This is a genomic window from Ectothiorhodospira shaposhnikovii (genome assembly GCF_022227765.1).
In the GTDB taxonomy this organism is placed as follows: Bacteria; Pseudomonadota; Gammaproteobacteria; order Ectothiorhodospirales; family Ectothiorhodospiraceae; genus Ectothiorhodospira.
The window spans coordinates 57,672-173,014 of sequence record NZ_JAJMLZ010000009.1 but is presented as its reverse complement, the minus strand read 5'-3'; the positions used below and the strand labels follow the sequence as shown (position 1 = coordinate 173,014).

General features: G+C 64.0%; 94 protein-coding genes, 1 tRNA gene and 1 riboswitch (2 of these 96 cut by a window edge). Of the genes, 55 read left to right on the top strand and 40 right to left on the bottom strand.

What is annotated here, in order from left to right:
- The 3 genes from cobN to LQD11_RS13390 form a co-directional block, all read left to right on the top strand.
- On the top strand, positions 1-1,105 hold part of the coding region annotated (gene cobN / locus LQD11_RS13400) for a cobaltochelatase subunit CobN (RefSeq protein WP_238617990.1) (this coding region is incomplete at its 5' end). 2,644 nt of the annotated region lie to the left of the window's left edge; 1,105 of 3,749 annotated nt are visible.
- Positions 1,102-2,181 (top strand): magnesium chelatase ATPase subunit I, encoded by a 1,080-nt coding sequence (locus LQD11_RS13395; RefSeq protein ID WP_238617989.1) that lies wholly within the window; start codon positions 1,102-1,104, stop codon positions 2,179-2,181. The genes cobN and LQD11_RS13395, both read left to right, overlap by 4 nt.
- Positions 2,182-2,204: 23 nt before the next feature.
- On the top strand, positions 2,205-2,831 hold the full coding sequence (locus tag LQD11_RS13390) for a vWA domain-containing protein (RefSeq protein ID WP_238617988.1): 627 nt from the start codon (positions 2,205-2,207) through the stop codon (positions 2,829-2,831).
- On the opposite strand, the gene LQD11_RS13385 is transcribed toward LQD11_RS13390, so the two are convergent.
- From LQD11_RS13385 to acnD, 17 genes are all read right to left on the bottom strand, one after another.
- Positions 2,826-3,482, bottom strand: coding sequence for an energy-coupling factor ABC transporter permease (locus LQD11_RS13385; protein ID WP_238617987.1), 657 nt, complete (start codon positions 3,480-3,482; stop codon positions 2,826-2,828). The two genes, LQD11_RS13390 and LQD11_RS13385, sit on opposite strands and share 6 nt — an antisense overlap.
- A gap of 120 nt (positions 3,483-3,602) precedes the next feature.
- Positions 3,603-3,847: riboswitch (cobalamin riboswitch) on the bottom strand.
- A 74-nt stretch (positions 3,848-3,921) separates the two neighbouring features.
- Entirely contained in the window at positions 3,922-5,754 is a 1,833-nt protein-coding gene (locus LQD11_RS13380) for a sensor domain-containing diguanylate cyclase (protein WP_238617986.1), read from the bottom strand.
- A gap of 67 nt (positions 5,755-5,821) precedes the next feature.
- The gene (locus tag LQD11_RS13375; RefSeq protein WP_238617985.1) at positions 5,822-6,457 is read right to left on the bottom strand and encodes an anaerobic ribonucleoside-triphosphate reductase activating protein; all 636 of its coding nucleotides are present in this window, start codon (positions 6,455-6,457) and stop codon (positions 5,822-5,824) included.
- The gene (gene nrdD, locus LQD11_RS15630) at positions 6,444-6,635 is read right to left on the bottom strand and encodes an anaerobic ribonucleoside-triphosphate reductase (RefSeq protein WP_008932141.1); all 192 of its coding nucleotides are present in this window, start codon (positions 6,633-6,635) and stop codon (positions 6,444-6,446) included. Before nrdD ends, LQD11_RS13375 begins: the two co-directional genes overlap by 14 nt.
- Before the next feature lie 34 nt (positions 6,636-6,669).
- Positions 6,670-8,706 (bottom strand): ribonucleoside triphosphate reductase, encoded by a 2,037-nt coding sequence (locus LQD11_RS13370; RefSeq protein ID WP_276315708.1) that lies wholly within the window; start codon positions 8,704-8,706, stop codon positions 6,670-6,672.
- Positions 8,707-8,822: 116 nt separating this feature from the next.
- On the bottom strand, positions 8,823-9,671 hold the full coding sequence (locus tag LQD11_RS13365; RefSeq protein WP_238617984.1) for an HDOD domain-containing protein: 849 nt from the start codon (positions 9,669-9,671) through the stop codon (positions 8,823-8,825).
- A gap of 151 nt (positions 9,672-9,822) precedes the next feature.
- Positions 9,823-11,133 carry a radical SAM protein gene (locus LQD11_RS13360; protein WP_238617983.1) on the bottom strand — a complete coding sequence of 437 codons (1,311 nt, stop codon included), beginning with the start codon at positions 11,131-11,133 and terminating at the stop codon, positions 9,823-9,825.
- Complete coding sequence (locus LQD11_RS13355; RefSeq protein WP_238617982.1) at positions 11,130-11,957, bottom strand: heme ABC transporter ATP-binding protein; 828 nt, start codon at positions 11,955-11,957, stop codon at positions 11,130-11,132. The genes LQD11_RS13360 and LQD11_RS13355 overlap by 4 nt, the downstream gene beginning before the upstream one ends.
- The gene (locus LQD11_RS13350; protein WP_238617981.1) at positions 11,954-13,033 is read right to left on the bottom strand and encodes a FecCD family ABC transporter permease; all 1,080 of its coding nucleotides are present in this window, start codon (positions 13,031-13,033) and stop codon (positions 11,954-11,956) included. The genes LQD11_RS13355 and LQD11_RS13350 overlap by 4 nt, the downstream gene beginning before the upstream one ends.
- Positions 13,030-13,911, bottom strand: a complete 882-nt coding sequence (locus tag LQD11_RS13345; protein ID WP_238617980.1) for a heme/hemin ABC transporter substrate-binding protein — start codon at positions 13,909-13,911, stop codon at positions 13,030-13,032. Before LQD11_RS13345 ends, LQD11_RS13350 begins: the two co-directional genes overlap by 4 nt.
- 55 nt (positions 13,912-13,966) lie before the next feature.
- Positions 13,967-16,000 (bottom strand): TonB-dependent hemoglobin/transferrin/lactoferrin family receptor, encoded by a 2,034-nt coding sequence (locus LQD11_RS13340; protein WP_238617979.1) that lies wholly within the window; start codon positions 15,998-16,000, stop codon positions 13,967-13,969.
- A 176-nt stretch (positions 16,001-16,176) separates the two neighbouring features.
- On the bottom strand, positions 16,177-16,842 hold the full coding sequence (locus tag LQD11_RS13335; RefSeq protein WP_238617978.1) for an SDR family oxidoreductase: 666 nt from the start codon (positions 16,840-16,842) through the stop codon (positions 16,177-16,179).
- A complete protein-coding gene (hutX, locus tag LQD11_RS13330) occupies positions 16,839-17,390 on the bottom strand; it encodes a heme utilization cystosolic carrier protein HutX (protein WP_238617977.1) in 552 nt (183 codons plus the stop codon). The genes LQD11_RS13335 and hutX overlap by 4 nt, the downstream gene beginning before the upstream one ends.
- A gap of 57 nt (positions 17,391-17,447) precedes the next feature.
- The gene (locus tag LQD11_RS13325; RefSeq protein ID WP_008932151.1) at positions 17,448-17,765 is read right to left on the bottom strand and encodes a c-type cytochrome; all 318 of its coding nucleotides are present in this window, start codon (positions 17,763-17,765) and stop codon (positions 17,448-17,450) included.
- Between the two features lie 29 nt (positions 17,766-17,794).
- Positions 17,795-20,557, bottom strand: a complete 2,763-nt coding sequence (locus LQD11_RS13320) for a S9 family peptidase (protein WP_238617976.1) — start codon at positions 20,555-20,557, stop codon at positions 17,795-17,797.
- 142 nt (positions 20,558-20,699) lie between these two features.
- Positions 20,700-21,881 (bottom strand): 2-methylaconitate cis-trans isomerase PrpF, encoded by a 1,182-nt coding sequence (gene prpF, locus LQD11_RS13315; RefSeq protein ID WP_238617975.1) that lies wholly within the window; start codon positions 21,879-21,881, stop codon positions 20,700-20,702.
- 90 nt (positions 21,882-21,971) lie between these two features.
- Positions 21,972-24,569: a Fe/S-dependent 2-methylisocitrate dehydratase AcnD gene (acnD, locus tag LQD11_RS13310; RefSeq protein ID WP_238617995.1), complete on the bottom strand. Its 2,598-nt coding sequence runs from the start codon at positions 24,567-24,569 to the stop codon at positions 21,972-21,974.
- Positions 24,570-24,779: 210 nt separating this feature from the next.
- Between acnD and LQD11_RS13305 the strand changes: the two genes are divergently transcribed.
- Positions 24,780-26,042 (top strand): sensor domain-containing diguanylate cyclase, encoded by a 1,263-nt coding sequence (locus LQD11_RS13305; protein WP_238617974.1) that lies wholly within the window; start codon positions 24,780-24,782, stop codon positions 26,040-26,042.
- Positions 26,043-26,063: 21 nt separating this feature from the next.
- Here the strand turns inward: LQD11_RS13305 and LQD11_RS13300 are convergent, their stop codons facing one another.
- Positions 26,064-28,670, bottom strand: coding sequence for a PAS domain-containing sensor histidine kinase (locus LQD11_RS13300; protein WP_238617973.1), 2,607 nt, complete (start codon positions 28,668-28,670; stop codon positions 26,064-26,066).
- A 97-nt stretch (positions 28,671-28,767) separates the two neighbouring features.
- On the bottom strand, positions 28,768-29,202 hold the full coding sequence (locus LQD11_RS13295; RefSeq protein ID WP_008932156.1) for a DsrE family protein: 435 nt from the start codon (positions 29,200-29,202) through the stop codon (positions 28,768-28,770).
- 77 nt (positions 29,203-29,279) lie between these two features.
- Here LQD11_RS13295 and LQD11_RS13290 point away from each other — a divergent pair, with 77 nt between their 5' ends.
- The 7 genes from LQD11_RS13290 (at position 29,280) to LQD11_RS13260 (ending at position 35,652) form a co-directional block, all read left to right on the top strand.
- Positions 29,280-29,480 carry a hypothetical protein gene (locus LQD11_RS13290; RefSeq protein ID WP_008932157.1) on the top strand — a complete coding sequence of 67 codons (201 nt, stop codon included), beginning with the start codon at positions 29,280-29,282 and terminating at the stop codon, positions 29,478-29,480.
- Between the two features lie 172 nt (positions 29,481-29,652).
- Positions 29,653-32,505, top strand: a complete 2,853-nt coding sequence (locus LQD11_RS13285; protein ID WP_238617972.1) for a monovalent cation/H+ antiporter subunit A — start codon at positions 29,653-29,655, stop codon at positions 32,503-32,505.
- Between the two features lie 18 nt (positions 32,506-32,523).
- Positions 32,524-32,877, top strand: coding sequence for a Na+/H+ antiporter subunit C (locus LQD11_RS13280; protein ID WP_008932159.1), 354 nt, complete (start codon positions 32,524-32,526; stop codon positions 32,875-32,877).
- Entirely contained in the window at positions 32,874-34,382 is a 1,509-nt protein-coding gene (locus LQD11_RS13275; RefSeq protein ID WP_008932160.1) for a monovalent cation/H+ antiporter subunit D, read from the top strand. The genes LQD11_RS13280 and LQD11_RS13275 overlap by 4 nt, the downstream gene beginning before the upstream one ends.
- A gap of 62 nt (positions 34,383-34,444) precedes the next feature.
- Positions 34,445-34,963, top strand: coding sequence for a Na+/H+ antiporter subunit E (locus tag LQD11_RS13270; protein ID WP_200176429.1), 519 nt, complete (start codon positions 34,445-34,447; stop codon positions 34,961-34,963).
- Positions 34,960-35,229, top strand: coding sequence for a K+/H+ antiporter subunit F (locus LQD11_RS13265; RefSeq protein ID WP_008932162.1), 270 nt, complete (start codon positions 34,960-34,962; stop codon positions 35,227-35,229). The genes LQD11_RS13270 and LQD11_RS13265 overlap by 4 nt, the downstream gene beginning before the upstream one ends.
- A gap of 15 nt (positions 35,230-35,244) precedes the next feature.
- Complete coding sequence (locus tag LQD11_RS13260) at positions 35,245-35,652, top strand: Na+/H+ antiporter subunit G (RefSeq protein WP_238617971.1); 408 nt, start codon at positions 35,245-35,247, stop codon at positions 35,650-35,652.
- A 234-nt stretch (positions 35,653-35,886) separates the two neighbouring features.
- Here the strand turns inward: LQD11_RS13260 and LQD11_RS13255 are convergent, their stop codons facing one another.
- From LQD11_RS13255 to LQD11_RS13200, 11 genes are all read right to left on the bottom strand, one after another.
- Positions 35,887-37,374 carry a glutamate synthase subunit beta gene (locus LQD11_RS13255; protein WP_238617970.1) on the bottom strand — a complete coding sequence of 496 codons (1,488 nt, stop codon included), beginning with the start codon at positions 37,372-37,374 and terminating at the stop codon, positions 35,887-35,889.
- An 11-nt stretch (positions 37,375-37,385) separates the two neighbouring features.
- Entirely contained in the window at positions 37,386-41,924 is a 4,539-nt protein-coding gene (gltB, locus tag LQD11_RS13250; RefSeq protein ID WP_238617969.1) for a glutamate synthase large subunit, read from the bottom strand.
- 74 nt (positions 41,925-41,998) lie between these two features.
- Positions 41,999-43,021 (bottom strand): methyl-accepting chemotaxis protein, encoded by a 1,023-nt coding sequence (locus LQD11_RS13245; RefSeq protein ID WP_276315706.1) that lies wholly within the window; start codon positions 43,019-43,021, stop codon positions 41,999-42,001.
- Positions 43,022-43,159: 138 nt separating this feature from the next.
- Complete coding sequence (locus tag LQD11_RS13235) at positions 43,160-44,365, bottom strand: DUF3322 domain-containing protein (protein WP_238617968.1); 1,206 nt, start codon at positions 44,363-44,365, stop codon at positions 43,160-43,162.
- A complete protein-coding gene (locus LQD11_RS13230) occupies positions 44,362-47,727 on the bottom strand; it encodes an ATP-binding protein (protein ID WP_238617967.1) in 3,366 nt (1,121 codons plus the stop codon). The genes LQD11_RS13235 and LQD11_RS13230 overlap by 4 nt, the downstream gene beginning before the upstream one ends.
- The gene (locus LQD11_RS13225; protein ID WP_238617966.1) at positions 47,717-48,313 is read right to left on the bottom strand and encodes a DUF4194 domain-containing protein; all 597 of its coding nucleotides are present in this window, start codon (positions 48,311-48,313) and stop codon (positions 47,717-47,719) included. Before LQD11_RS13225 ends, LQD11_RS13230 begins: the two co-directional genes overlap by 11 nt.
- On the bottom strand, positions 48,313-49,752 hold the full coding sequence (locus tag LQD11_RS13220; protein WP_238617965.1) for a DUF3375 domain-containing protein: 1,440 nt from the start codon (positions 49,750-49,752) through the stop codon (positions 48,313-48,315). Before LQD11_RS13220 ends, LQD11_RS13225 begins: the two co-directional genes overlap by 1 nt.
- Positions 49,753-49,873: 121 nt before the next feature.
- Positions 49,874-50,140, bottom strand: coding sequence for a type II toxin-antitoxin system TacA family antitoxin (locus tag LQD11_RS13215; RefSeq protein ID WP_238617964.1), 267 nt, complete (start codon positions 50,138-50,140; stop codon positions 49,874-49,876).
- A gap of 157 nt (positions 50,141-50,297) precedes the next feature.
- On the bottom strand, positions 50,298-51,851 hold the full coding sequence (locus tag LQD11_RS13210; RefSeq protein ID WP_238617963.1) for a GTPase family protein: 1,554 nt from the start codon (positions 51,849-51,851) through the stop codon (positions 50,298-50,300).
- The gene (locus LQD11_RS13205) at positions 51,848-53,053 is read right to left on the bottom strand and encodes a YcjF family protein (protein WP_238617962.1); all 1,206 of its coding nucleotides are present in this window, start codon (positions 53,051-53,053) and stop codon (positions 51,848-51,850) included. The genes LQD11_RS13210 and LQD11_RS13205 overlap by 4 nt, the downstream gene beginning before the upstream one ends.
- Positions 53,050-53,856 carry an alpha/beta fold hydrolase gene (locus tag LQD11_RS13200; RefSeq protein WP_238617961.1) on the bottom strand — a complete coding sequence of 269 codons (807 nt, stop codon included), beginning with the start codon at positions 53,854-53,856 and terminating at the stop codon, positions 53,050-53,052. The genes LQD11_RS13205 and LQD11_RS13200 overlap by 4 nt, the downstream gene beginning before the upstream one ends.
- Before the next feature lie 104 nt (positions 53,857-53,960).
- Here LQD11_RS13200 and LQD11_RS13195 point away from each other — a divergent pair, with 104 nt between their 5' ends.
- The 19 genes from LQD11_RS13195 (at position 53,961) to LQD11_RS13105 (ending at position 81,370) form a co-directional block, all read left to right on the top strand.
- Entirely contained in the window at positions 53,961-55,313 is a 1,353-nt protein-coding gene (locus LQD11_RS13195; protein WP_238617960.1) for a M48 family metalloprotease, read from the top strand.
- A complete protein-coding gene (locus LQD11_RS13190; protein ID WP_238617959.1) occupies positions 55,310-55,993 on the top strand; it encodes a VTT domain-containing protein in 684 nt (227 codons plus the stop codon). Before LQD11_RS13195 ends, LQD11_RS13190 begins: the two co-directional genes overlap by 4 nt.
- Before the next feature lie 149 nt (positions 55,994-56,142).
- Complete coding sequence (locus tag LQD11_RS13185; RefSeq protein WP_238617958.1) at positions 56,143-56,859, top strand: DUF3581 domain-containing protein; 717 nt, start codon at positions 56,143-56,145, stop codon at positions 56,857-56,859.
- 30 nt (positions 56,860-56,889) lie between these two features.
- Complete coding sequence (gene pglW / locus LQD11_RS13180) at positions 56,890-61,032, top strand: BREX system serine/threonine kinase PglW (RefSeq protein ID WP_238617957.1); 4,143 nt, start codon at positions 56,890-56,892, stop codon at positions 61,030-61,032.
- 47 nt (positions 61,033-61,079) lie between these two features.
- Positions 61,080-61,343, top strand: a complete 264-nt coding sequence (locus LQD11_RS13175) for a BrnT family toxin (RefSeq protein WP_238617956.1) — start codon at positions 61,080-61,082, stop codon at positions 61,341-61,343.
- On the top strand, positions 61,333-61,572 hold the full coding sequence (gene brnA, locus LQD11_RS13170; protein WP_238617955.1) for a type II toxin-antitoxin system BrnA family antitoxin: 240 nt from the start codon (positions 61,333-61,335) through the stop codon (positions 61,570-61,572). The genes LQD11_RS13175 and brnA overlap by 11 nt, the downstream gene beginning before the upstream one ends.
- On the top strand, positions 61,569-65,243 hold the full coding sequence (pglX, locus tag LQD11_RS13165; protein WP_238617954.1) for a BREX-2 system adenine-specific DNA-methyltransferase PglX: 3,675 nt from the start codon (positions 61,569-61,571) through the stop codon (positions 65,241-65,243). The genes brnA and pglX overlap by 4 nt, the downstream gene beginning before the upstream one ends.
- A 106-nt stretch (positions 65,244-65,349) precedes the next feature.
- Entirely contained in the window at positions 65,350-66,543 is a 1,194-nt protein-coding gene (locus LQD11_RS13160) for an AAA family ATPase (RefSeq protein WP_238617953.1), read from the top strand.
- Between the two features lie 137 nt (positions 66,544-66,680).
- Complete coding sequence (locus tag LQD11_RS13155; RefSeq protein ID WP_238617952.1) at positions 66,681-67,073, top strand: hypothetical protein; 393 nt, start codon at positions 66,681-66,683, stop codon at positions 67,071-67,073.
- Positions 67,074-67,169: 96 nt separating this feature from the next.
- Positions 67,170-70,856 (top strand): BREX-2 system ATPase PglY family protein, encoded by a 3,687-nt coding sequence (locus tag LQD11_RS13150; protein WP_238617951.1) that lies wholly within the window; start codon positions 67,170-67,172, stop codon positions 70,854-70,856.
- Positions 70,846-73,602 (top strand): BREX-2 system phosphatase PglZ, encoded by a 2,757-nt coding sequence (gene pglZ, locus LQD11_RS13145; RefSeq protein ID WP_238617950.1) that lies wholly within the window; start codon positions 70,846-70,848, stop codon positions 73,600-73,602. The genes LQD11_RS13150 and pglZ overlap by 11 nt, the downstream gene beginning before the upstream one ends.
- A complete protein-coding gene (gene brxD / locus LQD11_RS13140) occupies positions 73,599-74,918 on the top strand; it encodes a BREX system ATP-binding protein BrxD (RefSeq protein WP_238617949.1) in 1,320 nt (439 codons plus the stop codon). Before pglZ ends, brxD begins: the two co-directional genes overlap by 4 nt.
- A complete protein-coding gene (locus tag LQD11_RS13135; protein WP_238617948.1) occupies positions 74,915-77,017 on the top strand; it encodes a DEAD/DEAH box helicase in 2,103 nt (700 codons plus the stop codon). The genes brxD and LQD11_RS13135 overlap by 4 nt, the downstream gene beginning before the upstream one ends.
- Before the next feature lie 114 nt (positions 77,018-77,131).
- A complete protein-coding gene (locus LQD11_RS13130) occupies positions 77,132-77,515 on the top strand; it encodes a DUF6394 family protein (RefSeq protein WP_238617947.1) in 384 nt (127 codons plus the stop codon).
- A 20-nt stretch (positions 77,516-77,535) separates the two neighbouring features.
- Positions 77,536-79,260, top strand: coding sequence for a potassium channel family protein (locus LQD11_RS13125; protein ID WP_238617946.1), 1,725 nt, complete (start codon positions 77,536-77,538; stop codon positions 79,258-79,260).
- Positions 79,261-79,294: 34 nt separating this feature from the next.
- Positions 79,295-79,675: a YajD family HNH nuclease gene (locus LQD11_RS13120; RefSeq protein ID WP_008932875.1), complete on the top strand. Its 381-nt coding sequence runs from the start codon at positions 79,295-79,297 to the stop codon at positions 79,673-79,675.
- Between the two features lie 99 nt (positions 79,676-79,774).
- A complete protein-coding gene (locus tag LQD11_RS13115; RefSeq protein ID WP_200175264.1) occupies positions 79,775-79,936 on the top strand; it encodes a hypothetical protein in 162 nt (53 codons plus the stop codon).
- A 46-nt stretch (positions 79,937-79,982) separates the two neighbouring features.
- Positions 79,983-80,894, top strand: coding sequence for a TIGR01777 family oxidoreductase (locus tag LQD11_RS13110; protein WP_238617945.1), 912 nt, complete (start codon positions 79,983-79,985; stop codon positions 80,892-80,894).
- A gap of 20 nt (positions 80,895-80,914) precedes the next feature.
- Positions 80,915-81,370 carry a hypothetical protein gene (locus LQD11_RS13105; protein ID WP_238617944.1) on the top strand — a complete coding sequence of 152 codons (456 nt, stop codon included), beginning with the start codon at positions 80,915-80,917 and terminating at the stop codon, positions 81,368-81,370.
- 64 nt (positions 81,371-81,434) lie between these two features.
- Here the strand turns inward: LQD11_RS13105 and LQD11_RS13100 are convergent, their stop codons facing one another.
- Entirely contained in the window at positions 81,435-82,949 is a 1,515-nt protein-coding gene (locus tag LQD11_RS13100; protein ID WP_238617943.1) for a fumarate hydratase, read from the bottom strand.
- A gap of 206 nt (positions 82,950-83,155) precedes the next feature.
- Here LQD11_RS13100 and LQD11_RS13095 point away from each other — a divergent pair, with 206 nt between their 5' ends.
- Both LQD11_RS13095 and grxD read left to right on the top strand, forming a co-directional pair.
- Positions 83,156-84,937, top strand: coding sequence for an N-acetylglutaminylglutamine amidotransferase (locus LQD11_RS13095; protein WP_238617942.1), 1,782 nt, complete (start codon positions 83,156-83,158; stop codon positions 84,935-84,937).
- Positions 84,938-85,128: 191 nt separating this feature from the next.
- Positions 85,129-85,449 (top strand): Grx4 family monothiol glutaredoxin, encoded by a 321-nt coding sequence (gene grxD, locus LQD11_RS13090; protein ID WP_238617941.1) that lies wholly within the window; start codon positions 85,129-85,131, stop codon positions 85,447-85,449.
- A 13-nt stretch (positions 85,450-85,462) separates the two neighbouring features.
- Here grxD and LQD11_RS13085 read toward each other — a convergent pair whose 3' ends face one another.
- The 3 genes from LQD11_RS13085 to pyrC are packed head-to-tail and all read right to left on the bottom strand — an operon-like array spanning position 85,463 to position 88,157.
- On the bottom strand, positions 85,463-86,437 hold the full coding sequence (locus tag LQD11_RS13085) for a GGDEF domain-containing response regulator (protein WP_238617940.1): 975 nt from the start codon (positions 86,435-86,437) through the stop codon (positions 85,463-85,465).
- Between the two features lie 18 nt (positions 86,438-86,455).
- Positions 86,456-87,109, bottom strand: coding sequence for a ribonuclease T (rnt, locus tag LQD11_RS13080; RefSeq protein WP_238617939.1), 654 nt, complete (start codon positions 87,107-87,109; stop codon positions 86,456-86,458).
- Between the two features lie 4 nt (positions 87,110-87,113).
- Positions 87,114-88,157, bottom strand: a complete 1,044-nt coding sequence (pyrC, locus tag LQD11_RS13075) for a dihydroorotase (RefSeq protein ID WP_238617938.1) — start codon at positions 88,155-88,157, stop codon at positions 87,114-87,116.
- A 310-nt stretch (positions 88,158-88,467) separates the two neighbouring features.
- Here pyrC and aceE point away from each other — a divergent pair, with 310 nt between their 5' ends.
- The 7 genes from aceE (at position 88,468) to LQD11_RS13035 (ending at position 98,225) form a co-directional block, all read left to right on the top strand.
- Entirely contained in the window at positions 88,468-91,131 is a 2,664-nt protein-coding gene (aceE, locus tag LQD11_RS13070; RefSeq protein WP_238617937.1) for a pyruvate dehydrogenase (acetyl-transferring), homodimeric type, read from the top strand.
- 98 nt (positions 91,132-91,229) lie between these two features.
- Positions 91,230-92,558, top strand: a complete 1,329-nt coding sequence (gene aceF, locus LQD11_RS13065) for a dihydrolipoyllysine-residue acetyltransferase (RefSeq protein WP_238617936.1) — start codon at positions 91,230-91,232, stop codon at positions 92,556-92,558.
- Positions 92,559-92,622: 64 nt separating this feature from the next.
- Positions 92,623-94,380 (top strand): dihydrolipoyl dehydrogenase, encoded by a 1,758-nt coding sequence (lpdA, locus tag LQD11_RS13060; protein ID WP_238617935.1) that lies wholly within the window; start codon positions 92,623-92,625, stop codon positions 94,378-94,380.
- Positions 94,381-94,436: 56 nt separating this feature from the next.
- The gene (locus LQD11_RS13055) at positions 94,437-95,285 is read left to right on the top strand and encodes an OmpA family protein (protein ID WP_238617934.1); all 849 of its coding nucleotides are present in this window, start codon (positions 94,437-94,439) and stop codon (positions 95,283-95,285) included.
- A 107-nt stretch (positions 95,286-95,392) separates the two neighbouring features.
- A complete protein-coding gene (locus LQD11_RS15625; RefSeq protein ID WP_276315705.1) occupies positions 95,393-96,067 on the top strand; it encodes a methyl-accepting chemotaxis protein in 675 nt (224 codons plus the stop codon).
- A 92-nt stretch (positions 96,068-96,159) separates the two neighbouring features.
- Complete coding sequence (locus tag LQD11_RS13040; protein WP_238617933.1) at positions 96,160-97,374, top strand: argininosuccinate synthase; 1,215 nt, start codon at positions 96,160-96,162, stop codon at positions 97,372-97,374.
- Positions 97,375-97,469: 95 nt separating this feature from the next.
- The gene (locus LQD11_RS13035; RefSeq protein WP_238617932.1) at positions 97,470-98,225 is read left to right on the top strand and encodes an MlaA family lipoprotein; all 756 of its coding nucleotides are present in this window, start codon (positions 97,470-97,472) and stop codon (positions 98,223-98,225) included.
- Between the two features lie 6 nt (positions 98,226-98,231).
- On the opposite strand, the gene LQD11_RS13030 is transcribed toward LQD11_RS13035, so the two are convergent.
- Entirely contained in the window at positions 98,232-99,455 is a 1,224-nt protein-coding gene (locus LQD11_RS13030) for a phospholipase D-like domain-containing protein (protein WP_238617931.1), read from the bottom strand.
- A 96-nt stretch (positions 99,456-99,551) separates the two neighbouring features.
- Between LQD11_RS13030 and LQD11_RS13025 the strand changes: the two genes are divergently transcribed.
- Genes LQD11_RS13025 through LQD11_RS13015 form a run of 3 tightly spaced genes read left to right on the top strand, consistent with a single transcriptional unit; the run spans position 99,552 to position 101,859 of the window.
- Positions 99,552-100,076, top strand: coding sequence for a hypothetical protein (locus LQD11_RS13025; RefSeq protein ID WP_238617930.1), 525 nt, complete (start codon positions 99,552-99,554; stop codon positions 100,074-100,076).
- Positions 100,073-101,437: a UDP-N-acetylmuramate:L-alanyl-gamma-D-glutamyl-meso-diaminopimelate ligase gene (gene mpl, locus LQD11_RS13020; RefSeq protein WP_238617929.1), complete on the top strand. Its 1,365-nt coding sequence runs from the start codon at positions 100,073-100,075 to the stop codon at positions 101,435-101,437. Before LQD11_RS13025 ends, mpl begins: the two co-directional genes overlap by 4 nt.
- 53 nt (positions 101,438-101,490) lie before the next feature.
- Positions 101,491-101,859: a hypothetical protein gene (locus LQD11_RS13015; protein ID WP_238617928.1), complete on the top strand. Its 369-nt coding sequence runs from the start codon at positions 101,491-101,493 to the stop codon at positions 101,857-101,859.
- Here the strand turns inward: LQD11_RS13015 and cyaY are convergent.
- A complete protein-coding gene (gene cyaY, locus LQD11_RS13010) occupies positions 101,843-102,172 on the bottom strand; it encodes an iron donor protein CyaY (protein ID WP_238617927.1) in 330 nt (109 codons plus the stop codon). The two genes, LQD11_RS13015 and cyaY, sit on opposite strands and share 17 nt — an antisense overlap.
- 244 nt (positions 102,173-102,416) lie before the next feature.
- Between cyaY and LQD11_RS13005 the strand changes: the two genes are divergently transcribed.
- Entirely contained in the window at positions 102,417-102,899 is a 483-nt protein-coding gene (locus LQD11_RS13005) for a YajQ family cyclic di-GMP-binding protein (RefSeq protein ID WP_008932579.1), read from the top strand.
- Here the strand turns inward: LQD11_RS13005 and LQD11_RS13000 are convergent.
- Positions 102,896-103,225 carry a hypothetical protein gene (locus LQD11_RS13000; RefSeq protein ID WP_238617993.1) on the bottom strand — a complete coding sequence of 110 codons (330 nt, stop codon included), beginning with the start codon at positions 103,223-103,225 and terminating at the stop codon, positions 102,896-102,898. The genes LQD11_RS13005 and LQD11_RS13000 overlap by 4 nt on opposite strands.
- Before the next feature lie 53 nt (positions 103,226-103,278).
- Here LQD11_RS13000 and LQD11_RS12995 point away from each other — a divergent pair, with 53 nt between their 5' ends.
- On the top strand, positions 103,279-103,857 hold the full coding sequence (locus LQD11_RS12995) for a Rieske (2Fe-2S) protein (protein WP_238617926.1): 579 nt from the start codon (positions 103,279-103,281) through the stop codon (positions 103,855-103,857).
- 10 nt (positions 103,858-103,867) lie between these two features.
- Positions 103,868-104,647: a class I SAM-dependent methyltransferase gene (locus tag LQD11_RS12990; protein WP_238617925.1), complete on the top strand. Its 780-nt coding sequence runs from the start codon at positions 103,868-103,870 to the stop codon at positions 104,645-104,647.
- 15 nt (positions 104,648-104,662) lie between these two features.
- Here LQD11_RS12990 and LQD11_RS12985 read toward each other — a convergent pair whose 3' ends face one another.
- From LQD11_RS12985 to LQD11_RS12975, 3 genes are all read right to left on the bottom strand, one after another.
- Positions 104,663-104,881, bottom strand: coding sequence for a SlyX family protein (locus LQD11_RS12985; RefSeq protein WP_008932583.1), 219 nt, complete (start codon positions 104,879-104,881; stop codon positions 104,663-104,665).
- An 8-nt stretch (positions 104,882-104,889) separates the two neighbouring features.
- Positions 104,890-105,858 carry a 2-hydroxyacid dehydrogenase gene (locus LQD11_RS12980; protein WP_238617924.1) on the bottom strand — a complete coding sequence of 323 codons (969 nt, stop codon included), beginning with the start codon at positions 105,856-105,858 and terminating at the stop codon, positions 104,890-104,892.
- A gap of 105 nt (positions 105,859-105,963) precedes the next feature.
- Positions 105,964-106,635, bottom strand: coding sequence for a Bax inhibitor-1/YccA family protein (locus tag LQD11_RS12975; protein WP_238617923.1), 672 nt, complete (start codon positions 106,633-106,635; stop codon positions 105,964-105,966).
- Positions 106,636-106,864: 229 nt separating this feature from the next.
- On the opposite strand from LQD11_RS12975, the gene LQD11_RS12970 reads away from it, so the two are divergent.
- The 10 genes from LQD11_RS12970 to LQD11_RS12925 form a co-directional block, all read left to right on the top strand.
- Positions 106,865-106,952, top strand: a tRNA-Ser gene (locus LQD11_RS12970).
- A gap of 101 nt (positions 106,953-107,053) precedes the next feature.
- The gene (sugE, locus tag LQD11_RS12965) at positions 107,054-107,368 is read left to right on the top strand and encodes a quaternary ammonium compound efflux SMR transporter SugE (RefSeq protein WP_238617992.1); all 315 of its coding nucleotides are present in this window, start codon (positions 107,054-107,056) and stop codon (positions 107,366-107,368) included.
- Positions 107,369-107,818: 450 nt separating this feature from the next.
- Positions 107,819-108,991, top strand: coding sequence for a methyl-accepting chemotaxis protein (locus LQD11_RS12960; RefSeq protein ID WP_238617922.1), 1,173 nt, complete (start codon positions 107,819-107,821; stop codon positions 108,989-108,991).
- 14 nt (positions 108,992-109,005) lie between these two features.
- Positions 109,006-109,374: a response regulator gene (locus LQD11_RS12955; RefSeq protein ID WP_238617921.1), complete on the top strand. Its 369-nt coding sequence runs from the start codon at positions 109,006-109,008 to the stop codon at positions 109,372-109,374.
- 53 nt (positions 109,375-109,427) lie between these two features.
- Positions 109,428-109,769 carry an STAS domain-containing protein gene (locus tag LQD11_RS12950; protein WP_338081492.1) on the top strand — a complete coding sequence of 114 codons (342 nt, stop codon included), beginning with the start codon at positions 109,428-109,430 and terminating at the stop codon, positions 109,767-109,769.
- Positions 109,766-111,985: a chemotaxis protein CheA gene (locus LQD11_RS12945; RefSeq protein WP_238617919.1), complete on the top strand. Its 2,220-nt coding sequence runs from the start codon at positions 109,766-109,768 to the stop codon at positions 111,983-111,985. Before LQD11_RS12950 ends, LQD11_RS12945 begins: the two co-directional genes overlap by 4 nt.
- Entirely contained in the window at positions 111,969-113,627 is a 1,659-nt protein-coding gene (locus LQD11_RS12940) for a methyl-accepting chemotaxis protein (RefSeq protein ID WP_238617918.1), read from the top strand. The genes LQD11_RS12945 and LQD11_RS12940 overlap by 17 nt, the downstream gene beginning before the upstream one ends.
- 9 nt (positions 113,628-113,636) lie before the next feature.
- Entirely contained in the window at positions 113,637-114,203 is a 567-nt protein-coding gene (locus LQD11_RS12935) for a chemotaxis protein CheW (protein WP_238617917.1), read from the top strand.
- Positions 114,204-114,227: 24 nt separating this feature from the next.
- Positions 114,228-115,052, top strand: coding sequence for a CheR family methyltransferase (locus tag LQD11_RS12930; protein WP_238617916.1), 825 nt, complete (start codon positions 114,228-114,230; stop codon positions 115,050-115,052).
- A 73-nt stretch (positions 115,053-115,125) separates the two neighbouring features.
- Positions 115,126-115,343, top strand: the start of a protein-coding gene (locus tag LQD11_RS12925; RefSeq protein WP_238617915.1) for a protein-glutamate methylesterase/protein-glutamine glutaminase. The gene runs 859 nt beyond the window's last position; the window shows 218 of its 1,077 coding nt (coding positions 1-218); its start codon is at positions 115,126-115,128; its stop codon lies beyond the right edge, outside the window.

The window sequence follows — 115,343 nt, the reverse complement described above, 5'->3', positions numbered from 1 at the left end:
GCAGGAGGAGGGAGACTATCCCCGGGCCGTCGGTCTGTCGGTCTGGGGCACGGCCACCATGCGCACCGGCGGCGATGACATCGCCCAGGCCATGGCCCTGATCGGCGTGCGCCCCCGCTGGGCGGCGGGCAGTCACCGGGTGACGGATTTCGAGATCCTGCCCATGTCCGCCCTGGACCGCCCCCGCATCGACGTGACCCTACGCATCTCCGGGTTCTTTCGCGATGCCTTCACCAATGTCATCCGCCTGTTCGATGCCGCGGTACAGGCGGTGGCCGGGCTGGACGAACCGGAGGCCGTCAATCCCATCCGCGCCCGTATCCTGCGGGAGACCCGGGCGGGTGTGGCGCGGGGGCTGGACCCGGATACGGCTCGCCGACGGGCGGGACTGCGCATCTTCGGCGCCCGGCCCGGTGCTTACGGTGCCGGGCTGCAAGGACTGATGGAGAGCCGGCAATGGCGGGACGATGGGGATCTGAGCGAGGCCTACGTGAACTGGGGGAGCTATGCTTACGGCACCCGGGACCAGGGGGCCGCCCTGCCCGATGTCTTCCGGCAACGACTGACAGGGATCGATCTGGTGGTGCAGAACCAGGACAATCGGGAACACGATCTGCTGGATTCCGATGACTATTACCAGTTCCAGGGTGGCATGAGTGCGGCCGTGCGCCATCTGAGCGGACGTCAGCCCGCGCTCTTTTTCGGGGATCACAGCAATCCCCAGGCGCCCAGGGTTCAGTCCCTGGCCCAGGAGATCAGCCGGGTGATCCGGGCCCGGGTCACCAATCCCAAATGGATCCAGGCGATGCAGCGCCATGGCTACAAGGGGGCGGCGGAGATGGCCGCCACCGTGGATTACCTGTTTGCCTATGACGCCACCGCCCGGGTGGTGCGGGATGATCAGTATGCCCGGGTGACGGATGCCTTGATCAACGACCCTCATAACCGGGCCTTTCTGGAACGGCACAACCCGGATGCCCTGCACGAGATGTGCGAGCGTCTGCTGGAGGCCATGCAGCGTGGCCTGTGGCAGGCGCCGGGGAATTATCGTGAGCAGCTGGAAACCCGGTTGCTGGAGAGCGAGGCCCGTTGGGAGGGGGCATGAGCGTGCAGATCCCGACACCCCAATACCCGTTCACAGCCCTGGTCGGGGTGCCCCGCCTGCGGATGGCCCTGTTGCTGGCGGCCATTGATCCTCTCATCGGCGGAGTGCTGATCCAGGGACCCCGGGGATCGGCCAAGACCACCAGCGCCCGTGCCCTGGCCCAGCTGCTGCCGGAGGGTTGCTTCGTCAATCTCCCCCTGGGGGCCAGTGAAGAACAGTTGCTGGGATCGCTGGACATCGAAAGCGCACTCCAGCACGGCCAGGTGAACTTCCGCCCCGGCCTGCTGGCCCGGGCCCATCAGGGGGTGCTGTATGTGGATGAGGTCAACCTGTTGCCGGACGTGCTGGTGGACCAGTTGCTGGATGTGAGTGCCGGCGGCGTCAATCGGGTGGAGCGGGACGGCATTTCCCACCAACACCCGGCCCGGTTCGTGCTGGTGGGCACCATGAACCCGGAGGAGGGCAGGCTACGCCCCCAATTGCTGGACCGCTTTGGTCTTTTCGTCACCCTGGACGGGGGGATCGATCCCCCCACTCGGGAGGCCATCGTGCGCGCGCGGCTGGCCTTCGAGATGGACCCGCATGGCTTTGTCCTGCGCCATGATCAGGCACAACGGGCATTGCTGGAGCGGCTCTGCCGGGCTCGCAACCGACTTGAAAGCCTGGTGTTCGAGGATGATTTGCACCGGCAGGTCAGCCGGTTGTGTTTCGAGGCAGGGGTGGAAGGGGTGAGAGCGGATCTGGTCATGCTGCGTGCCGCCCGTGCCCACGCCGCCCTGGCGGCACGATCCCGGATAGAGGAACAGGACGTGCAGGCGGTGCAGGCCCTGGTGCTGGATCATCGGCGTCCGCCGGCCGGCTCCGAGTCGGTGGAGGTTCCGCCTCAAGGCTCGCATGCCGCCGAGCAGAGGCGTCCGCCTCCTGCCGGGGCGACGATGGAATCGGAGTCCACGGAAACATCCCGTGGCCAGGATCCGGAACCGGATCATGATGATGAATGGGGCGTACTGCCGCCGGAGCCGGTGGCCTACCGGCCGTGGGATGTTGCGAGGCCCTTGCCGGTAAAAAAGCCCTGACGCACCGTCGGGCACCCGGACAGGTGCCCGACGGGCGCGGTGACAACCCCGGTCGGCAGCGTGAGTTCTCGCGCCTTGGGCCGGGGGTCATCCACTGGCACCGCAGCCTGATCCACAAGGGGCATGGCCCCCTGACCCGGGACGCTCTGGTTTATCGTCGCCGCCGGGGGCATGGTGACATGCTCTATTGTCTGGTGTTGGACTGTTCCGGTTCCATGCTGCGTCGGGACAAGCTGGCCCTGGCCAAGGGACTGCTGTCCACCTGGGTACAACAGATCTATGTTCTGCGGGGGGAACTGGCGGTGATCGGGTTTTCCGGCAGTGGGGCCCGGGTGTTGCAGCCCCCGGCCCGAGCCGCCGTCTTCAACGAGGACTGGATCGCGCCCATCGGTGGTGGCGGAGGGACGCCGATGGCCTCCGGCGTGGCGCTGGCGGACGCCCTGCTGTTGCAGGTACGCCGCCGGAACCCCGACAAGCGCATCGGTTTATGGTTGCTGACCGATGGCCGTACCCACCGGATTCCCCCCAGGCCAGCGCATGCCGATGTCTGCCAGGTGGTGGACTTCGAGACTGAAGCCGTCTCCCTGGGACGGGCGGCGAGGATCGCCCAGGCCTGGGGGTGTGCCCATGGGCACGTGAATGCCCTATGAGGACTGCCGCGCAGAGGCGATACGCAGATTATCCACGGCAAACAGACGACCCAGCCGCTTGCCTTCGTGGGCTTTCAGCAAGCGCACTGCGGCGTAGGTGACCAGGGGTTCGATGAGCACGATGAGCGCATAAGAACTGGCCCACAGCGCCCAGGCGCTGATCCCTGTCCCTGTTCCCACCAGCCAGAAACCCACCATCAGGGCCACGCCGCTGTAGTACATCGCATCCAGACGCAAAATCCGTCCCCAGGTCAGGGTTTCGCCCTGTTCCCGGTAGCGTCGCCCGATGGTGTAGTGGACCAGCAGCAGCGGCAGGATCAGGGAGAGGCTGTTGACTGCCCAATGCGCCAGGTCGGCAGGTTCGAAGATGAGGGCCTGCAGGAGCAATCCTAGAGCAAAGCCGAACAGTGCGGGCAGAAAGCCCAGGGTGAAGTAGATGGCCATGGCCCCGACGAAGTGAAGCTCCGATGGCCCGACGTGAAAGTGGATAGCCTCCATGAAGACCGAGAAGAAAAGCGCGGCCAGGAGAATACGCGGCCAGTCCTGTGGGCGGCGTATGAGGTGGCGTAGGTAATAGGCAAGTACGACCGCGGCGGTGGCCCCGGCAAGGATGAGTTTGGGTTGGGCAATCAAGCCTGTTTCGATATGCATGGCAGACCTCGGTCTATCGGGTTCCAGAAACCATGCGGGGGGCAGGATCAAGGCGGCAGGCAACTCGGCAAGCGCAGCGGCATGCCAGGCGTGTACGCCGCCGTTCACGGTTCCCCGCCGTGTGGCGCGTTGCTTGAGGCCGGTCTCCGGGCTTACGAGAGGAAGCTATGCTTCCGGTGAGGCGCCTTCCCATGCCGGACGCAGTATTACGCCTTCGGCACAGTGACGTGATGCCACACTTTGACTCGCCTACCGTTGCGGGGACAGCGCCGGCCTTGGCCGGTGTGTGAAATATATTCACGTCACCCGCCGCACCGGCTTCCCGATCACGACACTCGACGCCGACCATAGGCCGGACGCACAGGCACCGCGATCCCGACGGCACGTGCCGCCGGGTCACCTGAAGCAGCCGAAACCTTACGAACCTTGGGGAAGCAAGTCAATGTGCGACGTGTGTGTTCTCTACCGAAACAACCCGGTTGCGGCCGGACGCCTTGGCGCGATAGAGCGCCAGATCCGCCGCTTCGATCAGTTGTCCGGGTGAGCGTGTGTCCCCCATATTCAGCGTCGCCACGCCGATGCTGACCGTGATCACCCCCAACGGGGAGCTTTCGTGGGGCAACGCCCTTTGTTCCAGCATGCCGCGAATCTCTTCCGCCAATCCAAGGGCCCTTGCATGATCAAGACCGCTGCAGACAACGGCAAACTCCTCACCGCCGTAGCGGGCCGCCAGATCGGTGGCCCGCTGGGTATGTTGCCGTAGCACGTCGGCCAGCACCTGCATGCAGTGGTCTCCCGCCGGGTGTCCATGCTGATCGTTGTAGGCCTTGAACCAGTCGATATCCAGCATCAGCAGACTCAACGGCTGGGCAAAACGGCGGGTTCTCCCCCATTCCCTTGCCAGCACCTCATCAAGGCTGCGTCGGTTGGCCAGGCCGGTGAGCGCGTCGGTGCGGGACAATCGGGACAATTCCTGGTTGGCCTGCTCCAGCTCCCGCGTGCGCGTGGCAACCAGCCGCTCCAGATCCTGGGTCTGTCGTTCCATGTGATGTGCCATCTGTCCCAATGCCTGGGATAACCGGCTGACTTCCTGGACCGGAGTGCGGATGTCGGGCCGGTAGGTCCAATCCCCCCGTCCGAGTCGGCTTGCCCAGCGACTCAAGGCCACCAGAGGACGGGTGACCCAGATGCTGATGAGGGTGATCAGGATCATTCCCAGCAACAGTATCCCGGCCGCCACCAGCAGCAATTGCCGTAGTAGATCCAGCATCGGTGCCATGAACTGGCTCTGGGGGATCGCCTGCACGATCCTGAGTGTCGGGCCGTCCCGGAGTGAGTAAGACACCCAGTCCACCAGATAGCGTTCGTTGCCGATCTGGTGCAGTATCCGGCCCTGTTCAGGGTCGGCTTGTCGTTCCAACAGTTCGCCCAGTTCCCTGAGCAGAGGAGAATCACTTTCCCATAGACTGATCCTGCGGGTTTCGTCACGGCTCAGGAAATAGACCGGGTCCGGGGTCGAGTTTGCCAGTAGCTTTCCGTCCGGTTCGGTGATGAAGGCCACACCCCCGGAGCGCTCCATCACTTCGGCCAACCAACGGCTGAGCTGGACGATGGATACATCGGCGGTGATCACGCCCACGAACTGGTCATCGGCCCCATAGAGGGGGGCAGACATGCCCAGTCCCATGGCGCTGTAGTCATCCGCGGGGTCATTGATGGCATAACGGTAGACCGGGTACCAGCTCATGCGCCCCATCATCTGGGCAGTCACGAACCAGGGGCGGAGTCGGGCATCGTAGTTATCATTGCCGGCATCGATCAGTTGTCCCGGACGATTGCGTTCATCCACGCGGTAGAGGGACATGACACGGTGGTTGGCGATGCTGGCCTGCAAGATCCGCAGACTGCGATCCTCGCCCAGCGGAGGGCGGCTGGCAGCAAAATACTCCCCTTCGGGCGTGCCCGCGGAGAGAAAGGTGAGCAGGGGTTGCTGCTCCAGTTGCAGCAGGAAATTGCGGACCAGGGCTTCAGGATCTCGTGGATCAATCACGCCCTGCCGAACCTGGGCGACATTGAGGCTCACCACCTGCCGGGGAACATCGAAGAACTGGCGTACCTTGTCGTTGACCTGACTGCTCACTTCTTCCGCCAGGCGGGTCTGCAGGCGCAGGGACATCGCTTCCGCGGCCTGATAGGTAAGCCACCACTGGATGGCCACCAGCAGCAACAGGCCCGAACCCAGCAGCAGGATGATGTAGCGTTTAAGCGTCATGATGCGGTGGGGTCCTGGTTTGGAGTATCCCACTCGCAAGGTTACCACGTTCGAGACCGATTCCAGTTCATGCCCAAACGATGGACGTGGTCCTGGCGGTCTGCAGCTGGTGCCTTCGGACCCCGGCCCGGGCCAGGCGGGATTGCAGGGCGGGCAGTTGTGCTTCCAGTTCAGGCACCACGGTGGTGCGCACCTCCAAGGCCACGTCGGTGGCCAGCACCCGGTACAGGCTGTCCCAGGCGGCCTCGCCGGAACCCGGCACACCCGTGATCGCTGGATAGTCTTCGGGCAGGGCCTTGATGTCCAGGCCCACCCAATCGGTGAAGGGCAGAACCCGGGCCAGACGCTCGGGATAGACGCCGGCGGTGTGCAACCCCACCTTGAAACCCATTTTTCGCACCTGGACCATGGCCCGTGCCAGCCCGCCCTGCAGGGTGGGCTCGCCGCCGCTGAACACCACGGCATCCAGCAGCCCGCGGCGCCGGGACAGAAACGCCGTCACCTGGTCCCAGCCTATCGGCGCATCCGTCCGTGGCGGCTGTAGCCGGGTGTTATGGCAATACCCACAGCGCCAGGGGCAGCCCTGGCAGAAGATCACGGCCGCCAGCTCACCGGGATAGTCGATGGTGGTGAGGGGAGTCATTCCCCCCACCCGCAGCGATTCAGCCGCCGTGGCCGGCACGGTACATTCAGCGGTTTGCATGGCCCGTGACGCCGGGTTCCTCGAAGTAGCGGCGCTGCGCGTGTTCCGACTGCTTGCCCTTGTTGAAGGCGGACACCGGGCGGTGATACCCCATGACCCGGGTCCAGACCTCGCAGGGAGTGCGTTCCTCGTCGCTCAGGGTGATGTCGGCGGAGATTGGGGGATTCGTTTTCATCATTTTTGCGATTTCCTTGAAAAGGGTGGGGTACGACTCAGGCCACCGCGGCGGCCTGGGCCTGTTTGCGGGCGATGATCTCCTGGTCGCAGTGGGGGCAGAAGGCATGCTCGCCGGCGATGTAACCGTGCTTGGGGCAGATGGAGAAGATCGGCGTGACCGTGATGTAGGGCTGGCGGAAGTTTTCCAGGGCCCGGCGCACCAGGCGCTTGCAGGCCTCCGGGGAGGAGATCTGCTCGCCCATGTACAGATGCAGCACGGTGCCGCCGGTGTAGCGGGTCTGCAGTGCTTCCTGGCGGGACAGGGCCTCGAAGGGATCAGCGGTGAAGCCCACCGGCAGCTGGGAGCTGTTGGTGTAGTAGGGGGCATCCGGGGTGCCGGACTGGATGATGCCCGGATAGCGCTTTTGATCCTCCCGGGCAAAGCGGTAGGTGGTGCCCTCGGCGGGCGTCGCCTCCAGGTTGTACATGTTGCCGGTCTCCTCCTGGAATTCCAGCATCCGGGCGCGGACATGGTCCAGCAGACGCAGGGCCATGGCATGGCCGGCGTCGGTGGTGATGTCCTGGGCATCGTCGGTGAAGTTGCGGATCATCTCGTTGATGCCGTTCACGCCGATGGTGGAAAAGTGGTTGCGCAATGTCCCCAGGTAGCGCCGGGTGTAGGGGAACAGTCCGTCCTCCATGTGTCGGGCGATGACCTTGCGCTTGATCTCCAGGCTGTTGCGGGCCAGTTCCAGCAGCCGGTCCAGTTGGGCCAGCAGACCGGCTTCGTCGCCCCGATGGGTGAAGCCCAGGCGGGCGCAGTTGATGGTGACCACGCCCAGGGAGCCGGTCTGTTCCGCCGAGCCGAACAGGCCGTTGCCCCGCTTGAGCAGTTCCCGCAGGTCCAGCTGTAGCCGGCAGCACATGGAGCGCACCATGTTGGGCGACAGCTCCGAATTGAGGAAATTCTGGAAATAGGGCAGGCCGTACTTGGCGGTCATGGCGAACAGCCGTTCCGTGTTGTCGCTTTCCCAGGGAAAATCCGGGGTGATGTTGTAGGTGGGAATGGGGAAGGTGAAGATCCGGCCCCGGGCGTCTCCTTCGGTCATCACTTCGATGTAGGCCCGGTTGATCATGTCCATCTCCGCCTGCAGGTCGCCGTAGCAGAAATCCTGCTCCCGGCCGCCGATGACGGGCACCTGCTCCCGCAGGTCTTCCGGGCAGACCCAATCGAAGGTCAGATTGGTGAAGGGCGTCTGGCAGCCCCAGCGGGACGGGACGTTGAGGTTGTAGATCAGTTCCTGCATGTACTGCTTGACCTGGGCGTAGTCGAGCCGGTCCACCCGGACAAACGGGGCCATGTAGGTGTCGAAGCTGGAAAAGGCCTGGGCGCCGGCCCATTCGTTCTGCAGGGTGCCCAGGAAATTGACGATCTGGCCCACGGCGGAGGAGAAGTGGCGGGGCGGGGCGGCTTCCACCTTGCCCGGCACGCCGTTGAAGCCTTCCACCAGCAGGGTGCGCAGGGACCAGCCGGCGCAGTAGCCGGCCAGCATGTCCAGGTCATGGATGTGGTAGTCACCGTCCCGATGGGCCTGGCCGATCTCCGGCGGATAGACGTGGTTGAGCCAGTAATTGGCGATCATCTTGCCGGAGGTGTTGAGGATCAGGCCGCCCAGGGAGTAGCCCTGATTGGCGTTGGCGGCCACCCGCCAGTCGGAACGGTCCAGGTATTCGCTGATGGAGGCATCCACATCCACCAGGGTCCGGCGGTCGGCCCGCAGGGCCTTGTGCTGTTCCCGGTAGACGATGTAGGCTCGGGCAGTGCGCAGGTGGTTGGCACTGATCAGGGTCTGCTCCACCACATCCTGGATGTTTTCGATGTCCGGGCACTGACCCTGGGCAAAGCGATGGGCCAGCACCTTCACCACTTGGGCGGTGAGCAGGGTGGCCTCATGGTCTCCGAATTCTCCGGTGGCCTGACCGGCCCGGCGGATGGCGGACTCGATGCGGGCGGCATCAAAGGGCAGACGACGGCCGTCGCGCTTGATGACTTGGGCGGGCAGGGCGGGCATTCGGGAAGGCAGGGGTTCCATGAAGACGGGATCCTTTGATGGGGCGATATATGGTGCCGCGGATTATAACAGGCACAATATTTTGTGGAAGCCCTGGGTCCCACCCCTCCGGCAAGGCCGGTCGGCGCCGCGATGGATCAGCAGATGCCGTGCCGCAGGATCAGCTCTTCGGAAAGGTCCGCCTGCAGGACATCATGGTCGTACTCGGTCAGACCCAGATGATCCAGTACACGGATGCTGACGGCCGGCCATTCACAGTCATCGCTGCCCTGCTTCACCTGGCTCAGGATATTGGCGGCCAGTTTGCTGATGGCATAGAGGTCCTTCTGGGAGCGGCCGACTTGCCGGTCGTCCAGAAATGACGGATCGTGATGCCTGAGGATCAGCTGGGTCATGGTCTGAGGAAGGTTCCATGAGCTGGCCACGTAGTAGCCGATCACCGCGTGGTTGGTCGGGTAGTGATCTTCTTCCACCTCCGTGAAAACCCGGTCAGGATTCTGATTGGCCGCCATGAGTACGGACCGATAATCAGGATACTTGATGGCCATGATGGGGATACCGCAGTCACGAAACAGACCAAAGCTGTAGGCATCATCGGCGGGACAGGTTCGATGCAGATTGAGATGGTTTCTCAGCAGCAGCATGGTTTGCGCGGTCTGGGTGGCTGTGTCCCAGAACTTTTCCAGGGATATGCAGGCTCTGCCGGTGATGGATTGACGCAGCTTCTGGGATGCGACCAGCTGGGTGATGGAATGGATACCCAGCAGGGCCACCGCGTTATGAATGTCGGTAATCTGTCTGCTTCGGCCGAACAGGGGGGAGTTCACCATTTTCAGTACGCCGGCCGACAGCCCTACGTCCCTGGCAATGAGATCCGCAAACTGGTTGAGGGCCACGTCGGGAAGACTTCGTAGCCGTTGGATTTCCGTCAGAATGTCGGGGCGTGCCGGTATTTCGAAGTCTTTGACGGCTTTTCCTTGGTCCATACAGCGGTCCCACGATCCATTTGCTGGTGATGAATCGGCAATGATGGATCTGGAGATCCACGGAAATCAATGACCATTCTCGGGGATGATGGACCCGGAAGTACCAGCCGGGGTGGTCGGCCCGCAGCGTTTTGCAGGCCCGAGCCGGTGCTCAAAGTTGTTCCATCACGCAGCCGGCCAGTTCCGCCGCCAGGTTGTTGCCCCAGAAAATACCCTTCGGCGTCAGGGAGTAACGACCGTCCCCGAGGGGGGTGAGGAGCGCTTGATCCACCCGTTGCTCGCAGCGCGCCAGCAGGTCCGCATGTGCCGCTTCCGGCACCGTGTCCGGCGTCACATGGCCGAACTGGATGGTGCCGATGAATCGATACAGGGCATCATAGGGCGGACGGGTGGTCATGCCCTCGCGATCGGTGACCCTCTCCAAACTCTGGGCATAAGCCTCCAGGGACAAGGGGTTCATGAGCATCATGCCGGCCAGTCGCCCGCCGGCGCCGGCCCCCAGCGGCAGGGTGTCGCCGCCCTGGTAGCGCAATGCCACATACCGGTAACGATCCCTGCCGGGCCTGACCATCTTGGTCAGTTCCAGACTCTCGAATCCCTGCCGTTGACCGGCTGCCAGAATCCGTGAAAACAGTTGCCATTCCCGGGCCAGGGTCTGCGGAGTCTGGGTGGCATGGGCCATGTGTTCATGGGCCAGGCGGCTCTTTTCCCGGATCATCAGGGAATACAGGGAAAAACCCGCCAGATCCAACTCGGCGATGGCGGCAAGGTCGTGGGCCAGTTCCCCGTCGCTCTGCATGGGGTAGTGGTAGATCAGGTCCATGCCCAGGTTGTCCAGCCCCAGGGCGCGGAAACGCCGGATGTGCGCCTTGACCCATTCCCCGTCACCCAACCGACCCAGCAGGCGCCGGCCACGGTCATGGAAGGTCTGCACGCCCAGACTGAGACGGTTGATGCCTTCCGCCATGACCGCCCTCAGCTTGTCTTCATCCAGGTCGGAGAGGCTGCTTTCCAGGGTGATTTCCACGTCATCCGTCAGTTGAAAATGTGTCCTGAGTGCCTGCAGGATCCGCTGCAGGTCGGGCGTGGACAGGGTGCTGGGGGTGCCGCCACCGAAATACACGGCGCCATAGATGCCGTCCCGGACATAGGGGATCCTGGTGACGGCTTCCATTTCCCGGATCAGCAGATCGGCATAGCGGGACTCGGGGCTGCCCTTCATCCGGCGCATGTTGCAGAAATGGCAGATCCGGCGACAGAACGGGATGTGCAGGTAAATGGCCCTGGGGCGCGAGTCCGCCGTCCGGTTCAGCAGGTGTTCACCCAGGGTCGCGGTGCCCTCGCACAGGGGCTGCAGCGGCATGATGGCGTCATGATGGCTGCGCTTGCGCCGGGGGTAGGGCAGATCCTCGCTGAAGGCAGGCATGGACAGACCGGGCATGTCGGTGGCGATGGTGGTCATGCGGCATGCTCCCGGTGAGCGGTGGCGCAACCCAGGCCGTAGCGCATGCGGACCCAGGGGCATCCCGTGAGACTGTCCCTTTCCACCAGGCATTCCACGCCCCATGCGTGGGTGATGGTTTCGGCGCGCATGACCTGTGCCGGCGTGCCGCTGGCCACCACCTTGCCGTCCTTGAGCACGGTGATATGGTCCGCGTAGGCGGCGGCCAGATTCAGGTCGTGCAGCACCACCAGGATGGTTCGACCCCGGGCGGCGTCCACCCGCAGCAGTTCCATGAGCCGCAGCTGATGCCTGACGTCCAGGGCCGAAGTGGGTTCGTCCAGCAACAGCAGGCCCGGTTGGTCCGGTCCCGTGTCGTGGACCTGGGCCAGTACCCGGGCCATCTGCACCCGTTGGCGTTCCCCGCCGGAAAGACTGCGGTATTCCCGGCCCGATAGGTGCCATACGCCGGCCCGGTCCAGGGCCTCGCGGACGATTCTGGCGTCCCGTTCCGGGGTGCGATGGGGCAGCCGCCCCATCTCCGCCACTTCCCAGGCGGTGAGCGGGAACGTGACCACGGTTTCCTGGGGCAGTACCGCCCGGCAGCGGGCCAAGGCATGGGGACACCATTGGTCCAGTGTCTGTCCACACCAGGTGACCTCGCCGCTGCTGGGCCGCAGATCACCGGCCATCACCGACAGCAAGGTGCTCTTGCCGGCACCGTTGGGACCCACCAGCACATGCACGCTGCCTGGGTGGGCCTCCAGGTTGGCCTGATCCAGCAGGTACCGTCCCCCCCGTTCCACCACCAGATTGGACACTTTTGCCAGGGCCTGTGTGTTCATCCGAGCCTCCCTTTTTGCCGCAGCAGCAGCCAGAGGAAAAATGGTCCCCCCAGCAGGGATGTGAGCAGCCCGATGGGCAGCTCCGCGGGGGCGACGATGATGCGGGCGAGGGCATCGGCCAGCAGGAGCAGCAGGGCGCCCCCCAGGGCCGAGGCCGGCAGCAGATAACGGTGGTCCGGGCCGATGGTCAGGCGCAGCAGATGGGGCACCACCAGCCCGACGAAACCGATGATGCCGGCAATGGCCACGGAGGCACCCACCGCCAAGGCGGCCGTGACCACCACCAGGGTCTTGATCCGGTGCACGGGAAAGCCCAGATGGGTGGCCACGGACTCCCCCAGCATGAGGCCGTTGAGGGCGCGGGCCACCAGGGGCATGCAGGCCAGGGCCAGCAGGACCAGTCCCGCGCTGACGGCCCACAGGGTCCAGCCGGCGTGAGCCAGCGAACCCATGTTCCAGAAGGTGAGGGTACGCAGTTGCTGGTCGTCGGCCATGTACACCAGCATGCCGGTGGCGGCGCCGGCAATGGCATTGATGGCGATACCGCCCAGCAGCAGGGTGGCCACCGAGGTATGCCCGCCGTGACTGGCCAGCCGGTAGACCAGCCAGGTGGTCCCCAGACCACCGGCAAACGCCGCCAGCGGCAGGGTGAACACGCCCAGGGCCATGACCAGCGGGGCCAGCACGGTGGTGCCCAGCACGATCACGCTGACCGCCCCCAGGGCCGCGCCGGCGGATACGCCGATCAGGCCCGGGTCGGCCAGCGGGTTCCTGAACAGGCCCTGCAGGGCCACCCCGCTCACGGCCAAGGCGGCACCCACGGTGATGGCCACCAGCACCCGGGGCAGGCGCAGGTTGAGAATGACTTCCCGCAGGAACGGGTCATCCAGGTGTCCGGTCAATACCCACAGGACTTCCGCCGGACTCACCTCCACCGCCCCGGTGGTCAGTCCCAGTAGAGCGGCGGCGAGGACCGCCGGTATCAGGGCGATCACCACCCAGCGGGCACGGGCCGAGCGGGAGCCGGGCGCCGAGAGGGTCCCGGTGGCGGGGATTTGGGAAGCCACCGTGCTCATGCGTATGGGATATCGGTGAAGCGGGCGTCCCGGCGGGTGCGTGAATCACCCCCCAGGAAACGGGTGACCGTGAGCACGGCCTCGCCCAGCCTCGGGCCGAACCCCAGTAGGAACAGGGTGTCGCCCACATATTGCGGTACCCGCCCCAGCATGCCGCCGAAGTCCGCCGCCGCCGCCCCGGTGATCACCAGGGCATCGGGGCGTTTGGCCATGACGCCTTCCCGGGACACGGGCCGATAGCCGGCAAAGTCGGTGAAGACATTGCGTCCGCCGGCCAGGCGGATCAGGGCATCCGCCTTGGTGTCCCGGCCCGCGGCCACCGCATTGCCCTGGCCATGGGCCATCAGGGCCACCACGGCGGGCGGGCGGGGAAATCCCGCCTGCAGATCCCTGGCCCGGGCCAGGTCCTGGTCCACATCGTCGATGACCCGCCGGGCGGTTTCCGTGGCGTCCAGCCATTGTCCCAGGGTCCGTACCCTGGCCCTGAACCCTTCCAGGCTCGGTTCCCCGGGGACGGTCAGTATCCGTACGCCGGCCTCCCGGGCCCGGGTCAGCGTGCCTTCGGGTCCGGCGCTGCCGTCATGGATCAGGGCGTGGGGCCGCAGGGCCAGCAGGCTCTCGATGGTGAGGGTGTGCTGGTAGCCCACCCTGGGCAGGGCCTCGGCGGCCACCGGGTAGGTGCTGGTGCTGTCGGTACCCACGATCCGGTCGCCGGCCCCCAGGGCGAAGACGGTCTCCGTCAGTCCGCCACCGATGGTGATGAGGCGGTGCCCCTCACTCAGTCCGTCATCGGCACGGTGCTGCATGGCCCACAGGCCGGTAGGCAGACCGGCGAGGGCCATGACGCCCATCAGGCGCAGCAGTTCACGACGGTGCATGTCGACCTCGGTCGCTGCGGGTGTTCAGCGGGTTCATGGCAGGGTCTCCTTGATGTCAGAAGCGATAGCTGGCCTGGATCTTCACGTTGCGCCCCGGGTCGTTCATGGATGACAGGTGAGGGCGGTAGGTCTTGTCGGTGAGGTTGTCGATGCCGAAATCCACCCGCATCCGGTCCCGGTCCGCGCCAGGTCGCAGGGTCAGAAAGATATCGGTGAGGGTGTAGCTGTCGGCGGTGTCCGCGTCGTCCGGTACCCGGTCCTGGGACCAGGCATGGGTCACGCGGCCACCCAGGGTGAGCCGACCCTGCATGACATGCACGCCCCCTTCCAGCGCCAGGTTATCGGCGGGAATGCCGGACAGGGGGCCGCCTTCGGTGCGGTTGTCTCCCCGCTGCCGGGCGGCGCTCACGGTGATGAAGTGATCCGGATGGGTGTAATGAATCTCCAGTTCCTGTCCCCGCAGGCGGGCATCATTCACGTTCTCGAAGTAGGTGCGGCCACCGGGGATGGGAGGACCGAAGGCCGGCATCTCCAGCTCCACGATCTGGTCGATGAAGTCCTCCACGTCGTTCTGGTACACCGACAGTCTTGCCCGCAACCGGTCCTCGGGATGGAACAGGCCCCGTGCATGGTGGGTCAGGCCCAGTTCCTTGTTGCGCGCCTTTTCCGGTCGCAGGTCCGGATTGGGCTCGAACCGGTTGTTGCCGAAGTGGATGCCGCCCACGTACAGGTTGGTGAGCGAGGGGGCGCGGAAGGCCTCGGAATAGCCGGCGAACAGTTCCCAGCCCGGAGTCAGGGTATAGGTGGCACTGATCTGCCCCGACCATTCGGATTCGGTCAGTCGGTCGTGGTCGTCGGCGTCCTTGCTGAAATGGTCATACCGCAGGCCGGGGGCGATCTCCAACCGGTCCGTGATGAGCAGGCGATCCACCAGGAAGATTCCGGTGACCGCCTGGCGGGCATCGGGATACATGGGACGGCTCTCGCCATCCCGCTCCCCTTTTTGGCGATCCTGGTAATGTTCCAGACCCACGACCACCAGATGATCCACCGGGCCGGTTTCAAACCGCAGGGTGTTGGTCAGGTCCAACCCCAGGGTATTGAGTTGGGTGACATCGTTGCGGCCGGTGTCGGTGCGGGTTTCGTCCAGTTCCACCTGATTACCGTAGAGGGTGGCATCCAGATCCAGCCAGCGGCTGTCATCGGGATGCAGTTGGTAGCGCAGGGTCTGGGTCCGATTGTCCGTGCGCCGGTCGACGATGATGGCGGTGCTGCCGGCGCCGGTGCCGGTACTGTTGGCATTGGAGGGGATTTCGTGATCATCCCGAAAGGCCTGCAGACTGAGGGTCAGACGGTGCCCCGGTGCCGGGGTCAGGGTGCCCTTGAGCAGGCCGGACACGATCTCGTCGCCGGTGTACAGGATGGTGTCACCGTTCCCGTCTTTCAGGTCGGACTGCTCCCGCTTGAGCACGTTGGCCAGCAGGGACAGGCGTTCTCCCCGTCCCGCGGCGGTGGCCGAGAACAGGGACTGATCCCCCTGGCTCTGGTAGCCGGCGCTCACCCGGCCGCCGGCATCGACATCCGGCCCCAGGAAGCTGTCGGCATCCTGGGTGCGGAAATTCACCACGCCGCCCAGGGCACCCGAACCATACAGGGTGGAGGCCGGTCCCCTGAGCACTTCCACCTGTTCCAGCAGCAGGGGGTCCAGAAAGATTCTGCCCTTGTGGCCGGCGCCGAAATTCTGGCGCGCATTGTCCACCCGGATCACGACCCGTTCTCCGCTCAGCCCCCGGATCACCGGTTCCATGGCGATGGCACGGGTACCGCCGCCGATGCCGACGCCGGGCAGCATGCGCATGATGTCCGCCAGGTTGGCGGCCTGGTCCCGATCCATGGACTCACGGTCACGCACCGCCACCGGGGCGTTGACCTGCTCCACCGGTGCCGGCATGCGGGTGGATTCAATGAGCAGGGTGGGCAGGGTCACCGAGGCATAAAGAGGATCCCCGGCCGGATCGGCCCCGTGGGCCGTGCCGGAAAGGGCGGCGGCGATGGCCGCGGTGAGCATGCACAGGCGCTGACGCGTCATGAAACCTCCAGAACCCGACGAAGTGGGCGCACTCCGTCCCAAGCTTGAAAAGGCGGCCTGGCTGGCTTGCCGACAGGGGTCGGTGGCGGGCTGAGCTGCAAGTGGACTCAGGTGTTTCCGTGATGGGAAACACGAATGGTGAAATGATATTGATTATTATTTGCAAGTCAAGGGCGTCATCCCGTCCCGGTTGCCGGGATCGGATCGATCCGGGCGCGATCCCTGTCCACGGCCGCATAGGCCTTGCCGAGGGCGCCGGGGTCGGACATCACCTGCCGGATCAGCAGCGCCACGTCCGCCCGCTGAATGAAGCCGTGAATGGCGGGGTTTTCCGACAGCATGCCCCGGCCGGTGGCCGGTTCATCGCCCAGACCGCCGGGACGAATGAGGGTAAAGGGCACGCCGGAAGCCTTGAGATGGGCTTCCGCACGGGTCTTGGCATCCACCACATCCCCGAAGGCGGCGATGGCCCGTGCCGAGCGGAACGGCATCATCTCGCCGCAGCCGATGGCGGTCACCAGAATGCAGTGCCGCACCCCTCGGGCAGCGGCGGCATCGACAATGATCCGGTTGCCGTCGTCGTCCACGAAACGGCCGTCTTCGGTCCGGCCCGATACCGTGGAAACCACGATGCCCTGATCATCCAGCGCATCGAAGGCCCGTTTCACATCACCGGGTTCGAGGACGTCACCGGGCATGATGTCGGCACCGATCTCCAGCAGTGGCAGGGCGTCCGTGCGCGGGCGAACCATGGCCAGTACCGGGATGTCATCCCGCCGGAGCAGCCGGGCCAGCGCCAGACCGACCCCGCGGCTGGCACCGAAGATGAGGACGGGGGTCATGCGCAGGCCTCCTGGTCGGCCTGATCCAGATGCAGCAGGGCCTTTTGCAGGCGCTCGAACAGATCCAACTGGTCCCGGCGCAACTGCCGCTGTTCATCACGTCCGAGGAAGACCTTGAACATGCACTCGCCCGTCTCGTTGAAAAACTGGATTGAGGCGGTCTCCATGCCCATGAAGGGACGCCTGACGAAGACGATATGAGCGCAACGCTCCGGGCGCAGATGACCGGACAGGCCGGTGCCGCCGTGCAGGTTGAAGAAACCATGGCCGGTCTTGCCGCGGGGGATCGGACCCTTGAATTCCAGGATGACGTCCTGGTTATGGATCACGGTGACCAGATCGCCCCAGTCGGAGAGGGCATGCATGACGTTGATGAAGTGTCTACCGCGTACCTCGGTCCACAGGGATCGGGGCAGGCAGTGGATGATGTCCCGCATGGAGCAGCGGGCCTGCCGGGCCATGTCTTCAAGAATCCCGTCCGCCGATTGGGCCAGTTGTTGGCGTACCTGCTCCAGGTCGGTGACGGTCTCGTGGATGGCTGATGCCATGGGAGTGGTCCTCCAGTGTCGGGATGAAAGGATGAAAGGCCCCGGGGGGCGGGTGAATCAATGACTGAGTACCCACTTCACCAGCATGCGGATATTGTCCTCGCCCACCCAGGCGTTTGGGGGCATGGGAATCTGGCCCCAGTTGCCCACCCCGCCGTCACGCACCTTGCCGGTGAGCTTGTCGACGGCGCCGGCATCACCCCGGTAGCGGGCGGCCACCTCCTTGTAGCTGGGGCCGATGGCCTGGCCGTCGATCTGATGACAGGCCATGCACCCGCTCTGGTTGGCGATGTCCATGTCCGCCAGTGCGGGGGAGGCGGTGGCCATCAGGAGCAGGCACATGGTTCCCAGGGATGATCCGTGCTTGCGCAGCATGTCTTGACCTCGACTATTGAATAAAAGGGCTAATGATTATCATTTATGTCTTCACGAAATGCACGACCCGCGATGCCACCGATGGCCGAATACTGCACCAGGGGCAGACCCTGGATGATCCAGCTGCCCGGTTCTTCGCCCTTGAGCCAATGTTCGTGCCATTGGGACACCCGGCTGGAGTAATCCAGCTGATTTTCCCGGCGTCGCAGGTTGTGTCCTTCTCCTTCGTAGGCCAGCATGACGATGGGTTTTCCCATCCGGCGCAGGGTGTTGTAGATCTCCACCCCCTGATTGAAGGCCACCGACTCGTCTTCGGTGCCGAACATGACCAGCAAGGGCGTGTCGATGCCTTGGGCATTGAAGACCGGGGAGTTGGCCACGTAGCTGCCGAGATCCTCCCAGAAGGGTCTGGGCAGCCGCGCCTGACCGGTTTCGAAGATGAGATGTTCCGGAATGCCGGTGCGCCAGTAGATGGAATTGTATTTGCTGATCAGGTTGGTGATGGGGGCGCCGGCAACGGCGGCGGCAAACAGATCGGTCTGGGTGATGATGTAGCTGACCTGGTAGCCGCCCCAGGAATGTCCCACCAGTCCGATGCGGGCGGGATCCACCCGGCCACTTTCCAGGACCGCCTTGACCGCGGGCACCACGCTCTCCAGGGCGGACTCTCCGGGCCGGCCCAACTCGTAGTGAATGTCCGGTTCCAGGACGAAATAACCCTCCGAGGACAAGCGACGGGCATTGAAGGCATGATTGTGGCGGGGCAGGGTGTATTCATGCAGGGTATCCGAGCGTTGCTCATAAATGTGCACGATCATGGGATACTGTCGGCCCGGTTCGTAGTCGGCGGGGTAGAGCAGCCGGGCCTCCAGCGGCTCTCCCTTCTCGGTCCTGAACCGGACCAGTTCATCACCGGCCCAGTGAAACCGTGCCTGCTGAGGATTGGTGCGGGTGAGGCGATGATGCCGGACAAAGTCGCTGTCGGTGAGGAAGTAGTCCGGCGAGTCGACCGCGGTCTGTAAGCGATAGACATACTGATCGGTGGCGGCCGCGTACTGAAGCTGATCCACCTGCATGGGGCCATGAATCAGGGTGTCCAGGGTGCCGCGATGCCAGCGCGCATACCCGGTATCCTTGGTGCGCAGGCCGAACATTTCCAGATGGACGGGACCTTCCGGGTCCAGGCTGGGCCGCAGGCGGTCCAGGATGGCCTGACGGTAGCGGATGCCGTGCTCCGCGCCCTGGGTGAGGCGCTGGATGTGTTCGCCGTCCGGCTGGGCCAGATAGACATCATGCTGATCATACAGCAGCACCCAGGCATCTCCGTCGGCCCATTGGCCATGACCGAAGGGGCGGTCGATGGTGCGTCCGTTCACCTGGGTGAAGTCATTGAAACGACTCTCCACCGTCGCCGTCAGATTGGCGTACCGGCCGGTGTGAATGTCGTAGGTCCACCAGTCCTCGCCGGAGAAGTACAGCAGGTAGCGGCCCTGTGGTGAACTGCTCACCGACTCATAGCGCTCAAGCACCAGGGTCCGCTCGCCGCCATGCACATCCACCAGATGGATGTCGTTCCACTGATCCCACAATTGGGGCTGGTAGGGCCTGGGATCATGGAGTACCGCGTGATGCTGACCCCGGACCAGTTCCAGGCTCAGGCCCGGTTCATCGGCCAGGGCAAAAAAACGCCCATCCCGCAGATGCCAGACTGCCCAGAGATGGGGAATGGCGCGGTCATCTCCCTTCTTCTGCCGGTAGGGCTGGATAGGATCATCGCGCCAGTGCCAGATCCGCACGGTGCTGGGGGGGAGGGCGGTTTCAGCCTCCGAATCTGTCCCGTCAGCGGACTGGAGCGGTGTCATGGGAAAGAACAGGCGCAGGCCATCGTCCGACCATCGAGGCCAGCGTCCCTGGGCGAAGGCCAGCGTGGCGGCTTCATCCTCGCCCCGGGGGGGTGTCAGGACGTGACGTACCGGCCGGGAATCCAGCTGTTCGAACACCAGGGCGGCCAGCGGCTCCCGAGGCTTGCCGTCAGCTGCGCGGAACACGGAAAGACGCTGACCATCGGGGCTCCAGCTCAGATGGAAATGGCCTCCGGGATGCTGGTCCAGGGTACGACGGTTGCCCGTGGCCGGATTCAGGATCACCACTTCATGGGAGTCGGGCGTCCTGATCGTCATTGCCAGATGGTCGGACCCGGTGCTGAACCGGTGTTCCTGAACCCCCGGGAGATGGATCGACTGTGATCGTGACAGGTCGTGGAGCAGTAATTCCCCGTCGTGGGCCGTTTCATTCTCCGGCATGGTCCGTCGAACCGCCAGGAATCGCCCGTCGGGCGAGATTTCATGGCTGATCACGCCGGAAAAGAAGGTGACGGCACCCGTATCCAGCCGCAGTGCGCCCAGACGGGTCTCATGGGGCGGCGTGTCCTGGATACTCTTGCCGGCCACCGTCTGGGCACGGAAGAAGAACCACTGTCCATCCGGCGAAAAGCCATGGCCGAAGGCGTGCTCGAACCGGAACTGCCGATCCGGATCGACCGTACTTGAGACCTGGGTCAGGGATTCGCCTCGAACCATGCCAACCTGGTTATGGAAGAACCACAGGCCGTCGGCCGACAGGCCGGCATTGGCGATGGTATGCCAAAGATGGTAGTCATCGGGGGTCAGGGGCTGTTTGGCCTCCGTGCCTGAAAGAAGCGGGAACGGCGTCAGGCAGAGCAGGACGAGCATGATGACTCGGGCAGCGGACACGATCTTTACGGCAGCAGGCGAGGGTGGCTGTCTGTCCATGGTCTGTGAATCCTGTCGGTATTTTGTCGACATGAAAACACAAACGATAATTATTCGCAATAATGGATCGAGTTCGACAAAAAGCCCCGGACGAGGCCGGGGCGTTTTGCATCATCGGGGAGCCGGTCCAGCCGCCGGGAGATCAGGTACTGTCCGCGGGAATCCTGACCCAGCCTTCCATCAGTACCCGGGCGCTACGGCTCATGATGGCCTTGGTCACCGTCCATTCGCCGTTCTCGCAACGGGCTTGTGCACCCACCCGCAGGGTGCCGGAGGGATGGCCGAAACGCACCGCCGTGCGCTCACCGCCGCCGGCCGCCAGATTCACCAGGGTACCGGGGATGGCCGCCGCGGTACCGATGGCCACGGCGGCCGTACCCATCATGGCATGATGCAGCTTGCCCATGGACAGGGCGCGCACCAGCAGGTCCACATCCTCCGCCCGGACGGGCTTGCCGCTGGAAGACACGTAATCCTTCGGCCCGGCGACGAAGGCCACCTTCGGGGTGTGCTGGCGCTGGGCGGCCTCTTTCAGGTCGCTGATCAGGCCCATGCGCAGGGCGCCGTGGGCACGCAGGGTCTCGAATCGCTCCAGCGCCTCGGCGTCCCCGTTGATGGCCTCCTGCAGTTCGGTGCCGGTATAGCCGATGTCCTCGGCGTTGACGAAGATGGTGGGGATGCCGGCATTGATCATGGTGGCCTTCAGGGTGCCCAGGCCGGGGACATCCAGATCGTCCACCAGATTGCCGGTGGGGAACATGGAGCCGCCGGTGTCATCCGCCGGTTCCATGAACTCGATCTGCACCTCGGCGGCGGGGAAGGTGACCCCGTCCAGTTCGAAGTCGCCGGTTTCCTGTACCGCGCCGTCGGTGATGGGTATGTGGGCGATGATGGTCTTGCCGATGTTGGCCTGCCAGATGCGCACCGTGGCGATGCCGTTGTCGGGGATGCGGCCGGGGTCCACCAGACCGGCGCTGATGCCGAAGGCCCCCACGGCGGCGGTGAGGTTGCCGCAGTTGCCGCTCCAGTCCACGAAGGCCGTGTCGATGGAGACCTGGCCGAACAGGTAGTCCACGTCGTGATCCGGGCGGGTGCTTTTAGACAGAATCACGGTCTTGCTGGTGCTGGAGGTGGCGCCGCCCATGCCGTCGATCTGTTTGCCGTAGGGGTCGGGGCTGCCGATCACCCGCAGCAGCAGGGCGTCCCGGGCTGGTCCCGGGACCTGAGCGGCCTCGGGCAGGTCGGTCAGGTTGAAGAACACGCCCTTGCTGGTGCCGCCGCGCATGTAGGTGGCGGGGATCCTGATCTGGGGTTTGTGGCTCACGAAGATGTCTCCTGGAAATCCTGGCAACAACTCAGGGCTTTGGATGGGTGAACACCCCTCTCCCGCAAGGGGAGAGGGGCCTGCAGTGGCTCAGGCGGCGTTTTCCGCCTCCAGGAAGTCCTGGGCAAAACGCTGCAGGACACCACCGGCATCGTAGATGGAGACCTCTTCCGCCGTATCCAGCCGGCAGGTCACCGGCACGTCCACCCGCTCACCGTTGCGGCGATGGATCACCAGGGTGAGGGTGGTGCGCGGCTTGCGCTCACCGATCACATCATAGGTTTCGGTGCCGTCGAGGGCCAGGGTGTTGCGGTTGGTGCCCGGCTGGAATTCCAGCGGCAGCACGCCCATGCCGATCAGGTTGGTGCGATGGATGCGCTCAAAGCCCTCGGCAACGATGGCCTCCACCCCTGCCAGACGCACGCCCTTGGCCGCCCAGTCGCGGGAGGAACCCTGACCGTAGTCGGCACCGGCGATGATGATCAGGGGCTGCCGGCGGGCCATGTAGGTCTCGATGGCCTCCCACATGCGGGTCACCTGGCCTTCCGGCTCGATCCGGGCCAGGGAGCCCTGCTTCACCTGGCCGTTTTCATCCCGCACCATCTCGTTGAGCAGTTTGGGGTTGGCAAAGGTGGCCCGCTGGGCGGTCAGGTGGTCCCCGCGATGGGTGGCGTAGGAATTGAAGTCTTCCTCCGGCAGACCCATTTTCGCCAGGTATTCCCCGGCGGCACTGCTGGCCAGAATAGCGTTGGACGGCGACAGGTGGTCGGTGGTGATGTTGTCACCCAGCACCGCCAGCGGGCGCATGCCCTTGAGGGTGCGCTCACCGGCCAGGGCGCCCTCCCAGTAGGGAGGGCGGCGGATGTAGGTACTCATGGGACGCCAATTGTAGAGGGGGCTGACGGTCTCGGTGCCCTGGTCCCGGGCCTCGAACATGGGGATGTAGACCTCCCGGAACTGCTCGGGCTTGACGCTGGCACGCACGATGGCGTCGATTTCCTCGTCGCTGGGCCAGATATCCTTGAGGGTGACGGGATTGCCGTCGGCATCGTGTCCCAGCACATCCTTCTCGATGTCGAAGCGGATGGTCCCGGCGATGGCATAGGCCACCACCAGGGGCGGGGAGGCCAGGAAGGCCTGCTTGGCATAGGGGTGAATGCGGCCGTCGAAATTGCGGTTGCCGGAGAGCACGGCAGTGGCGTAGAGGTCGCGGTCGATGATCTCCTGCTGGATCTTCGGGTCCAGCGCGCCGGACATGCCGTTGCAGGTGGTGCAGGCGAACGCCACCACGCCAAAGCCCAGCTGCTCCAGTTCCGGCAGCAGGCCGGCTGCTTCCAGGTACATCTTCACCGTCTTGGAGCCGGGGGCCAGGGAGGACTTGACCCAGGGCTTGCGGGTCAGGCCCAGCCGGTTGGCATTGCGGGCGATCAGGCCCGCCGCCACCATGTTGCGCGGGTTGGAGGTGTTGGTGCAGCTGGTGATGGCGGCGATGATCACGGCCCCGTCGGGCATCTTGCCCGGCTCCTCGGTCCAGGCCCCGGCAATGCCGCGGCTGGCCAGTTCCCGGGTGGGCAGCTGGGCATGGGGGTTGGAGGGACCGGCCAGGGTGCGTTCCACGGCGGACAGGTCAAAACGCAGCACCCGCTCGTATTCGGCGCCCTTGAGGCTGTCGGCCCACAGGCCGGCCGTCTTGGCGTAGGTCTCCACCAGGGCCACCTGGGCGTCGTCGCGGCCGGTGAGCTTGAGGTAATCGATGGTCTGGCCGTCGATGTAGAACATGGCGGCGGTGGCGCCGTATTCCGGCGTCATGTTGGCGATGGTGGCCCGATCGCCCACGGTGAGGGCATCGGCACCCTCGCCAAAGAATTCCAGATAGGCGCCCACCACCCGCTCCCGACGCAGGAAGGCGGTCAGGGCCAGCACCATGTCGGTGCCGGTGATGCCCGGCTTGAGTGTGCCGGTGAGTTCCACGCCGACGATGTCGGGCAGGCGCATCATGGAGGCCCGGCCCAGCATCACGCTTTCGGCCTCCAGGCCGCCCACGCCCACGGAGATCACGCCCAGGGCATCCACCATGGGGGTATGGCTGTCGGTACCCACGCAGGTGTCCGGGAAGGCCACGCCGTCGCGGACCTGGATCACTGGCGACATCTTTTCCAGATTGATCTGGTGCATGATGCCGTTGCCGGGGGGGATGACGTCCACATTGCGGAAGGCCTGCTTGGTCCAGTTGATGAAGTGGAAGCGGTCTTCGTTGCGGCGGTCCTCGATGGCCCGGTTCTTCTCGAAGGCGTCGGCTTCAAAGCCGCCGTGTTCCACCGCCAGGGAGTGATCCACGATCAGCTGGGTGGGCACCACCGGGTTGATCTTGGCCGGGTCGCCGCCTTTTTCGGCGATGGCGTCCCGCAGACCGGCCAGGTCCACCAGGGCGGTCTGGCCCAGGATGTCGTGGCAGACCACACGGGCGGGGAACCAGGGGAAGTCCAGTTCACGCTTGCGCTCGATGATCTGCCTGAGTGCGTCGGTGAGTCCTTCGGGCTCGCAGCGGCGCACCAGGTTTTCCGCCAGGACGCGGGCGGTATAGGGGAGCGTGTCGTAGGCACCGGGCTGGATGGCCTCGACGGCGGCGCGGGTGTCGAAATAATCCAGCGCTGTTCCTGGCAGGTTTTTGCGGTATTCAGTGTTCATCATTGGCAACTCGCTTGAAATCCTTGAGGCTGAACCGGAGAAGACAAGGCCCTCAACCGTGAGAAGGGCGATTATACAGTGATCGCGGCATGCTTGACGGTAGCGTTTGTCGGATGCCGGTACATGGTGAGAGGGGTGTGATCGGGTATCATGGCGGCTACGGGAATCCGTGTACTCACTTCCCCGTGGACCGAATAACCGGAGCGCCGAATGGCCCTGACCTTGTCCGACCAGATGCTCAAGGCGGCGATTGAACAATCGTTCAATGCCGTGGTGGTCACCGATGCCCTGCTGGAAATGCCCGGGCCACGGATTTTGTTCGTGAATCAGGCCTTCTGCGACATGACGGGTTACACGTGCCAGGAACTCATCGGCAAGACACCGCGCATCCTGCAGGGGCCGCGTACCGACCTTGATACCATCGAACGGCTGCGCCGATGCCTGAAGGCAGGCGAGTTCTTCATCGGCAATACGGTCAATTACCGCAAGGACGGCAGCTGCTATTACGTAGAGTGGAATATCTCGCCCATCCGGGACGACAAGGGACTGATCACCCATTTCGTCTCCGTGCAGCGGGACCTGACGGAGAAGGTCCGTGCTGAATACGAGCGCAACCTGATGGCCAATGCCCTGGAGGCCAATTCGGATCAGGTGGTGATGACGGACCGGAACGGCACCATCGTGTATGTGAATCGTGCCTTCGAGAAGCAGACCGGCTACCGTCGAGAGGACGTGATCGGCAAGACCCCCGCCATCCTGAAATCCGGCCATCACGACGGAGCATTTTACAAGCAATTATGGGACACCCTGGACTCCGGTCAGCCTTTTCGCGCCACCTTCGTCAACAAGGCCAGGGACGGCAGTCTGTTCCATCTGGAGCAGACCATCACGCCGGTCCGGGACGAGTACGGCGAGATCACTCATTACATGAGTACGGGCAAGGACATCAGCGAGCGGGTGCGCATGGAGCAGACCCTGCGCCGGATGGCCACCATCGACCTGCTGACCGGCCTGCCCAATCGCAGCTTCGGTGAACAGTTGCTGGAGCGGGAGTGGTATCGGGCAGGGCGTTACGCCGAGGGCTTCAGCATCATCATGGCCGATATCGACCACTTCAAGGCCATCAACGATCAGCATGGCCACGGGGTAGGGGACCAGGTGCTGTCACGGGTGGGGCAGCTGCTGCAGGATCTGGTCAGGCGTTCGGATTCAGCCATCCGCTGGGGCGGTGAGGAATTCCTGATTCTGGTGCCCAAGACACATCTGCGGGATGCGGTGGAACTGGCGGAGCGGGTCAGGGCGGGCATCGGCCGCCATGCCCATCCGACTGTGGGGCATGTCACCCTGAGCTTCGGCGTGGCCTGCTATCGCGAGGGGGATACCCGCAAGACCTTGCTCAGAAGGGCGGACGATGCCCTGTATGCCGCCAAGGAGGCGGGACGTGACTGTGTCAGATCGGCACCGGATGACTGATGGGGGCTTTTCGGGGAACGGTCAGCTGGAACCCGAAGTCAGTTGCTCCAGGACTTCCATCAGCTTCGGGATGTCCAGCGGCTTGGTCAGATAGTGGGCAAACCCGGCTTGCCGCCCCCGTTCCTGATCACCCTTCATGGCGTTGGCGGAAATCGCCACCACGGGGATATGGGCGGTTTCGGGCCATGACTTGAGGGCTTCCAGGGCCTCATAGCCGGTCATGCCCGGCAGATTGATGTCCATCAGCACAATGGCGGGAGGTTGCCGCCTGGCCAGGGCGATGCCGGTTTCCGCGTCCTCTGCCAACATCAGCGCAAAACGGTCGTGATGGCCGAGCACCCGTTCCATGAGGCGTCTGCTGGCCGGGTTGTCCTCCACGTAGAGGACGGTGACATGGTCCGTGGTCACGGGTCCCCTGTCCCCATCACTGTGCGGCGTGGTTTCCGCCGGCCCCGCGGGGATGCCGGATGGTTGGGTGTCGGGGAGCGGGAGCAGGGAAGGCTGCGAGCCGGCATCCGCCAATGGCAGGTCCAGCCAGAACGTGCTGCCCTCACCCTCCCGGCTACTGAACCCGATCCGGCCTGCCATGGCTTCCACGAGCCGCCGCGTGATGATCAAGCCGATGCCCGTTCCCTCCACATGCTTGCACTCGATACCCAGGCGATCAAAGGGGACAAACAGGCGTTCCTGCTTATGCGCCGGAATGCCCGGGCCACTGTCGGTGACGCAGACGCGGATCATCCATGCATCGGGATGTTCGAGGGTGACATGCACCCATCCTTGAGGGTGATTGTACTTGACGGCATTGCTGAGCAGGTTGATCAGGGCCTGGCGCAGGCGGGTGTAGTCGGCCTTGACCAGCATCTCTTCCCGCAAGTCCGCTGGAAGGTGAATGCGTACCCGGCGCTCGGTGGCCAGCCCGGAAACGAATTCCAGGCTTTCTTTCAGGACGGATCCGAGCGGGACCGCCTCGATGCTCAGGGTCAGCTGGCCGGTATCGATCCTGGCCAGGTCGATCAGGTCGTTGATGATCGTCAGCAGGTGCCGGCCGGCCTTGTGGATCTGGCGGATGTTGTCCTGGTCCTCGTCCGGGCGTGAATCATCGATATCCAGCAGTTGGGCAAATCCCAGGATGGCGTTCAGCGGCGTGCGCAGTTCGTGGCTCATGCTGGCCAGGAATTCACTCTTGGCACGGTTGGCGGCTTCGGCCTGATTCTTGGCTTCCAGCAGGGCCTCCCGATTGGCCACGCGCTGGGTGATATCCCGCAGCGTGGCGACATAGTGGGTGACCTGCGCGTGCCGGTCCTTGACGGCGGTGATGAGTAGCTCCTGGGGGTAGAGCGAGCCGTCCTTGCGGCGGTTCCAGATTTCTCCCTGCCAGCTACCGTGTTGCCCGATACTGTCCCAGATCTGCCGATAGAAGGCGTCATCGTGCAGTCCTGAGCGCAACAGGTTCGGATTGCGACCGACGGCATCCTCGGCGCTGTAGCCGGTGATGCGGGTAAACGCGGTGTTGACCTGCAGGATCACGCCATGCCGGTCCGTCACGAACATGCCTTCCATGGCCTCGAAGGCGGTGGCGGCAATGCGCAGCTGCTGTTCCATCCGCCGTTCCTCGGTGACATCCCGTACCACGCCCAGGAATCCCGAGGGATGACCCTGGTGCCTGACCAGGGGGACGATGTCGGCGCTGAAGTCCCGTGTTCCCGCGCCGGGCAGATCCAGTCGATAATCGCACCGGCTTGGTTGTCCGGTGGCGCGCACACGGTCAATGGCCTCCTGTATGACCTGGGCGACCTCGGCCGGCAACGATGAGGAAAAATGCTGACCCAGGAACCGTTCCGGCGGGACCAGGAGGTCATGCTTGTCCGGGGCGTGGTAATCCAGGTAGCGGCCTTCCTCGTCCAGTACGAACAGCAACTCGCGCATGGAGGAAACCAGGGTGGACAGGCGGTTTTCCCGTTCCCGGAGCGCCGTTTCCGAGCGGCGTCGGTCGGTGATGTCGGTAAAACTGACCACGGTCGCATGGGGGGTGTCTTCACCGCACTGGAACAACGGCTGTGTATTGACCAGCAGCCAGGTGACTTCGCCGGTTGTCCGGCGCAGTCCCATTTCCACTTCACGCAGGGGTTGGGCGGTGCGCAGGGTGACCAGGCCCGGCATCTCCTCGCCGCGGTAAGGGCGGCCGTCGTCGTGAACGGCGTTCCAGTCAGGGTCCGTGACGGAAATCCCGCTCAGCATCCCGGCGCTCAGACCGAGTATCCGCTCCGCGGCGGGATTACTGGTGGTGATCCGGCCGTCCCGATCCAGCAGCACGACCCCTTCCGACAGGGCATCAACCACGGAACGGTAGCGATACTCGCTTTGCCGAAGCAGGGCGCGCTGCTCATGCAGATGCCGGTTGACCATCACCAGGATCATCATCAGCAGGATGAAGGTGCCGGCGGCGGCCGCCAGGCCGGGCAACGGGCTGTCCTGGTACTGTGTGCGGAGGTTGCCCGAATCGGCGTCGGCGGCGTACTCGATCTGGTATGGGTCGATGGCGGCATCACCGGGGTGTGCCGGCGCGGTGACCGGAGACAGCTGGAGGACGGCAAGACAGATCAGGGCGGACAGTCTCCTAACCATCCGGGCGGCACCTTTGAGGCGGTAAAAACTCGCCATGGTGCCATAAAAAAGCCCACCCGGAAACGAGTGGGCCGGCAGGAATTGCCAGAGCGTGATGTCAGAAGTTCAGGAAACGGGTCCCGTGGATCATGAACTCACCCATCTGCGGGGGGGTGGCCACATCCACGCCGTCAATGAGATCATCCCGGGTGAAGTCGCTGTTGGGCAGGAACAGGGCGCAGACACTGACCTTGGCGCCGGCCTGCATCACGCCGCGCATGATCTGCTGCGCGGTGGCATCGGGGCCTTTCATCACCGGGCCGTCATAGGCCTTGGTCCCCATCACGCCGCCCTGGTCGCACAGCAGAACCTGTACCGTGGCGCCCCGTTCCACCAGCTGGCGGGTCAGGATCATGGCCATGGCCTGGGTCTGGGGTTCACCGCTGTTGACGGTCACCAGAACGCGGTTGTCTTCGGCAGCGGCGAGCTGGGCCAGGGGCGCTAGGGCCAGCAGCATCACCAGGGCGATCAATCCAGTCTTCAGGTGCTTCATGGTAAGCGGTACTCCTTGTTGGAAATGGCCCCTGAAGTATATCACTCACTACTAATATTGCGAGGGCCACGCGTCGCATGCTCAAGTTTCTGACCCTGCTGATCCTGATTCTGTTTGCCTGGTGGCGCCTGAAACGCTGGCTTCAGCACCGGCGCCTGCAGGCCCAGGGACTACCGGTGCCGGAGCAGAAGGGGGTGCGTCCCATCACCATCCTGAGCCTGGTGCTCCTGGGGGTGTATGGCGGGTTCCTGTTGTGGCATCTCTTTGGGCAGGTTTGAAAAACCCGAGTTTTCGGGCTGGTTTCCCCGATCCTGATTGGGTAAAGTTACCGGCCGGGCCGGGGCGGCTGCCCCTTCCAACCTAAATTATGATCGAGGACATTTCCGTGCCGGACACCCTGGTGTTCACGGCGACGGTTTGTCGTGCACGTCCCTCAATTCGGGTGACCCAATGAACCTTGCGTTGATCGTCATATTGCCTTTCCTCGGCGCGCTGCTGCCTGCGCTGATGATCCGCGCCGGACGCAATGCCTGCGCCATCGCCACCGGCTCGGTCACCCTGCTGGCCTTCGGCCTGCTCATGTCCCATGCCCCGGCCGTGTTTCGCGGCGAGATCGTGCAGGTGGGCTGGCAATGGCTTCCCCAGCTGGGACTGAACGTCAATTTCTTTCTCGACGGCCTGGGTTTCCTGTTCGCCAGCCTGATCCTGGGCATCGGCCTTCTGATCATCATCTACGCCCGGTTCTATCTGTCCGAGAAAGACCCCATGGGCAACTTCTATACCTACCTGCTGCTGTTCCAGGGCGCCATGGTGGGTATCGTGCTGTCGGACAACATCCTGCTGCTGCTGATTTTCTGGGAACTGACCAGCCTGTCGTCCTTCCTGCTCATCGGCTACTGGAAGCATCTGCCGGAAGGGCGCCAGGGGGCGCGCATGGCCCTGGCCGTGACCGGGGGCGGTGGTCTGGCCATGATTGCCGGCATGCTCATCCTGGGCAACATCGTCGGCTCCTATGACCTGACGGTGATCCTGCAGAACGCCGAACTGATCCAGGCCTCCCCCCTGTATCTGCCGGCCCTGATCCTGATCCTGATCGGCTGCTTCACCAAGAGCGCCCAGTTCCCGTTCCATTTCTGGCTGCCCCATGCCATGGCCGCGCCCACGCCGGTGTCCGCCTACCTGCACTCGGCCACCATGGTCAAGGCGGGGATCTTCCTGCTGGCCCGGATGTGGCCGGTGCTGGCGGGCACCGATGCCTGGTTCTATCTGGTGACCACCACCGGGCTCTTCACCATGGTGCTGGCCGCGGGCATCGCCCTGTTCAAGGATGACCTCAAGGGCCTGTTGGCCTACTCCACCGTGAGCCACCTGGGACTCGTCACCATGCTCTTCGGCCTGGCCACGCCCATGGCGGCCGTGGCCGGGGTGTTCCATATCCTCAATCACGCCACCTTCAAGGCCGCCCTGTTCATGAACGCCGGCATCGTCGATCATGAGGCCGGTACCCGTGACATCAAACGCCTGGGCGGATTGATGACCCTGATGCCCATTACCGCCACCCTGGGCATGGTGGCCGCGGCCTCCATGGCCGGGGTGCCGTTGCTCAACGGGTTCCTCTCCAAGGAAATGATGCTGGAAGAGGCGGTGCATGCCACCTGGGCCGGGCAGGGCTGGATCATCCCCCTGGCCGCCACCCTGGGCGCCCTGTTCTCCGTGGCCTATTCCTTCCGCTATATCGCCCATGTCTTCCTGGGGCCGAAGCGGGACGATTATCCCCACACTCCCTACGATCCGCCGGCGGGATTCTGGCTGCCGCCGGCCTTCCTGGTGTCCCTGGTGATCCTCATCGGGCTGTTCCCGGAGGCCCTGGCCGGTCCGCTGGTGCGCGTCACGGCGACGGCGGTCACCGGCGCACCCCTGCCGGATTTTTACCTGTCCATCTGGCACGGCCTGACCCCGGCCCTGTTCATGTCCATGGCGGCACTGGCGGGTGGTCTGTTCCTGATCTGGCGCTACACCTTGGTGCGCGCCCGCTGGCAGGCCGGACCTCACCCCGACGCCAAGGGCATGTTCGATACCGGCATGGCCGCCCTGGTCCGTGCCGCCCAGTGGGCCATCCTGAGCCTGCATAACGGCTCTCTGCAGCGCTATCTGGCTTTCATGGTCGGCGGTTTCGTGGTGCTGGGGTTTGCCGCCTTCATGAATGCTTCCCACGGCGTCGGTAGCCGCGAACTGCTGCCGGCCACGCCGGTGGCCGTGATCGCCTGGATCCTGTTGCTGGGGGTCTGCGCCGTCGCCCTGCTGCTGCACCGCCAGCGTTTGCTGGCCCTGGTGGCGGTGAGCGTGGCCGGTCTGATCGTCTCGGTGGGCTTTTTGTACTTCTCCGCGCCGGACCTGGCCCTGACCCAGATCTCGGTGGAAGTGGTGACCACCATCCTGATCCTGCTGGCCCTGTACTTCCTGCCCAAGCAGACGCCCGCCGAGAGCGACGGGGCGCGCAAGGTGCGCGACGGCATCATCGCCGCCCTGGCGGGTCTGGGCGTGGGTGCCCTGTGCTGGGCGGTGATCACCCGCGACTTCACCAGTATTTCCACCTTCTTCCTGGACGAATCCGTGCCCGGCGGCGGTGGCACCAACGTGGTAAACGTGATCCTGGTGGACTTCCGCGGCTTTGACACCTTCGGCGAGATCATCGTGCTGGGCATCGCGGCCCTGGCCATCTACGCCCTGTTGGAAGGGGCGGTTCGGGGCCGTGCCGGTGCCCGGCTGGCGGCCTGGATGCCGGATCAGCCCCAGTCGGCGGATCGGCATCCCATGATGATGGTGGTGGCCACCCGGTTGATGCTGCCGCTGGCGCTGATGGTGGGCCTGTACATCATGCTGCGGGGGCACAATATGCCGGGCGGCGGCTTCATCGGCGGCCTGGTGGTTTCCATCGCCCTGATCATGCAGTACATGGCCAGCGGCTTCCAATGGACCGCCCGTCAGGTGCGAGTGGACTATGACGCCATGATCGGCGTCGGGGTGCTGGTGGCCGGGGCCACCGGCATCGTTGCCATGCTGTGGGATTACCCCTTCCTCACCTCGGCCCATACCCATGTCCACCTGCCCCTGATCGGGGAAGTGGAGGTGGCCAGTGCGTTGCCCTTCGACATCGGTGTCTTCCTCACCGTGGTCGGGGGCGTGATGCTGGCGCTGGCGAACCTGTCCCGCCTGGGCAGCCTGTCCAGTCACCGGCCCGATAATGAAGGCCCCATGGATGTGGACCCGTCTGCCCCGGTGTCCTCGGTGCGGTCCCGCTGATCAAGAGAGAACGAGCGTATGGAATTCATCGTTGCCAGTTCCGTGGGCGTGCTGACCGCCGCCGGGGTCTACCTGTTATTGCGGGCCAGGACCTACCCGGTGATCCTGGGTCTGACCCTGCTCACCTATGCCGTGAACTTCTTCCTGTTTGCCATGGGGCGGCTGTCGGTCAATCTGCCCCCGGTCATCAGTGACGAGGCCCTGGGCTATGCGGATCCCTTGCCCCAGGCCCTGGTGCTGACCGCCATCGTCATTTCCTTTGGCATGACGGCGGTGGTGGTGGCCATGGCCCTGCGGGCCTATCTGGAGAGCGACAGCGATCACGTGGACCTGAGCCGGTCCGAGGGTAGCGAGAAGGCGGATCACTCATGAATCACTGGATCATTCTTCCCATCCTGGTGCCGGCGGTGGTGGCACCCATGATCGTGCTGGCGGTGCGTCACGACATCGTCCTGGCGCGGGTCTTCTCCGTGGCCTCGGCGGTGATCATGCTGCTGCTGGGCGGCATCCTCATGGGCATGGCCGCCGACGGTCAGACCCAGATGTATGCCCTGGGCAACTGGCCCATGCCGTTCGGTATCGTCCTGGTGCTGGACCAGCTCTCGGCGCTGATGCTGGTGCTCACGGCGGTGCTCGGGCTGGTGGTGGTGCTCTATGCCATCGACGGCTGGGACCGACACGGGCGACACTTTCATGCCCTGTTCCAGTTGCAGCTGATGGGCATCAACGGTGCCTTTCTCACCGGCGACCTGTTCAACCTGTTCGTGTTCTTCGAGATTCTGCTGATTGCCTCCTACGGCCTGATGGTCCATGGCGGCGGCCCGGCCAGGATGCGGGCGGGAGTGCAATACGTGGTGGTCAACCTGGTGGGTTCGTCGGTCTTCCTGGTGGCCATCGGCCTGATCTACGGCGTCACCGGCACCCTCAACATGGCGGATCTGGCCCTGCGGGTGCCGGAAGTGGGCGCCTCCGAACAGGCCTTGCTGCAGACCGGCGCCCTGTTGCTGCTGCTGGTGTTCGGCGTCAAGGCCGCCCTGGTGCCGGTGCAGTTCTGGCTGCCGGGCACCTACGCCCTGGCGCCGGCGCCGGTGGCCGCGCTGTTCGCCATCATGACCAAGGTGGGTGCCTATTCCATCATCCGCATGTATACCCTGGTCTTCGGTGACGGGGCGGGGGAGGCGGCGGGCATCGCCGCCGACTGGCTGTTGCCGGCGGCCCTGGTCACCCTGGTGGTGGGCATGGTGGGTGTGCTGGCCTCCCGCAGTCTGGGCCAGATGGTCAGCTTCGGCGTCATCGGCTCCATGGGCACCCTGCTCACGGCGGTGTCCCTGTTCACCCCCGAGGCCCTGTCGGCGGGCCTGTACTACCTGCTCCATTCCACTCTGGCGGCGGCGACCCTGTTCCTTATCGTCGGGTTGGTGGTGGACCGGCGTCCGGGGCTGGGGGATGATCTGGTGGTGGCGCCCACCTTCGCCCAGGCCGGACTGATTGCCGGCGGGTTCTTCCTTGCGGCCATCGCCATGGTGGGCATGCCGCCCCTGGCGGGTTTTCTGGGCAAGCTGCTGATCCTGGACGCGGCCCGGGACAGCGACGCCGTGATCTGGATCTGGTCCCTGATCCTGGTGACCTCCCTGCTGGCCATCATCGGTTTCGGCCGGGGCGGGAGCACCCTGTTCTGGAAGAGTGCCGCGGTGGAGGGGCGCCTGGAGACCGACGGGGCACCGGAATCGGGCGCGTTGTCATTCGTGGCCGTCGGCCTGCTGCTGGCGTCACTGGTATTCCTGACGGTCTTTGCCGGACCGGTGACGGGCTACCTGGACGCGACGGCGGCGCAGCTGTTCGAGACGCGCGCCTACATCGGCGCCGTGCTGGACTAGCGCACCAGCGCCGCCGGACCCATCAAAATCCTTACCGTATCATCTAGACAGGTATCCGCCCGATGGCAGACAAACGGCACAAACGGACATTCTGGGAGCGGTGGCTGCCCCACCCCCTGATGACCCTGACCCTGGTGCTCCTGTGGATGCTGCTGCTCAACAGCTTCACCGTGGGCGGTCTGGTCATGGGCCTCATCCTGGGCGTGGTCATCCCCATCATCACCAGCAGCTTCTGGCCGGAACGCCCCCCCATCCGGGCCTACGGCAAGGCCCTGTCCTTCATGCTCCTGGTGGCCTGGGACGTGGTCGTGGCCAATGTCATCGTGGCCCGCCTGATCCTGTTCCATCCCCCGGAAAGCCTCAAGACCCGCTGGGTGACCGTGCCCCTGGACCTGAAGTCCCCGGAGGCCATTACCGTCCTGGCCGGCACCATCTCCATGACCCCCGGCACCGTCAGCAGCGACCTGTCCGCCGATGGCCGCAGCCTGCTGGTGCACTGCCTGGACGCACCGGACGCGGAGGAGGCGGTGATGCAGATGAAGACCCGCTACGAAGCCCGGCTCAAGGAGATCTTCCCATGATCGGTTATGCACTGACCTTCGGCTTCTTTGCCGTCTGCCTGGCGCTGATGCTCAACCTCTGGCGCCTGGTGCAGGGGCCGACCTTGATGGACCGGGTACTGGCGGTGGACACCATGATGATCAATGCCATCGCCCTGATCATCCTCTACGGCATCCAGCAGCAGACCACCCTGTATTTCGAGGCGGCCCTGTTGCTGGCCATGTTCGGTTTCATTTCCACCGTCGCCTATTGCCGCTTCGTCCTGCGCGGCGACGTGATCGAGTGATCGGGAGGCATGACCATGGCATTCTGGCTTGAATTGGTGATCTCCCTGCTGATCGTGGTGGGGGGGTGTTTCGTCATCGTGGGTTCCGTGGGACTGGTGAAGCTGCCGGATCTCATGAGCCGTCTGCACGCCCCCACCAAGGCCACCACCCTGGGCGTGGGCGGCGCGTTGGTGGCCTCCATGCTGTATTTCTGGGGGATCGAGGGCAAGGTATCCATCCATGAGGTGCTGATCACGGCCTTTCTGTTCCTCACCGCCCCGGTGACCGCTCACTTCGTGGCCAAGGCCTATCTGCACCAGCACCCGGAGAAAAAACCGGAACTGCCCCCCACCGGCCGTCCCTACGGCTGGAGCACCTACGACGCACCACCGGATTCGACAGCTGGGCAGGCCGGGGATGTGGAGGCCGAAAAGAAGGATTGAGTCGACACCATTCATGCCGTCGACCTCATGAAGCCCCCATGCCGTCACTTCCCGTGAAGTCCCCATGCCGTCACTCCCGCGAAGGCGGGAGTCCAGGGCTTTCAGACGTTGACTGGATTCCCGCCTTCGCGGGAACGACTTATGCCTGATTCTCGGGAATAACTTGTTCAGCACAGCCTTATCGACGTGCCGGCCTGGGCTGTGGCCACAGGAACAGTGCGATGGAACCCTATCCTACAGCCCTCGGGGTGGGAGGGGAGGGTGCCGGGTTTGCAGGCTTGGGGGAAGACGCGACTCCCCCATCAGCCACAGGTCGATCTGGCGGGCAACGTCGCGTCCTTCGCCAATCGCCCAGACGACCAGGGACTGGCCTCGCCTGGCATCGCCGGCCACAAAGACGCCGGGCACCGGGGTCATCTTGCGCTCGTCGGTCTCCAGGGTATGACGCGGACTCAATGTCAGACGCGCATCGTTGAGGCATGCGGTTTCCGGACCCTCAAAGCCAATGGCAATGAAGACCCGCTCGGCCGGCATGACAATACCGGCTTCGAGCACGATCTTTTCCGTGCGCCGACCTTGGTCATCACGCTTCCACTCCACCCGCTCCAATTCCAGGGCATCGACCCAGCCATCGTGATCCTGATCGAGAAAGGCCGATACATTCAGGCTGAAGGCTTCTTCTCCGCTTTCCTGTAATGCGTAGGTTCGTTGATGGATCCGGGGTGATTGAGGCCAGGGATTGTCGGGCTGACGTGTCTTTGGCAAAGGCGGATTAATACTGATCTGAACCGCCGATCGCGCCCCCTGGCGATGGGCGGTGGCCAGACAATCGGCACCGGTATCCCCGCCCCCCAGGACGACCACCCGCTTCCCCCGGGCATTCATGACAGCTTCCAGGGGGGCGCCGGCCTGGTGGCGGTTTTCGGCGCACAGGTATTCCATGCCGAACAGGACACCCTGGAGTTCTCGGCCCGGCACCGCCACATCCCGTGGCCGCCGTGCCCCGATGGCCAGACAGACGGCATCGAATTGTTCCGTGAGCTCATCGATGGAAAGATCCTCTCCCACAGTCACGCCGCGGCGAAACCGGATGCCTTCGTCACACAGCTGCCGAACCCGGCGTGCCACCTGGTGCTTGGCGAACTTGAAGTCGGGGATGCCGTAGACCATGAGGCCGCCGATGACATCATCCCGCTCGAATACCGTCACTCGATGCCCGGCCCGGTTCAGTTGCTGGGCCGCCGCCAGACCCGCCGGACCGCTGCCCACCACCGCGACCTGCTTGCCGGTGCGCCGGGACGGGGGCTCGGGACGAATCCAGCCCGCCTCCCAGCCTCGATCGATGATGGACCGTTCGATGTCCTTGATGGTCACTGCGTCATCGTTGATGGCCAGCGTACAGGCCGTCTCGCAGGGCGCCGGGCAGGTGTAGCCGGTGAATTCGGGGAAATTATTGGTGGCATGCAGCCGTGCCAGTGCCTGCCGCCAAGCATCCCGGGACACCAGATCGTTCCAGTCAGGGATGAGGTTGCCGATGGGACAACCCGCCATGCAGGTGGGGATGCCGCAGTCCATGCATCGTTCTCCCTGGATACGCAATTGCTCCGGGTCCCAATGAAAACGATGGATCTGGCGAAAATCCCGCACACGCGAGGCTGGTTCACGATAGCCGATGGGTCGTCGGCGATGACGCCGGAACCCATCTGGATGATTCTCGGACATGGCGTGATACCTCAGGCAATGGGCGGTGGTGTCTGCGTCCGTATGTCCTGGCCCCGGGACAGATGCGTTGCCACCACGTCGGCATAGGCCTCGGGCACCACCTTCACGAACCGGCTCAAGATCGTTGGCCACTGGGCAAGGACCTGTGTTGCCTTGTCACTGCCGGTACAGACCGCATGGTTTTCCAGCAGGCGGTGGAGGAGCTTCTGATCCCGCGGGTCGGTCACCGGTTCCACGCGAAGCCCTTCGGCATGGATGAGATCCTCCACGTGTCCCTCCTCATCCAGAAGATAGGCCTCCCCACCGCTCATGCCGGCGGCAAAGTTTCGGCCGATGGGGCCCAGAATGACCGCCACACCCCCGGTCATGTATTCGCAGCCATGGTCACCCACCCCTTCGACCACGCTCAGTGCCCCTGAGTTGCGCACGCAGAAGCGCTCCGCGGCGCGGCCGTTGAAATAGGCCTCCCCAGCCGTGGCCCCGAACAGGGCTACATTGCCGATGAGGGTGTTATCGGCGGCTGCGTAGGGGGCATCGCCGGGTATCCTGACACTGATGAGGCCACCGGACAGGCCCTTGCCCACATAGTCATTGGCGTCGCCCTCCAGATGCAGGGCAATACCCCGGCACACAAAGGCCCCAAAACTCTGACCGGCCGTGCCCGAGCAGTGAACCTTGATCGTTCCCGGCGGCAATCCGTGACCGCCATGCCGGCGGGTCACCTCATGGCTGAGCAGTGTGCCGAAGGTACGGTCACGGTTGCGCAACCGGATGGACAGGGTCACGGGTTCCCCCGAGGTGAGCGCCGCACCGGCCCGGGCGATGATCTGATGATCGATCTTGCCGTCCAGGTGATGATCCTGCTCACGAACCTTGCGGGGGCTGTCCCGGGAGCTTGCCGGTTGCAGCAGGGCCGAGACATCGGGCGTCACCTGCCTGGGGTGGTTCCCATGCCGCGCCCGCAGGCAATCGACCCGGCCGATGAGCTCATCCAGGGTCCGAAATCCCAGCATTGCCATGATTTCACGCATCTCTTCGGCCACGAATCGAAGGTAATTGACGATATGCTCCGGGCGCCCCTGGAACCGCGCGCGCAGTTGGGGATCCTGGGTGGCCACCCCCACCGAGCAGGTGTTGCAGTGGCATTTGCGCAGCATGACGCAGCCAAGAGTGACCAGCGGTGCGGTGCCAAAACCATATTCCTCCGCCCCCAGTAATGCGGCGATCATCACGTCACGTCCGGTCAGGAACCCGCCATCGGCCCGCACGGTGATCCGCGAGCGCAGGCCGTTTGCCATCAGCACCCGCTGTGTTTCCGCCAGCCCCAGTTCCCAGGGCGTGCCGGCATGCTTGATGGAGGTCTTCAGCGCGGCACCGGTACCACCGGAATCCCCGCTGATCAGTACCGCGTCGGCCCGGGCCTTCGCCACCCCGGCGGCAATGGTACCCACATTGGCCTTGGCCACGAGCTTGACATGGATCTCGGCCGCGGGATTGGCGCACTTGAGATCATGGATCAGTTGCTGCAGGTCCTCGATGGAATAGATGTCATGGTGCGGCGGCGGTGAGATCAGGTCCACCCCCGGCACCGTGAACCGCACCCGGGCAATGTCCTCATCCACTTTGCCGCCCGGCAATTCTCCCCCCTCGCCGGGCTTTGCCCCTTGTGCCATCTTGATCTCGATCTGCCGGGCCTGGGCCAGATAGTGGGCATTCACGCCGAAACGGCCGCTGGCCACCTGCTTCATGGAACATTCGCGTTCGGTGTTGAAACGCTCGGCCTGTTCTCCCCCCTCGCCCGTCCCCGATTTTCCGCCGATCCGATTCATGGCGATGGCGAGGGCTTCATGGGCCTCTTGGCTCAGTGCCCCAAAGGACATGGAACCGGTGGAAAAACGTCTCATGATGGAATCAGCCGGCTCCACCGCCTCCAGGGGGATCGCATCGGCCTCATCCCGATGGAACTCCAGCAGGCCACGCAGGTTCAGCAGCCCCCCGGGCTGCTCATTGGCCTGGCGGGCGAAATCCCGGTATGCCGTCGCATCGTTGTTGCGCGCCGCCTGCTGAAGCTTGCCGATGCTATACGGATTCCAGTGATGCCGTTCACCGTCCCGACGCCAGTAGAAGTACCCGCCAGGTTCCAGAGCCAGTTCACCGATGAGGGATGGGCCGAACGCCCGTTCATGAGCCGACAGGACGTCATGCTCGATTTCCTTCAGGCCCACGCCGGGCAAATGGGCCGTGGTGCCGGTGAACCAGGCATCAATCAATTCATGATCCAGACCCAGAGATTCGAAGATCTGGGCCCCCTTGTAACCCTGCAGGGTCGAGATCCCCATCTTTGACATCACTTTGAGCAGTCCTCCCTCCAGGGCCTGGCGGTATCGCGCCTGTGCAGCGTCAACCTCGCCTTCGATCAATCCCTCGCCAACCAGGGCGCGAATGCTCTGATAGGCGAGCCAGGGATGGATGGCATCGGCACCATAGCCGATCAGGACACACACATCGTGCACCGTGCAAGGCTGACCTGCCTCCAGCACGATGGCCGTCCGCATCCGTAGCCCGCTCCGGATCAGGTGATGATGCAAGGAGGACACGGCTAACAGGGCAGGGATCGCCACGCGCTCAGGCCCGACATCCGTATCGCTTAGCAGCAGGATTCCGGTGCCTTTCTTGATGGCCTGCTCCGCCGCCTGGTGCAGGCACCGGATGGCGCTCGGCAGGGGCAGATCACGGGCATAGGTCATGTCGATGGTTCCCGGACTCAAGTCTTCACGCAGGATCCGTCTCATGGCGTGGCTCTGGTCACTGCTCAGGATCGGGGACGGCAAGTAGAGCTGACGGCAATGATCCGGACCCTCCTCAAGCAGGTTGCCCCGTGGGCCGATATGGGCGCCCAGCGAGGTCACCAGTGCCTCGCGAATATAATCCAGGGGGGGATTGGAGACCTGGGCGAACTGCTGAAGAAAGTAATGGCTGAGGGGGCGGGCAGTGGATGACAACACCGCGGGGGGAGTGTCGTTACCCATGGCCCCGATGGGATCCCTCCCTGATTCCGCCATGGGTTTGAGGTATGCTCGCAGACCTTCCAGCGTGTAACCGAAGGCCCGCTGATATTGGTTCAAGGGATGGGGCAGCGTTGATCCGGGTATTGAAGCCGTTGAGGGGGGCGGTTCCGTGGGCAGGATCAGTCGGTGTTCTTGCAACCATTGTCCGTAGGGGCGCCCTGCCAGTTCCGAGAAAATTTGCGCCTCGGGGACGATCCCCCCACGTTCCGGATCCACCACGAACAGTGCGCCGGGGTTGAGCCGCCCCTTGCGCAGGATCTGGCTCGGCGGGATATCCAGCACGCCGGTTTCGCTGGCCATGATCAGTCGTCCATCTCTTGTGAGGCTGTAACGGCAGGGCCGCAGGCCGTTGCGGTCCAGAACCGCCGCGATGCGCCGCCCATCGGTGGCCACCACCAGGGCCGGGCCGTCCCAGGGTTCCATCAGGGCACTGTGATATTCATAAAAGGCTCGGCGGTCCGCGGGCATCGCAGGATTCTTTTCCCAGGCCTCGGGAATCAGCATGCGCAGGGCGTGGGGCAGACTGCGCCCGGTCAGTGCCAGCAATTCCACCACATTGTCCAGTTGAGCGCTGTCGCTAAGGCCCTCTCCGGTCAGTGGTTTGATCTTGTCGATACAGTCGCCCAGGCTTGGGGATGCCAGCGTTGCTTCCCGGGCCTGCATCCAGTTCTGGTTGCCCCGCAAGGTATTGATCTCGCCGTTATGGACCAGATATCGATAGGGATGGGCCAGATCCCAGGCCCCCAGGGTATTGGTGGAAAAGCGCGCATGCACCAGTACCAGCGAAGACGTGACCCGGGGATCTGAAAGATCCGGGAAATAGCTTCGGAACTGCCCGCAGGTGAGCAGGCCCTTGTAAACCACGGTGGTTCGCGACAGGGAGCAGATGTAGAAGGTCTCTCGCCCCGTGCCCACCAGATTTCGGGAAAGCACTTCGTTTTCGATGGTGCGTCTCAGGATATACAGACGCACATCAAGGACTTCGGGGCCCACCGGCTGTTTCGGCCGGATGAAGAACTGCCAGGTGAGCGGCTCGCTGTCCAGCGCGGTTTGGCCCAGCCCCTGATTTCGGGTGGGCACTTGCCGCCAACCGATCAGATCGAATCCCTCGGCCTGGCAACGCCGGGCAATGAGTGCCCGAATGGCCGCCCGCTGATCCCCATTTTGGGGCATGAAGGCCTGCGCCACCCCGTAGTCATCGTATCCACCCAGTGCCGGCATCAGGGCGGACAGGAAGGCATGGGGCTTTTGCAGCAGCATGCCGGCCCCGTCACCGGTGTTTTCCTCCGCACCACGAGCCCCACGGTGATCGAGATTTTCCAGGCATTCAAAGCCATCCTGGACGAGTCCATGGCTCCTGTGCCCGTCCGGATGGGCCAGCACACCTACCCCGCAGGCTGAATGCTGATGAGCCCGCAGCCACTGCGGGCTATCGGGTGTCCGGGTGACTGCGTCGTCAGGCGGATTCGGGAAGGTAGTCATGGGGATGCTCCTGCCTGAGTATAGTGGAGACCACTTTGACCCGGCGGAGACGTCCCTTTCAACAGGCGGGTGATTTACATCTGGTACTCGATGGCGCCGAACCAGCCCATTCCCTTATAGGTTTCGTACCCGGGTGTCCGGGCAAAGGCCACTATGCGATCCTCAACGATATCGTAGCCCTTGTCCCGGGTTCCCGGGTTGAATGAATACACTTCTTTGAGAGAGGGTTCACCCCGTGAATCGGCGATGATCCGGTGCCGCGCATCCAGCAGCATGACACGGCAATGGCTCCGTTCGGTTTCATCCAGGGCGATGCCGGAAACGATGGTCTGGGCCTGGGGAGTCCAGTCGAAGAAGATGGCCAGAACTCCCATGGCTTTACCATGTGTTTCACCCTTGTCGCGAATCGCCGTGGCGTAAGTGGCGGTCGGGGCGTCATCCAGCGAGGGATTGGTTTCGATATCGGCCACGGCGAACTGATCGCCGTGGCGGGTTGCCATGGCGTTGCGAAACCAGGTCGCGGAAGATACATCACTGCCCAGGGCCTTGGGATAGGTTTCCGGGCGCCCTTGGGCGATCACCTTGCCGTTTTGGTCGACCACCCACAGGTCCAGGTAGACCGTGTAGGAACGCAAAATGGTGGCAAGACGGCTGCAGGCCAGTGATTGCAGGTCCTGATCCTCTGGGTTTTCCGCCAGCGCCACCAGCGCGCTTTCAGTGGCCCACCAGCGCACATCACAGGAACGCTCGAACAGGTTGCGGTCGATGAGTTCCACCACGTTCCGGGAAAGATCGGTGAAGCGCTGGCCGCGTAACTCGCTGCTCATGCGGGTACCGGCCTCCTGGATCTGGGCGGCGTACTGATCCACATCCACGCGGAAATCCGCGGCGATCTGGTTGATGCGGGTGGATACGTGACTGATTTCTTGGGCAACCACCCCGAATCCCGCGCCGGATACCCCGGCCCGGGCGGCCTCGATGCGTGCATTCAGTGCCAGGATCTGGGTCTGGCGCATGATCTTTTCGATCAGGTCGACCTTGTTGCGGGTGGTTTCAGAGAGTTCGTAGGCCAGTTTGAGAATGTTGTCATCCTGCATGGGGGCTCTGATTCCCTCGATGTTGTCGTTTCATGGTCAGGGCCTGCTGCCTGTGGGCGCCGGCTCGTTGAGGGTGCAGGATGATACTGGATCGGACCCCGTTTTTGCCGTATCACGAACACCGACTATCGGTTGCCTCTATGGTCGGAGCACCTGCAACGGGGTGTCGATCGCTTTGAGCAGCCCCCCGTAGCCGATGCGTTCCTGCTCCAGCCGGATGCAGTCTCCCAGCCGATTCTCCCGCAGATCCTCGAACAGGGATTGCTCTGGCGGTGTCAGTCGGGTGAGGGTGCCGGTGAAACGCTGCCGCGGATGCTCCTGTCCCCACAGGTCGCGGTGGGCCTCAAGGGTCGCCCGATCCATGAGCAGGGAACGGGTCTGGGGCAGGCGGGCGCGAAGCCGGTCCAGGATGGCAAAGCCATGGGTGTCGATGTCGCCCCAGTAGTGGATCTCCACCTCTGTCAGCCAGGGGATGTCCGCCAGTCTTTCCAGGCCATAGCCCAGGCCGAAGATCACCAGGCTACCGGGAGTGTCGGGAAAGGCCAGGCCGTTGATCTCGTTCTCGGTGATGAATACCCGCGCCACGGCAGGCGCCAGGGCGGCAAACTGCGTCGGCGGAACCGACAGGTCCGACAGTCCGTGCAGGGACAGGGCCGGGTCCAGCATCCGGAAACGGATCAGGGGCGGCTTGGGCGTCAACCCGTAACGCAGCTCAAAGCCCCGTCCGCCGCTGTGCCGCGTGTCCACTGCATCGGCAGGCAGCACGGCATCCAGCAGTTCCGACAGCAGCTTGCGGCGACTTTCCACAAATTTGGTGTCCACCCCCGGCAGATCCATCTGCCGTAGATAGATACCAGGCCTGGGGTGCGCCTGGAACCAGGCCAGCACCGCCAGGATCCGGGGCCAGTCACCGGCCTGTTCCAGTGGTGTGAGGGGGTGTCGGATCAGCCAGTCCCGCAGTGCCGGGAAGCGCGCCAGGGTTTCCTCGGCCAGTGCATGGAAGCTGTGTGCTTCCCGGGTTTTCCCCAGCCACTGCAGGGCGTCGGCCTCGCTGGGCACCGCCACCCCGGCGGGCAGGTCATTGGCGCCGTGGACACGGTGATTTACCCGCTCCCAGCGGATCTCGTATCCGTGCCCCCGCTGCTCCCGGCTACCGGCACGAAGGGTTCGCGCCCAGTGCCCCACCGCGGCAAAGTCTTCCGCCAACTCCCGGGACCCGGGGCGGCGCAGGCGCAAGGGGAGGGGAAAAAGGGCTTCTCCCGTCAGGGTGGCGGCCAGTATCTGGCCGCTGTCCCAGCGTTTTTGTAGCTGGGCACGCAGTTCGGCGGGGGTGGTCCAGCTCATGCCTGCCGGGCCGCCTTCTCGGCCTGGTATTGCTCGATGGTGAGATTGCGCACCATGGATTCCCGGCCCTCCACGCTATGGACAAAGCCCACGCTGGACACGAAGGGTTCGATGATGTGGATCTTCTGCAACGGGGTGACGATCAGCAGTTGCAGGTGCAGGCGCCGGAACAGGTCCAGACCGTAGCGGGCCGAGTCGTCGGAGCCCCGACCGAAGGCCTCGTCGATGACCACGAAGCGGAACGAGCGGGAGCGGGTTTCGCCCCATTCCAGGCCGAACTGGTAGGCCAGGCTGGCGGCCAGTACCGTGTAGGCCAGTTTTTCCTTCTGGCCGCCGGACTTGCCGCCGGAGTCGGTGTAATGCTCGTGTTCCCGGTCGTCTTCCCGCCAGCGCTCCGAGGCGGAAAACACAAACCAGTTGCGCACGTCGGTGACCTTGCGGGTCCAGCGCCGGTCCAGGTCGGTGGTGCCTTCCCGGCCACGGAAACGCTCAATGATGGCCTTGACCTGCAGGAACTTGGCCTCGGAATACTGTTCATCCTGGGAGCCGGTCACCGCCCCTTCGGTACAGGCCCGCAGGTTTTGCTGGAATTCCCGGATTTCCGGGTCCGCGGCGGTCTCCGCCAGCAGGGTGATGTAACGGTTGGGGTTGTAGTCGATTTCCCGCAGGGAGCGGTTGATGCTTTCGATGCGCTCGGTGATGGTCTGCCGCTGCCCGTGCAGTCGGCTCTGGAACGCCGCCACCTCGTTGATGGCATTTTCCTGCAGCAATTGCCTGAAACGGGCATCGAAACGGGGCAGGTCATCGGACTTGAGGGCTTCGAGCATGGCCCGGTATTCCCCCACCGCCTCGATGCTCACGTCCACCTCCCGGCTGTCCAGGGGCCAGGCGTTCTGATAGCCGCGCATGGCGTCGATGATGCGGTCCCGCAGACCGGCGGCACTCCTGTCGGCGTTGTCGATGCGCCCGGTCAGCCATTCCCGCATCTCCCGCTCCCGGTTGTCGCAGGATTCCACGCTCAGGGTATGCTTGCCCAGGGCCTCGTCCCGCATCGTCTCCAGACGGGGGAAGTAGGCGTCCCGGGCCTCCCGGGGGGTGGCATCGAGCAGGGTGGCACACTCGTCCCGCTGAGCCTGGGCCTGCTCCTGCCTGAGTTGTGCCTGGCTGCACTCCCGCTGGGCCTCGCCCAGGGCCTTGTCGGTGTCCTCCATGACCTGTTCCAGTTCACGCAACTGGGTCTCCAGGGCGCGCAGCATGTCCGACTCCCGGGCGAGCTGTGCATACTCCGCCTCCAGGGCCGCCATCTCCGTGGATAGGGGGCGCCAGTCAATGTCGTGGAAGCCCCGGAAATGGGACAGTGCGACGATCAGGTCCCGCCGGGCCTCACAGGCCTGGCGTGCCTGTTCCCAGCCGCCGATCCGGTCACCCAGTGCCTGCATCTGCCGGGCCAGGGTCTGGGCCTGTGCCTCCAGGGCGGCGATCTTGGCCTCGTTGCTCCAGCCCAGGATGAAGCGGGTGCGGTCGTCCAGACGGTGACGATCATCCTTTTCATGACGCTCGCCCCCGGCCTTGATCTGCCCGGCCCGGGTGATGGCCCTTTGCTCGCGGCGAAACTGATCCATGCCGACGCAGCAGGCATAGTCGAAGCGCCGGGCCAGTTCCTGTTCCAGCCAGCCGTAGAAGACCGAGTCGGGGCGGATGGAGAGCTTGCGCACCAGGGAATCCGGATGCAGATCCTGGGGCTGGCTCCGGCGCGTCTCCCGCACCCGGAAGTACACCAGGCGCCCCCGCAGATGGGTGCGATCCACCCACTCGGCCACCCGGGCATAGTGGGTGTCGGGCACCAGCAGGGAGAGGCCGAAGTTGTGCAGGACCCGTTCGATGGCGCCTTCCCAGTCGGTTTCCTGTTCATGCACCTGCAACAGCTCGCCCACGAAGGGCAGATCATCCACCGGCAGATCCAGGGACTGACAGAGGGCGTCGCGGATGCCCAGCATGGCGGCGGGGATGTTGGAGCGACGTTGGCGCAGGGACGTCAGCTCGCTTTCCAGTTCATGGTGGTGTGTCCGCTGCTGGTGCAACGCCACTCCCGCCTCGGTGATCCGGTTCTGCAGGTCATCCCGCTCTCGCTGAGCGTCTTCCTGGGCCTGGGTCAGGGCCTGGAAATTGTCCTGAAAGACCGCCAGGTCGGTGGCATCGGGCAGTGCCAGTTGCTGGGCCAGATCCCGGTACCGCTCCGCCCGGTGCCGCCGCTGGTCGCGGATCTCGCGCTTTTGTTCCAGCTCGACCTTGATGCGCGCCAGCCGATCGCCCCCATTCTCGGCCATGGCCTGCTTGAGTTCATCGCGCCGTGCCCGCTGTTCCCGCTGCTGGCGATGGAACTGCTCGATCTGATGCGCCAGACGGGCCAGATCCTTGTGCAGATGGTCCAGTCTCCGGTCCAGCAGTCCGGCCTTGAGCGAGGCAAACCAGGGCCTGAGTGCCTCCCGGCAGGCGCGCAGGGCTTCGGCCTCCCGGCAGCGTTCGGCATAGGTGTCGGCGCGGGCCACCAGCGGTTCCAGATGGGCGACCTGGGCCTTGGCCTTGAGTACCGCTTCATGGGCCCGGTTGAGGTCGTCGAAATGGGTGATCAGGGCCTGAATGCGATCCTCCACCGGGAAGGCTTCGAGCATGTGACTGCGCACGAATTCGGTGAGGTTGCCCACGGATTTCATCGATACGGTCTGGTTGAACAGTTCCAGGGCCTGGTCGTTCTCGATGCCGAAGCGTCGCCGGAAGGCACCGCTGTAGGGCGGGAAGCTGTCGAACAGTTCCACCCCGGGGGTATCCCTCAGGCGCTTGCGCAGCCGGGTAAGGTCGCTGCCGAAGTCGGCAAAGTGGTCCGCAATGCGCAAGGCGCCGTCGGCCACCACGAAGAACCGGGCCGGTTGCCCCTGTTGATCCTTGATCCAGAACACCTGGGCCAGGGTGACATGCTGATCGAAACCTTCGTTGTAAAAGTGCCCCAGGATCACGGAATAACTATTGTGATCCCGCAGGCCCACGGCACGGCTGCTCAGCCCCGTGTCGCTGCGCTCTGACTTGTAATAGCCCAGCACATAGGAACGCAGGCTGCGTTCCTTGGCCTCGGCGCCGGCCGCCTTGTTGTAGGTGATGCGCTGGGCCGGCACCAGCAGGGTGGTGATGGCGTCCACCAGGGTGGACTTGCCCGAGCCGATATCCCCGGTGAGCAGGGCATTGTCACCCTCCGGGCGCAGGGACCAGACCCGGTTGTGGAAGGTGCCCCAGTTGTAGACTTCAAGATGCTGCAGGCGAAAACCGGTGCGTTCGTCGGATGCGGCAAACTCCAGTTCAAGTGCCATCGTCGGCCTCCCCGGCATGGTTGCGGTACTCGGTCAGGCGCTGGTCGAACTCCGCCAGCCACTGGGCGTCGATGAAGGTCTTGATGATGCGGCGCACCTCGTACTGGTCCTCCTGGCCACGCAGTCGGCGCAGGAATCCCAATTCCACCACCTTGTTGATGTCGGTCTGGATGCGGTCCACCAGCCGGGCCTCGTTGGCGGTGGGGGGCAGGAAGACCCGCAGCATCTCCACCATCTGTTCCCGGGACAGGATCAGGCGCGGGTCACCACCGCCGGCATCGTGTTCCACCAGTTTCTTGCGCAGAAGGGCCAGCAGCAGACTCACCGGATAACTGAGCTGGCGGCGCTGCACCAGCCTGGGCAGTTCCGTGTCGTCGTCCTGGGTGGGGCGCTGCCGGAGACAGGCATGGCCTTCGGCGTCGTCCAGCATCAGTTCCAGGCCCAGCACGGCCACATGGTCGCGCACCCGGGCCTGGTGGTCCTGCAGTGCCTGCCAGTGGCGCGGCTGCTGATCCTTGTAGAGTACGCCCCTGAAGAGCGTGATGAGCATGGCGGAAAAGGTCGAGTCGGTTTCGATATCGGTCATCAGTGTGCGCGGGTGAAGAGGATCTGCGGCAGGGTGGCGCGACGCAGGATACCCCGGGCATCCTGCCAGTGCACGGTCTGGGGATGGGCTTCATCGATCACGCTGCGGTGATCCTCGGTGGCCAGGCTCAGGTAGGCCACCAGTTCCGCCAGGCCGTGTTCCAGGGGATGTTCGTCCAGCAGGGTCGCCAGGGTGACCTGATCCCGGGTCTGCAGGGCCTGGCGGATACGACCCTGCAGCAGGGTCCGGTCCACCCAGGTCTGCTCGAACAGGGCGTCGGGGGTGGCAAGGCTTTCTCCGGCTTCCAGCTGCTGCTGACGGATATGAGGCCGGATCGGCGGACTGAACAGGGGTCGCTCCATGGGCAGTTCGATGCAGGGAGAGGGTTCGTCCAGGGACAGTGTCAGCTCGGGCGGGTGCTCCCGCAGGGCCAGGGCGTGTTGTTCCAGTTCCCGGATCAGGGTCATGATGCGGCGGTTTTCCAGCCAGGCCTGATCATCCAGATAACGGCGCAGCTGCTCCGACAGACGGGCCACCATGCGCTGGGTGTATTCCCCGGCGGCGAGCCAGTCGTAATGGATGCGCCGCAGCCTGGGGTCCGGCTCCAGTTCGGCCACCTCCACCAGCGCCAGTACCCGCTCCAGTTGTTCCGACAGCGCCTCCTGGCGTGCCGGTGACATGAGCAGATCCCAGAAGGCGCGAAAGCTGCGCCCCTGGTCGGAATTGGTGATGCGATCCTGTTCGCCGAACACCTCGTCCAGCACTTCTCCCTTGCCACCTTCCCAGGTGGCCACCTTTTCCCGCACCTGTCGATCCAGGGCGCGGAAGTTTTCCTCCACTTGACGAAAGTCCGCCAGCAGGCCCCGGGCCGTGCCCGCCATCTGCAGGAATCGCTCCCGCAACTGGGTCGGGTCCATCAGATTGATGTGACCGGCACGGATCTGCTGGATCTCCCGGTCGATGACGTCCCTGCGCGCCTCCAGATCCCGGATACGGGTCTCGGGGTCGCTCTCCGCGCCCTGGAGGATCTGTTGCAGCAGGTCGAAAACCAGGGTCAGACGGGATTCCGCCCCGATGAAGTGAGGCTGCTCCAGACTTTTCAGCCATTGGATGGCCTGTTCCGTGGCCGGCGTCAGGTCGTAGTGGGGCTCGTCGCCGTGTTCCGGGTAATAGCGCCGCAGCCAGCCCCGTTCATCGGCGGACCAGTCGGACAGGTAGGCGCGGGCGGCCCGGGGATAGGCATCCTCGCCCAGTTGGCCGCGCAGGTGAAACAGGAAATCTTCCAGCCGGTTTTCCAGGTCGGTGGCCGCCAGCACCCGGACATTGGGGGCGACGAAGCTGCCGTGGAGGAAGCTGATGATCATGGGGGCGTTGTCCGCCACCAGCAGCCGCCAGGCCGGATGCATTCGACGCAGGTTTTGCAGGTCGTCGTGGTTCATGTGCTACTGGATGGTGTCGCCGGGGAGGCGGAAAGTGAAGGGTTGAGCACCGACTTCCCGCAGGAAAAGTCGCCGACGCGGTGGACCGCGGTCAGCGGCTGGGGCGCGCTGAGCGGGGTAGTCATTCGTTGGTCCAAGGGGCCTTCAGCGCCATCAGCCGCTCAAGCCCCGGGTTGGGCGCGAGCGGCGCATCGAGCAGGTCAATGAAGTGCTGGAATTGATCGGCGTCGAGGTTGAAGTAGACCTGATCAAGCAGCACGGCCTGGGCCCTGTCACAGGCGGCCTCAAGCATGAAATCCGAACGGTTTTTACCCAGGAGATGGGCAGCGCGGTCAATCAGATCGCGCTGCTCCGGCAATGCCCTCAGGTTAATGGCGGTGTTTCGCATGATTCGGCCCTGCATAGACGATAGATACGCAAAGACCCTGGATCTGTGTGTGGCGGTTGTCAATACGTGTCTGCCTTGTTCCACATAGCCGCCACCCGGGCCATCTGTCAGCTGTTCGTATCCTGTTCCGGGGTGCCCAGTCCTTTTCTGGCGGATTTCATCCCTTCCTGATCAACTGCCGTGTCACCTCGGCGCCTGCCCGCCGCGCTTGTCGCCAGACCCGTTTCCAGTCACCGCCCAGGGCGGCGCGGGCGATGCGCAGGGCCCTGGCCCGGTGGGAACGATCCAGTTGGCCGAGTAATACGGCCCAGATGCGGTCCACCTGCCAGGCGGTCTCCAGGCTGTCCAGCCGTGCCGGCACGATCAGCGCCGGAGAGATGTCCAGATCCCGGGCCACGGCTTCCATCGCCCCCCGCATGGCCGCGGCCTTGGGCCGGTCCGGGTGTTCCAGGTCATAGGGCGGTGCCCATTCCCGTGCTGGCGAGAGCCGGTCCACATGGCTCAGGACCACCATCATCGGGGGCAGGATGCGGCCCGGCATCCGCTCCAGGGTCCGACGCAGGGTGGTCAGCGCCTCCAGATCCAGGGCACGATCCGCCCGGTGTGCCGGCACCACCCAGAGAATGCAGTCGCTCTCCGCCAGGGTGTCAATCAGGGCACGGAGTTGCGCCCGGTTTTCCAGTCCGGGGGTGTCGATGAGCACCAGTTCTTCCGCTCCGTCCCGTTGCAGCACGTAGCTGCCCGGTGTCCGGGTCAGGGGCAGGGCATCTACGCCGGAAGCCCGGGTGCCCAGCAGGGCATTGACCAGGCTGGACTTGCCGGCATTGGTCTGCCCGGCCACGGCCACCCGTACCGGTCCCGGGGAGGGCGCCGGCGGTACCCCCGGTCCCCGGGCCCGGGCTTCTGCACGGGCGTCCTCGGTCCGGTCATCCATCCGCAGGCGCCCCGAGTACAGCTCAATGGCGGCCCGTCCCACTTCTTCCACCCAGATCCGAGCCCCGCGCCGACGCAGATAGTCGCCGGCCTCGCCCAGCATGGCCGAGATCATCTTTTCCCGGGCCGCGGCCAGGGCCGCGCTGGCCGGGTTGACCCAGCGCACGGTGCGATAGACCCGGCTCAGGTGGCCGAGCCAGCGGGCGCCGGTAAGGGCTGCGGGCTGCAGCTCCCACAGGCGCATCACCTGGCTGGCCCGGATCATGTGCGCGCCGGGAACATGATCCAGCATCACCCGCCGCAGCCGGGCGCTGACCCGTTCCGTCAGCAGCAGGGCCTCGGGCACGGTGAAGCCCCAGACCGCATGTTTCTCGTCGGGGTGGTAGTGGCGGGCCACCTGTTCGATGGTTTGCCGCGCCGTGTCCAGCATCCGTTGCTGATCAGAGAGAATGCGCGGCTCCACTTCGGCGGCCAGGCGCTGGACCGCTTCCCAGGCGGCCAGGTCCCGTCCGGACCAGTCCTCATCCGGTGCCGACACCGGGGTATCGTCGTGGGTGGCGGTATCCCGACCTTGCAGGCCACGCCGCTGCAGCCACCAGCCGGCGCCGTAGATCAACCCCCCCAGCACGGCGGCAATCCCCAGCCAGTGCAGCAGCCAACCCTGTTGCCAGAGCCACAGGGCGCCGAAGGGGATCAGGGCCAGCAGGGGCACCACCGCCAGACCAAGGGCGGATACCAGGGCGCCCCAGCGCTCCCAGGGGCCGTCTTCCCGTTTCATGGCCTGGACTCCGCGTGCGTGCTCGCATTCCCTTTATGGGGTTGTCTGAAGATCACATAGGCCTCCTTGAGGGCGCCGCGAAAGGTCTCGGCCACCCCTTGCGGGGTGTCGATCCCCTGTCGACGCTGTTCCAGATAATGGCAGGCGGCCCGACCCAGGGCATAGGTGACCGCGCCGCTGGCCACGCCGGCCGCCGCCGCGCCAGCCACCTGCCCGTACACCGGGATCAGTTTGCCCAGCTGTCGGGCGGCAAACCCGGCGCCGATGCCCAGGGCCGTGCCCGTACCCAGGGACGCCAGAAAGGCCTTGAGGGTCCGGCGGTCCCAGGGCAGGGCGTAGATGCGGGCGATGCTGTGCAGCATCTTGCCCTGTAGGGTGGGGACCGTGACCACGCCCATCACGGGCACCAGGTCGCAGACCCCGGCGGCGGTGGCATAGCCCAGGATATGGGGGTGGATCCGGGCCCGGCGGGCATCCCGGCCATGGCGGGCCAGATCCCCGAGCAGCCCGGTGCGGCCCTGGATGCAGGCCGCGTCCAGGGCCTCCAGCAGCATCGGCAGCCCGTAATCCTGGTCGGAAAACCCGTCCTCCGGCAGGGTCAGGTCCACCGGCACGGCCTGAAACAGGCCGTCGCCGGGCAGTCCGGCAAAGGCCTCGGCCTGGGCCCTGAGGGCACGATCCAGGTCCGTCAGCGCCGGGTCGTGGTGCCAGTCTCCCCAGGACGGGTGATCCCGGTCATCCGGATAGGCGTCATGGAGCCGGGTCTGAACCAGGATCACGGCCCAGTCCGGGTGTCTGCGGCGGATTTGTCCCAGGGCGGTCAGCAGGGCGTTCTGTTGCGGGTCCATGGCGCGGACCACGGCAATGACGCCGTGGGCATGGCCTTCCACCACCGCCAGGTCCGCCGCCGGATTGTAATCCGCTTCCTCCAGGCCCCGGGTATCCAGGAACCGCACCACCGGTACATCGGGGGGAAACTCGTAGATCCGGGCACTGGGAGTGCAGGGCTGGAAGGCATTGCCGATCTCGGCGGCCGGATCGCCGGTGATGGCGCGCACGATGGAGGTCTTGCCGGACTGCACCTTGCCCAGCAGCCACAGCACCGGGGCCTGTGCCCGGGCGCCGGCGGCGATCTCCTGTTCCAGGTCCGGTGCCGGATCGGGCCTGAGTACCGCGTCCATCAGTCGGCGCCAGGGCGTCATGGGGGGTCTCCCGGCCCGTGGTCTGCGTGCCGGTCCAGAAAACCCTGCAGGATCTGGCCGAAGGGGCCGGGGGCCTGGACATGGAGCCAGTGCCCCGTGTCCTTCAGGGTCATTAATCGGGCGCGGGTAAAGCGGGCCTCGATCAGGGGGCGATCTGCATTGCGGATGTAGTCGGAGCGTTCACCGCGAATGAACAGGGCAGGGCCTTCGTAGGGGGCGCCGGTCTCCGGGTAGCCCACTAGGGTGGGGAGGGCCTGCCGCAGGATGTCCAGGGGAATCCGCCAGCGAAATCCCTCCGGTCCCCGCTCCAGGTTCATGAGCAGGAACCGGCGCACCGGGGCTTCTGGAATGGCCCGTGCCAGGGCGATATCCGCATCCTCCCGGCGTGACAGGTCGGCCACGGGCAGCTGCTGCAGGCTGTCGAGGATATGGGTGTGTTCGCGGTCATCCAGGGCGTAATCGACGGGGGCGATGTCCGCCACCACCAGGGCCCGGACCCGCTCGGGATGGTGCTGGGCCAGGGTCATGGCCACCTTGCCGCCCATGCTGTGCCCCACCACCAGGGCCTGGTCCAACCCTTCCCGGTCCAGCAACGCCAAAAGGTCCGCCGCCATGGCCGGGTAGTCCATCTGCAGCGAGTGGGGCGACTGTCCGTGATTGCGCAGGTCCGGCAGCAGCACCCGGTAACGGGCCGCCAGGGTCCGGGCGTGACCCTGCCAGTTGACACCGGCCCCGTAGAGGCCATGAAGCAATAGCAGAGGCGGCCCGCTGCCCAGGATTTTATGGTGGAGTCGCAGTGACATTTTCTGGTCGGTCCTGTCTGATATCCGAACACATGAAGATTTGAAGCCATCCCGGGAGCGGTTAGACTGAACCCTGTTCTCCCGGCACGAAGGAGCCCTCCATCATGGATCACAATCCCGGTCATCGCATTTTTCGGCGCCGGATGACCCGGCGCGACTTCCTCTGGCTGATGTCCGCCAGTACCGCGGGCGCCGTGGTGCTGCCCTCCCTCAAGGGGTGCGCCGTTGATCCCGTCACCGGTCAGCAGCGGCTCATGCTCATGTCCGAGCAGGAGGAGATCGCCGTGGACCGGCAGCATTCCCCCCACCAGTTTTCCAATGACTATGGACTGCTGCGGGACAACCGTGTCAACAACTACGTGACCCAGGTAGGGAACTCCGTCGCCGAGGTCTCCCACCGACCCCACATGCCGTATTCCTTCAATGTGGTCAATGCCAACTATATCAATGCCTACACCTTTCCGGGCGGCACCATGGCCTGTACCCGGGGCATCATGGTGGAGATGGAGGACGAGGCCGCCCTGGCGGCCCTGCTGGGTCATGAGACCGGTCACGTCAATGCCCGGCATACCGCCCGGCGCCAGACCACGGGCATCATCGCCGCCGTGGTCCTGGGGGGGGTGGGCATTGCCGCGGCTCAGTCCGAGCGCCTGTCCGGTTACAGCAACCTGATCTATGCGGTCAGCGCCGTGGGCGCCACCGCCCTGCTGGCCCATTACAGCCGCGAGAACGAGCGGGAAGCCGATGCCCTGGGTCTGGAGTACATGTCCAGGGCGGGCCAGAACCCTCAGGGCATGGTGGATCTGATGGACATGCTGCGGGGCATGTCGGATCGTCAGCCCAATGCCCTGGAGACCATGTTCTCCACCCATCCCATGAGCCAGGAACGGTTCGACACCGCCCAGCGGGAGGCCAGTTCACGCTATTCCGCGGATCTCAACCGCAATGTGGGGCGGGAGCGTTACATGGACAACACCGCCTCGTTGCGGCGCATCAAGCCGGCCATCAAGGAGCAGCAGGCCGGAGAGGCCCGCATGGCCAGGAACCAGTACGCCCAGGCGGAACGGCATTTTGCCACCTCCCTGCGTCAGGCGCCCGATGACTACCCGGGGCTGTTGCTGATGTCCAAGGCCAAGACCGCCCAGGGGCAGCACCGGGAGGCGGAGCGCTATCTGCAGCAGGCCCGCAGTGCCTATCCCGATGAAGGGCAGGCCATTCACCTGAGCGGCATCAACCAGCTGGCGCAGAACCGGCCGGATGTGGCCTTGAGCCATTTCCAGCGCTATGAGCGGATACTGCCGGGCAATCCCAACACGGTGTTCCTGCAGGGCGTGGCCCACGAGAACATGCAGAACCGTCAGGCGGCGGCGCAACAGTACCAGCGTTATATCCAGATGGCGGGGACGCAGACCGAGCAGGGCCGCTATGCCGCCCAGCGACTGCAGAGCTGGCGTTGAAAAGGAAATCCCGCCTCTGGCTGGCCCTGATACCGGTACTGTTCGGTCTGGTGCTGGCCTTCTGGCAACCCGTCTCCCTGGATGCCCTGCTGGATTTCGGCCACCAGGCCAGCGCCCATCCCCTGGTGGCGGTGGGGCTGGTGCTGGTTCAGGCCCTGTTGCTTGCCCTGGCGCTGCCCGGCACCCTCATGCTCTGGGTGGTGGCGCCCATCTACCCTCCGTTGGTGGCGGCCGGCCTGCTCACGGCCGGCAGCGTCCTGGGTGCCTTCGGCGCCTACGAGATTTCCCGGCACCTGCGTGGCCGTCGGCCGTCGGACGTGGATGCCGGGCGAGTGGTCAATCTGCTCAGGGAGCGGGGGGATTTCCTCACCCAGCTGGTGTTGCGGGTGTTGCCGGGGTTTCCCCATTCGGTGATCAACTACGGTGCCGGCATGCTGGGTTTGCCCCTGCTGCCGTTCCTGGCCGCCGCCGCCCTGGGACTGGCGGTGAAGTGGGTGGTCTATGCGGCGGCGGTTCACGCCCTGGTGGAAGTGGGTACCGGGGCGGAGGCGTTTGGTCTGGATTCGGTGGCGCCGCTGCTGGTCCTGGCCCTGTTCCTGGGCGTGGGTGCCCTGGTGCGCCATGCCCTCCAGACCCGCCGCGCCCGGCTTGACGAGACCCCGCGGCAGGATGGTTCGTGAAGGTTGTCTGTTGACATGGGTCCAGGCCCTTGCCGCAACCGGATCGGGCAGCAGGCCGGGAGTCATGGCGGGTTCCATGCCTTTTTGCCCCCCCGGCTTGGTACACTACGTCCCCTCAAAACCACCCGTCAGGCCAGAGAGGATCACCGGTGCCAAGCTATCTTGATGAATTTCATGTCGTCGACAACGGTCTGGTGCGCGTCACGCCCGAACAGGCCAGCCGCTTCGCCAAGGAAGTGGCCGGTGATTTCAACCCGATCCACGACCCCGATGCCAAGCGCTTCTGCGTCCCCGGTGATCTGCTGTTCTGCCTGGTCCTGGCCCGCTACGGGGTGAGCGCCCGCATGGCCTTCAGCTTCACCAACATGGTGGGTGCCGGCGTCGGCCTGCATTTCCCCGCCACCGACGACGCCACCCTGGAGATCACCGACGGTGGCGAGCGGGTCTATCTCAAGGTGGAGCGGGATGGCGAGGTGTCCCGGGACGGCGCCCTGCTGGAGGGGCTGACGAAACAGTACGCCGCCTTCTCCGGGCAGAACTTCCCCCATGTGATGGTGCCCCTGATGAAGGCGCAGGGCGTCATGGTCAATCCCCAGCGCCCGCTGGTGTTCTACGAAAGCATGGCCCTGGAATTCACCCGTCTGCCCGCCGAGGCACCGAGCTTGAGCTTCACCAACGCCACCATGGCGGTCAACGGCAAGCGCGGCGACGTGGTGCTGGAGTTTGCCCTCACCGCCTCCGGCGAACAGGTGGGCACCGGCCGCAAGAAACTGGTCATCTCCGGACTGCGCCCCTTCGAGCAGGACGTGGTGGACGACCTGGTCAGCCAATATGACGGCTGGAAGGCGGCCTATTCCGACCGCTGAACACCGGGCGGTGAGTTCGGGGAGGGGCGCATGGACAAGCACTGGAAACAGATCACGCCGTCGGATCATGCCTGGGAGCAAGAGGCGCTGAATTGGGTGCGCCAGGCCCTGCCGGATCATGAACCCTACCGGGCCTGGGCCAATTTCGAGTTCATTGCCCAGGACGGCTCCATCAACGAGGTGGATCTGCTGGTACTGACCCCCAAGGGATGCTACCTGGTGGAGATCAAGTCCCACCCCGGTGCCATGGGTGGAGATGCCGGCACCTGGATCTGGGAAAAGCCCAACGGCCAGCGCAAGGCCTTTGACAACCCCCGTCTGCTGGCGGATCGCAAGGCCCGCAAACTGGCTTCACTGCTCCAGGTACAGCCTTCCAGCAAGAAATCCAAGGAGCGTGTCCCTTTCATCACCGCGCTGGTGTTCCTCTCGGCGGAAAACCTGGTCAGCAAGCTGGAAGGCCCCGCGGGGATGGGGGTCTGCACGCGCAGGGATCTTTTGCCCGAAATCACGGACATTCCGGAACACTGGCCCCATCGCCCCGTCAACCGCCCGGCGGCCCGCTCCCTGGCCCGTGCCCTGGATGAGGCCGGCATCAAGGAATCCGTGCGCCTGCGTCGCGTGGGGCTTTACGAACTCACGCACTTGCTGGATGAGTCCGACCTCTTTCAAGACTGGCTGGCCCGGCATACCGAGCTGGGCGTCGAACGCAAGGTCCGCATCTACCTGGTCCGCCACCGGCCCGAGCCGGAAGCCCAGCGGCTGCAGAAGGCCGCGGAGCTGGAGTATCAGCTCCTGGAGGGCATCGAGCATCCCGGCATCCTCAAGGCCAAGGAATATCATCACCACGATCACGGCCCGGCGCTCATTTACGAGCATGATCCGCAAGCCCAGCGACTGGATCATCGTTTCTGCCACCCCCAGGCTCAGCGACTCAACATCACCCAGGCCATCGACCTGCTCAGGCAGATTGCCGAGGCCGTGAAACATGCCCATGGCCAGCGTCTGTATCACCGTGCCCTCAGCCCGCAGAACATCCTGATCAGGGACACCGCCGCCGGTGGTTTCGCCATCAAGATCACCAACTGGTCCACCGCCAGCCGGATCTTCGAGAGCGAGACCCGTCAGGTCAGTGCGCTGAGCCATCTGACCTGTCTGATGCGTGAGGAGGCTGGCCCCTACCTGCCGCCGGAGGCCCACCTGGGGGAAGGGGACGGGGTGCTGATGGATGTCTTCTCCCTGGGCACTCTGGCCTATCACCTGTTCACCGGCAAGCGGCCCGCCGAGAGCGACCTGGATCTGCTCGACAAGCTCAATCGCGGCAAGGGGCTGCAAATCACCGATGACATCAATGGCGCCAGCACCGAAATGCAGTACCTGGTGCACTACGCCACCCATCCGGATCCAGCCCAGCGCATGGACTCGGTGGATGACTTCCTGCAATGTCTGGATGCCCTGGAAGACGACCTCACGCGCCCCGACACTCAGCGCGTGCATGCCCCCACCGAGGCACGGGAAGGGGAATCCTTCGCCGGGGGCATCACCATTCGTCAACGACTGGGGCGCGGCGCCTCATCGGTGGTGTTTTTGGTGGATCATCAGGGCCACGCCTGTGTGCTCAAGATGGCCGCTTCCCCGGACCACAATGCCCGTTTGCGGGAAGAGGCCAATACCCTGTCCAGGCTTCGCCACCAGGCCATCGTCGCCCATCGCGGGACCATCGAGGTGGATGGCCATGTGGGGCTGCTGCTGGACCATGCCAACGAGGGCACCCTGGCCCAGCGTCTACGCCGTCACGGTGCCGTGCCCCTGGAACTGCTGGAACGATTCGGCGACGACCTGCTCAGTGCCCTGGTGCAACTGGAGGAAAAGGGCATCTTCCATCGGGACATCAAGCCGGAAAACCTGGGCCTCACCAAACAGGGCAGCCAGCTGCATCTGGTGGTCTTCGACTTCTCCCTGGCCGGCATCAGTCCCGATAACATCACCGCCGGCACCCTGGCCTACATGGACCCCTTTATCCGCGATGCCGGTCGGCGTCGCTGGGATGACTATGCGGAGCGCTTTGCCGCCGCCCTGACACTCTACGAGATGGCCGCCGGCAGTCTGCCCGGCTGGGTGGCCGGCGAGGGGGGCATCCCGCCGGGGGAGGGCAGCCCGGATCTGGATGGCGGTGTATTTGATCCCGCGGTGCGAGATCCCATGACCGCCTTCTTCGCCAGGGCACTGGTGCGCGACGTGCGTCACCGCTTTGCCACTGCCGAGGACATGCTGCGCGACTGGCGCCGCATCTTCGCACAGGCGCGCACCCTCACCCGTCACGACACCCGGCATGATGCGACCCCCTGTCCGGTGGACGAAGCCCGGCCCGATACCCAGATCGGTCTGCTGGAAATGTCCCCCCAGGCCCTGGACGTGCTCAGCCGACGCAACATCAACACCGTTGCCGAGCTGATCCGGCTCAACCGCAGTCAGGTTCGGGTCTGGGTGGGGGTGGGCAGCCAGACCCGCAGGGAACTCTCCGATCTGATCAGCCGCCTGCAGGCCCGCCTGCAAACCCCGGATCAGGTTCCGGTGCTCCCCGTTGGCGAAGCGGGGCACGACAGCATCGACCGCCTGTTCCAGCTCATCCTGCCCCGGCCCACCAAGGCCACCGATCCCCTGCGTCAGCGTTTTCTCAATGAATACCTGGGACGCCTGGATGAACCGCTCACCGGCACGGGTCCGCGTGCCGTGCACTGGCCCACCCCCTTGAGCATCAGTGCCCACACCGGCATTGCCACCCAGGAGGTCCGCGCCTTGCAGGATCGGGTGATCACCCAGTGGAGCAAGCAGAAGGCCATCACCGAACTGCGGGACGAGATCGCCGAAGTGCTGACCGATAACGGTGGCGTCCTCACCGCCCTGGAAACTGCCGAGGCCCTGCTGCTGCGCCGGGGCTGTCTGCAGGAAGGGGACCTGCGGGATCGCTGGGCCCAGGCGGTGGCCCGTGCCGCCGTGGACACGGAGCTGGCCCGCCAGTCCCCGCGCTGGATCATCCGTCGCATCGGCCGTCGCCTGGTCCTGGCTGACAATACCCAGGGCAGCGGCGAAGCCTTGGCGGATTATGCCGAGGCCCTGGGCCAGCTGGCCGACGAATGTGCCGCCCAGCCGGAACTGCTCTCTCCGGCCCGCGCCCTGGAAAAGGTACGCAACGTGCCGGCGCCGGAAGCCGCCCTGGGGCTGAGCAACGCCCGATTGCTGCGTCTGGCGGCGGCCGCCTCCCAGGGGGCGGCCCTCTCCAGTCGGGCCGAGTTCTATCCCATCGGCATGTCGGCGGCCCGTGCCCTGGAACTGGCCCAGGGGGCCTTGCTGGGCAGCCATGCCCTGAGCGTGCAGGCGGTGCAGGATCGGGTGCGAGGCCGCTATCCGGCTGCCGAGCCGCTACCCGGCCGACCGTCACTGGACACCCTCATGCAGGCGCTGGACATGGGGTTTGCCTGGAATGGGCAATACACCTTCCAGAACGGCAGTCGCGGTGCCTACTGCCTGCCCAGCGCCGGACTCACCAGTCTGGTCGGGAGCGGGTTCACCACCAGTCATTTCAGCACCCAGGGAGACGGGCAGGGCGTCACCCTGCAGGACATTCAGGCCCTGGATCAGTCGATCCGCATCGCTATCGAGAGCGCCCGGTTCCTGGCCCTGACCGTGCGCCCGCGCCATTATGAGCCGGCCGGCGACAGGCTCGTTCGGGAGTATGGTCTCAGGCGGATCAGCTTTGATGCACTGCTGTTAAGCCACCTGCATCGGGTCTGCGACGGCATGGCCCGCCCGCCCAACTGGTCCCTGGTGCTGCGCGCCGACGCCGCCGACCCAGGCGCCCGGGACTGGCAGAACCTGCAGCGACTCATCGCCCGCGCCCTGCCCGCCATGACCGAGGAGATCCAGGCCATCGACGAGCCCATCCTGCTCACCGAACCGGGCCTGCTGGCCCGCTATGGCCTGGTGAACACCTGGCTCAACGACCTGCGTCGACATCTGCTGGAAGGGGCACAGCCCCCCGCCCTGATCCTGCTCATCGCCACCGACGCCCAGCACGACGGTGCCCGCATCGATGGCGTCACCGTCCCCCACGGCGCCGGCACCCGGGAATGGGCGCGGATACCGGCCCTGTGGCTGGACAGCCCGGCTGCTTGACCAGAGTTCGAGTTGCATTGAGAGTAAAAAAGGAATAATTAATACTCATGTGTGAGTTTGAATTCGACGAGAACAAGAGCAACGCCAATTTGCAAAAGCACGGCATCGACTTCGAAGCGGCTCAGGCGCTTTGGCGAGATCCATATCTCCTGGAAATAAAAGCAAAATCCGAGGGAGAGGCACGATTTGTTCTTATCGGCATGATCGACGCTAAGCATTGGTCAGCTGTTGTGACATACCGGGAGGGGCGTATCCGTCTGATTTCAGTCAGGCGTTCCCGCAAAACAGAGGTGGACTTGTATGAAGCCTAAGGATTTTGAAAAAAAATTCGATGATGGCCAAGAGGATATCCTTGATGACCTGGAGCTTTCCACCGCGCGTCGCGTGAATCTGGAGCAAAAGAGAATCAACGTGGACTTTCCGGCATGGGTGGTTGATTCGTTGGACCGGGAGGCGGCACGAGTGGGTGTCACGCGGCAGTCAATCATAAAGGTGTGGCTTGTCGAGCGGCTGCAGGCAGAAGCGGCAAACAAGTCATGATCCACCCCCAGACCCTGCTCCAATCCCTGCAGCGGGCACTGCCCCCTATCGAGCAGGACATTGCCCAGTACCTGGAAAGCCAGCCCGAGCTGATCGCCCATCTGGAAGCGGAATACCAGAAGGTGGTGGAGGCCGGCCGGACCGCCGAGCATCCGGTGGCCTGGCGGGACGCCCAGATCACCCAGGCCGCCGTGGCCTGGGTGATCACCTGCGTGTTCGTGCGCTTTCTGGAAGACAACCAACTGCTGGACGAGCCGCTGCTGGCCGGCCCGGTGGAGCGCGACGACGGCAGCCGCCCGCTGCAACTGGCCCGGGAGCGGCTCACCGCCTATTTCAATGAACACCCCACCCATGGGGAGCGGGAGTACCTGCTCAGCCTCTTTGAGGACCTGGCCCGCCAGCCGGTGCTGGATGCCCTGCTGGATCGACGCCATAACCCCCTGTGGCAGTTGCCTGTCTCCGCCGACGGGGCACGCTATCTGGTGGACTTCTTCCAGCGCATCGACCCGGAGACGGGGCAACTCATCCACGATTTCACCGACCCGGATTGGGACACCCGCTTCCTGGGCGACCTCTACCAGGACCTGTCCGAATCCGTGCGCAAGCGCTACGCCTTGCTGCAGACCCCGGAATTCGTGGAAGCCTTCATCCTGGATTACACCCTGGAGCGGGCCTTGGAGGACTTCAGCCTCAAGGACCTGCGGCTGATCGATCCGACTTGTGGATCGGGGCATTTTCTGCTCACCGCCTTCGAGCGCCTGTTCGATGCCTGGCAGCGGAGGGAAGCCCATACCAACACCCGCCACTTGGCCCAGCGCGCCCTGGACGCGGTGCATGGGGTGGACATCAACCCCTATGCCATCGCCATCGCCCGTTTCCGCCTGCTCATCGCCGCCATGAAGGCCTCGGGCACGGCACGGCTGCATCAGGCCCCGGACTTTCATTTCAACCTGGCGGTAGGGGATTCCCTGCTCCATGGCCGGCGCCATGAAAAGATCGGTGGTGGCATCCAGCAGGACATGCTGGATCAGGACGATGCCCTGCGCCATGTGCTGGAGTCGGAGGACCTGGCCCTGCTGGAGCGCATCCTGGGGCAGACCTATCACGTGGTGGTGGGCAATCCCCCCTATATCACCGTGAAGGACAAGGCCCTCAACGAGGCCTACCGGGGGCGCTATGCCACTTGCCATCGCCAGTATTCCCTGGGGGTGCCCTTCACCGAACGCTTTTTCGACCTCACCCTGCCGGCCCAGGGGAACCAGAGTGCCGGTTATCTTGGCATGATCACCGCCAACAGCTTCATGAAGCGGGAATTCGGCAAGAAGCTGATCGAAAACTACCTGCCCCGCAAGGATCTGACCCATGTGATCGACACCTCCGGGGCCTACATCCCCGGCCACGGCACGCCCACCGTGATCCTGTTTGCAAGGCATCAGGCGCCCAGCGCACCGACTCTACGGGCCGTGCTGGGGATACGAGGCGAGCCGAAAACCCCCGAAGACGCGGCCCAGGGACGGGTATGGCGCTCCATCGTGGAGCTATTGGAGCGGCCGGGGAGCGAGAACGAGTTTGTCAGTGTGGTGGATCAGGCGCGGGCGTCGTATGGGACGCATCCCTGGAGTGTGGGGGGCGGGGGTGCTACGGAACTAAAGGAGTATTTGGAGCAGGAGGCTGAGACTTCTTTAGGAGATGTTGCTGAATCCCCCATTGGTCGTGCTGTGCGAATCGCCGGGGAAGAAATCTTCATGTTTTCTGCCGTGAGAAAGCGTCAGAGCATGATTGATGAAAAAGAGTTTCGTGGGTTTCTCATTGGCGAGCAAGTGCGTGATTGGTCCAATGTTCATGATACCTGGGTTTGGTATCCCTATACCGAGCGATCCTCGCAATCAAGGATGCTGGATCACCTATGGACCTGGCGTAAGACCTTGGCGGGCCGAAAAACTTTTCAAGGTGTGATGGCCGATGCTGGGTTGAGATGGTTTGATTATATGCAGCACACAGCCTCAGCATACAAAACTCCCCTCTCCCTCACCTTCGCCTTCGTCGCCACCCACAACCACTTCGTCCTCGACCGGGGCGGCATGGTGTTCAAGCAGTCCGCGCCGGTCATCAAGCTGCCCGAAGGTGCCACGGAAGATGAGCACCTGACCCTGCTCGGATTGCTGAACAGTTCAGTCGGAATGTTTTGGATGAGGCAGGTTTTTCACGGCAAAGGGCAGGGGGGTATTGGTCAGGAAAGTCGAGCTGAATGGGAAGAGTTCCGTGAATTTACAGGCACGGGACTCAAGAAATTTCCGATTGCAATTATTTCTGCTGAAGAGGTCTTGGTGATGTCCAGAGAACTGGACCACCTCGCCCAACAACAATCCACCGTCGGCCCGGAGCAGGTCCTCTCCCGGCACGAAACCGATGTCAAGGCCGCCCTCACCGACGCCCAATCCCAGGACGAGCACCTCTGGCACCAGATGATCGCCCTTCAGGAAGAACTGGACTGGCACTGCTACCGGCTCTACGGCCTCATGGACGAAGACCTGCGTTACGCGGGCACGCCGCCCCCCGTGCGTCTGGGCGAGCGCCCCTTCGAGATCCATCTGGCCCGCCGCATGGCCGCCGGGGAGGTCCAGTCCACCTGGTTTCAGCGCCACGGCAGCACGCCCATCACCGAGATTCCCGACCACTGGCCGGCGGACTACCGGGATCAGGTGGCGCGCCGTCTGGAGGCCATCGAGCACCACCGCTGGATCACCCTGGTGGAACAGCCCGAATACAAGCGCCGCTGGAACCGGGAGCCCTGGGACAAGCGGCAGGAACGGGCCACGCGCCAATGGCTGCTGGACCGCCTGGAAACCCAACTGCGCACCCAGGAGGCCGCGCTCATCACCTGCGCCCAACTGGCGGACCAGATGCGCACCGATGACGCCTTCACGGCGGTCGCCACCCTCCATACCGGCCATGACCTGTTTGACCTCCAGGCCCTCGTGAGTGATCTGGTGGCCGGGGATCAGGTGCCCCAGATGGCCGCCGCCCGTCTCAAGCCCGCCGCCATGAAGATCTTCCGTGCCTGGCAGGATACCTGGGACAAACAGCGCCAGGAGGATGCCATCGACGCCCGCCACGGCGTGGCCGAACCGCTGAGCCCGGAGGCGGAGCAGGATGCCCAACAGCGGGCCGCCCACGCCGCCGCCCGGCAGCGGGCCGAGGCCGACAAGGCCCGGGAGATCGGCCCCATTCCGGTGCCCCCCAAATACAAGTCGACGGATTTTCGCCAGAGCAGTTACTGGACCCTGCGGGGCAAGCTGGACGTACCCAAGGAGCGTTTTTTCAGCCTGCCCGGCTGTGAAAAGCCCGGTGATGCCACCCTGGTCATCGGCTGGGCCGGGCTGGATCACCTGCAACGTGCCCAGGCCATCGCCCACTGGTATGTGGATCGCAAGGAAACAGACGGCTGGGACGCCCCCCGGCTCCTGCCCATGCTGGTGGCCCTGGAGGAACTCATCCCCTGGCTCAAGCAATGGCACAACGACCTGCACCCGGAATACGGCGAACGCATGGGGGATTTCTACGAGCAGTTCCTGCTGGAAGAACTGCGCGCCCTGGAACTCACCCGGGAAGACCTGCACCACTGGCAGCCCGCCGCCACCCGCCGGGGCCGTCAGGGCAGGAGGGGATGATCGGCCGGGTTCCGGCGGTGGGTGTCTGGTATCTGGGGCAGTTCGACGTTGTCTGAATAGTCGTTTTGGGTCATTATCAACAGAAATTTGTTGGAAATGGCCTGAAATGATACGCAGCCTGCGGTTTTACAACTTCTATTCCTTTCTGGATGAGGCCGAAGTTTCCTTTCGGGTGGGGCGGCAACCTGCGCCTTCGGGATACGATCTGTCACTGGCAGATGGTTCCCGTGGCAACAAGGTGATCGCTGTGTTGGGGCCTAATGGCTCCGGCAAGACGCAGTTCCTCAAGCCCTTCGCCTTCCTGAGCTGGTTTGTAGCGGAATCCTACCTGCGTTCCGAGCCGGGCGACCCGGTTCCGTTTCAACCGCACGCATTTGCGGCCGACAAGCCCACCGGGTTTGAGCTGGAATTTGACCTTGAGGGTGAACAGTACCGATATCGTCTGGAGGTCAATCGGGATCACGTGCTTCATGAGTCCTTGCATCGTCGGACGAGCCGCACCTTCAGCTATGTGTTTGTCAGGGAACGTATCGGGGACGGGTACGAGCTCAAGCAGAAGCGGTTTGGTTTTCCAGTCCGGGGCAAGGATACCCTGCGGGAAAACAGTTCAATCATCGCCGTCGCCCATGTGCATGATGTGCCGCTCGCGGCGCGCATGGTGCGGTATTTCCGGGCCTTTTCGCACAATCTGCATGTCAGTGGGCGGAACCATTTCGAGCCGGGTCGGCTTTTTCAAAGCGCCCGCTTTTTTCATGACCACCCGGATCTGAGTCAGCGCGCGAATCAACTGCTCTGTGAAATGGATCTGGGGTTGGACGCTGTGGAGCTGGAGGCGGTCCAGATAAGAAGGGAGTCAGAAGTGCCTGGCAAGGAGGAGGAGGCCTTTATTCCCATGGGGATTCACCGTGCGGCTGAAGGTCGGTTCAAGCTGAGTTTTTTTGATGAATCCAGTGGCACGCAGGCAGCGTATGTGTTGCTGGAATCCATCCTTCCTGTCCTTGCCAAAGGTGGGGTGGCGATCGTGGATGAGTTGGACAATGATCTGCATCCACATATGCTGGAGCCAATCCTTGATATGTTTCGGCATGAGCATCACAACCCTCACGCCGCGCAGCTGATCTTTTCCTGTCACACGCCTGAAGTGCTCAATCTACTGGCCAAACACCAGGTCTATCTGACCGAGAAAAAAGACTTGAAAAGCGAGGCATGGCGTCTTGATGATGTCACCGGGCTTCGTGCGGACGACAACCTGTATGGTAAATATCATTCAGGTGCGCTAGGCGCAATTCCGGATTTTTGAGGATCACGATGCCGAGGAAACGGGCAAGCCTGCGCTCAACCCTGCGCACAATTTTGTTGGTGGGGGAGGGTCCCCATGACCAAGCATTTCTCCAGCATATGAAATCTCTTTATGTTGAGCGAAAGGGAGGTGTCCGGGTGACCGTGAAAGCCGCCGATGGCGGGGGACCTGGGAAAATCATTGATGCAGTGTGTCGGCGCTATTCGCCGCGGGATTTTGATCAAGTCTTCATCCTGATGGATGAAGATGTGCCGATTTCACAGAATGCTTACGATAAGGCACGGAAGAATAATATTAGCGTGTTGTCATCAACACCGTATTGCCTGGAGGGTATGCTTCTGGACATCACGGGCCAGCCCGTTGGGGAGGACTCCAGGCAGTGCAAGAAACGACTGCAGGAGCAGCTTGCAGGCCCGCCAACGGCGCATGAAAGTTACGCCCGGCTCTTGACCCGGGAGCGACTGGATGGGGCTGGCCACCCCACGATCGAGGGCTTGCGCAACGCACTGCTTGGATCGTCGGCATTTTGATCCGATTCGCAAGCCGTTGAGGCCTTCCCGCACTGGATTTGGGTTGTATGCGGGTTATCATGGGCACTTTTCGCCAAGCCAAAAGGAATGCCTCCGATGCCCTTGATGAAAGCGCTGATCCACATCCCGGAGCGGGTGCAGCGGGGCGACTTCGTGCTCAACCTGTCCCACGGCCTGGAAGGGGAGGCCGTGCAGCAGACCCTGGATCAGTATGTGGTGACGCCGCAACTGGTTAAGGCCTTTGACGACGCCCTGAGCTTCATCAAGAGCACCGTGGTGGGTGGCCAGAACCGCCAGAAGGGGGCCTATCTCCACGGCAGCTTCGGTAGCGGCAAATCCCACTTCATGGCCGTCGCCCACCTGCTGATGCAGGGGCACCCCGATGCCCGGGCCATCCCCGAACTGGCGCCCGTGGTCAGTCGGCATGATGACTGGCTGCAGCGGCAAAACATCCTGCTGGTGCCCTACCACATGATCGGTGCCCCCAGCATCGAGGCGGGCATCCTGGGGGGGTATGTGCGCCACATCCAGCGCCACCATCCCGAGGCCCCCCAACCCGGCTTTTATCTCAGCGATCGCCTCTTCCGCGATGCCCAGAACATGCGCGAGCAAATGGGGGACGAACGGTTCTTCGCTGTGCTCAATCAGGGTGCCGGGGGTTCCGCGGGTGATGATGAGTGGGGGGACCTGGCCCAGGGTTGGGATGCGGTGAGCTTTGATGCCGTGCTCCAGGGGCGCACCGATGATGAAGAAAAGGCCCGCTTGGTGGGCGATCTGGTGGGCACCCTGTTCCGGTCCGTGGCGGATGTGGCCAATAGCCAGGCAGGCGGGTATGTGGGGTTCGACGAAGGGCTTCGCATCATGACCCAGCATGCCAAGGGGCTGGGCTACGATGCCGTGGTGCTGTTCCTGGATGAACTGATCCTTTGGCTGGCCAGCCATATCGCCGATCAGCAGTTCATTGCCCACAACATCCAGAAGGTGGTCAAGCTGGTGGAACCCAGTGAGTCCAGGGCCCTGCCCATGGCCGCGTTCATCGCCCGGCAGCGGGATCTGCGAGAGTTTGTGGGGGATCAGTACACCGGCACCGACCAGGTGGTGCTCAGCGACGCCCTCAAATATTGGGAAGGGCGCTTTCACACCATCACCCTGGAAGATCGTAACCTGCCGGTGATTGCCCAGCGCCGGCTCCTGCGGCCCCGGGACGAGTCGGCCCGCCAGCAGATCCAGGCGGCCTTTGACACGATCGACAAGGGCCTGCGGGACGAGGTGTACACACTGCTGCTCACCACCCAGGGGGATCGGGACATGTTCCGTGACCTGTATCCCTTCAGCCCGGCCCTGGTGCAGGCCCTGGTGGCCCTGTCATCGGCCCTGCAGCGGGAGCGGACGGCCCTCAAGGTGATGTTGATGCTGCTGGTGCACCAGCGCGAGACCCTGCAACTGGGGGGCGTGATCCCGGTGGGAGATCTGTACGATGTGATCGCCTCCGACGCGGAACCCTTTTCCGAGCAGATGCGCGCCCATTTCGACAATGCCCGGCAATTGCTGGAGCGCAAGCTGCTGCCCCTGCTGGAGGGGGAACACGGCATGTCCTGGCAGGACGTGGAGGCCCTGCCCGAGGACGCGCCCCGCCGCCGGGCCTTCAACACTGATCTGCGACTGCTCAAGACCCTGCTGCTGGCGGCCCTGGTGCCCGAGGTGGAGAGCTTCAAGCAGCTCACCGCCAATAAGCTGGCGGCACTCAACCACGGCACCATCAAATCGCCCATCCCCGGTCAGGAAGGCCGCACGGTGGCGGCCAAGTGCCGCAAGTGGGCAGGGCAGGTGGGCGAGATCAAGATCAGCGACGATGCCCAGCCCGTTATCGGCATCCAGCTCTCCGGCGTGGATACCCAGGGCATCCTGGAGCAGGCGCAGATCCACGATAATGACGGCGCCCGCCGCAAGCTGATCCAGGACATGATCTTTGAGGCCTTCGGCATTCAGGGGGATGGCCAGTTGTTCGTGGAACACAGTCTGCTGTGGCGGGGCACCCGCCGCACGGTGGAGGTGGCATTTCAGAACATCCGCGAGATCACGGACTTCAATACCTTTCAGGCCCGCGATCCAGACTGGAAGGTGATCATCGGCTTTCCCTTCGATGGGGATCATGCCCCCACCGATGCCCGTGCCCGCGTGCAGGTGTATGAAGCCCAGGGGCAGGGCACCCGGACCCTGTGCTGGATTCCGTGTTTTCTGAGCCAGGCGGCACAGCGGGATCTGGGGGTGCTGGTGCGCTTGGAGTATGTGCTCAAGAGTGATGACCGCTTTGCCTCCTTCAGCCGTTATCTGAGTCCGGTGGATCGCACCCAGGCCCGTACCCTGCTGGAGAATCAGCGTAGCCAGTTACGCCAGCGGCTCAGGGATTGCCTGCTGGGCGCCTACGGCGGTAGCGAGGCGATACCGGGCACTCTGGACGAGGCCCGTTCCCTGGATGAGCCGGTGATGTCCCTGGAGCCGGGATTCACGCCCCGTCTGCCCCATGGCGTCAATCTGCGCCAGGCCTTCGAGCAACTGCTGGGACAGGCTTTGCGCTTTCAGTATCCCGACCATCCAGCATTCGAGACGGAGGTGCGGATCAATGATCTGGGCAAGGTGATGGGGGAACTGCGGCGGGCCATTCACGCCAATGGGCATCGCATTGATGTGGAGAGTGGGTTGCGTGCCCTGATGCGCCAGCTGGCTCAGCCCCTGAACCTGGGGGAGATGCACGAGCGACATTTCATCTTCAAGCCCGCCTGGCCCAACGAGTTGCGTCGCGAGCTGGCCCATGACGGCCAGGAGATGGATGCCCCCCTGACCGTGGCGCGCCTGCGGGCGGCCATGGACCGCCCCCGTCCCAGGGGACTGCCGGAGGCGGTGCAGAACCTGCTGATCATGGTGTTCGTGGAGTACGGGCAATATGCCTGTCTTTTTCATGGCCAGGAATATGACCCGCAACTCAAGGATCTGCCCGACACCCTGGTGCTGGTCCAGCAGGAGCTGGCCGAGCCCGCCGTGTGGAAACAGGCCCTGGACAAGGCGGGGGCGCTGTTCGGGCTGACGCCCCATCCGCTGCGTACCGCCAATCATCAGAATGCGCTGGTCAAGTCCGTCCACGAGACCGCCCAGGCCGGCATCGGGGCCGCCGATGAACTGGTGAATGTGCTGGCCGCTCAGTTGCAGCAACTGGGGCAGCCCTTGACGGGGCATCGTTTCCGCACCGCCGAACATGCCCGGGATCTGCTGGAGGCGTTGAGTCGCCTGGATGGCGTCGCCCTGGTGAATCGACTGGCCGATGTGCAGGCGCCCAGTTCGGATCAGGCCCTGGGCCGGAGCATCCATTCCGCCGGTGCCGTGACCCAGTTGCTGCAGAACAACAATTGGTCCCTGCTCACCAAAATCTGGGAGAGCGGTCATCCGGGGGCCGTGGCGATCCGGGACCGGGTCTTCAAGGCCCTGGATGCCGATGAACTGGTGACGCCTCTGGCTCCGGTGCTGCGTCAGGCCCAGAAGGAGGCGACGGCCCTGATTGACCCGGCCATTCCGACGCCGTCGTTGGTGCCCGAGCCGCCTGTGTCACCCCCTGCGTGTCAGGATCAGCGAGTGGTGAGACAGGCGGCCCGCACGGGACTGACCCGCCGTCAGGCGCGGGAGGTCTTTGCCCAGATCGAGCAGTCTCTGGGTGAGCACCACACCCTGGATCTGACCTGGACCATCAGCACCACCGACCCCCAGCGGAGCGGCCGGGATGGTGACTGATCCGGTGGGCGAGGCAGCCCTGGTGCCACGGGTCGTGGTGACCCAGTTGCAGGCTATCTTCGAGCGTGCTCCCCTGGCGGATCGGGTGGCCCTGGTCTGGCCCGCTCCCCTGGTGCCCGACTGCGTGGTGCTGCAGGTGGGCAAGCAGACGGTGAAGCTGGTCCATTGCCCTTCGGAACTCGCCCTGCGGGAGCAATTGATCAATCACCGTGGACCGGAGCGGCTGGTGCTGCTGTCGGCATTGCACCAGGGGCAACTGGGCAAGGATGTGCTGGCCCGTCTCTGGGGGCATGAGCCTCAGCAGATCAGTCCCTGGCGAACGCTGCAGCAGCTGATCCGGGTGCGGGAAATCGACCCCCGTCTGTCCCGCCGCCAAGGACGCTGGATGGCCGAGGCCTTGTTGAATTGCCATGAGCAGTATCGGGAAGCCATGGATTTCGGCGAGGTCCTGGACCTGGAGACGGCCTGGCTGGCCCTGGCCCGGGGCTATCTGGACTACCGTCATCCGGCCTTGGCGTTGCCCTATCTGTTCCGCTGGTCGTTACAGGCGGATGTGGAGCATCACCTGCGGGTGCTGGACCCGGACGTGCGGGAGCATCTGGGCGAGTGGTTCCATGCCGCGTTGCCGCTGACCGGGACCGTGGTCACCGCCCTGTTCACCGCCGGTCACGGCCAGGATCTGCTGGCGGTGGGGCTGGCCATGGCGGTGATCCATGATCCGGAACTGGAGGCGGGGGACAGGGTGTCTGCCGCGGATCTGCATGCCAGTCGCGGGCGTTTCGTGGAGCGTTACCTGGGCGGGGAGAGGCTTGATGGCCGGGCCATTGCCCAGTTCGGCGTCCATGCCCTCGAAACCACCCGTGGGTTGCTGGATGAAGGGGGAATTCGGGCCGTCGGCGGCACTCTGGACAAGGCGGAGCAGATTCTGGCCAGTCTGGATCTGGCACCGATCCTGATCACCTCGGATCTGTTGCCGGGGGGCTGGCGCCAGCGGTTACAGGCCTTTGCCCAGGCCCTGCGGACGGATCTCCGACGGGGCAACTGCCAGGACACCCAGGCCGCCTGGGAGGCACTGGCGCGCCATGGGCTGGCCCGGTGGTCCCATCGGCAGGTACAGCTGGAACGGGCGAGGATGGCCCTGCGTCTGGTGCGCTGGCTGGCCCAGGGCGATCAGGAGGCCGCCGACACCCCGGCCCAGGCCGTGCGCCACTACATGGCCGAGGGCAGTTTCGTGGACTGGGCACGCAGCCAGATGTGGACCGGAGAGGATGACGAGGCGCTGAATCAGGCCTATGGGGATCTGCTCCAGGCGGTGACGAGCCGCCGTGAACGCCGCAACCGGGAGTTTGCCGCCCATCTGCCCGCCATTGCCCGGGGGGATGCCCTGCCGGCGGGAATCTGGCCGGTGGAGGCGGCGCTGGAGACACTGGTGGCCCCCCTGGCCCAGTCCAGGCCGGTATTGCTGCTGGTGCTGGATGGCATGAGTGCCGCGGTGTATCGGGAAATTCAGGAAGACCTGCAGGCCCATGGCTGGATCGAGGTGAGTGACACCCCCGATCAGCCCGCACGGGCCTTGATCGCGGCCCTGCCTTCCATCACCCGGGTCAGTCGCTGTGCGCTGTTGTCCGGTGCGTTGCGCAGTGGAGAGTCGGTCGATGAAAGACAGGCCTTCGAAAATCATCCGGCATTGAAAAAGGTGTCCTCCACCCGATATCCCCCCCGATTGTTGCACAAGCAGGCGCTGCAGCAGCCGGGCAGCGGGGCCTTGGCATCCGAGGCACGGGCCCTGCTGGCCGGCACCGAACACCGGGTCACGGCGGTGGTGATCAATGCCATCGACGATCAGCTCTCCAGCAGCGCCCAGGTGAGCGTGGCCTGGAACCTGCAGTCCATCTCCCTGTTGCGTCAGGTGCTGGGGGCGGCCCGGGAGGGGGAGCGTGCCGTCATCATCACCAGTGACCACGGCCATGTGCTGGATCATGATTCCAGTTTCCTGCAGGCAGACACCCCCGGCGGTGAACGCTATCGCCCGGAGGTGGAGGTGCCGGCCGAATCCGAACGGATGCTGGAAGGCCCGCGGGTGCTCATGCCGGGGCAGCGTGTGGTGGTGCCCTGGAGCGAGAAGCCCCGTTACACCCGCGCCCGGAGCCGGGGTTATCACGGGGGGGGAAGTCTGCAGGAGGTGGTGATCCCGCTGGGTGTCTACATCAGTGCGAGCGACGCTCAGGGCCTGGCGGGCTGGACGGAGTTGCCCGGTTCGGTGCCCGGGTGGTGGCTGGCCGGGCCGGCGACGGCATCTGCGGCAACGCCGGTGCCGGACGTCGAGCCTGCCCGTCGGCGTGGTCGCGCCCAGCCGCCGGCGAAGGCGGCCGGGCAGGGTGATCTGTTCGCGGTCGCCGACGCCGACGCCAGCGCACCCGTGCCGGCTCCAGCGGACGACCCCGACTGGCTCGAAGCCTTGTTCCGCTCGCCGGTCTATGTCCAGACCCGCTCTCGCGCGGGCCGGGCCGGCGTCACCGAGGCACAGCTTCGTGCATTGCTGGCCTTGCTCCATGAGAGCGGCGGCGTGGCCATGGAGGCCACCGTGGCCCAGCGCCTGGAGATACCCTCCATTCGCCTGCGCGGGTTTTTGTCATCGGCGCAGAAACTGCTGAACGTGGATGGTTATCCGGTGCTGACCGTGCAGCGCGAGGCGCAAACCGTGCGCCTGAACCTGACGGATCTGAAGGGGCAGTTCGAGCTATGACGGTCAGTGCGCAAAGACGCCGGGATATCATCGACGCCCTGCGCCGGGGCACGGTCCCGCAGTACGGGCTGGATGCGCTGGCGGTGGGGCTGGAGCCGTTCCAGGCGACCTTTGACGAGGAAATGGACAAGGTGGCCGGCGGCAGCGCGGCGTTCAAGGCGGTGCGGGGGGAGTACGGCAGCGGCAAGACCTTCATCACCCGCTGGCTGAGGGAACGTGCCCATGGACTGGGATTCGCCTGTGCCGAAGTGCAGGTGTCCGAGACCGAAACGCCATTGCATCGCCTGGAGACCGTGTATCGACGCCTCATGGAGCGGTTGACCACGTCGGATTGTCCCAACGGCGCCTTTCGCAACGTGGTGGAATCCTGGTTCTATACCCTGGAGGAGGATGTCCTGGCTCAGTCGGACGTCGATCCTGAAGACGGGGCGGCTCTGGTGGCGGCCACCGATGCCTTGATGGAGAAGCGTCTGGGCGAAGTGGTGCGGTCGGCACCGGCGTTTTCGCTGACCCTGCGAGCCTATCGCCAGGCCCTGCTGGAGGGGCGGGAGGAGATTGCCGACGGGCTGCTGGCCTGGATGGCCGGTCAACCCAATATTTCCGCCGCCATCAAGCGTTACGCCCGCATCAAGGGCGATATCGACCATTTCGGTGCCCTGAGCTTTCTGCAGGGCATTCTCACCATCCTGAAGGATTCCGGTCATCCCGGGATGCTGCTGGTGCTGGATGAGGTGGAAACCCTGCAACGCATGCGGGGCGATGCCCGGGACAAGAGCCTGAATGCCCTGCGGCAACTGATGGACGAGGTGGATGCGGGCCGTTTCCCGGGGCTGTATCTGCTGATGACCGGAACGCCCGCCTTCTTCGAGGGGCCGATGGGGGTCCAGCGTCTGCCGCCCCTGGCCCAGCGTCTGGCCGTGGATTTCTCCACCGATGCCCGATTTGATAACCCCCGGGCGGTGCAGATCCGTCTCAAGGGGTTCGATACGGCGCAACTGGAGGCGGTGGGCACCAAGGTGCGGGATCTCTATGCCCGGGGCAGCCGGTGCCCGGAGCGAATCATGGCCCGGGTGGACGATGCCTATCTGGCCCTGCTGGCCCAGGCGGTGACCGGTGATCTGGGCGGGCGCGTGGGCATTGCGCCGCGGCTCTTTCTCAAAAAGCTGGTGGGCGAGGTGCTTGACCGCGTCGATCAGTTTGAGGATTTCGATCCGCGTCGGGACTATGCCCTGACCCTATCGGACCATGAGATGACTCCGCTGGAACGGGCTGCCCGCGCAGCCACCCGCGTGGATGACATCGAGCTGGATCCATGACCGCCTTTGACCGGCTGCACCCGGCGCTGCAGCATCACATCGCCAACAGCCTGGGCTGGCCGCGCCTGCGCCCGGTCCAGGAGGCCACCATCGATCCGGTCCTGGATGGGTCGCATGCGATCCTGCTGGCGCCCACCGCGGGCGGCAAGACCGAAGCGGCCTGTTTCCCCGTTTTTTCGCGCATGCTCACCGAACGCTGGGAGGGGGTGAGCGTTTTGTATGTGTGCCCCATCAAGGCCTTACTCAACAATCTGCTGCCCCGTCTTGAGCATTATGCGGGTCTGCTGGGTCGCCGGGTGGCCTTGTGGCATGGGGATGTGGGGGCCGCCCGGCGCGCCCGCATCGTCAGTGATCCGCCGGATATCCTGCTCACCACCCCGGAATCCCTGGAGGCCATCCTGGTCTCCGCCCGGGTGGATCATCGGCGGCTGCTGGGGCAGGCGAGGGTGGTCATCATCGATGAGGTGCATGCCTTTGCCGGGGACGACCGGGGTTGGCATCTGCTGGCGGTGCTGGAGCGCCTGTCGCGGATCGCCGGGCGGGAGATCCAGCGCCTGGGACTGTCGGCCACGGTGGGTAATCCCGAGGCGCTGGCGCAGTGGCTGGCCGGTGGGCAGCAGCACTCCTGCCATGTGATCGATCCACCGGCTCCGGTCACGGTGGAGACCCAGGTGGAACTGGACTGGGTGGGATCGCTGGAGAACGCGGCCCTGGTGATCTCGCGTCTGTACCGTGGTGAGAAACGGCTGGTGTTCGTGGACAGTCGGGCCAGGGTGGAACAGATCGCCATGGAACTGCGTGGGCTGGGTGTGAACACTTTCGTGTCCCACAGCAGCCTGAGTCTGGAAGAGCGCCGGGCCTCGGAGGCGGCCTTTGCCCAGGGGCGGGACTGCGTGATCGTGGCCACCAGCACCCTGGAGCTGGGAATCGATGTGGGGGATCTGGATCGGGTGATTCAGGTGGATGCGCCCTGGACGGTGTCCTCGTTCTTGCAGCGTATCGGTCGTACCGGGCGTCGCCGGGGCAGCATCCGCAACTGCCTGTTTCTGGCCACGACGGAGGATGCCTTTCTGCGTGCACTGGGTCTGCTGCATCTTTGGCGGCAGGGCTATGTGGAGCCGGTCCAGCCGCCTGCCATGCCGCTGCATATCCATGCCCAGCAGATCATGGCGCTGGTGCTGCAGGAGCGGGGGGTGATCGCCGACGACATCCCGGTCTGGATCGGCGGCATGCCCGGTTTTGCGGCGATCGATCCCCGGCTGCGCCAGCGCCTGCTGGACGGCATGATCGAAACGGGCATCCTGCATTCGGATCAGGGCATGCTGGGCATCGGTCGACGGGGTGAGCAAACCTTTGGTCATCGGCACTTCATGGATCTGGTCTCGGTGTTCATCACTCCGCCCACGGTAAGGGTCCTGCATGGCAAACGGGAACTGGGGGAGGTGCATGAGCTCACCTTTGGCCTGAGCGACGAAGGCCCGGTCCTGCTCACCCTGGCCGGGCGCAACTGGATGACCCGCCATGTGGACTGGCCGCGACGGTGTGCCTATGTGGAACCCTGTGAGCTACGGGGTCGAGCCCAGTGGCTGAGTGTGGGGCAGCCCATGAATCTGTCGCTGTGTCAGGCCATCAAGCGGGTGCTGGCCGATGGGGATTTTCCACCGGATCTGAGCCGCCGTGCCCGGGAGCGACTGGCATCCCTGCAAGAGGAGTACGACTGGGTCGACGCGGAATCCACCTGCCTGATCATGGACGGTGAGGGGCACGCCACCTGGTGGACCTTTGCCGGTGCCGTCTGCAACGCCGCCCTGGCCCAGGCCTTGCGCCCACTGGCGGACCGGGTGACCGCCGACAATCTGGCCATCAGTTTTTCCAAGGTCTTCGACAGGGATGCCTTCAAGGATCGGCTGGCGCGACAGCTGGCCCAGGCCGGCGCCGAAGGTGTGCTCGTCCCCCTGGATGCCCGCTTCATCCAGGAACTCAAATTTGCCCAATGTCTGCCGCAGTCGATGATCGATGAGGAGATCCGGGCGCGATATCGGGTGGATGAGGCGCTTGCCCTGTTGCAGGGTCAGACGCTGGGTCTGCTGCGGATCTGAAGGGGAGGGGGCGGGTGTATCCACACCGAATTTGCGGTAAGTTGTATTCCACAGTTGTTGTCTGGCTCCGGTAGCTCGCCAGACCGGCACCCAATCCCACCACACCGGTGAACCATGTCCCTGGAAAAGGTCGTCTTCAGCTTCTTCATCCTTCTGGCCCTGACCCTGAACTTCGGCTTCGTCCTGGGGGAGTTCGACAACCCGGACCATCACCACAGCTATGAGCTGCTGGCGGTGATCGTGGTGAACCTCATCGCCACCGTGCTCAAGTTCGGTGACCGTACCCAGACCGGGGCGTTGCTGCTGGCCAGTTCGCTGGTGGCCGTGCTGCAGTTGCTGGTGGCCGGGGTGGTGTGGGCCTATGCGGCCCATGTCAGCGCCACGGGGCTGGATGCCGTCATGATGGCCAGCATCGTCTCCCTGGCGGCGGGCGCCCTGCTGGCCAACATCGTGTCGGTGGTCCTGGTCATCATCGACACCGTGAATCTGCGCCGCTAGTCCGGCGCCAGGGCGGCCCCATGAACAAGGTCATCTTCCTGTTCCTGCGGCGCATGCGCACCCCGTTGCTGGTGCTGATCGGGGCGTATACGGTGTCCGGTGTCGGTCTGTTGCTGATCCCGGGGGTGGACGACCAGGGCGAACCCTGGCGCATGAGCATCTTTCACGCCTTCTACTTTCTCAGCTATACCGCCACCACCACCGGTTTTGGCGAGGTGCCCTACGCCTTCACCGATGCCCAGCGGATGTGGGTCACCTTCAGCATCTATCTCACCATCGTCGCCTGGCTCTATGCCATCGGCAAGATCCTCACCCTGATCCAGGATCCAGCCTTCAAGCAGGCCCTCGGTTCCCAGGCCCTCGACCGCGCCGTGCGGCGCATGAAGGATCCGTTCTACATTGTCTGCGGTCATGGAGACACCGGCTCCATGCTGGTGCGGGCCATGGTGCAGCGGGGGCGTCATGCGGTGGTGATCGACTACGACCCGGATCGCATCAATGACCTGGAACTGGCGGACCTGACCCTGCATGTGCCGGGGCTGTTGGGGGATGCCAGCGTCTCGCGGCATCTCAAGGCCGCGGGGCTCCTGCATCCCCTGTGCCGGGGTGTGGTGGCCCTGACCGACGACGAGGAAGCCAATCTCAAGATCGCCATCACCAGCAAGCTGCTCAACCCGGAGTTGCCGGTGATCTGCCGCGCCCATACCCGGTCCACCGAGGACAACATGGCCTCCTTTGGCACCGATCACATCATCAACCCCTTCGATGCCTTTGGGGAGCGTCTTGGACTGGCCCTGCGCTCGCCCGGGCTGTATCTGTTGCGGGAATGGCTGACCAGCGTGCCCGGGTCTCCCCTGCAGGAGCCGGTGCATCCGCCGAAGGGTACCTGGATCCTGGTGGGGTTCGGGCGCTTCGGCAAGGCGGTGCGGCGGGCCATGGTGGCGCAAGGGCTGAGCACGGTGGTGATCGAGATCGACCCATCCCGGGCCGGATGCGATGGCCCCTGCGTGGAGGGGCGCGGCACCGAGGCGGACACCCTGCGCTTGGCGGGGATCGATCAGGCCGTGGGGCTGGTGGCCGGAACGGAGCAGGACACCAACAATCTTTCCGTGATCATGACGGCCCGGGATCTGAAGGCGGACCTGTTTATGGTCGCCCGCCAGAATCATTGCGACAATCAGGACCTGTTCGACGCGGCACGGCCGGCTCTGGTCATGCGCTCCAGCGAGATGATCGTGGAGTCCATCCTGGCCCACCTGGGCAATCCCCTGCTGGCCCGCTTTCTGGAACTGAGCCTGGGCCGGGGCGAGGCCTGGGCCAATGAACTCCTCAGCCGGATCAGCGGGGTGACGGACGAGCGGGTGCCCGAAGTCTGGCGGGTACACGTGACGGCCAGGGGGGCGCCTGCACTGCATGCCCTGATCCGGGAAGGCCATCCGGTCACTCTGGGGCGGCTGCTGGAGGCCGGTCAGGCCCGCTACGCGATTCTCAACTGCGTGCCCCTGATGCTTTGCCGGGAGGGAGAAGAGAGGCTGACGCCCTCGGAGGACACCCTCATCGAACAGGGCGACCGGCTCCTGCTCTGCGGCCGCCCCCGCGCCGCGGATTATCTACATCATCTGCTGCGGGATCAGCAGGCCCTGCGCTATCTTGTGACCGGTGACAATCGCCCGGACGGCTGGATCTGGCGTATGCTGGGCATGGGACGTCCCGAGCCGGCGGCAGGCCCGGATCGGGATCGCTGACGGCAGGGATTTTCAGGTTTTTTCGAGGTGTGAGATGGCGTCTAATTCATCCTCCAGACAACGTCTGGATCAGATCGTGGCCAACAGCCACAAGGAACAGGCGGCGCGGGAGCAGGGTTACCGGGCCAAGGCCCTGAAGATGTATCCCTGGGTCTGCGGACGTTGCGGGCGTACCTTCGATCACGGCAATGTCCGTGAACTGACGGTGCATCATCGGGATCACAATCACGACAACAATCCCCAGGATGGTTCCAACTGGGAACTGCTGTGCGTGTACTGCCACGACAACGAGCATCAGCGCCTGACCGAGGCCATGTCCGGTCATGGGGGCGGGGCGGGTGCCGGCGGCACGGGCAAGGAAGCCACCCATAACCCCTTCGCGGCCCTGGGGGATCTGCTCAAGGGCAAGGACTGAGGCACGCCCACCGGTTGACCGGGTGCGGTTCCCGGCGTAGTTTTTCAGACCATGGGGCGTGGCTCGCACCCGTGGCCCCCCAAGACCGGAGGACATACCGTGGAAGCCTCGACGTTCAAGATGTTTGAAGGCCTGCTGATCATCGGCGCGGTGGTGGCGTTTGCCATCTGGCAATTTGGCTCCCTGCGTCGGGATCGGGAGGAGCGGGACCGCCGCCGGGCCGAGGAACAGAAGACATCCGACAACCAAAAACAGGACTGACGGGGAAGCGTCCTGTCGGACCACTGACTGATCGAATGGAGAAGGCATGAAAATCCTCATCACCGGGGGCACTGGCTTTGTGGGGTCCCATCTGATCAGACGCCTGGTTTCCCAGGACTACGAATGTGTGGTGCTGACCCGCAATGTGTCCGGCGCCCGGCGCAGGCTCGGCACCGCCAGCTGTCGTTTCGTCCAGTGGGATACCCGTTCTCCCATACCCGAGGACGCCTTCGAGGGGGTGGACGGGGCGGTGAATCTGGTGGGGGAGAGCCTGGCCAGCCGCCGGTGGAGTCCCGAGCAGAAGAAACGCATCTTCAATTCGCGCATCGAACCCACCCGGCACCTGGTGGAAGGTCTCAACGAACATGCCCCCCAGTGCAAGGTGCTGGTCTCCGCCTCCGCCATCGGCTATTACCCGGTCAACCTGCCGGATCGTCTGACCGAGGACAGCGAGCCCGGTGACGGATTCCTGCCGGATATCTGCCGACAGTGGGAAGAGGAGGCCGGCCATCTCAACCCCCGCAGTCGTGTGGTGATCCTGCGCTTTGGCGTTGTGCTGGGGCGGGACGGCGGCGTGATCGCGAAACTGCTGCCGGTCTTCAAGATGGGACTGGGCGGCCCCGTTTCCGATGGCAGTCAGATCATGAGCTGGGTTCATCTGGAGGATGTGGTCGGTGTCATCACCCGTGCCCTGACCGATGACGCCATGTTCGGTGTCTACAATACGGTGGCGCCGGAGCCGGTGAGCAACCGGGAGTTCTCCAAGTCCCTGGGCCATGCCCTGGGTCGCCCCGCGGTGGTGGCGGCACCGGCCTTCATGCTGCGCACGGCCCTGGGCGAGATGTCCACGGTGGTGCTGGATTCCCAGACCATCGCCGGCGACAAGTTGCTGGAGGCGGGATACGAGTTCCAGTATCCGGACATCGACAAGGCCATGCACGAGATCGCATCCCGATGATTATCCGCCATTGGGACCCCATGGCAGTCCTGATCCTGGGACTGCCCATTGTCGCGTTGGTGGTCTACGGCAGCTTCTTCGTCCGGGAGTTTGTCGGCGGGCATGTGCCGCCCCTGGCCAGTCTGGCCGTGCTGCTGGTGCTGGTGGGCATGTTGATCACCTCCCTGTGGCGGTTGTCACCGGTGTCCGTCTATCGTTTCCAGCACTCGCCGGCCAGGGTCGATATCCAGCACTGGCGGCCCTTCGGGCGCAGCCAGTATCTGGAGCATGAGTTGGCCAGTGTGGAGCGCATCAGCATCGAGCGTTACCCCTTCAATCGGGGCCATCGCTATGTGGTCTGCCTGAACCTGCGGGATGGGCGCAAGGTCATCAACGGCATGCCCGACGCGGCATCGCCGCAACCCATCTACGATTTCGCGGTGCGGGTGGCGAGGTTCTACGGGCTGGCGGAAGGTCCGCCGCCGGATGCGCCGTAGCCAGGTCCCCCAACCCCTCTCCCAAAGGAGGGAGAGGGGCGTTTCGAGCGCTGCCGGGTGACTGTCAGCCTGCCACGACGGGGATCTTGCCGATGCGGCCGCGCCATTCCTTGGGTCCGGTCTCGTGCACCGAGGTGCCCCGGCTGTCCACCGCCACGGTCACGGGCATGTCCTTGACCTCGAACTCGTAGATGGCCTCCATACCCAGGTCCTCGAAGGCCACCACGCGGGAGGCCTGGATGGCCTTGGAAACCAGGTAGGCGGCACCCCCCACGGCCATGAGATAGACCGCCTGGTTGTCCTTGATGGCCTCAATGGCCGCCGGACCCCGTTCCGCCTTGCCCACCATGCCCAGCAGGCCGGTCTGTTCCAGCATCTGGCGGGTGAACTTGTCCATGCGGGTGGCGGTGGTGGGGCCGGCCGGTCCCATGACCTCATCCCGAACCGGGTCCACCGGGCCCACGTAGTAGATGAAGCGGTTGGCAAAATCCACCGGCAGGGGCTTGCCCTCGTCCAGCATCTGGGTGAGCCGCTTGTGGGCCGCATCCCGGCCGGTGAGCAGGCGGCCATTGAGCAGCAGCACGTCGCCCGGCTGCCAGCCGGCCACGTCTTCCCGGGTGATGGTGTCCAGGTTCACCCGCTTGCCCTTGGAGGCGTCGTACTCCAGTTGCGGCCAGTCTTCCAGGGAGGGCGGCGTCAGGACGGCGGGGCCGCTGCCGTCCAGGTGGAAATGCACATGGCGGGTGGCGGCGCAGTTGGGGATCATGGCCACGGGCAGGGAGGCCGCATGGGTGGGGTAATCCAGGATCTTCACGTCCAGCACCGTGGTCAGGCCGCCCAGCCCCTGAGCGCCGATGCCCAGGGCGTTGACCTTCTCGTACAGTTCCAGGCGCAGTGCTTCCACCCGGTTTTGCGGGCCGCGGGCGATCAGTTCATGGATGTCCACCGGGGCCATGAGGGATTCCTTGGCCAGCAGCATGGCCTTTTCCGGTGTGCCGCCGATGCCCAGGCCCAGGATGCCCGGCGGGCACCAGCCGGCGCCCATGGTGGGCACGGTCTTGAGCACCCAGTCGACGATGGAATCGGAGGGGTTGAGCATGGCCAGCTTGGACTTGTTCTCGGAACCGCCGCCCTTGGCGGCGCAGATCACTTCCACGTGATCTCCCGGCACGATCTCCATGTGCACCACCGCCGGGGTGTTGTCGCGGGAGTTCCGGCGGTCACCGGCCGGGTCCAGCAGCACCGAGGCCCGCAGGGTGTTGTCCGGGTGCTGGTAGGCCCGTCTGACCCCTTCGTCCACCATGGCCTGCAGGCTCATGTCCGCCTCCCAGCGCACGTCCATGCCTACCTTGAGGAAGACCAGGGCGATGCCGGTGTCCTGACAGATCGGGCGATGGCCTTCGGCGCACATGCGGGAGTTGATCAGGATCTGGGCCATGGCATCCCGGGCCGCGGGGGATGCCTCGCGCTCGTAGGCGGCGGTCAGGGCCTGGATGTAGTCCTGGGGATGGTAGTAGCTGATGAACTGGAAGGCATCGGCGATGCTCTGGATCAGGTCTTCCTGGCGGATGACGGACATGGAGAACTCCGGCAAGTGTCTGCGTTGAGCCGCGCATCTTATCCCGATGCGGTCCGCGCGTCATGTCTTGCCGCCGGATGAAACGCGCCGGCTGTCCTGATGCGGCGCGACATGGGACTTGAGCGTGTCCAATTCGCCCCCATCTCCTGTATTGTGTGAACATCGATGTACGACACCCCCATTTCCAAGGATCCCTGACGACCTCCATGTGCGGCATCTGCGGCGAACTGAATTTCAACGAATCCCTCCCCGATCTTGAGTCCATCCGGCGCATGCTGGATCGGTTGCGTCGCCGTGGTCCGGATCACGAAGGCAGTTATTCCGACGGCCCCCTGGCCATGGGGCATCGCCGCCTGTCCATCCTGGATCTGTCCGACCGGGCCAACCAGCCCATGCTGGACCCCGAGCTGGGTCTGGCGGTGGTGTTCAACGGCACGATCTACAACTTCCGCGAGCTGCGTCGGGAACTGGAAGATCGCTACCGGTTCTTTTCCAGCGGCGACACCGAGGTCATCCTCAAGGCCTACCATGCCTGGGGCGAGGACTGCGTCAAGCGCTTTCACGGCATGTTTGCCTTTGCGGTCTGGGATCTGCGTCGGCGGCGCCTGTTCATGGCCCGGGACCGTATGGGCATCAAGCCCCTTTACTACAGTCACACCGACCGGCGTCTGCGCTTTGCCTCCAACATCCAGGCCCTGCTGGCCGCGGGAGAGGTGGATACGGACATCGATCCGGTGGCCCTGCATCATCACTTCACCCTGCATGCGGTGGTGCCCGCCCCCCGCACCCTGTTCAAGGGCGTGAGAAAGCTGCAGCCCGGTCATACCCTCACCGTGGAGCAGGACGGTCGTACCCGGCTGCAACGCTACTGGCAGCTGGAGGCCACCCGCCCCGACCGGGAGCTGACTCCGGAGGCATGGACCGAGGCCGTGCATGATGCCCTGCGGCGCTCGGTCAAGCGGCGTCTGGAGATTTCCGACGTGCCGGTGGGGGTGCTGCTCTCCGGCGGCCTGGATTCCAGTCTGCTGGTGGCCCTATTGGCGGAGTCGGGGGCGACGGGACTGAAGACCTTCACCGTGGGATTCGAGGATCAGCCCGAGGAGAAGGGCAGTGAATTCGAGTTTTCCGACCCGGTGGCCGAGCGCTATGCCACCGATCATCACCGCTTCCATGTGCCCAATGACCAGGTTCTGGCCCGTCTGCCCGAGGCGGTGGACCAGATGGCCGAGCCCATGGTGGGGCAGGATGCGGTGGCCTTCTACCTGCTGTCGGAGCAGGTCTCCCGGCACGTGAAGGTGGTGCAGTCGGGGCAGGGGGCCGATGAGGTCTTTGCCGGGTATTTCTGGTATCCGCGCATGGCGGCGGAGACGGAAGGGACCCTGGTGGAACGCTTCCGTCGGCACTATTTCGACCGCGACCAGCCCGAGTTTGCCCGCATGGTGAATCCGGCCCTGGTGGGAGAGGATCATACGGCCCTGCTGATCGAGGCGGCCCTGAACGAGCCGGGCGCGGACACCTTCCTGGATGCGGTGCTGCGTCTGGACGTCACCACTCTGGTGGTGGATGATCCGGTCAAGCGGGTGGACAACATGACCATGGCCTGGGGGCTGGAGGCCCGGGTGCCGTTCCTGGATCATGAACTGGTGGAGCTGGCGGCCCGCATGCCGCCGGCGCTGAAGCTGGCCCAGGGTGGCAAGGGCGTGCTCAAGCAAATGGCCCGGGGCTTGTTGCCGGATGCGGTCATCGACCGTCCCAAGGGGTATTTCCCGTTACCGGCCCTCAAGTACGTGCGTGGGGAGTTTCTGGACTTCATGCGCGACATCCTGGATTCCCGGGCTTGCCGTGAGCGGGGACTGTATCAGCGGGAGTATGTGGAAACCCTGCTCAAGGCCCCGGAGCAGCATCTGACCCGCATCCAGGGCAGCAAGCTCTGGCATCTGGCCCTGCTGGAATTCTGGTTGCAGCGCCAGGGGATCCACGCCGGCTAGGCGCCGGCGCCCGGGAACAAACCAATGGTCATGCTCTGATGTCCAATCATGTTGAGTCGGTCAACGGTGTGTTGAACCAAGTCGTTTTTATGCGGAATTCACTTTCCATTTGAAGGGAGTCATTCCCGCGCAAGCGGGAGTGACGGAATTTGCCCCGGCTGGGGCTTTTCATCAACACGAGGTCAAACGAAGTGGACGCTCTGGATCGTATCAGGCAGCAGGTGGAGGAAAACCCCGTCATCATTTACATGAAGGGGACGCCCCAGTTCCCCATGTGCGGTTTCTCCAATCGGGCCGCCACCGCGCTCAAGGCCTGCGGGGCACCCTTTGCCTATGTGAATGTCCTGGCGGATCAGGAGATCATGCAGGCGCTGCCCGGCTTTGCCGACTGGCCCACGTTTCCGCAGATCTACATCAAGGGTGAGCTGATCGGCGGCTGCGACATCACCCTGGAGATGTTCGAGTCCGGTGAACTGCAACAGATGGTCAAGGAAGCCGCCGGGGAGGCGTGATAGGCGGCGCCGGTCAGGTCACCACCACCCGGGTGCCGCTCTGACCCCGGGCCTGATCCAGGTTGCTCCGGGTCTGCTTCATCAGTTCCCGGATGGTCATCAGCGGCTGATCCGACTGATGAAAGTGGGCACCGATGGACACCAGGACCGGTACCGCCCCTTCGGAGGTCTGGATACCGTCCCGGGTGATGCTGGTCAGCACCCGCTTGAACAGATCCCGATTGAAATCCCGGGGAGAATGCACATGCATCAGCAAGGCAAACTCCTCCTCGCCGACCCTGGCCACCAGGTCCGTGGGGCGAACCGCCAGGCGCAGACGCTTGGCAAAGCCCAGCAGCACCTCCGAACTCAGATCCTCAAAAGGTGATACCTGCGCCTCGTCCTGCTGATCCAGGCTGACCAGGGCCAGGCAGAACCCTCCGCCCCGGGCCTGGGTTTCCAGCACCAGTGCCTCCAGGCGCTGATTCAGGGCTCGCTGGTTGGCCAGGCCGGTGATGAGATCCGTGGTGGATTGGTGCTCCAGCAGCCGGTTGGCCGTTTCCAGCGCTGCGGAAGTTTCCATCAGGCGATTCTGCAGCATGGCAATCCGCCCGGCGGCATAGATGCGTGCCGCCAGTTGGACATCCTGGATCGGTTTGGTGAGAAAGTCGTCGGCACCCTCATGGAAGGCCTGCAACATGGCCTTGTCCTCATCCTTGGATGTGAACAGGATGATGGAGGTGTAGCGTCCGGCCTCCTCATCCTGCCGGCGAATGGCCGCCGCCAGCTCCAGGCCGTTCATCTCCGGCATGACCCAGTCCGCGATCACCACGTCCGCCCGTCTCAGGGTGAGTGCGTCCAGCGCTTCCGCGGCGGATCCCGCCAGCCTGACATCGTCATAGCCGATGCGCTCCAGGGTATTCTTGAGCACGGTCCGGCTGTACTGCATGTCGTCAACGACCAGAATGGACAGCGGCGGCGGCATCTGAAGTTCTCGCTGTGGATCCATGATTCTCTTATAAGGAACTCACAAGGCCTTGTCCATGGCGGACGCCTCCAGCGGCAGTATCTGCCGGTTCCACCGGTTCATCACATCGCAGAAGATGTCGGCCGTCTTTTCCGCGTCGTAGGTGGCGGAATGGGCTTCCGAGTTGTCCCAGGGCAGGCCGGCCTCCTTCACCGCCTTGGCCAGCACGGTCTGGCCGTAGGCCAGTGCCGACAGGGTGACGGTGTCCAGGTTGCTGAAGGGGTGAAAGGGGTTTCGCTTCACCTGGGCCCGCTCCGCGGTGGCGTTGACGAAGGCCAGGTCGAAGCCGGCGTTGTGCCCCACCAGGATGGCCCGGGTACAGTGATTGCGCTTGATGTCCTGGCGGACCTCACGAAACACCCGTTGCAGGGCCTCGTCCTCGGGCAGGGCGATACGCAGGGGGTGCCAGGGATTGATCCCGTTCACTTCCAGGGACTTGGGATCCATGTTGGCCCCCTCGAAGGGCTGGACATGGCAGGACAGGGTCCGGTCCCGCTGGATGAAGCCGTCCTTGTCCATGCGCAGGAACACGGCCGCGATCTGCAGCAGGGCGTCGGTTTTGGGATTGAAGCCGCCGGTTTCAACATCCACCACCACGGGCAGAAAACCACGGAAACGATTGCCCATGGGGCGGAAGTTCAGTTCGTCTGTCATGGCGCTAGACTACCAGCTTCCAGTCCAGCGTGCCGCCGGCCCGCATGGGCACGACCGTGGCGTCCGCGAAGGGGTAGGCCTCCGGCACCGTCCAGGTTTCCCGCCGCAGGGTGATGTAGTCATCGTTCACCGGCAGGCCATGGAAGGCGGGGCCGAACAGGCTGGCAAACCCTTCCAGCTTGTCCAGGGCGCCGGCCTGCTCGAAGGCCTCGGCATAGAGTTCGATGGCAGCCGGGGCGCTGAAGATGCCGGCACAGCCGCAGGCGGATTCCTTGGCGCCCTTGGGATGGGGCGCACTGTCGGTACCCAGGAAGAAGCGGGGATGTCCCTCCGCCAGAACCGCCATGATGGCTGCCCGATGGGTTTCGCGCTTGAGCACCGGCAGGCAGTAATGATGGGGCCGCAGACCGCCCTGGAACAAGGCATTGCGGTTCATGAGGATGTGCTGGGGGGTGACCGTGGCGGCCACGCGGTCCGGTGCCTGGCGCACGAACGCCACCGCCTGGGCCGTGGTGATGTGTTCAAGGACCACCTTCAGGCCCTGGAAGCGTTCCACCAGTGGCGCCAGCACCTGATCGATGAACACCGCTTCCCGATCGAACACGTCCACGCCCGGGTCCGTGGCCTCGCCATGGATCATCAGCGGCAGCCCCAGATCCTGCATCGCCTGAAGGGTGGGGTAGGTGTGGCGGATATCGGTCACGCCGGCATCGGAATGGGTGGTGGCACCGGCCGGATACAGCTTCACACCGAAGATGATCCCGCTGTCCACCGCCTTTTTGATCTCTTCCGGCGAGGTCTTGTCGGTGAGGTAAATTGTCATCAATGGTTCGAATGACATCCCCGCCGGCACGGCATCGAGAATACGCCGGCGATAGGCGATGGCCTGCTCCACATTCACGATCGGCGGCTTGAGATTGGGCATGATGATGGCGCGGCCGAAACATCTGGCCGTATGCGGCACTGCACTATCAAGGGCGCTCCCGTCCCGCACATGCAAATGCCAGTCATCGGGGCGTCTGATACGCAGTTCCTGGATTGTCGTCATTGTGTCGCTGTTTCCTGTTTTTATTGCAGAAATGTGTTGCAGTGAAGCATGAAAAGCGGTGTTCCGATTCCTTGACCTGCCGGCATAAAAGCTAGAACATGATTGAACGAACGGCACGGTCCGACGATGAATTTACCGCTCGATGTGAACCGAATTGCCGCGTTTCAGGTCGAGATTTGATATGGACATAAAAATAATAAAAGTCCGGTCCGAATGATATCAGCAAGTACCCCGTTTTGTCTGAACCACACCCCCATGGGGTGCGCCCGCGCGCGCCCGTCACGCAGGGGGACTGGATGGAGAAAAAGTGATGACCGCGCAGCAGCAACTCCAGGATCTGGATACTCAGGAAACCCATGAATGGCTCGATGCCCTGGAAGCGGTGATCCAGGCCGATGGCCCGGAACGGGCCCATTACCTGCTGGAACGTCTGGTGGACCAGGCCAGGCGCTCCGGCGCCTTCCTGCCGTATTCCGCCAATACCGCCTACGTGAATACCATTCCGCCCCATCTGGAACCGGAATTTCCCGGTGACGCGGAGCTGGAGCATCGGATCCGTTCCTACATCCGCTGGAATGCCCTGATGATGGTGGTCAAGGCCAATCGTATCAGCACCGAGCTGGGTGGGCATATCGCCAGTTTCGCTTCCGCCGCCACCCTCTATGACGTGGGCTTCAATCACTTCTGGCGCGCCCCTTCCCATGAGCATGGCGGTGATCTGCTGTTCGTCCAGGGTCATTCCGCCCCCGGCATCTATGCCCGTTCCTACCTGGAAGGGCGCCTGACCGAAGCCCAGCTGGACCGCTTCCGTCAGGAAGTGGGCGGCGGCGGACTGTCGTCCTATCCCCACCCCTGGCTGATGCCCGATTACTGGCAGTTTCCCACCGTCAGCATGGGGCTTGGCCCCATCGCCGCCATCATGCAGGCCCGCTTCATGAAGTACATGAACGACCGCGAACTGGCCAGCAGTCGGGATCGCAAGGTCTGGTGCTTCATCGGCGACGGCGAGACCGACGAACCCGAAACCCTGGGCGCCATCTCCCTGGCGGCCCGGGAAAGGCTGGACAACCTGATCTTCGTGGTCAACTGCAACCTGCAGCGTCTGGACGGGCCGGTGCGGGGCAACGGCAAGATCGTGCAGGAACTGGAGGCCGTGTTCCGGGGCGCCGGATGGAATGTCATCAAGGTCCTCTGGGGTAGCTACTGGGATCCGTTGCTGGCCAAGGACACCAAGGGCCTGCTCAAGCAGCGCATGATGGAGGCCGTGGACGGGGATTATCAGAACTACAAGGCCAAGGACGGTGCCTATGTGCGGGAGCATTTCTTCGGCAAATATCCCGAACTCAAGGCCATGGTGGCCAACATGTCCGATGACGACGTCTGGCGTCTGAACCGGGGTGGGCATGATCCCTTCAAGGTCTTCGCCGCCTACCACGCGGCGGTCAACCACGTCGGCCAGCCCACCGTGATCCTGGCCCAGACCGTGAAAGGCTACGGCATGGGGTCCGCCGGCGAGGGGCAGATGCGCGCCCATCAGCAGAAGAAGCTGGGCATGGACGAACTCAAGACTTTCCGCAGCCGCTTCAGCATCCCGCTCACCGATGAACAGGTGGAACGGATGGAGTACATCAAGCCACCGGAGGATGCCCCGGAAATGCGCTACATGCATGAACGGCGCAAGGCCCTGGGCGGCTTTCTGCCGGTGCGCAAGTCCTCGGTGGCGCCCCTGGAGATCCCGGATCTCTCCCTGTTCGACGCCGCCATGGAGTCCTCCGGAGAGCGCGAGCTGTCCACCACCATGGCGCTGGTGCGCATGCTCACCCAGCTGATCCGGGACAAGAAGATCGGCCATCACATCGTCCCCATCGTGCCGGACGAGGCCCGCACCTTCGGCATGGAAGGGCTGTTCCGGCAGTTGGGGATCTACTCCTCCGTGGGGCAGCTCTATACGCCCCAGGACAAGGACCAGGTGATGTTCTACAGGGAAGACAAGAAGGGGCAGATCCTGGAAGAGGGCATCAACGAGGCCGGCGCCGTGTCCTCCTGGACGGCGGCGGCCACCGCTTACAGTGTCCATGGGGTGAGCATGATCCCCTTCTACATCTTCTATTCCATGTTCGGCTTCCAGCGGGTGGGAGACCTCATCTGGGCCGCGGGCGATATGCAGGCCCGGGGTTTCCTCATGGGGGGGACCGCCGGTCGCACCACCCTCTCGGGCGAGGGGCTGCAGCATCAGGACGGCCATAGCCATCTGATGGCGGCCAACGTGCCCAACTGCATCAGTTACGACCCCACCTTTGCCTATGAGCTGGCGGTGATCCTCCATGACGGCCTGCGCCGCATGTATGTCAACCAGGAAAGTGTTTTCTATTACATCACCGTGATGAACGAGAACTACCCTCAGCCGGCCATGCCGGAAGGGGCACAGGAGGGGATCCGCAAGGGGCTGTACCTGCTCCGGGAAGGAGGATCGGGTGAGCCGAGGGTCCAGCTCCTGGGTTCGGGCACCATCCTGCAGGAGGTGATTGCCGCCGCCGAACTGCTCCTCAACGACTTCGGCGTGGAAGCGGATATCTGGAGTGCCACCAGCTTCAACGAGCTGGCTCGGGACGGCCGTGACACGGAGCGCTGGAACCTGCTGCATCCCGAGGCCGAACCCCGCCGGAGCTGGGTCAGTCAATGCCTGACGGGTCGTCAGGGGCCGGTGGTGGCCTCCACCGATTATGTCAGGGCCTTTGCCGATCAGATCCGGGCCTGGGTCCCGGGACGTTACACGGTGCTGGGCACCGACGGCTTCGGCCGCAGTGACCTGCGTTCCCGGCTGCGCCACCATTTCGAAGTGGATCGCTACTACGTCGCCCTGGCCGCCCTCAAGGCCCTGGCGGATGAAGGCCGTATCCCGGTGGAGCGGGTCAGCGAGGCCATCGCCAAATATGAAATCGACGTGGACAAACCCAATCCCCTGCGCGCCTGAGGCGCCGGGTCGCATCCATTGACATGCATCACCGGCCGGCGCGGCCGTCCCGTTGCCTGCCGCCGCCGGTGAATCCAATTTCTCAAAGGAGTTGCGCCATGGGCAACGTGGTTGAAATCAAGGTCCCCGACATCGGTGACTTCAAGGACGTGGAAATCATCGAGGTGCTGGTGGGAGAGGGGGATACGGTCAAGCTGGAGGATCCGCTGATCACCCTGGAATCGGACAAGGCGTCCATCGACATCCCGGCCCCCCAGGCCGGGACCGTGAAGGGTCTGAAGGTCAAGGTGGGGGATCGGGTCTCCCAGGGGGCGGCCATTCTGGATCTGGAACCGGAAGCGGGGGGTAAGACGCCAACGCCTGACAAGACCCCGGAACCGTCGCCGCAACAGGCAGCCCCCCCCCGGCCGGAAACGGCTCAGGCCCCGGCGCCCGAGCCGGAGAGATCCCGGGAGGCCGTCCGGGACGAAGCCCCGGCATCCACGCCCGGTCCGAGACCTTCCCCCACGGCGGGGATGGTGGACGAGGCGGCCTTTCGCAAGGCCCTGGCCTCTCCGGGGGTGCGCCGGTTCGCCCGCGAACTGGGGGTGGATCTGGGCAAGGTGGAAGGCAAGGGCCGCAAGGGGCGTATTCTCAAGGAGGATGTGCAGGCCTTCGTCAAGCGCACCCTGGCCGCGCCGCCGGCCCTGCCCGGACTGGCACGCCCCCCGGAGATCGATTTCTCCCGGTTCGGCCCGGTCAAAACCCAGGCCCTGACCCGCATCAACCGTCTCACCGGCGAGAATCTGCACCGCAACTGGGTGAACATCCCCCATGTTACCCAGTTCGACGAGGCGGACATCACCGAGCTGGATGCCTTCCGCAAGTCCCTGGTGGCGGAATACAAGGACAAGGACGTGAAAATCACCTTCCTGGTGTTCCTGATGAAGGCCCTGGTCTCGGCCCTGAAGGCGCATCCCAGGGTCAATGCCTCGCTGGATACCGCCGGGGAAAACCTGATCCTGAAACAGTACTTTCACCTGGGCATCGCCGTGGACACCCCGGATGGTCTGGTGGTCCCGGTGATCCGGGATGTGGATCGCAAGAGCCTGGTGGAATTGGCCAGGGAGGTGGCCGAGGTTTCCGAAAAGGCCCGCAAGCGGCGGCTCAAGCCCGACGACATGCAGGGCGGCTGCATCACCATCACCAGCCTGGGGGGGATCGGCGGCACCCAGTTCACACCCATCGTCAATGCGCCGGAGGTGGCGATTCTCGCCGTCTCCCGGGCCAGGATGCAGCCGGTATGGGACGGCGAGGCCTTTGTGCCGCGGCTGATCCTGCCGCTGGCCCTGTCCTATGATCACCGGGTCATCGACGGTGCCTTGGGCGCCCGTTTCACCCACTGTCTGAGCGGTCTGCTGTCGGACATGCGGCGCATGCTGCTGTAGCAGCGGCCCGCTCCCACGGGTATTCATGGGCAGTTTGAAACGGCAAAGAAGGAGTGTTGAATTCATGGCTCAGACACGCACCATCCAGGTCCCCGATATCGGCGATTTCAAGGATGTGGAAATCATCGACATCCTCGTCGCCCCGGGCGATACCGTCAAACCCGAAGACCCACTCATCACCCTGGAGTCCGACAAGGCCTCCATCGACATTCCCGCCCCGACGGCGGGGACCATTGGCACACTGCTGGTGAAAAAGGGCGACAAGGTCTCCCAGGGCACGGCCATCCTGGAACTGGAAACCGATACCGCCGAATCCCCCCCACGGGAAGACACCACGGCGCCGGCCGCTGCCGCGCCGCGCCCCGAAACGCCGCCCAGCCGTCCCCGGCCGGTCTCCGAGCCGACCGATGACGCGGACATCCACTGCGGCCTGCTGGTGCTGGGCTCCGGCCCCGGGGGGTATACCGCCGCCTTTCGTGCCGCTGATCTGGGCCTGGACGTGGTCATGGTGGAGCGGTATCCACAGATCGGCGGCGTGTGTCTCAACGTGGGCTGCATCCCCTCCAAGGCCCTGCTCCACGCGGCCCAGGTGATCGACGAGGCGAAGGACTTTGCCCGCCACGGCATCCATTTCGGTACGCCTCGGATCGATCTGCCCGCGCTGGCGGCCTACAAGGACGGCGTGGTGGGCAAGCTCACCGGCGGTCTGCGGCATCTGGCCGGACAGCGCAAGGTCAGGGTGGTGCAGGGCGTGGGACGTTTCACCTCGCCCCATACCCTGACCGTGGCCGTGGATGGCGGCGAACAGCGGATTCGTTTTGAACAGGCCATCATCGCCGTGGGCTCCCGGCCCGTGCATCTGCCCGGATTTCCCTGGGAGGATCCGCGGGTGATGGATTCCACCGGCGCCCTGACGCTTCAGGACATCCCCGATCGTCTGCTGGTGGTGGGGGGCGGCATCATCGGGCTGGAGATGGCCTGCGTCTACGATGCCCTGGGGTCGAAGGTGACGGTCTGCGAGCTGTCCAAGGATCTGATGCCCGGCGCCGACCGGGACCTGGTCAAGCCGCTGGAAAAGCGGCTTAAGGACCGTTACGAGAATATCTTCACCGGTACCCGGGTGGCGCGCGCCCAGGCCGTGGACGAGGGTATCCGGGTCTGGTTCGAGGGCGGCAAGGCCCCGGAACAGGACACCTTCGACCGGGTGCTGGTGGCGGTGGGGCGTCTGCCCAACGGCGGTCGGATCGACGCCGAGGCGGCGGGCATTCAGGTGGACGAACACGGCTTCATCAAGGTGGACCGGCAGATGCGGACCAACGTCGAACACATCTTCGCCGTCGGCGATGTGGTGGGTGGCCCCATGCTGGCACACAAGGCCACCCATGAAGCCAAGGTGGCCGCCGAGGCGGCGGCCGGGAAAAAATCCCACTTCGATGCCCGAGCCATCCCCAGCGTGGCCTATACCCATCCGGAAGTGGCCTGGATGGGGCTGACCGAGACGAAGGCCAAGGCGGAGGGGATCGAGTACACCAAGGCGGTCTTCCCCTGGGCGGCCAGTGGTCGTGCCCTCAGCGTGGGGGGCGAGGCCGGCATGACCAAACTGCTGCTGGATGACCAGCAGCGGGTGATCGGTGCCGGGATCGTCGGCCCCAACGCGGGGGAACTGATTGCCGAGGCCCTGCTGGCACTGGAGATGGGGGCGGACGTGGAGGATCTGGGGCTGACGGTGCATCCCCATCCCACCCTGTCGGAAACCCTCTGCTTTGCGGCGGAGGTGGCCCACGGCTCGATCACCGACATCCTGCCGCCGCGTCGGCGTTGATGGGGCAGGGGGGGGAGGTCCTCAACTTCCCCCACCACCTGCCGATAACTCCAGGCATGAACGCCCGTTACGCCATCCTGCTGTTCTGCCTGCTGCCCGCCGCCCTCCAGGCCGCCGACTACGGTCCCCGCATGGAGCAGGCCCAGTGGATCGTGACCCAGGAGCCGGACCTGTGTGAGTTGGCGCAGCCCGTTCCTCGCTACGGCATCGCCCGTTTCCACGCCAGCCCGGGCCGCGCCCTGAGGTTTTACCTGGACCCGCGCATCCCGCTGAATGCGCCCGACGTGGGCCGCCTGTCCCTGCAAGCACCCGACTGGCGCCACGACCTGATTCCCCAGGATCTGGGCGCGGTGCCCGCCATGGCCGGGGATACCCTGCTTCGGCTGGGCCGGGAGGAGGCCCTGGCCCTTTACTACGGCCTGGAAACCGGCCATGAAGTCCTGATCCGGCACCCGGACCCGGGTCGGGGCGCCCGGGACATCCGGGTGACTCTCTCACCCCTGCGTTTTCGGGAAGTCCTGGCGGATTTTCGTGCCTGTCAGGGTGAACTCAGGCGCCTGGATTTCGAGATCCTGGACGACTGGCGCATCCACTTCGATTTTGACGAGTCCCGCATCCGCCCCGATCAACATGGGGAACTGCGGCGGGCCCTGGCGGTGCTCAGGGATAACCCCGACGCCCGGGTGGTCCTTGGAGGGCATGCGGACGAGCGCGGCACCGAGGCCTACAACGACGCCCTGTCCCTGCGCCGGGCACGCGCGGTTCAGGCCTATCTGCGCGGCCAGGGAATTGCCGCCCACCGGATCGAGACGCGCGCCTTCGGCGAGTCATGGCCCCTGGACACGGCATCCACGGAAGCGGCCTGGGCCCTCAATCGCCGGGTGGATATCTGGCTGACCCGGTAAGGGAGCGAGGCTCGCCGGATTCAGTGCCGAGATGACGCCGGACTGAAATCCATCGTCTCCACAGGGAGCAGGGAATACACTACGATCATCACTGCGGAGCCCCGAACATGCCCACCCACAAGGCCGATGAAAGCACCGAACTGGATGCCCTCAACAGCATCGCCAGTCGCATGAACGGATTTCTCTATCGTTGCCGCAACGATGACCAGTACACCATGCTGGTGATTTCCGGCCGCTGCCGGGAACTCACCGGATATGGTCAGGATGAGTTGCGGCAGAACAGGGCGGTGTCCTACGCCTCGCTGATTCACCCGGAAGATTCGGCCGCCGTCGACGAGGCCATCAGCCAGGCCGTGGCCGCCGGCGGTAACTGGGATGTGGATTATCGTATTCGCCACCGTGACGGCAGTGTCCGCTGGGTCAACGAAAACGGCGGTCCGGTGCTCGATCAGGAGGGCAGGTTGCAGTACCTGGAAGGGGTGGTGACCGACATTCGCCGGCGCAAGGATGTGGAATCCGCGCGGCATGAACAGATTGCCGCCGTGAGCCGCTTGAGCAATTCTATCATCACCGAGTCCAACCAGATCCTGATCGTGCTCAAGGCCCTGCGCATGCTCAGCCTCAATGCCAGTATCGAGGCCGCGCGGGCGGGGGAGCACGGGCGCGGTTTTGCGGTGGTGGCCAAGGAGGTGAACCGTCTGGCGGATCAGACCGGGCTGTTTGCCGGTAACATCAGCAATCTCATGGCGGAGCTGGAACAGGAGCTCAAGCGTCGGATCTGACCCTCGGTGGCGGCGTCCATTCCTTACCCGGCTCCAGTTTCGCTATACTTGCGCCCCTGTACCACTTACGTCTTTCCCAGGGGTTGCCTTACATGGCCAATGATGTGAAAAAGGTCGTCCTCGCCTATTCGGGCGGGCTGGATACGTCGGTCATCCTCAAGTGGCTTGAGGATACCTATGGCTGCGAGGTGGTGACCTTTACCGCCGACATCGGTCAGGGCGAGGAACTGGAACCGGCCCGAGCCAAGGCCCAGGCCATGGGCGTGAAGGAGATCTACATCGACGACCTGCGCGAGGAATTCGTGCGCGATTTCGTCTTCCCCATGTTCCGTGCCAATGCCCTCTACGAGGGTGAATACCTGCTGGGCACCTCCATCGCCCGCCCCCTGATCGCCAAACGCCTGGTGGAAATCGCCAACGAGACCGGCGCCGACGCCGTCTCCCACGGTGCCACCGGCAAGGGCAATGACCAGGTGCGTTTCGAACTGGGCGCCTATGCCCTCAAGCCCGGCATCCGCGTCATCGCCCCCTGGCGGGAATGGGACCTGAACTCCCGGGAAAAGCTGCTGGCCTATGCGGAGCAGCACGGTATCCCGGTGGAGATGAAGCGGGGCAAGAAGTCCCCGTACTCCATGGATGCCAACCTGCTGCACATCTCCTACGAGGGCGGTCCCTTGGAAGACCCCTGGTTCGAGGCCGAGGAAGACATGTGGCGTTGGAGCGTCTCCCCCGAGGCCGCCCCGGACAAGCCGGAATACGTGGAGATCACCTACGAGAAGGGTGACCCGGTGGCCCTCAACGGGGAACCCATGAGTCCCGCCACCTTGCTGGCCACCCTCAACCGGATCGGCGGCGCCCACGGCATCGGTCGCCTGGACCTGGTGGAAAACCGCTACGTGGGCATGAAGTCCCGCGGGTGCTATGAAACCCCCGGTGGCACCATCCTGCTCAAGGCCCACCGCGCCATCGAGTCCATTACCATGGACCGGGAAGCCGCTCACCTGAAGGACGAGTTGATGCCCCGGTACGCCAGCCTGATCTACAACGGCTACTGGTGGAGTCCGGAGCGACGGATGATGCAGTCCCTGATCGACGCCTCCCAGGTGCATGTGAACGGCGTGGTGCGGATCAAGCTCTACAAGGGCAATGTCATCGTCGCCGGTCGCAAGTCCGAGTCCGACAGCCTGTTCGACGCCCACATCGCCACCTTCGAGGACGATGCCGGCGCCTATAATCAAAAGGATGCGGAAGGCTTCATCAAGCTCAACGCCTTGCGCATGCGCATCGCCGCCCAGCGCGGACGGTAGGGGTTTGAGCAGTACCCCTCTCTCCTCGGGGGAGAGGGGTTGGGGTGAGGGGAAGAATACCCCCCACGTGTTCACCGTTGCCACAGGTATTGCCCGTGAAGCTCTCCAAGCCCCGTCATCCGATCTGGTTGTTGCTGCTGATCGTCCTGCTTCTGCCGGCCTGTGCCACGGTCCCCCCGGAATCCCGTGATCCCCGGGACCCCTGGGAGGGCTATAACCGGGCCATGTTCCAGTTCAATGACGCGGTGGATTCCGCCGTGATCAAGCCCGTGGCCGAGGGCTATGAGCGCTATGCGCCGCAGCCGGTGCAGACCGGCGTCACCAACTTCTTCTCCAACCTGCGGGATGTGGTCAACATGACCAACAACGCCCTGCAGTTCAAGTTCCATGATGCCGCCTCGGATCTGACGCGCATCATCATGAACACCAGTTTCGGGGTGTTCGGGCTGTTCGACGTGGCCAGCCCCATGGGGCTGGAAAAGAGCAACGAGGACTTCGGACAGACCCTGGGGCGCTGGGGGGTGTCTTCAGGCCCTTACCTGGTGCTGCCCTTCCTGGGGCCGAGCACCCTGCGGGATGCCCCGGCACGGGTGGTGGACGGGGTGACGCATCCGCTGTACTACTACGATGAAACCGCTATCCGCAATACCCTGCTGGTGGTGGACATCATTGACATCCGGGCAGGTTTCCTGCCCACCGAGCGAGCCCTGGAAGAACTTGCCACCGACCGTTACATGGCCTTGCGCAATGCCTTCCTGCAACGGCGGGAGTATCTGGTGCGTGATGGTGCCCCCGGCGAAGACCAGTACGACCTGCTGCGGGAACTGGAAGACTGGGACGACGACTTCTGAGGCTGGTCATCTTGCCCTGGAGGCATGATCCGAGGTCGGCAGTGCATGGATGCCCCGGCGCAGTGCCTTGTCCGCCTCCCGTACGTCCCGCATGTAACTGAGTTGCACCAGCCATTCGTCCAGGGCACCGAAAAACCGCTCCATCAGCCGGTGCCAGCGACCTCGTGCCTGCCACTCCTGCAAGGTCCATTCCCGGGCCTGAGCCAGGTCGCCGGCAAACAGCCCGGCCAGTTCCGCCACGGTGTACGGAGCGGTCACCACCTGGTTGGCCTCCAGGTTCCAGCGCAGGGTCCAGTGATCCAGGTTGCTGGAGCCCACGCTGCTCCAGTCGTCACAGATCACGTACTTGGCATGCAGGCAGCGGGGCTGATATTCGAAGATCCTGACCCCCGCCCGCAGCAGCCGCCCGTAGAAGCGCCGCCCCGCATGCCGGACCGCCGGCTGATCCGTCTTCGGTCCCGGTACCAGCAACCGCACATCCACTCCATGGCGGGCGGCCCGGGCCAGCACGCGGCGCAGACGTAGGGTGGGCACGAAATAGGCCGTGGTGATCCATACCCGCCGCCGTGATTTCTTGATGGCGGCAATCACCGAGCGCATCACCGAGCGCCCCCCCAGGAGACTGTTACCCACCATCCGGCCATCCACCGGGCCGTGGTCACCGGTCGGTGCGGCAGGCAATGTCAGGGGATGGGCATGCCATCGGGACCAGGTTCTGGCAAAGAGTTGTTCCCAGTCCGTCACGCAGGGCCCCCGGATCTCCAGCATGACCTCGTGCCATGCCTGGTCGCCGGCAAAGCGCGGATCAAAGTCATCGGTCAGCCCGGCACCGCCCACGAAGGCCACCTTGCCGTCCACCGCCAGCAGCTTGCGGTGATCCCGGAACAGGGACAGATGGAGCCGCTTCAGACCCAGTGGGTTATACATGCCCAGCTGCACGCCATGGGCCAGCAGACGCCCCCGATCGCTACCGGAGAGGGCCAGGCTGCCGAAATCATCCAGCAGCACGCAAACCTCCACACCATGGGTCGCGGCCAGGCACAGGGCATCGATGAATCGGGTGGTCAGCGCACCGGAGCTGCACAGGTACATCTCCAGCAGCACCCGCTCCCGCGCCGATTCGATGGCCTCCACCATGGCGGGAAAGAAATCATCACCATCGACCCTGAGCCGATAACGGTGAGGCCCCCGGGCCGGGGGCGAGCGGCGAGTCTTGAACGGCCTGTCCATGTCGGGTTCTGCTGTGTGCCGGGAGGGACATGATATCCTTGCACGAATCTCACGCGACCGTCATCGAATCATCGGGACGTCATACAAGGGCCGTGCATGTACGCGTTGATCAAACCCTTTATCCAGTTGACCTTCATGCAGAAAGGACCGGAGGACCTGCCGGCCTCGGCCCTGCTGCTATGGCTGTGCATCATCGCCTATCTGCTGGTGGGCCTGATCGTGGCCCTGCCGTTCTATCCCTTCCAGCTGGCCATCCTGCAGACGGGGATGGAACTGGCCCTGCTGGCGGGCTACACCGCCCTGCTGCTGTCCTGGCGGGGGCTGCCGGACCGGTTCAACCAGACCTTGAGTGCCCTGCTGGGCGTCGGGGTGATCCTGGGCCTGCTGATGCTGCCCCTGGTCTACAACCTGCGTGGGGCCGAGACACCCACCGAGATCCCGGTCTACATCACCGTGGGTTATCTGGTCCTGCTGGGCTGGCTGCTGACCACCTACGGCAACATTCTGCGCAGTGCCCTGGGCCTGCAGACCGTGGCCGGTGGCGTGGGGCTGGCGGTGCTGTATCTGATGCTGGCGGCCATTGCCGGTGAAATGCTCTACACGGCGATCATGCCGTCATGAGTCATGTGCATATTCTGGGTATCTGCGGCACCTTCATGGCCGGCGTGGCCCTGCTGGCCAGGTCCGCCGGATATCGAGTGACCGGTTCGGACCAGCAGGTCTACCCGCCCATGAGCACGCTGCTGGCGGCCCAGGGCATCCCGGTCAGCGAGGGTTACGATCCCGCTCACCTGGACCCGGTGCCGGATGTGGTGGTGGTCGGCAACGTGATGACCCGGGGCAATCCGGCGGTGGAATATGTGCTCAATCGCGGCATTCCCTATGCCTCCGGCCCCCAGTGGCTGGCGGAGCATGTGCTCAAGGATCGCTGGGTGCTGGCGGTGGCCGGGACCCACGGCAAGACCACCACCGCCAGCCTGCTGGCCTGGATACTGGAGGACGCGGGACTGTCTCCGGGGTTTCTCATCGGCGGTGTGCCGGATAATTTCCAGGTCTCGGCCCGATTGGGGGAGACGCCCTTCTTCGTGGTGGAGGCCGACGAGTACGACACCGCCTTCTTCGACAAGCGTTCCAAGTTTGTCCATTACCATCCCAGAACCCTGATCCTGAACAATCTGGAATACGATCACGCCGACATCTTTCCGGATCTGGCCGCCATCGAGCGGCAATTCCATCATCTGGTGCGCACCGTGCCGGGGGAGGGGCGCATCCTGTGCCAGGGTCATGATGCCGCGCTCTCAAGGGTATTGGCCATGGGATGCTGGACGCCGGTGGAGTGCTTCGGAACCGATGGCGGGATGGACTGGCGGGGAGAGGCCCTGAGCCCCGACGGCAGCCATTTTCGTCTCCACCATCGGGACCTCCCGGTGGGCGAGGCCCACTGGTCCATGCCCGGACATCACAACATGAGCAATGCGGTGGCGGCCCTGGCGGCGGCCAGGCATGTGGGGGTGCCGGTCGAGGCCGGTGTGTCGGCGCTGTCCCGCTTTGCCGGGGTCAAGCGGCGGCTGCAGGTGCGGGGCACGGCGGGCGGGGTGACGGTCCATGACGATTTCGCCCACCATCCCACCGCCATCGCCGCCACCCTTGCGGCCCTGCGCGGCCGGGTGGGGGAGGCCCGTATCCTGGCGGTGCTGGAACCCCGTTCCAACACCATGCGCATGGGTGTCCATCGACAGACCCTGGCGAACTCGCTGGCCGGGGCGGATCAGGTGTTCCTGTTCGCGCCGCCGGATCTGGGCTGGGACGTGGCGACGGTGACCGGTGAACTGGCGGGGCGGGGGGAGTCCGCGCCGACCCTGGACGGCCTGCTGGCGCGTCTGGTGGCCAGTGCCCGGCCCGGCGATCATGTGCTGATCATGAGCAACGGGGGATTCGGCGGGTTGCATGACCGACTGCTGGAGGCGCTGGCCGGGCAGTAGCCCTGTTTCTGTTGTTACACTATCGCCGCCAACCCAACCGGAATCCGTAATTCATGATCTCCCAGGAAGAATTTGCCGCTCACCAAGAAGATTTTGCCGCTTTCGTGGCCACGATCCATCGCTTTGCCACCCTGCTGTTCATCGTCAGCTTCATCGGCTACGGGGCGGCCGCCTGGATCTGGTTCCAGGGCGCCACCTGGACGGCACTGATCGTGGCCACCCTGTCCTATCTGTTCTTCCGACAGTTCCGGCGCCTGTCCCTGAACATGGCCCGTATCCAGTACACCATGCAGCCCCGTTATCATCCCATGCTGCTGCTGGTGGACCGGATGCTGGAAGACCACAAGCCCGCCGTGGTGGTGGGGCAGCTGGAGTCCCTGCTGAAAAAGCCGGAACAGACGCCGTCTAGTCCGGAATCCTGATCGCCTCGCCGAGCTTTTGGCTCAGTACCCGGTTGAGGGTGTCCAGCAGCCCTTCTCCGGTGCGGTCGTTCACCCAGCCTGTACCGCTGGTGTCCTGATTGAAATGGGCCGGGCCTTCCGGTGAGGCCAGCCACAGCTGGCGCACCGGCTCCTGCCGGTTGATGATCAGCTTGCTGCCGTCATCAAACTCCATTTTCAGTACCCCGTCCACCAGATCCATGTCCAGGTCCGCCAGCGCGTCCACTTCACTCATGCGCTCCATCAGCGATTCCAGGGCCTGTTCCGCCTGTACGGCAAAGGAGACTGGGTTCATCAGTGTGATTCCTCGGAAGGGATGGAAAGCCCGGACGGTATTGGATTGTCGGGCCAATAGCAAATCCTCCGGAACCGCCGGGCAGGGCAGGTTCCCTTCGCGCCCGTGGGCCTGCTTGGATTCCCGCGTTCGCGGGAATGACGGCAATGGTGCTCCCTTCGTGTCTGCCGGCCTGATCCCGATGGAGGCGTCCTGCGCGCATTTTGATAGACTTGCGCGCTGATTCAGCAATACGGAGAAGATCATGCCTTCATTCGACGTGGTGTCCGAAGTGGACATGCAGGAACTGCGCAACGCCGTCGACCAGACCAAGCGCGAAGTGGAGAACCGCTACGACTTCAAGGGCAGCCCCGCCGACGTGGAACAGAGCGAGGCCGAGCTGACCCTGTTCGGTGCCTCCGAATTCCAGGTGGACCAGGTGATGGACATCCTCACCCAGAAGCTGGCCAAGCGGGGCATCGACGTGGGCTGTCTGGAATCCGGCAAGCTGGAAGAGGGGGGCGGCAAGGCCCGCCGCGTGGTCACCATTCGGCAGGGTATCGACCAGGATCTGGCCAGGAAGATCATCCGTCTGATCAAGGACAGCAAGCTCAAGGTGCAGGCCTCGATCCAGGGTGACAAGGTCCGGATCACCGGCAAGAAGCGCGATGACCTGCAGGAGGCCATCGCCCTGTTGCGCAAGGCCGAACTGGACCTGCCCCTGCAGTACAACAACTTCAGGGACTAGAGCGACTGCGCCATGGTGCCGTCCACATCCATGCCGGGCACCCAGCCCTGGGCCTTGGCGCGGGCAATGGCCTCGTCATGGATGCGGGCATGGCGCTCCCGCAGGTCCGGTGGCAGGCGGCTGGCCAGCAGGCCGTGCTGATCCCAGGCGGCGGCCACCTGGTCATGGAGCATCTGGATCCGGGCCGGTGTCCAGCCCTCGCAGGTCTCTGTTTCCGGGATCAGGCCGAACACCCAGGCATCCTTGATGATGCCGCCGATGGTGGTCATGCCGCCGTGAAGATCGTTATGGATGCCGACATAGGCGTGTCTGGAAGGGGCGTTCATCGCATGTTCTCGGATCATTGTGACATTCTCCATTATTCCCGGATGGCTCCCTCATGACCACTGAAGAATCGGATATTCGCGTCTATTACCGGGTTGCGCTCAAGCTCATGGCCCTGCTGGGGATACTGGCCCTGGCCTATGCCATGATCTCCGGCTTCCTGAGCGAGCCGCGTACCAGTCATGTCCTGACCCAGTCCGTGGACATCACCTCGCTGGCGCCGGGGGAGATGCTGGAAGTGGAGTGGAGCGGCCGGCCCGTGCTGGTACTGCGCCGGGACGAGGGCATGGCGATGGCGGATGCGACCTTTGCCGAGCGCCTCTATGACCCGGGTTCCCGTTTCAGCCGCCAGCCCCGTGCCTATCGCAACGCCCATCGCTCCGCGGCACCGGATCTCTTCGTGGCCTTTGCCACCGGCACCGATCTGGGTTGCCGCCTGGACCTGGTGCCCCCCGAGATCGCGGCGGAGCAGGGCTGGGGTGGAGGTTTTGTCGACCGCTGCCGGGGCGGGCGTTACGACTTCGCCGGTCGGGTCCATGACGGTCAGGCCGCCCGGCGCAACCTGGAAGTGCCGGATTATCGACTGCATCCGGATGGCCGGGTGATCCTGGGCGAAACGCCCGCTTCCGACTGAGCCTGGTCCCGTGAACGGCCTTTCCATTGCCCACGACACCCCCGATACCCGGGATCGGGCCGAGCACCTGGCCCGGCAGCTGGGCCTGCCCCTGCGGAGACCGGATCACCCGGACGGTCCGGTCCTGATGGTCACTCCCGAACGCCTGGAGCTGCGCCAGACCGGCCCGAATGCGCCGGGGCCCGTCTATGTGGACTTTGCCGGGGGGCGCCTGGGGTATCGCGGACGCCAGTCCAGCCCTCGTAACGAGCCGCTGGCCCGGGCCGCCGGACTCAAGAAGGGGCATCGTCCCGAGGTGGTGGATGCCACCGCCGGCCTGGGCCGGGATGCCTTCATCCTGGCCGGTCTGGGCTGCCAGGTCATCCTGCTGGAGCGCCATCCGGTCATTGCCGCCCTCCTGGCCGACGGGCTGGCCCGGGCCGCCGAGATGGCCGCGCTGGCACCGGTCATCGAACGCATGACCCTGATTCCGGGGGATGCCGTGCAATGGCTGAGTGGGCAACGGGCCGACGTGGTCTGCCTGGACCCCATGTATCCCCACCGGGACAAGCAGGCCCTGGTCAAGAAGGAGATGCGGGTGTTTCGCACGTTAGTGGGGGATGACGGGGACGCCGCCGCGCTGTTGGATGCCGCCCTGGGGGCGGCGCGGGAGCGGGTGGTGGTCAAGCGGCCGGCGCGGGGCGAGCCTCTGGGAGGCAGGGCGCCCAGTCACACCCTGCCGGGCAGCAGTACCCGGTTCGACATCTATCTCACGCCCTTCTCCCCTCCGGGGGAGAAGGGCCGGGGATGAGGGGGCGGCACCGGCTCAGTAATGGGGTGGGGGTGGTTCCGGCAGTTGCGCTCCCGGAGACTGGCGTTCCATCAGCTCCACCAGTCGCAGCCGCAGACCCTCCACCTGCAACTGCAGCCGGTCGATCTCCTGCTGCTGCCGGATCACCACGTCATTGAGATCCTGGCACAGGGCCTCCTGATGGGCCATGCGGATCTCCAGTTCCACCATTCTTTCACTCACGGCATCCGACATGTCCAGCCTCACCCGTTCACCTGATTGATGATGTCGCCGGTCACAAAACCGGCAATGTTTCGCGCCAGCGCATCCACCATCCGCTGCCGGGCCTCCACCGCCGCCCAGGCCACATGGGGCGTCACGATCAGATTCGGGATGTCTCCCGCCAGCAGCGGGTGATCCGCCGGGGGCGGCTCCTGTTCCAGTACGTCGATGCCCGCCCCGCCCAGTCGTTTCTCCCGCAGGGCTTGAGCCAGGGCCTGGTTATCCACCACCGCACCCCGGGCCGTGTTGATCAGCAGGGCATCCGGCTTCATCCGGGCCAGACGCTCGGCATTCATGAGCCGCTCGGTCCGGGGCGTGAGCGGGCAGTGCAGACTGATGATGTCCGCGTCGGCCAGTACATCATCCAGCGGCAGACGCCCCGGCTGCGCTGGATCGCCCCGCAGACTCTCCGCCACCAGCACCTCCAGGCCGAAGGCCCTTGCGGCATCGGCGGTGGCCCGTCCCAGCACCCCGTGGCCGATGATCCCCAGTCGGCGTCCCGCCAGCTCACGGATGGGATGGTCGAGGATGCAGAACTGACGACTGGCATGCCAGCGTCCTTCCCGGACATCCCGCTGGTAGGCGTCCAGGCGGACGGTCAGCGCCAGGATCAGGGCAAAGACATGCTGTACCACGGAGGCGGTGGCATAGTCCCTCACATTGCAGACCACAATGCCCCGTTCGGCGGCGGCTTCCAGATCCACGTTGTTGGTGCCCGTGGCCGCCAGGCAGACCAGTTTCAGCCACGGCGCGGCGAACAGGGCCTGCCGGTCCAGCACCACCTTGTTGGTGATGACCACCTGGGCATCCCGGATCCGCTCGGTCACCTGTGCCGGCGTGGTGTAGTCATGGAAAGTCCAGTGGGGCAGGGCATGCTTCAGGGGGGAGAGATCCAGGTCGCCCCGATCCAGGGTTTCCAGGTCCAGGAAAACGCCGTGTTCGATCTGCATGTTCACCGTTCCATTCGTGGGGTTTCAGGCAAGGCTTGACGCAAGAAGGCCCCGGGGCGATGCCCGGGGCCTTCGGTCACATGTCCGCAACGGCTCGAACGGCGATCAGTTATCGCCGGTGAGCATGGCAAACAGGTTCATCAGGTGCAGGAACAGCACGTAGATGTTGGCGAACAGGGAGACCGTCATCACCACATAGTTGGCCTCGCCGTCGTGCACCATGCGGCTGGTGTCCCACAGGATGGCGGCCGACACCAACAGCACCACGGCCGAGGAAATGGCCAGGGACAGGGCCGGAATGGCCAGGAACAGATTGGCCACGATGGCCGCCAGGACCACCAGGAAGCCCACGAACACGAAGCCGCCCAGGAAGCTGAAGTCCTTGCGGGTGATCAGTGCATAGGCGGACAGGCCCACGAACACCAGCGCCGTGCTGGCCAGCGCGCCACCCACCACGCCCGGACCATTGGGCAGACTCAGATACATGCCCACGATGGGGCCCAGGATGTACCCCATCACGCCGGTGAACACGAACACCAGCGGCAAGCTCCAGATGCTGTTGCGCAGATAATTGATCAGGAAGGGAAAGCCGATGAAGAAGGCCAGCATGAACAGCCAGTGAACCGGCCGGGCACCCACGGCCATGGCGACAAAGGCCATCACGGCACTGAAGGCCAGGGTCATGGACAGCAGCATGTAGGTGTTGCGGATGACCTTGTTGGTGGCCAGGACGCCCTCGGCCGGACGGCTGACGGCGGTGACGCGCTCGGTTGACATGGTGGATGCTCCTCTTTGACGGGATGGAATGACGAACATCAAGTGTGTCCGTGATGGCGCTAAGGTACTTGATTGGCGTCCCGGGATCAAAACCGGCGATGGTCGCCGGAATCTGAGACCGGCAGGTCTCTTGCCTTGTTCCCGTGCGTCCGCTACCCGAGTTGTCGCTTTTTCTCCGGACGGTTAAACTAGCCCGCTTGAAGACCCCTCGCCTGCAAGGCATCCCCGCGGAAGGGTGGCAGAGTGGTCGATTGCACTGGTCTTGAAAACCAGCGACGGGCGACCGTCCGTGGGTTCGAATCCCACCCCTTCCGCCATCCCCTTGATTTAAAACATCATTTATCCGCGCAGGACGACCTGCGTGTGCCTGCCAAACCCGGGGACGACCCCGCCGATTCGTGGAGATTCCATCATGAACATGGCGTGGCTTGCCCTCATCATCGCCGGCTTGCTCGAAGTGGTCTGGGCCATCGGCCTCAAGGCCAGCGAAGGCTTTACCCGTCTGTGGCCCAGTGTGGTGACCCTGACGGCCATGTCCGCCAGCTTTTGGCTGTTGGCTCAGGCCATGAAGACCATCCCGGTGGGCACGGCCTACGCCATCTGGGTGGGCATCGGTGTGGTCGGCACTTTCATTCTCGGCATTCTTTACTACGGCGAGACCCTGTCCCTGCTGCGGGTGTTGAGTGTGCTGCTGATCGTCGCTGGCCTGGTGGGGCTTAAATTGGCCGGATGAACAAGCGGAAGGATGAAGTGGATTTTCATCTTCTGAAGCAGTCGTGCTTGCGAATGAATCAGTCATTCCCGCGCAGGCGGGAATCCAAAGCGAGAATCCAGTAACGGACTGAGAATACTGGACTCCCGCTTTCGCGGGAGTGACGTAGAGGGTGAGGGAGAGGATGGCGTAGCGAGTGAGGGAGAGGGTGAGGGAGACAGCAGCGAGGGGGGATGACAACGCCTTTCTTAAATGAATTTCCGGGCACCAAATGTTGACGGTTTATGGTTTTTTCTGTATTGGATAGACGCAGGCATGGTGGCTGGTGCGCATCATTGAGGCTCGCCGCTGTGTTTTTTTGACGCCGGCCGTCAGGCGTTTGCATGATTTTCGGTGTTGGTGATGCTTGTTGTGTTTTGGTTTTCAGCTCAAGGGACGGGCGTCTTGCCTTGAGCTCATCCGGAGAATCCTATGACTATGGATGTGTCTGGTGTTCAAGGAAAATGGATGGCTTTGATGCCGGCACTCACCGGTGGTCTTGGCGGTTTTCTCCTTGCCTTGTTAGGGGATGGTCCCTTCGTTCTCTGGGCGCTTTTATTCCTTTTTCTGATTTCGCTCCTGACATCCTGGGCGCTCTTTAGTTGGCTATCCAGGCTTGTGAAGGCCGAGGCGGCCAATCTCAAGGAAATTCAGGCGAATGCCCCGCGGATACAGGATTCTCGGGATTTGTCGCGCGTGGAAAAGCTCTGTGCCTCGGTGGTTCCCATCTGGGGGCGCCAGGTTGATTCTGCTCGCACTCACACCGAGACTGCCGTTAACGATCTGGCACGTCGCTTTGATGATATCAATCAGCGTCTGACTCACGCCTTGGAATCCTCTCATGATCACCATGGTCATCAAGGGGAGAGTGTGCTCGGCACACTGGGTAGTTGTCGTCAGGAATTGGATCAGGTACTGCAGACGCTCTTCAAGGCCCTGGAGACCAAGAAGGTTCTGTTGGCAAGGATCAGCGATCTGGCTGATTTCACCAAGGAAATGGAAGGCATGGCCGATTCCGTATCCGCCGTGGCCTCTCAGACCAATCTGCTGGCCTTGAACGCGGCGATCGAAGCCGCGCGAGCCGGAGAGCAGGGGCGAGGGTTTGCGGTGGTTGCCGACGAGGTACGTGCCCTGTCTTCCCAGTCGGGAACCGCCGGTCGCAGCATTGCCGAGAAGGTCCACGCCGTGAACGCCGCTATTCACGAAACCCGCAAGGCTGCTGAAACCTTCTCCACTCAGGACAAGCAACTGGTTGAACAGGCTGAACGTTCAATCCGTTCGGTGATGGACCGTTATCAGAAAGTCACAGAAGGTCTTGAGGCTTCCACCCGGTTACTGCGCACGGAAAGTGACGAGGTGCGTGAAGAGGTCTGTGGCGTCATCGTGTCCTTGCAATTCCAGGACCGAGTCTCCCAGATCCTCAATCATGTCGTTGCGGACATGGAACAGCTTGCATCTCGCATCAAGGCCGGTGACTGTGATCAGGTGGATATGCAGAAATGGCTTTCCGCGCTGGAGCAGGGATATACCACGCCTGAGCAATTGAGCAATCACCACGGACGAAAATCCCGCTCGCCGGCACCCACTGAAGTGACTTTTTTCTAGGAGATATCAAGGCCATGGGAAAGACTGTCATGATTGTTGATGACTCTGCCTCAATACGGCAAGTAGTCGGTATGACGCTGAGAGGGGCCGGTTATACCGTCATAGAAGCGTCTGATGGTCGGGATGCCCTTTCCAAACTCAGTGGCGGGAAAGTCAATCTGGTGATCAGTGACGTGAATATGCCGGGGATGGACGGCATCAGTTTCCTGAAGGAATTCAAGGCTCGTCCGGAGTGTCGGTTCACCCCTGTCATCATGTTGACCACGGAGGCCGGGGACGCGAAAAAGTCCGCCGGCAAGGAAGCCGGCGCGAAGGCCTGGATTGTCAAGCCCTTTCAGCCGAATCAGATGCTGGACGCAGTGGCAAAACTCATGGGTCCCTGACGCCGTCCGATTCGGAAGGCGTCGGAGAATACTGGCCGGGAGGGCTGCCGCACATGGAAATGATATTGGAACAGGACGCTGGGCATTGTCTCCTGAGGATGGAAGGGGAGATGACCATTTATCATGCCATGGAGATCAAGCAGAAATTCATGGAGATCCTGCATGATTTTGAAGAGGTGACGGTGAGCCTGGCCAAGGTCACCGACATGGATACCACCGGCGCCCAATTGCTCATTCTGATCAAGAAGGAAGCCCAGGCGACGGGACGTCACCTGACACTCTCCGATCACAGTCCATCCGTGCTGGCCGTACTGGATCTGTATAACCTGGCCGGTCAATTGGGTGACCCCATGTTCATCCCCCATGGTCATGGCAGGCATGGAGATCGCTCATGAGTCTGTCCGATGCATTGCCGACCTTTCTGGCGGAGGCGCGGGGACTGCTGGAGGAGATGGAAGAATCCCTGCGCATTCTCAAGCAGTCGCCGGCGGACGCGGAAGCCATCAACGCCCTGTTTCGGGCGGCTCATACCATCAAGGGTTCCGCCGGACTGTTCGGTCTGGAGGTGATCGTTGCCTTCACCCACCATGCCGAAAGTGTTCTGGACCGGGTCAGGGATGGTCCCCTGCCCATGGATTCCGTGCTCATTGCCCTGTTCATGGATTGTCGGGATCATATTGAAAACCTCATTGATGCCGTGGAGAGGGATGAACCACCGGACGGTGCCACCCTCGATCAGGGGGCAGACCTGGTCGCCCGGTTGGCGCATTACCTGGGACACGGGGAGCCGGACGCCGACCCGTCCCCCGGCGCCGGAGTCGCCCCGCTGGTCCTGGAAGATCCGGTGGTCAACCTGGGGCGGAACGGAGGCAGCGAGGATGACGTCTGGCACCTGTCCTTGCGTTTTGGTCCGGATGTCCTGCGCAACGGCATGGACCCTCTTTCCTTCATTCATTACCTCACCACGATGGGTGAGATCGTCCACCTGTTTACCTTGACCGATGCCATTCCTCCGGCTGCGGAGATGGATCCGGAGCAGTGCTATCTGGGATTCGAGATTCGTTTGCGCAGTGGAGTGGACAAGGCGAGGCTGGAAGGTGTCTTCGATTTTGTTCGCGAGGACAGTCAGATCCGCATCCTGCCTCCGGGTAGTCGTTTGGAGGACTTCCGGAAACTCATGGAATCCCTGCCTGAAGGTGTCCACCGTCTGGGGGAGATTCTGGTGGGTTGCGGTGCCATTACCCGGCGGGAACTGGATCATGTGCTGGATCTGCAGGCCAGTCAATCGACGAACCCGCCCTTGCTGGGTGAAGCCCTGGTCAGGGAACAATGCATCCAGCCGGAAGTCGTTGCCGTCGCGCTGGATCGCCAGCAGGAAGTACGCAAGCGGCAGACTCAGGATACCCGCCTGCTCAGGGTCCGGGCGGACAAGCTGGATCTTTTGATCGATCAAGTCGGTGAACTGGTCATTGCCACCGCCGGCTTGCGTGTCCAGTCAAAGGATACCCAGGACAGCGTGCTGATGGAGTCCATCTACGAGGTGGCACGTCTGGTGGATGAAATACGTGACAGTGCCATGAACCTGCGCATGGTGGAAATCGGCGAAACCTTCAACCGTTTCAGGCGCGTGGTCCGCGATGTGTGCAAGGAAAGCGGCAAGGATATCGAGTTGGTCATTCACGGCGCGGATACCCAATTGGACAAGACCGTGGTGGAACGTCTTTCCGATCCGCTGACCCACCTGATTCGCAATGCCGTGGATCACGGTATCGAATCTCCGGAACAGCGCAGGGCCAGAGGAAAGCCTGATCAGGGGCAGGTACGACTGAATGCCTTCCACGAGGCGGGCTGTGTCCTGGTGGAGGTTTCCGATGACGGCGGAGGGCTGGATCGGGAACGCATCCTGACCAAGGCCCGCAAGCGGGGGCTGATCCCGGAGGACAAGGAACTGGACGACGACGCGGTATGGCGTCTGATTTTTGAGCCGGGTTTTTCCACCGCCCAGGAGGTCAGCAATCTGTCCGGCCGCGGAGTGGGCATGGATGTGGTCCGCCGCGACATCGATGCCTTGAGAGGGAGCGTCGAGATTGAAACCCGTCCGGGAGAAGGCACGACATTTCGCATGCGGTTGCCCCTGTCGCTGGCCATCATCGATGGATTTCTGGTCAGGGTCGCGGGTAACGATTACGTGGTACCGCTGGATACGGTGCTGGAGTGTCTGGAACTGCCGCCCATTGCGGAGGCCAGGGGTGATAACCAGCTCAGTCTGCGGGGCGAGATCCTGCCGCTGTTGCGGCTGGCGGAACTCTTCCGTCTTCAGGGGCCGCGCGGCCGCCGCCGAAATGTGGTGGTGTTGCATTGGGCGGGACGCAAGGCAGGTCTGTTGGTGGATGAGCTCAAGGGACAGCTGCAAGCGGTCATCAAGCCTTTGGGGTCTCTTTTTTCGGGTCTGCCGGGGGTTTCCGGGTCCACCATCCTTGGGTCCGGAGAGGTGGCGCTGGTGCTGGATGTGTCAGGGCTCATGGACCTGGCGCTGAGGGATGAGAGACGGGGCCGCAACGGTTCTCGCACTGATGACAATGGGAGCAGGACACATGGCTTGGTTCAATAATCTACGGGTAGGTGTAAAGCTGATTTCAGCCTTCATCCTGATGGCGCTGATTACCGCCACGGTCGGGTGGATAGGAATCAGCAACATGAACCGCATCGACGCGCTTGCGGATCAGATGTATGAGGTTGAACTGCGCGGGATCTCCGAGATCAAGGAGGCCAACGTCCAGTTGCTGAACGGCAGCCGGGCCATACGCAACCTGCTGCTCGCGGATACACCGGCGGAACGCCAGCGTCATGTCCAGAACATCCGGGCCTTTGGTGCCCAGGAGTCCGCCCATATCCAGTTGGCTCGCGGATTGTTTTACACCGATGAGTCACGGCAGTTGTTTGCCCGTTACGATAGCCTGACCGCCGAGCGGGCACGAATGATCGATACGTTGGTGGCGATGGTGATGGACGCTGATGAACAGCAACAACTGGCCGCAAGGCAGTTTGTCAGCCGGGAATTACGACCGCTCGGGGATGAGTTGGACCAACTGCTGACCCAGCTCAGCAACATCAAGGAGTCCAACGCCGAGCAGCTGAGTCTGGCCGCGAACGGCATCCATCAAAATACGCTCCTGTTCACTTCCGTCCTGATCGTTGCCAGTGTCCTGGTCGGATTGGCCCTGGGTTTTTTCATAGCCCACATCATTTCCGGTCCCCTGCGTCGCGCGGTCGGCATTGCCAATCAGCTCGCGGAAGGGGACATGCGGGTCCACATTGCGCCCCAGCCCCGGGATGAAACCGGTCAGGTGCTCACGGCCATGGGCCGGATGGTGGAGAAGCTTTCCCAGGTCATCTCCGAGGTGCGGGGCGCCGCGGACGGCCTGGCATCGGCTTCGGAGCAGGTCAGCAGCACGGCCCAGTCAGTCAGCCAGGGCGCCACGGAGCAGGCCAGCAGTCTTGAGGAGACCAGTGCCTCGGTGGAGCAGATGAGTGCCTCGATCAGTCAAAACACGGAAAATGCCCGGGTCACCGATGGCGTGGCCGGCAAGGCGGCCCAGGAGGCCGTCGAGGGAGGCGAGGCGGTCAAGAAAACGGTGATTGCAATGAAGAGCATCGCCGACAAGATCGGCATCATCGATGACATCGCGTATCAGACCAATCTTCTGGCGCTCAATGCCGCCATTGAGGCAGCCCGGGCGGGTGACCACGGCAAGGGGTTTGCCGTGGTGGCCACCGAGGTGAGAAAACTGGCCGAGCGCAGTCAGGTGGCGGCTCGTGAAATCGGCGAACTGGCCGGCAACTCGGTGGACATGGCCGAGCGGGCGGGACGTTTGCTGGAGGAAATGGTGCCGTCCATCACCCGCACCTCCGATCTGGTGCAGGAGATCTGTTCTGCTTCCGAGGAGCAGGCCAGCGGCGTGAGCCAGATCAACATGGCCATTACCCAGCTCAATACGGTGGCTCAGCAAAGTGCCGCCGCCTCGGAAGAGCTTTCAGCCACCGCCGAGGAAATGAGCAGTCAGGCGGAGGAACTGCAGAGCAGTATGGGCTTCTTCCGCCTGGATGATGACCGGCGGACTCGTATCCAGACCCCGCGCAAGAGCGACCGCCCCGTGACCGCTTCGTCAGGCAAGCCGCCTCGGCATAGTGATTTCCGTCACGGCCGGGATCTGGAAAAACCGGTCGACGAAAACGAGTTCGTGCGTTTTTAGGAGGGCACGATGAAGGCACTCAAACCCAGGGAGCCGTCCGCTGATCCGGCGGGAGACGTCCTCAGGCAATATCTATCGTTCATGCTCAAGGGGGATGTCTATGCGATCGGCATTTTGCATATCAAGGAGATCATCGAATATGACAAGGTGACCTCCGTACCCATGGTGCCGGACTTCATTCGCGGCGTGATCAATTTGCGAGGGGCCGTGGTGCCCGTCATTGATCTGGCACGTCGCTTCGGCAAGAGCGTCAGCCAGATCAATCGACGTACCTGCATCGTTCTGATTGAGCTGGCGGATGCTCAGGATGAAACCCATGTGCTGGGGCTGGTGGTGGACGCAGTCAACGAAGTGCTTGAGATCGCTGATGTCGACGTCTTGCCGCCTCCGGCCTTTGGGGCGCGGATTCGCACCGATTTCATCCAGGGCATGGGCAGGGTGGGGGAGGATTTCGTCATCATCTTGCAGCTGGATCAGATTCTTTCCGCTGAAGAAATGCAATTGCTGTCTCAAGTGGGCGAGTTGCCTTCATTGCCGTCCGGGGGCGGGCGTCACGAGCCGGGTAGCCAGGCATAGCCTGGTGATATGCACGGTGTCCTCATGGCTGATGTTGAACTTAAGGACCACGAGTTTGCCCAGTTCCAGCGTTTGATTTTCCAGTTGGCGGGCATCAGTCTGTCCTCCGCCAAGAAGACGCTGGTGCAGGGGCGACTGTCCAAACGGCTGGACCACCATGGTGTCGCCAGTTTCACCGCGTATTATCGTTATCTGCAACTGCATCCCGCGGAGTGCCAGTTGGCGGTGGATCTGCTCACCACCAACGAGACGTATTTTTTCCGTGAGCCGCGTCATTTCGACTGGCTTCAGCAGCAGGTGCTGATTCCTTATCGGGATCGATCCAGCCGTTCCTCGGCCCTGCCGCTGCGGCTTTGGAGTGCCGCCGCTTCCAGCGGCGAGGAGGCCTACAGCATGGCGATGTCCTGCGCGGACATTCTGGGCCGGCAAGGCTGGGAGGTGATGGGTTCCGACATCAGTCACCGCGTACTGGCCAAGGCCCGCCGGGGGCTTTATGAGATGACCCGTACCGATGGCATTCCCGAGCGTTACCTGAAGGCATTTTGCCTCAAGGGCACAGGGCAGTATGCGGGGCACTTGCTGGTGGAGCCGAAGCTGCGTGAAAAGGTACGGTTTGTGCCGGTGAACCTCAATGAAAACCTGCCCGATGTGGGAGAGTTTGATGTCATTTTTCTGCGTAACATACTGATCTACTTCACCATGGAGATCAAGCAGCAGGTGCTGGATCGAGTGATTCGTCGTCTACGCATGGGGGGATGGCTCTTTATCGGGCACTCCGAAACCCTGAATGGCATCGACCACAAGTTGATCCAGAGGGCGCCGGCGGTCTATCAGAAAGTCCCTGCGTGATGAAACACAATGCTCGCACATACGATGTGTGCGTCCATCCCGGTGAAGTCAGCCCGGGATTCGAGAGAGGCTCATGAAGACAATCCGGGTGATGGTGGTGGATGATTCCGCCACCGTCAGGCAGGTTCTTTCCGAAGTGCTGTCCACCGCGCCCGATATCCGGGTGATCGGCACCGCGGCCGATCCCATCTTCGCCTTGCAGAAGATGGAGCGGGAATGGCCTGACGTGCTGGTGCTGGATATCGAGATGCCCCGGATGGACGGCATCACTTTTCTGAAGAAATTGATGGC

Excerpts from the sequence above, each read along its gene's own strand:
- LQD11_RS13210 (WP_238617963.1), bottom strand. The coding sequence starts at position 51,851 with ATGAAACGGGAAGACGGCCCCTGGGAGCGCTGGGGCGCCCTGGTATCC.
- LQD11_RS12980 (WP_238617924.1), bottom strand. The coding sequence starts at position 105,858 with ATGCAGATCGAACACGGCGTTTTCCTGGACCTGGAAACCCTGGATCGG.
- LQD11_RS13100 (WP_238617943.1), bottom strand. The coding sequence starts at position 82,949 with ATGTCCGTCATCCGCCAGGAAGACCTGATCCAGAGCATCGCCGATGCC.
- LQD11_RS13260 (WP_238617971.1), top strand. The coding sequence starts at position 35,245 with ATGGCATTCTGGCTTGAATTGGTGATCTCCCTGCTGATCGTGGTGGGG.
- LQD11_RS13245 (WP_276315706.1), bottom strand. The coding sequence starts at position 43,021 with ATGCAGGATGACAACATTCTCAAACTGGCCTACGAACTCTCTGAAACC.
- brxD (WP_238617949.1), top strand. The coding sequence starts at position 73,599 with ATGACGGTCAGTGCGCAAAGACGCCGGGATATCATCGACGCCCTGCGC.
- LQD11_RS13305 (WP_238617974.1), top strand. The coding sequence starts at position 24,780 with ATGGCCCTGACCTTGTCCGACCAGATGCTCAAGGCGGCGATTGAACAA.
- LQD11_RS13295 (WP_008932156.1), bottom strand. The coding sequence starts at position 29,202 with ATGAAGCACCTGAAGACTGGATTGATCGCCCTGGTGATGCTGCTGGCC.
- LQD11_RS13270 (WP_200176429.1), top strand. The coding sequence starts at position 34,445 with ATGGCAGACAAACGGCACAAACGGACATTCTGGGAGCGGTGGCTGCCC.
- LQD11_RS13325 (WP_008932151.1), bottom strand. The coding sequence starts at position 17,765 with ATGCTGCGCAAGCACGGATCATCCCTGGGAACCATGTGCCTGCTCCTG.
- LQD11_RS13120 (WP_008932875.1), top strand. The coding sequence starts at position 79,295 with ATGGCGTCTAATTCATCCTCCAGACAACGTCTGGATCAGATCGTGGCC.
- LQD11_RS13275 (WP_008932160.1), top strand. The coding sequence starts at position 32,874 with ATGAATCACTGGATCATTCTTCCCATCCTGGTGCCGGCGGTGGTGGCA.
- LQD11_RS12955 (WP_238617921.1), top strand. The coding sequence starts at position 109,006 with ATGGGAAAGACTGTCATGATTGTTGATGACTCTGCCTCAATACGGCAA.
- LQD11_RS12950 (WP_338081492.1), top strand. The coding sequence starts at position 109,428 with ATGGAAATGATATTGGAACAGGACGCTGGGCATTGTCTCCTGAGGATG.
- LQD11_RS13230 (WP_238617967.1), bottom strand. The coding sequence starts at position 47,727 with ATGGCACTTGAACTGGAGTTTGCCGCATCCGACGAACGCACCGGTTTT.
- LQD11_RS13385 (WP_238617987.1), bottom strand. The coding sequence starts at position 3,482 with ATGCATATCGAAACAGGCTTGATTGCCCAACCCAAACTCATCCTTGCC.
- LQD11_RS13200 (WP_238617961.1), bottom strand. The coding sequence starts at position 53,856 with ATGTCACTGCGACTCCACCATAAAATCCTGGGCAGCGGGCCGCCTCTG.
- LQD11_RS13375 (WP_238617985.1), bottom strand. The coding sequence starts at position 6,457 with ATGCAAACCGCTGAATGTACCGTGCCGGCCACGGCGGCTGAATCGCTG.
- LQD11_RS12975 (WP_238617923.1), bottom strand. The coding sequence starts at position 106,635 with ATGTCAACCGAGCGCGTCACCGCCGTCAGCCGTCCGGCCGAGGGCGTC.
- LQD11_RS13150 (WP_238617951.1), top strand. The coding sequence starts at position 67,170 with ATGCCCTTGATGAAAGCGCTGATCCACATCCCGGAGCGGGTGCAGCGG.
- LQD11_RS12940 (WP_238617918.1), top strand. The coding sequence starts at position 111,969 with ATGGCTTGGTTCAATAATCTACGGGTAGGTGTAAAGCTGATTTCAGCC.
- LQD11_RS13130 (WP_238617947.1), top strand. The coding sequence starts at position 77,132 with ATGTCCCTGGAAAAGGTCGTCTTCAGCTTCTTCATCCTTCTGGCCCTG.
- sugE (WP_238617992.1), top strand. The coding sequence starts at position 107,054 with ATGGCGTGGCTTGCCCTCATCATCGCCGGCTTGCTCGAAGTGGTCTGG.
- LQD11_RS13265 (WP_008932162.1), top strand. The coding sequence starts at position 34,960 with ATGATCGGTTATGCACTGACCTTCGGCTTCTTTGCCGTCTGCCTGGCG.
- LQD11_RS13225 (WP_238617966.1), bottom strand. The coding sequence starts at position 48,313 with ATGACCGATATCGAAACCGACTCGACCTTTTCCGCCATGCTCATCACG.
- LQD11_RS13355 (WP_238617982.1), bottom strand. The coding sequence starts at position 11,957 with ATGAACACACAGGCCCTGGCAAAAGTGTCCAATCTGGTGGTGGAACGG.
- LQD11_RS13350 (WP_238617981.1), bottom strand. The coding sequence starts at position 13,033 with ATGAGCACGGTGGCTTCCCAAATCCCCGCCACCGGGACCCTCTCGGCG.
- LQD11_RS13360 (WP_238617983.1), bottom strand. The coding sequence starts at position 11,133 with ATGACCACCATCGCCACCGACATGCCCGGTCTGTCCATGCCTGCCTTC.
- LQD11_RS12985 (WP_008932583.1), bottom strand. The coding sequence starts at position 104,881 with ATGTCGGATGCCGTGAGTGAAAGAATGGTGGAACTGGAGATCCGCATG.
- LQD11_RS13255 (WP_238617970.1), bottom strand. The coding sequence starts at position 37,374 with ATGTCCGAGAATCATCCAGATGGGTTCCGGCGTCATCGCCGACGACCC.
- LQD11_RS13040 (WP_238617933.1), top strand. The coding sequence starts at position 96,160 with ATGGCCAATGATGTGAAAAAGGTCGTCCTCGCCTATTCGGGCGGGCTG.
- LQD11_RS13220 (WP_238617965.1), bottom strand. The coding sequence starts at position 49,752 with ATGAACCACGACGACCTGCAAAACCTGCGTCGAATGCATCCGGCCTGG.
- pglX (WP_238617954.1), top strand. The coding sequence starts at position 61,569 with ATGATCCACCCCCAGACCCTGCTCCAATCCCTGCAGCGGGCACTGCCC.
- LQD11_RS13290 (WP_008932157.1), top strand. The coding sequence starts at position 29,280 with ATGCTCAAGTTTCTGACCCTGCTGATCCTGATTCTGTTTGCCTGGTGG.
- LQD11_RS13110 (WP_238617945.1), top strand. The coding sequence starts at position 79,983 with ATGAAAATCCTCATCACCGGGGGCACTGGCTTTGTGGGGTCCCATCTG.
- acnD (WP_238617995.1), bottom strand. The coding sequence starts at position 24,569 with ATGAACACTGAATACCGCAAAAACCTGCCAGGAACAGCGCTGGATTAT.
- LQD11_RS13055 (WP_238617934.1), top strand. The coding sequence starts at position 94,437 with ATGAACGCCCGTTACGCCATCCTGCTGTTCTGCCTGCTGCCCGCCGCC.
- rnt (WP_238617939.1), bottom strand. The coding sequence starts at position 87,109 with ATGACAGACGAACTGAACTTCCGCCCCATGGGCAATCGTTTCCGTGGT.
- LQD11_RS13095 (WP_238617942.1), top strand. The coding sequence starts at position 83,156 with ATGTGCGGCATCTGCGGCGAACTGAATTTCAACGAATCCCTCCCCGAT.
- brnA (WP_238617955.1), top strand. The coding sequence starts at position 61,333 with ATGAAGCCTAAGGATTTTGAAAAAAAATTCGATGATGGCCAAGAGGAT.
- pglW (WP_238617957.1), top strand. The coding sequence starts at position 56,890 with ATGGACAAGCACTGGAAACAGATCACGCCGTCGGATCATGCCTGGGAG.
- LQD11_RS15625 (WP_276315705.1), top strand. The coding sequence starts at position 95,393 with ATGCCCACCCACAAGGCCGATGAAAGCACCGAACTGGATGCCCTCAAC.
- pyrC (WP_238617938.1), bottom strand. The coding sequence starts at position 88,157 with ATGACGACAATCCAGGAACTGCGTATCAGACGCCCCGATGACTGGCAT.
- LQD11_RS13000 (WP_238617993.1), bottom strand. The coding sequence starts at position 103,225 with ATGAACGCCCCTTCCAGACACGCCTATGTCGGCATCCATAACGATCTT.
- LQD11_RS13370 (WP_276315708.1), bottom strand. The coding sequence starts at position 8,706 with ATGGAACCCCTGCCTTCCCGAATGCCCGCCCTGCCCGCCCAAGTCATC.
- LQD11_RS13395 (WP_238617989.1), top strand. The coding sequence starts at position 1,102 with ATGAGCGTGCAGATCCCGACACCCCAATACCCGTTCACAGCCCTGGTC.
- hutX (WP_238617977.1), bottom strand. The coding sequence starts at position 17,390 with ATGGCATCAGCCATCCACGAGACCGTCACCGACCTGGAGCAGGTACGC.
- pglZ (WP_238617950.1), top strand. The coding sequence starts at position 70,846 with ATGGTGACTGATCCGGTGGGCGAGGCAGCCCTGGTGCCACGGGTCGTG.
- aceE (WP_238617937.1), top strand. The coding sequence starts at position 88,468 with ATGACCGCGCAGCAGCAACTCCAGGATCTGGATACTCAGGAAACCCAT.
- lpdA (WP_238617935.1), top strand. The coding sequence starts at position 92,623 with ATGGCTCAGACACGCACCATCCAGGTCCCCGATATCGGCGATTTCAAG.
- LQD11_RS12960 (WP_238617922.1), top strand. The coding sequence starts at position 107,819 with ATGACTATGGATGTGTCTGGTGTTCAAGGAAAATGGATGGCTTTGATG.
- LQD11_RS13280 (WP_008932159.1), top strand. The coding sequence starts at position 32,524 with ATGGAATTCATCGTTGCCAGTTCCGTGGGCGTGCTGACCGCCGCCGGG.
- LQD11_RS13025 (WP_238617930.1), top strand. The coding sequence starts at position 99,552 with ATGTACGCGTTGATCAAACCCTTTATCCAGTTGACCTTCATGCAGAAA.
- LQD11_RS13320 (WP_238617976.1), bottom strand. The coding sequence starts at position 20,557 with ATGGACAGACAGCCACCCTCGCCTGCTGCCGTAAAGATCGTGTCCGCT.
- aceF (WP_238617936.1), top strand. The coding sequence starts at position 91,230 with ATGGGCAACGTGGTTGAAATCAAGGTCCCCGACATCGGTGACTTCAAG.
- LQD11_RS13380 (WP_238617986.1), bottom strand. The coding sequence starts at position 5,754 with ATGACGCTTAAACGCTACATCATCCTGCTGCTGGGTTCGGGCCTGTTG.
- nrdD (WP_008932141.1), bottom strand. The coding sequence starts at position 6,635 with ATGATGAAAACGAATCCCCCAATCTCCGCCGACATCACCCTGAGCGAC.
- LQD11_RS12945 (WP_238617919.1), top strand. The coding sequence starts at position 109,766 with ATGAGTCTGTCCGATGCATTGCCGACCTTTCTGGCGGAGGCGCGGGGA.
- LQD11_RS13300 (WP_238617973.1), bottom strand. The coding sequence starts at position 28,670 with ATGGTTAGGAGACTGTCCGCCCTGATCTGTCTTGCCGTCCTCCAGCTG.
- LQD11_RS13285 (WP_238617972.1), top strand. The coding sequence starts at position 29,653 with ATGAACCTTGCGTTGATCGTCATATTGCCTTTCCTCGGCGCGCTGCTG.
- mpl (WP_238617929.1), top strand. The coding sequence starts at position 100,073 with ATGAGTCATGTGCATATTCTGGGTATCTGCGGCACCTTCATGGCCGGC.
- cyaY (WP_238617927.1), bottom strand. The coding sequence starts at position 102,172 with ATGAACCCAGTCTCCTTTGCCGTACAGGCGGAACAGGCCCTGGAATCG.
- LQD11_RS13195 (WP_238617960.1), top strand. The coding sequence starts at position 53,961 with ATGGATCACAATCCCGGTCATCGCATTTTTCGGCGCCGGATGACCCGG.
- LQD11_RS12930 (WP_238617916.1), top strand. The coding sequence starts at position 114,228 with ATGGCTGATGTTGAACTTAAGGACCACGAGTTTGCCCAGTTCCAGCGT.
- LQD11_RS13340 (WP_238617979.1), bottom strand. The coding sequence starts at position 16,000 with ATGACGCGTCAGCGCCTGTGCATGCTCACCGCGGCCATCGCCGCCGCC.
- LQD11_RS13105 (WP_238617944.1), top strand. The coding sequence starts at position 80,915 with ATGGCAGTCCTGATCCTGGGACTGCCCATTGTCGCGTTGGTGGTCTAC.
- LQD11_RS13215 (WP_238617964.1), bottom strand. The coding sequence starts at position 50,140 with ATGCGAAACACCGCCATTAACCTGAGGGCATTGCCGGAGCAGCGCGAT.
- LQD11_RS13205 (WP_238617962.1), bottom strand. The coding sequence starts at position 53,053 with ATGACGCCCTGGCGCCGACTGATGGACGCGGTACTCAGGCCCGATCCG.
- LQD11_RS13005 (WP_008932579.1), top strand. The coding sequence starts at position 102,417 with ATGCCTTCATTCGACGTGGTGTCCGAAGTGGACATGCAGGAACTGCGC.
- LQD11_RS13235 (WP_238617968.1), bottom strand. The coding sequence starts at position 44,365 with ATGAGCTGGACCACCCCCGCCGAACTGCGTGCCCAGCTACAAAAACGC.
- LQD11_RS13345 (WP_238617980.1), bottom strand. The coding sequence starts at position 13,911 with ATGCACCGTCGTGAACTGCTGCGCCTGATGGGCGTCATGGCCCTCGCC.
- gltB (WP_238617969.1), bottom strand. The coding sequence starts at position 41,924 with ATGACTACCTTCCCGAATCCGCCTGACGACGCAGTCACCCGGACACCC.
- LQD11_RS13135 (WP_238617948.1), top strand. The coding sequence starts at position 74,915 with ATGACCGCCTTTGACCGGCTGCACCCGGCGCTGCAGCATCACATCGCC.
- LQD11_RS13030 (WP_238617931.1), bottom strand. The coding sequence starts at position 99,455 with ATGGACAGGCCGTTCAAGACTCGCCGCTCGCCCCCGGCCCGGGGGCCT.
- LQD11_RS12935 (WP_238617917.1), top strand. The coding sequence starts at position 113,637 with ATGAAGGCACTCAAACCCAGGGAGCCGTCCGCTGATCCGGCGGGAGAC.
- LQD11_RS13335 (WP_238617978.1), bottom strand. The coding sequence starts at position 16,842 with ATGACCCCCGTCCTCATCTTCGGTGCCAGCCGCGGGGTCGGTCTGGCG.
- LQD11_RS13365 (WP_238617984.1), bottom strand. The coding sequence starts at position 9,671 with ATGGACCAAGGAAAAGCCGTCAAAGACTTCGAAATACCGGCACGCCCC.
- LQD11_RS13015 (WP_238617928.1), top strand. The coding sequence starts at position 101,491 with ATGATCTCCCAGGAAGAATTTGCCGCTCACCAAGAAGATTTTGCCGCT.
- LQD11_RS13125 (WP_238617946.1), top strand. The coding sequence starts at position 77,536 with ATGAACAAGGTCATCTTCCTGTTCCTGCGGCGCATGCGCACCCCGTTG.
- LQD11_RS13160 (WP_238617953.1), top strand. The coding sequence starts at position 65,350 with ATGATACGCAGCCTGCGGTTTTACAACTTCTATTCCTTTCTGGATGAG.
- LQD11_RS13085 (WP_238617940.1), bottom strand. The coding sequence starts at position 86,437 with ATGGATCCACAGCGAGAACTTCAGATGCCGCCGCCGCTGTCCATTCTG.
- LQD11_RS12995 (WP_238617926.1), top strand. The coding sequence starts at position 103,279 with ATGACCACTGAAGAATCGGATATTCGCGTCTATTACCGGGTTGCGCTC.
- LQD11_RS13175 (WP_238617956.1), top strand. The coding sequence starts at position 61,080 with ATGTGTGAGTTTGAATTCGACGAGAACAAGAGCAACGCCAATTTGCAA.